This window comes from Candidatus Pantoea gossypiicola, from assembly GCF_008632075.1.
Classification (GTDB): Bacteria; Pseudomonadota; Gammaproteobacteria; order Enterobacterales; family Enterobacteriaceae; genus Pantoea; species Pantoea gossypiicola.
The window spans coordinates 1-115,343 of sequence record NZ_VWVM01000008.1; the positions used below are offsets into that span (position 1 = coordinate 1).

Consider the following 115,343-nt stretch of genomic DNA (forward strand, 5'->3'; position numbering starts at 1 on the left):
CAACCTGCTCAACGACAGCCAGTTTAAAAGACAGAGAGTAATCGCGTTGTGTACGTTTAACATACTGTTTCATCACATTCTCCTGAAAACACCGGGTAAATGTGTCAACGCTATTCAGGACGGGTCAATCTGACAAAAAAAGGGCAAAAAAAAGGCCCTTTCGGGCCTTTTTTGTACTGAATGAATCAGTTACAGCACGTCGACAGCGTTAAGCTCTTTGAAAGCCTGCTCCAGACGCACGACCATTGAGGCCTGGGCAGAACGCAGCCAGACGCGTGGGTCGTAGTATTTTTTGTTTGGCTTGTCGTCGCCTTCCGGGTTACCCAGCTGCGACTGCAGATAGCCTTCGTTCTTTTTGTAGTACTGCAGGATGCCGTCCCAGGTGGCCCACTGGGTGTCGGTATCGATGTTCATCTTGATCACGCCGTAGCTGATAGACTCTTCGATTTCTGCAGCTGAAGAACCTGAACCGCCGTGGAAAACGAAGTCCAGCGCGTTGTGCGGCAGGCCATGTTTTTCACACACATATTTCTGCGAATCACGCAGAATGGTTGGGGTCAGTTTCACGTTACCTGGCTTGTAAACGCCGTGGACGTTACCGAATGAAGCTGCAATGGTGAAGCGCGGGCTGATTGCATGCAGTTTTTCGTACGCGTAGTTCACATCTTCTGGCTGGGTGTAGAGCGCAGAGGCGTCCATATGGCTGTTATCCACGCCATCTTCTTCACCACCGGTACAGCCCAGTTCGATTTCCAGCGTCATGTCGAGTTTCGCCATACGCGCCAGGTACTTGCTGCTGATCTCGATGTTCTCTTCCAGAGACTCTTCTGACAGGTCGATCATGTGAGAAGAGAAAAGTGGTTTACCGTTTTTCTGGAAGTACTCTTCACCTGCGTCCAGCAGACCGTCGATCCATGGCAGCAGTTTCTTGGCACAGTGGTCAGTGTGCAGGATCACCGGCACGCCATACTGCTCAGCCATCAGGTGAACATGGTGTGCACCCGCGATAGCGCCGAAAATGGCCGCGCCCTGTGGTTTATCAGTCTTAAAGCCTTTACCTGCGATAAATGCAGCACCACCGTTAGAGAACTGAATGATGATGGGCGCTTTAACCTTCGCAGCAGCTTCCAGTGCGGCATTGATAGAGTCGGTGCCGACGCAGTTTACGGCTGGCAGTGCGAACTTGTTCTCTTTCGCAACTTTGAAGATCTTCTGTACGTCATCACCAGTGACAACGCCGGGTTTTACGAAATCAAAAATTTTAGACATGATTGTGTCCTGTTTCGTGACCGTTGTTCCCGCTCGGGAACCTCGATTTAAACGCCCAGACGGGCAAGACTTCAGGCGATGCCACCAGGCATCGCCCCCAAAGGATTACTGCTTCGCACGCTCTTCCAGCATAGCAACTGCAGGCAGCTTTTTACCTTCCACGAACTCAAGGAACGCGCCGCCGCCGGTAGAAATGTAGGAAATTTTGTCTTCAATGCCGAACAGGTCGATAGCCGCTAAGGTATCGCCACCGCCAGCAACAGAGAAGGCATCGCTGTCTGCAATGGCGTTCGCCACGATCTCGGTGCCTTTACGGAAGTTAGGGAACTCGAACACGCCAACCGGGCCGTTCCACAGGATAGTTTTCGCATCCTTCAGGATAGCCGCCATCGCCTGGGCAGTTTCGTCACCAAAATCCATAATCTCTTCGTTATCCGCGACTTCCGAAACCTTTTTCACGGTCGCTGGCGCAGTTTCAGAGAATTCTGTGCCGACGCGTGAGTCAGTCGGAACCGGGATACCGTGCTGATCGCGCAGGCCTTTGGCCGCTTCAACGAAGTCTGGTTCATAGAGTGATTTACCGACTTTGTTATCGATAGCCACGAAGGTGTTCGCGATGCCGCCGCCCACAATCACGGTGTCCGCGATTTTGACCAGAGACTGCAGCACGTCAAATTTGGTAGAGACTTTAGAACCGCCGACGACAGCCACCAGCGGACGCTCCGGGTTGCTCATGACTTTACCCAGCGCTTCGAGTTCTGCAGAGAGCAGCGGACCCGCACAGGCGACAGGGGCAAATTTGCCGACGCCGTGGGTAGACGCCTGCGCACGGTGCGCAGTACCAAAGGCGTCCATCACGAAAACGTCGCACAGCGCAGCATATTTTTTAGACAGCGCTTCGTCGTCTTTCTTTTCGCCTTTGTTAAAGCGAACGTTTTCCAGCACAACCAGTTCGCCAGCGCCGACTTCAACGCCATCGAGGTAATCTTTTGCCAGGGTCACATTGGTGCCGCTCAGCTTCTCTTTCAGGTAGTTAACTACCGGCAGCAGCGAGAACTCTTCGTTGTATTCACCTTCGGTCGGACGACCCAGGTGGGAGGTAACCATCACTTTCGCGCCCTGTTTCAACGCCGCTTCAATGGTTGGCAGAGAAGCACGGATACGTGCATCAGACGTCACTTTACCTTCTTTAACTGGTACGTTCAGATCGGCACGGATCAGAACGCGTTTGCCAGCCAGATCCAGATCGGTCATCTTAATTACAGACATGGTGAACCCTCTCGTTGATTCTCATAAGTTTTGCCAGACGCAAACCGCGTCTTACCTGAAACCGCTTGCGGCCATCGCTAACGTCGTGTCGAGCATTCGGTTAGCAAAGCCCCATTCGTTGTCACACCAGACCAGGGTCTTGATAAGGTGTTGACCGCTGACCCGCGTTTGTGTTCCATCCACAATGGCACTGTGCGGATCATGGTTAAAATCTACTGAGACTAACGGTAATTCCGTATAGTCAACTATACCACGAAATGCCCCTTCTGCCGCGCTCCGCAACAGGGTGTTAACATCACACGCTGTCACCGCGTTATGCACAGAAACGCTGAGATCAATGGCCGTCACGTTAATCGTCGGGACGCGAACGGCTATCGCCTCAAAGCGATCGTTGAATTTCGGAAAAATACGGGTAATGCCGGCCGCCAGACGCGTATCTACCGGGATGATCGACTGACTGGCTGCGCGTGTGCGGCGCAGATCGCTGTGATAGGCGTCGATCACCTGCTGATCGTGCATCGCCGAGTGGATCGTAGTGACGGTACCGGATTCGATTCCAAACGCATCATCCAGCAGTTTAATGACCGGAATAATGCAGTTCGTCGTACAGGATGCGTTGGAAACGATGCGGTCGCTGGCGGTCAGCGCCTGCTGGTTAACGCCATACACCACCGTGGCGTCGAGATCGTTGCCGCCGGGATGAGAGAACAGCACTTTTTTAGCGCCCGCCTGCAGATGCGCTTCGCCATCGGCCCGTGAGCCATAGACGCCGGTGCAGTCCAGCACCACATCCACGTCGAGTTCACGCCACGGCAGATCGGCAATATCTGCACGGTGCAGGATACGCAGGGTATCACCGCCCACCCACATCACATCGCGCTCCTGACGGACGTCGAAAGCAAAACGACCATGGCTGGTATCGTATTTCAGCAGGTGCGCCATACCGGTGGCTTCTGCCAGCTCGTTAATGGCGACCACAGTGATCTCTGCACGTCGGCCCGTTTCATAGAGCGCGCGCAGGACGTTGCGTCCAATCCGGCCAAAACCATTTATCGCTATCCGTACCGTCATTTCTCTCCTGCCACGTCAGACTGAAAAAAACGTGCCGTTAGCCTGAGCGTTTCACTGCATTTTGTACAGGAGATTCTTACCCGGCATTGTCCGAAATCAGGGCAATATCCACAGCGACTGAAACGGTTCAGCCACAATAATAGAAGGAAGGAATAACAGGAATGACTGTGATCAATCTGACTGCTTAAATTTGGATCTGCGTCACAAATTCGGGCCATTGTCAGTTATTACTGGAGGAATAATAAATAAAGGGACGACAATTTCGCCCCTCTTGTTTCACTGCCAGACGGGAACGGACCCGCCTGGCCGGTTTTTACGCCAGCAGCGCCTTCGCTTTCGCGACCACGTTGTCGACGGTGAAGCCAAACAGTTCAAACAGCTGATCCGCAGGTGCAGATTCACCGAAGCTGGTCATACCCACGATAGCGCCGTTCAGTCCGGTGTATTTGAACCAGTAATCCGCGATGCCCGCTTCGATAGCGACGCGTGCGCTGACCGCTTTCGGCAATACAGATTCGCGGTACTCATCGCTCTGCTTGTCAAAAGCATCCGTTGACGGCATAGAGACCACGCGTACTTTGCGGCCTTCGCTGGTGAGTTTGTCCCAGGCACCGACAGCCAGTTCAACTTCTGAACCGGTGGCGATCAGGATCAGCTCAGGGGTGCCGTCGCACTCTTTCAGCACATAACCGCCACGTGCCACGTTAGCCAGCTGTGTAGCATCACGTTCCTGCTGCGCCAGGTTCTGACGAGAGAAAATCAGCGCGGTCGGGCCATCTTTACGCTCAATGGCATATTTCCACGCCACCGCAGATTCAACCTGGTCACAGGGACGCCACAGGCTCATGTTTGGTGTGGTACGCAGGCTCACCATCTGCTCAACCGGCTGATGCGTCGGGCCATCTTCGCCCAGACCGATAGAGTCGTGCGTGTAGACCATGATCTGACGGATCTTCATCAGTGCCGCCATACGCGCGGCATTACGCGCATACTCCACGAACATCAGGAAGGTGGCGGTGTACGGCAGGAAGCCGCCATGCAGCGCCAGGCCATTAGCGATAGCGGTCATACCGAACTCGCGCACGCCGTAATGGATGTAGTTACCCGCTGCATCTTCGTTGATTGGCTTAGACCCAGACCAGATAGTCAGGTTGCTCGGTGCCAGGTCGGCTGAGCCGCCCAGGTATTCCGGCAGAATTTTACCAAAGGCTTCGATAGCGTTTTGTGAGGCTTTACGGCTGGCGATCTTCGCCGGGTTCGCCTGCAGCTGCTCAACGAACTTCTGTGACTCTTCCTGCCAGTTAGCAGGCAGTTCGTTGCTGACGCGACGTTTGAACTCGGCAGCCAGTTCAGGATGTGCCTGCGCATACGCAGCGAATTTCTCATCCCATGCAGATTCTTTCGCCTGGCCCGCTTCTTTCGCGTCCCACTCAGCGTAGATGTCAGAAGGAATAACGAATGGCGCGTGGTTCCAGCCCAGCTGTTTACGGGTCAGTGCCACTTCATCATCACCCAGCGGTGCGCCGTGTGAATCATGCGTACCCGCTTTGTTCGGTGAACCAAAGCCGATAACGGTTTTGCACATCAGCAGTGAGGGCTTGTCGCTGACGCTTTTCGCTTCGTCGATCGCTTTAGCAATTGCATCCGCATCGTGACCATCAACGCCGCGCACTACGTGCCAGCCATACGCTTCAAAGCGCTTCGCGGTGTCATCGGTGAACCAGCCATCAATGTGACCGTCGATGGAGATACCGTTGTCATCATAGAACGCAACCAGTTTGCCCAGCTTCAGCGTACCGGCCAGCGAGCAGACTTCGTGCGAGATACCTTCCATCATGCAACCATCACCCATGAAGACATAGGTGTTGTGGTCTACGATGTCATGACCCGGACGGTTGAACTGTGCGGCCAGCGTGCGCTCCGCAATGGCGAAGCCGACTGCGTTTGCAATGCCCTGCCCCAGCGGGCCGGTGGTGGTTTCAACGCCCACGGTGTAGCCATATTCCGGGTGACCTGGAGTTTTTGAGTGCAGCTGGCGGAAGTTTTCCAGTTCGCTCAGTGGCAGATCGTAGCCGGTCAGATGCAGCAGGCTGTAGATCAGCATGGAGCCGTGGCCGTTAGAGAGGACGAAACGGTCACGGTCGGCCCACAGCGGGTTGGTTGGGTTGTGGTTCAGGTAGCCGCGCCAGAGTACTTCAGCGATGTCCGCCATGCCCATTGGGGCACCCGGATGTCCCGATTTCGCTTTCTGTACTGCATCCATACTTAACGCACGAATGGCGTTGGCAAGCTCTTTACGAGAGGGCATTTTCTACTCCAGGTCGGATTAATGCTTCGCGCCTTAACTTATTGTTATTAATGAGTTAGTGGGCAAAACAAGGAAAAAGTTGCCCATCAATGTACATGAAAATCGGGGCAAAAGTACATGCTGTAAAACGCTAAATGTAACCGCTTCGTATGGCTTTTCCGGCCAACTCTGCTAGCAAAGTCCAGAGTGGCACGCTATAACCAAATCGTTTATTCACCTGAGTGAGTTTCAGGTGTTTGTTTTTCTTACCTTGTTATGAATGGGATAGAGCATGAAAATCCAGAAAACGGTGTTAGCGCTTGGGCTGGCAACGCTGCTTAGCGGCTGTCAGGGTTTAGACAATAATGCGCTGATGCAGTCGGGCGCGCAGGCGTATCAGGCTTATTCCCTGAGCGACGATCAGGTTAAGCAGCTCAGCGATAAATCCTGTGAGCAGATGGACAAAGATAATCAGGTTGCGCCTGCAGGCAGCGAGTATCAGCAGCGCCTGAACAAGATCGCCGCCGCGCTGGGCGACAACATCAACGGCGTTCCGGCGAACTACAAGGTTTATCAGACCAAAGATGTCAACGCCTGGGCGATGGCAAACGGCTGTATCCGCGTTTACAGCGGCCTGATGGATATGATGACCGATAATGAAGTGGAAGGCGTTCTGGGCCATGAGATGGGGCACGTGGCGTTAGGCCATACGCGTAAGGCAATGCAGCTGGCGTATGCCACGACCGCAGCCCGCACGGCAGCGGCCTCGGTGGGCGGCGTGATCGGTTCACTGTCTCAGTCGCAGCTGGGTGAAATGGGTGAAAAACTGGTGAATGCACAGTTCTCCCAGACGCAGGAATCGCAGGCGGATGACTACTCTTACGATTTGATGAAGAAGCGCAATATCAATCCGGAAGGCCTGGTGACCAGCTTTGAGAAACTGGCGAAACTGGAACAGGGACGTCAGAGTTCAATGTTTGACTCGCACCCTGCTTCGGAAGCACGCGCCGAGCACATCCGTGAGCGTATTGCTGCTGACGCGAAGTAACGCATAACCAGGCGCATGCACCGTGCATGCGCCTGGAGAGTCTGGTCAGTATCCGTGGCCTAACGTTTGAATATCTGATCTACCATCGAACCTAAATCGAGTTTGTTCTCGTGCAGCGATGCTTCATCCATGTGCCCCTGAGGTGACATCTTATCGATTAACTGCGGCAGGATCACCGCCAGCGTGCCCGCGGCACCTTTCACGTCGGTTCCCAGCTTATCCGCCAGTGACTGCAGTTCCGCCTCACCAAACGCTGAGTGGATGTCGCTATGTTCTACCGGCTGATTTGACCCGGTGCCGATCCACGAACCAAACACCTCACCCAGCCCGCCCTGCTGGAATTTTTGCAGCAGCACTTCGATGCCGCCCTGCTCCTGTACCCAGTGCCAGACCGCCTGCAGCTGCCCAGGCAGATGCCCGTCACTCTGGTTACCCTGCAGCGCTCCCGCCAGTTCATCCAGAAAGCCCATAATTGCCTCCACGTTGAGAATTGATATCCGTCAGTTTAGTTGCTGATGCGCGGTTATGCCTGAGGCGCGTGCGGTATCAAAGGGGAGAATAAACAGGGGGAAGCGCATGGGAGTCGTTGGGAGTATTTCGCCGCATCCGGCAGCAGCGCAAAGCCTGACGGGTTGACCCGGCAGGCTCAGGACAGAATTAGCCCTTGTTCACGGCCTGAACATGCAGCATATCCAGTGCCAGCGTCGCCGCCGCCAGAGCCGTTAAATCTGCATGGTCGTAACCCGGTGCCACTTCGACCAGATCCATGCCGACAATGTTCATACCCTGCAGGCCACGAATCAGCTTAGTCGCTTTATCGGTGGTCAGGCCGCCAATGACCGGCGTGCCGGTGCCAGGCGCATGGGCCGGATCCAGACAGTCGATGTCGAAGGTCAGATAAACCGGCAAATCGCCGACGGTGCGTTTTACTTCGGCGAGGATATCGTCAACGCTGCGGTCATTGACCTGCGCCGCATCCAGCACGTTGAAGCCCAGGCTCTTGTCGAACTCGGTACGGATACCGATCTGCACGGAGTGCTGTGGATCGATCAGACCCTCTTTCGGCGCGGTAAAGAACATGGTGCCGTGGTCAAAGGTCGGGCCGTTGGAATAGGTGTCGGTATGGGCATCAAAATGCACCAGCGCCATCTTGCCGAAATGTTTTGCATGAGCGCGAAGCAGTGGCAGTGTGACGTAGTGATCGCCACCAAAGGTCATCATGCGCTTGCCATTGGCCAGCAGTTTTTCAGCATGGGCCTGTAACTTATCAGAGAGGTCCTGCGAGTCACCGAAGGCGTAAACCAGATCGCCACAGTCGACGACGTTCAGGCGCTGGCGCAGGTCGAAATCCCACGGCCAGCGACAGCCTTCCCAGGCCAGATTAGTAGAGATCTGGCGGATTGCGCCCGGACCCAGGCGGCTGCCCGGACGACCGGAAGTGGCAGCATCAAACGGCACGCCGGTGATAACCCACTCGGCGTCGCTGTCGTAAGGCTGGAAATTCAGCGGAAAACGCATGAAGCCAAAGGCGTTAGAAACCAGGGAGTTGTCGTACTGATTGCCAAGCGTGTTATACATAATTGCTCTCTCTATGTGCGTAAGACGGGCCAGGCCCGCAAGCCATTAAGGTTGAGATGAAAAAAATCCCCTCCGCGTCGTTAGGCCCGACGAGGAAGGGATTGAGTGGTTCAGATTATCGACATAGTTAACGGCAACTGCAATATGCGATTGCGGGCTGCCGAAGCCGATTACTCATCTTCTAAATAGGTGTATCCGTAGAGGCCGCTCTCAAACTCTTCCAGGAACTGCGCGCGCAGCTCGTCGTCGAGATCGGATCCCTGCACCTGATTGCGGAACAGCGCCATCAGCTCGTTAGGATCAAGCTGCACGTAACGCAGCATGTCAGCCACGGTGTCACCCTCATCCGAAAGCTGGACTTCAACTTCGCCATTTTCGCGTGCGTAGACATCCACCGCTTCGGTGTCACCGAACAGGTTGTGCATATTGCCCAGGATTTCCTGATAAGCCCCAACCATAAAGAAGCCCAGCATTGGCGGGTTATCAACGTCATATTGCGGCATCGGCATGGTGGTTGCGATACCGTCGCCATCGACGTAGTGATCGATGGTGCCATCAGAGTCACAGGTGATGTCGAGCAGCACGGCACGACGCTCTGGCTTCTTGTTCAGCCCTTCCAGCGGCAGGACCGGGAACAGCTGATCGATACCCCACGCATCCGGCATAGACTGGAACAGCGAGAAGTTAACGTAGATCTTATCCGCCATCCGCTCCTGCAGTTCGTCGATAATCGGACGGTGCGCACGGTTGCTGGGATCAAGATGCTGCTGAATGTAGTGGCAGATGCTCAGATAGAGCTGCTCAGCCCATGAACGCTGCTTGAGATCGTAAGTGCCAGACGCGTAGCCGGTATGGATATCAGACAGATCCATCTGGCTGTCGTGCAGCCATTCACGTAGCGAACGGCGGGTGTCCGGCTCGTGCATCTCCTGCCAGGTTTCCCACATGCTGAGGATCGGGCGCGGCGCATCCACATCCGGCGTTTCGGGTTCGCTGAACTCGTTACGCTCCACACCGATGATGTTGGAGACCAGCACCGTGTGGTGCGCGGTCACGGCACGTCCGGACTCAGTGATCACCGTCGGATGGTCCAGACCGTGCTCATCACAGGCAGAGCCAATCGCCCAGATCACATTGTTAGCGTACTCATTCAGGCCATAGTTGACCGAGCAGTCAGACTGCGAGCGTGTGCCTTCGTAATCGACGCCCAGACCGCCGCCGACGTCGAAACATTTGATGTTAACGCCCAGCTTCGCCAGTTCGACGTAGAAGCGCGCCGACTCACGCACACCGGTAGCGATGTCGCGAATATTGGACATCTGCGAACCCAGATGGAAGTGCAGTAGCTGCAGGCTGTCGATGCGACCTGCTTCACGCATGATCTCAACCAGCTTCAGCACCTGGGTCGCGGACAGGCCAAACTTCGACTTTTCGCCGCCACTCGATTGCCATTTACCGGAGCCCTGTGAAGCCAGACGTGCACGGATACCGAGACGCGGCACCACATTCAGACGTTCTGCTTCTTCCAGCACCAGCCGTACTTCTGTCATCTTCTCCAGCACCAGATAGACTTTGTGGCCCATCTTCTCGCCGATCAGCGCCAGACGAATATATTCACGGTCTTTATAGCCGTTACAGACAATCACCGAGCGCGTCTGACCGGCGTGCGCCAGCACCGCCATCAGCTCTGCTTTCGAACCCGCTTCCAGTCCCAGCGGCTCGCCACAGTGGATCAGCGACTCAATCACGCGTTTATGCTGGTTAACTTTGATTGGGTAAACCAGGAAGTAGTCGCCTTTGTAACCGTAAGATTCACGTGCACGCTTAAAGGCGGCGTTAATCGAACGCAGACGGTGTTGCAGAATCTGTGGGAAGCAGAATAAGGCAGGCAGACGCTGGCCCTGTGCTTCGCGCTCTTTCACCAGACGGGCTAAATCGACGCGCACATCCGGACGATCCGGATCGGGGCAGACACTGATGTGGCCCAGTTCGTTAACGTCGTAATAGTTGTTGCCCCACCAGGCGATGTTGTACGTACGCAACATTTTGCTCGCATCCTGATCGTTCATTGCAACCTCCTGCATGGAGCGGAGTGTACCCTGTTCGCCAGCTGACGAACCTTTGATATTCTTCATGTCGTCAGACATCGCGAACCTCAATTTTCCGTTGAAAGATAAAACTGTTAACCGGCTTTATGGCCGCTAATCTGAAAACCTGTTGCCACATTAAATGCACTGTCCTGTTCACCTGACATTGCCGTCAGCGCGATTCGCGCATGAGAGTTAAGTGTAAAACACCCTGGCCATCTCCGTTGAAACTGAGAACATTTAACCGATCACTATTGACCATGGATAATCTGCGTCGTTCCGCTGCGGGGACGCAGAGAAGAGACAAAACCGATCGAGCAGAGATAAAGATTAGCCGGCACCTGTGTCGGTAAAATTACCGCATCGGACGTCGTGTCGGCAGAAAAGAGGAACAGATGGGAAGCAGGAGAGAGCCAGCGCCACGCCGCAGCGCAGAGAATCGGAAAGAGAAAAAGCGTGGTTCATTACTTGTATCACCTCCGCATATGCCAGGGGCACATGGAAAACAACCTGGGTGAAAGCCAGATCAGAGTCCGACAGGCGCGACGCAGACAGTGGCGTCATCCTTGCTGCGGCTAGCGAAGCAGCGGCGTTTTATACCGTTTACGGAGCTAAAAAGCAAAAAGATTATCGGGTAATTACGTGGAGTGTCAGCAAATTATGCCGATAAAGGTGACAGGTAAAATGCCGAAACAGAAAAAGGGCTGGTAATTGGTTTATCCTCTATCCTAAAATAGCCGTCCAGATGGTTTTCCATCTAAACAGGTTAATATCCAGGCGGTGTTGGCCTGCTGTGCTGACACAACCTCACTGCTCGCGGCTTTGCCTGAAGGGGCGTCAGGTCAGATAACCTCACTGGCGCTATGCAGTCGAATTCAAACCATATTTAAGGTAAAGAACAGAATGGCTAAACACCTTTTTACGTCCGAGTCCGTATCAGAAGGACATCCCGATAAAATCGCCGACCAGATTTCCGATGCCGTGCTGGATGCGATCCTGGAACAGGATCCAAAAGCGCGTGTGGCCTGCGAAACCTACGTTAAAACCGGTATGGTGCTGGTTGGCGGTGAAATCACCACCAGCGCCTGGGTCGATATCGAAGAGATCACCCGTAACACCGTTCGCGAAATCGGCTATGTTCATTCCGATATGGGCTTTGATGCCAACTCCTGTGCGGTATTAAGCGCGATTGGTAAACAGTCTCAGGATATCAATCAGGGCGTTGACCGTACCGATCCGCTGGAACAGGGCGCGGGCGACCAGGGCCTGATGTTCGGCTATGCCACCAACGAAACAGACGTGCTGATGCCTGCGCCGGTGACCTATGCGCACCGTCTGGTGCAGCGTCAGGCTGAAGTGCGTAAAAACGGCATCCTGCCGTGGCTGCGTCCGGATGCCAAGAGCCAGGTCACTTTCCAGTATGACGATGGCAAAATTGTCGGCATCGATGCGGTCGTGCTCTCGACCCAGCATGCGGAATCCATCAGCCAGAAAGATCTGCAGGAAGCGGTGATGGAAGAGATCATCAAGCCGGTTCTGCCAGCAGAATGGCTGAGCGCCTCAACCAAATATCACATCAACCCAACCGGTCGCTTTGTGATCGGCGGTCCGATGGGTGATTGCGGTCTGACCGGTCGTAAAATCATCGTGGATACTTACGGCGGCATGGCGCGTCACGGTGGCGGTGCGTTCTCGGGTAAAGATCCCTCAAAAGTTGACCGCTCTGCAGCTTATGCAGCGCGTTACGTGGCGAAAAATATCGTGGCGGCGGGTCTGGCTGACCGTTGTGAAATCCAGGTTTCCTACGCAATCGGCGTGGCGGAACCGACCTCCATCATGGTGGAAACCTTCGGCACAGAGAAAATCTCGACTGAACAGCTGACGCTGCTCGTACGCGAGTTCTTCGACCTGCGTCCATATGGTCTGATTCAGATGCTGGATCTGCTGCACCCAATCTATAAAGAGACCGCTGCTTATGGTCACTTTGGTCGCGAACATTTCCCGTGGGAAAAAACCGACAAAGCGGCTCTGCTGCGTGAAGCAGCTGGCCTGTAAGATCAGCGACTGCTGATGAAAACCCTGCCCCTGCGGCGGGGTTTTTTATCGCCTTTTCAGCCCCACAGCTGACCGGAGAATTTTCTCTTTCTCATACAGACTGCACGCCATATTCGCGCAGTTCATGGCTATCGTCAGACGCTATAAAAACAAATCTGCCCGACATCTCTTTCACTCTGCAGCAAATTTTCCATTCTCAGCTACACTTCTTTTCGCTTTTTCTGACGACAAAATGTTAACGATTACAAATTGAAATGCTTTGTTTTTCTGATATTTAGGAATTAACGCACGTAGTTATTATGCTGAAAATGCGTTATTTTCAGCGTCGTCTGATAGCCACTAAATAGAGCATTGTCAGAAACTCAATGAGTGCTATACCTCACTGGTTAATTAATCTTTCCGGGAAAAATATGCTGAATTTCAGGGTTTCAGCGTGTGTAAGCGATTACACTGGTGTGATCAGACTCACTTTTTTCCCGCAAAAGGTTTTTTAACATTGATAAAAACAATGATGGATAAACCTGGAGGCTCCCATGCCTGGCAATACACACAAAAGCAGAACTTCAAATAAGGCGATGACCTTATTTGTCTGCTTTCTGGCGGCCCTTGCGGGACTGCTGTTCGGTCTGGATATCGGCGTTATCGCCGGTGCTCTGCCGTTTATCGCAAAGGACTTTAACGTTACTCCTCATCAGCAGGAGTGGATCGTCAGTTCCATGATGTTTGGTGCGGCGGTCGGTGCTATCGGCAGCGGCTGGATGTCTTCCCGCCTGGGCCGTAAAAAAAGCCTGATGGCCGGTGCGATTCTGTTCGTTATCGGTTCACTCTGGTCGGCAATGTCGCCGAACCCGGAAATGCTGATCAGCGCCCGCGTTCTGCTGGGCCTGGCAGTGGGTATCGCTTCTTATACTGCCCCGCTTTATCTTTCTGAGATCGCTCCGGAAAAAATTCGCGGCAGTATGATTTCGCTTTACCAGTTGATGATCACCATCGGTATTCTGGGTGCATACCTGTCCGATACCGCCTTCAGCTTTACCGGCAACTGGCGCTGGATGCTGGGCATCATCACCATTCCGGCACTGCTTTTATTGATTGGTGTTTTCTTCCTGCCAAACAGCCCACGCTGGCTGGCGGCACGAGGCAACTTCCGTGATGCACAGCGCGTACTGGATCGTCTGCGTGACACCAGTGAGCAGGCAAAACGTGAACTGGAAGAGATTCGTGAAAGCCTGAAGATCAAACAGTCTGGCTGGGGTCTGTTCACCAGCAGCAGCCACTTCCGTCGTGCGGTCTATCTCGGCATCCTGTTGCAGGTCATGCAGCAGTTTACCGGCATGAACGTCATCATGTATTACGCACCAAAAATCTTCGAAATCGCGGGCTTCACCAACACCACCCAGCAGATGTGGGGCACGGTGATTGTAGGTCTGGTTAACGTACTGGCCACCTTCATCGCTATTGGTCTGGTGGATCGCTGGGGACGTAAACCTACGTTGATTCTGGGCTTTATGGTGATGGCAGCCGGTATGGGCGTCCTGGGTACGATGCTGCATTTCGGCATCCACTCTGCGGGCGCGCAGTACTTCGCAGTAGGTATGCTGCTGATGTTCATCGTGGGTTTTGCCATGTCAGCCGGTCCGTTGATTTGGGTACTCTGTTCCGAAATTCAGCCGCTGAAAGGCCGCGATTTCGGTATCACGGTTTCCACAACCACCAACTGGATCGCCAACATGATCGTGGGTGCGACCTTCCTGACGATGCTGAATACGCTGGGCAACGCAAACACCTTCTGGGTCTACGCACTGCTTAACCTGTTCTTTATTCTGCTAACGCTGATGCTTATCCCGGAGACCAAAAACGTCTCGCTGGAACACATCGAACGTAATCTGATGGCAGGTAAAAAACTGCGCGACATCGGTTCACGCGATTAACATTACCCGATAAAAAACGCGGTAAAAAAACGGCGGGGTTTCACTGGAAACCCCGCCGTTTTTATTTGTTCAATCCATGACTACAGCGTGTTAACCCGACCTGCCGGCAATGGCTGCCGTATGCAGCAGAGTGCCAGCGCCATAATGAAAATAGTGGCTGTCTGATTATACGGCAGTACCGAATCGGTCAGTCCGCAGATAAACAGCGCCAGCATCGGCAGCGCCACGCCGCGCAGATCGCACTTCTTAAGCCAGCCGCCAGGCACAGTCAGATAGAGTAGCGCCAGCGATAGCGTACCGAGCCAGCCCTGTAGCGTGGTCACTTCCAGAAACTCATTATGCATGTTGTATTTAACGTTGGTGTAGCCTTCAACATTTAGTGGATAGTGCGCCATGATGAACTGACGCGCCTCGGTAGTGCGCGCATCCGGCGTGGCAAAACCGCCATGGTGCTCAATAAAGTTGACCGCCCCGCCCCAGATAGCCACACGTGCGCCCAGCGAGGTCGAGCTGTTTGATCCGTAGTTCTCAATGTCCTGCACCCCTTCTACCCAGCGGTTACTGGTCATCAGGATCAGCACGGCCAGCACGCCCACTAAGAGTGCGCTAACCCGCCAGTTGGTCAGCAGCGACAGCCGCCAGGTCTGCATCAGGAACAGCAGCCCCACGGCAATCAACGCAATCAGCGTTACGCGGGTGCCGCACAGGTAGAGCAAGGCAAAGGTCACCGCCAGCACAGCGATATCGGCAATCTTCCAGTATGCATGCGTCTCGTAACGGCTCAGCCACAGCCAGGCGCAATAGATAAACAGAATCATGTAGGAGGACATGGAGGCCGCTTCGGTGGTGAGCTTGATGCGGATATTCTCGGTATAGAGATGCTCATGAATACCAAAGCCCAGCGTAATCAGCAGACCGACCAGAATTAACACCTTTCCAATGCGCAGCGTGGTTGTTGAGACCCGATTGCCATAAATCGCCAGACTAAGCAGCACAAAGGCTCCCAGCAACAGCCGCTTCGCCCCCAGCAGATAGTTGCCGATATTGGTGATGGCATCGTTTGAGGGCGCGGTCTCAATCCCCTTTGTGTGTATCGCCCAGAACAGACGGAGCAGAGCGAAGATAATCAGCACAGCAAACAGGACGATATAAAAACCGTTCTCTTTAAACGCCACTCGTCTGCGCACCACGCCATACAGCACAGACGCGACGGAGAGATAAGAGACCAGATAAAATATTTTTTGCGGCAGGCCGGATACAAACATATTCAGTGCCAGTGCCAGACAGAGCGCAATAACTGAAGCATTAACCATTAACGTTAATCCATTACGGCTGCTTTTATTCGTCATGCTTAACCTCAGTCAGACGGTTAAACACACTCATCAGGTGCTTCATATAATTTTCCTCATAAAAACCGGTGATGCTCGCTTTAATAACCTGATGATCGGGAAAGTGGAAATCCCGGCTCATGCCGTTGAGAATAGCGGCAAGCGCCATGCTGTCATTGGTGGGGTAGAGCTGACCATTGAGACCGTTCTGAATAATTTCTGACGGGCCGCTGATGCAGTCGGATGAGACGCAGTAGACGCCCCGTGACATCGCCTCCAGCAGGATCAGCGGAAAGCCTTCAAAGTTCGAGGTCATGAGCAGACAGGTGACCTGTCTGATATGGCGAATGACGTACTCCCAGGCGTTCTCCTGCCAGCCATGCCAGGTAATACGATCCTGAATGCCGAGTTGCGTCACGTAGTGCTGACACTGCGTCAGGTCTTCTCCGTCACCTACAATCTCCAGCGTCCACGGCGCATCCAGATGCTTTAACGCATCAAACAGATCTTTAAGCTGCTTCTGCCGCTGAAAATGGACGCGACCGATATAGAGAAACTTCAGCCCCTGCGGCCTGCCGATAACCACCTCATTACGCCTGATCGGGTTGTAGATAACGTCAACGTCAGTAGCGCGTGCACCCAACTCCACCAGCTGCTCTTTGATCTGCTTACTGATGGCAAAATGGTGATCGGCCCGCAGCAGATAATGGGGACGGTAGCGCTCCCGCGGTGGCAGGTGCATCCAGCTCGAAAGAACGATTTTACGTCCTGAGAGCGTAATGGCCCGGCGTGTCATCAGACAGGGAATGGTGTTGAGGGTCAGGACATGATCGGGCTGATAACGACGAAAGAAGGCGGCTATTCTCAGCGTGTGAATAAGATTTTTAATTTTCTTATTCCGCAGCGTGCAGACGCTCTCTGCCAGAACGGCGTTGGCGGTCCAGGCGCGGGAAAGGCTCTCCTCTCCGCTGTTGATAATAAACAGCCCCGCTTCCGTTCCGGGTTCCGCATTCAGAGCGGTAATCAGCTGGCAGGTCACATTCTCCATACCGCCGCGGCCAGCCATGAGATCGGTAACCAGCACAATACGCTGTTTCCTGATGTTATTATTTTTCATTGCGTTGTCCGTACACTGTGCCTTCCGCTTCTGATCCATTCACTCTGCAGTGAACATTAGCAACAGGATATTCTAAAAAACATCGTAACCATATTTAATCCAGAAATTTCAGCCAATAGCAGGGGCGCGCCGGGCCACTCGCCCGCGGTAGATCCTATGGCTCGAAACTGGCGGATGAGTATAGTCGCTGCGCTGTCGTTTTCGCGGGTAACGTTGAGTTCCTGGGCGACGGCGATTATTCTGAGCGCCATGAAAACACCTCGTCTCCCCATTGCCCTGCAGCAGGCCGTGATGCGCTCATTGCGCCAGTCGCTTGAGCGTGCAAATCAGGCCCTGAAAACCCATTATCCGGAACCGAAGCTGCTTTACCAGCAGCGCGGTACAGCGGCGGGCACCGCCTGGCTGGCCGCCTGGGAAATCCGCATCAATCCGGTGCTGCTGCTGGAAAACCAGCAGGCATTTATCGATGAAGTGGTGCCGCACGAGCTGGCGCATCTGCTGGTGTGGAAACAGTATGGCCGCGTCGCACCACACGGCAAAGAGTGGAAGTGGATGATGGAGCAGGTTCTGGGCGTTCCGGCACGCCGTACCCATCAGTTTGAGATCGCCTCCGTGCGCAGTAACACCTTTGCTTACCGCTGCCAGTGCCAGCAGCATCAACTGACGGTTCGCCGCCACAATCGTGTTCTGCGCAAAGAGAGTGAATATCGTTGCGTACACTGTGGCAGCCTGCTGGTCGCAGGCGAGTTTGTCGCTTCCTGAGAACAATCCCCATTCCGCCCCATTCCACATTCTGTTAACCTGCCGCCCTTTTTTGTACCAGGAAGAAATCCGGAATATGTCTCGCATACTAAGTCTGGCGGTTGCACTGCTGTTTGCACCTGCCGCTGACGCCCTTAATCTGAATAACTATCATCAGAATAACTTCCAGCAGGCTAAAACCTTTGCGGCGGCGATTAACGCTGATGCACCGGGTTCATTCTACTGTGGCTGCAAGATTCAGTGGCAGGGCAAAAAGGGCATTCCCGATCTCAACAGCTGTGGTTATCAGGTGCGCAGGAATGCCAATCGCGCCGGGCGCATAGAGTGGGAACATGTGATGCCGGCGTGGGAGTTTGGACATCAGCGCCAATGCTGGCAGGACGGTGGCCGCAAAAACTGCAGCAAGGACCCCGACTATCGCCGCATCGAAACCGATCTGCACAACCTGCAGCCTGCGGTGGGTGAAGTGAATGGTGACCGCGGCAACTTCGCCTACAGTCAATGGAATGGCAGCGAGAAGCAGTACGGCCAGTGTGAGATGAAGATCGATTTCAAACTCAAACAGGCGGAGCCACCCGCGCGAGCACGAGGAGCTATTGCCCGAACCTATTTCTACATGCGCGATCAGTATCATCTGCGCATTTCGCGCCAGCAGACGCAGCTGTTTACCGCCTGGGACAGGCTCTATCCTGTCACAAAATGGGAGTGCGAACGCGACCAGCGCATTGCAAAGGTTCAGGGTAATCACAATCCTTATGTGCAGCAGGCTTGCCAGCGCTAAAATCCCTGCCCTACACTAGCTTTTTTCCCCATGACGCCGCTGCAATGCGGCGTCCGGTTTCAGGAACCTTATGCGCATACCTCGCATCTATCACGCCGGGCCATTAGAGATCGGCAGTGAAATTACCCTGGATGAAGATGCATCCAATCATGTAGGCCGGGTACTCCGGATGACGGCAGGTCAGCGTCTGGAACTCTTTGATGGCACTAATCTGACTTTTGCAGCAGAGATCACGCATGTTGATAAAAAGCGTGTAAAAGTATCGCTCACAGAGAGCCAGCCGGACGATCGCGAGTCGCCTTTACATCTGCATTTAGGTCAGGTGATGTCGCGCGGTGAAAAAATGGAATTCACTATCCAGAAATCGATCGAACTGGGCGTGAATGTCATTACACCCTTGTTTTCCGAGCGCTGTGGCGTAAAGCTTGATGCTGAACGTCTGGCGAAGAAGATCCAGCAGTGGCAGAAAATTGCTATTGCCGCCTGCGAGCAATGTGGCCGTAATCGCGTGCCGGAGATTCGGGAAGCGATGACGCTGGAAGCCTGGTGTGCAGAGGCTGACAGCGGTCTGAAGCTCAACCTGCATCCGCGCGCCAGTCACAGCATCAATACGCTGCCACAGCCCGTTGAGCGGGTACGACTGCTGATTGGCCCTGAAGGCGGTTTGTCTGCGGACGAAATTGCGATGACGGCCCAGTACGACTTTACTGACATTCTGCTTGGTCCACGGGTATTACGCACCGAAACCACCGCGCTGACGGCCATCACGGCACTTCAGGTGAGGTTTGGCGACCTGGGTTAAGCGATACTTTCAGCGGAAAGAGCGCAGGCATGATGTCCTGACCGATCGGCCCACTGCAGACCGAACCAGACGAGGCGGTAAACACCGCCTCACCGAGGAGATAATAATGATTAAACTTGGCATCGTGATGGACCCTATTTCGTCCATCAATATTAAAAAAGACTCCAGCTTCGCTATGCTGCTGGAAGCGCAGCGCCGTGGTTACGAAATTCACTACATGGAGATGCACGATCTCTCCATGCGCGGTGGCGTGGCCTCTGCCCGCACCCGTCTGCTGACCGTCGAGCAGAATCCTGACAACTGGTATCAGTTCGGCAGCGAGCAGGAGATCCCGCTGGCTGACCTGAATGTGATCCTGATGCGTAAAGATCCTCCTTTCGACACCGAGTTCATCTATGCGACCTACATTCTGGAGCGCGCAGAAGAGCTGGGAACGCTGATCGTGAACAAACCGCAGAGCCTGCGTGACTGTAACGAAAAGCTCTACACCGCCTGGTTTGCGGAGTTCACGCCTGAGACCCTGGTGACCCGCCGCAAAGAGCAGCTGCGCGCCTTCTGGCAGGAGCATGGCGACATCATCATGAAACCGCTGGATGGCATGGGCGGCGCCTCTATCTTCCGCGTGAAGCAGGACGATCCTAACTTTGGCGTCATCACGGAAACCCTGACCGAGCACGAAAGCCGCTTCTGCATGGCGCAGAACTATATCCCGGCTATCAAAGAGGGTGACAAGCGTGTGCTGGTCGTGGATGGTGAGCCGGTTCCTTACTGCCTGGCGCGTATCCCGCAGGGCGGTGAAACGCGCGGCAATCTCGCCGCCGGTGGGCGCGGTGAAGCCCGTCCACTGAGCGAAAGCGACTGGGAAATTGCGCGCCGTGTTGGCCCGACGCTGAAAGCAAAAGGACTGATTTTTGTCGGTCTCGACATCATCGGTGATAAACTGACTGAAGTTAACGTGACCAGCCCGACCTGCATTCGTGAAATTGAGGCTGCGTTCCCGATCTCCATCACCGGCATGTTGATGGATGCCATTGAGAAACGCCTGGGCTGAGCAAGACGCCGGGGCGAGGCTCCGTGATCAACCCAATACCGGTGCGGCCGTCACGTGCCGGTTATTTTTTTGGTACATCGTGTGAGAATGAATTTACAACATCACTTTTTGATTGCCATGCCTTCATTGCAGGACCCTTTCTTCAAGCGTTCCGTAGTCTATCTCTGCGAACATAACGAAGAAGGTGCAATGGGACTGATCATCAATAAACCCATGGAAAACCTGACGGTTGAAGGCATTCTGAAGAAGCTGAAAATTTCTGCTGACGATCGCGACCCGGCCATCAGGCTGGATAAGCCGGTTTTCACCGGTGGCCCGCTGGCGGAAGATCGTGGCTTTATCCTGCACTCAGCACAACGCACTTTTACCTCCAGCATTCGTGTCTCAGATAACACCATTATCACCACATCCCGGGACGTGCTGGAGTCCATTGGCACTGCGTCTCAGCCCACCAATGTGCTGGTCGCGCTGGGCTATTGCGCATGGGAAAAAGATCAGCTGGAAAATGAGCTGATGGAAAATGCCTGGCTGACCACACCAGCCAACAGCAATATCCTGTTCCAGACGCCGATTTCAGAGCGCTGGCGCGAAGCGGCGCGCAGTATTGGCGTCGATATTCACAACATGGCCAGCGACGCGGGACACGCCTGATGTCAACGCAAACACTGTTAGGTTTCGACTTCGGCACCAAAAGTATTGGTGTCGCCGTCGGTCAGGAACTCACGGGCAGCGCCCGTCCGCTGGCCGCAATTAAAGCGCAGGATGGCATCCCGGACTGGCTGGTGATCGAAAAGCTGCTGAAAGAGTGGCAGCCCGATTTCGTGGTCGTCGGCCTGCCACTGAATATGGATGGCACCGAGCAGCCGCTGACTGACCGCGCACGTAAATTTGCCAACCGCCTGCACGGTCGCTTTGGCATCCGGGTAGAGCTGCAGGATGAACGACTCAGCACGGTAGAAGCACGTGCTGGCCTGTTTGAGCGCGGCGGCTATCGCGCGCTCAACAAAGGGTCGGTCGATTCACAGTCTGCTGCCATCATTTTGCAGGACTGGTTCGAAAACCATTACTGATCTGCTTACTCAATCAGACCGGCTGCCTGACGCGCCAGCCGGCTCTGCTCAAACGTCTGCATACCGGCCTGTGCGCCGGTCTGCAGCAGCGCAGGGATCTGGTGCATCTTGCCCTCCCGGATCAGATTCGTGATACCCGGTGTGGCGATCAATACCTCAAACAGTCCGATCCGCGATCCGGTAATTGAAGGCACCAGCCGCTGCGCAATCACTGCTTTCAGGCTGCCCGCGAGTTGCGTACGCACCAGTTGCTTCTCCTCCGCCGGAAAAACATCCACCAGCCGATCCACCGCCTGCGCCGCGCCACGGGTATGCAGCGTCGCCAGTACCAGATGGCCAGTCTCCGCTGCCGTCAGCGCCTGACGGATGGTGTCGCTGTCGCGCAGCTCACCCAGCAGGATGACGTCGGGATCTTCACGCAGTGCCGCCTTTATCCCCAGCGAGAACGAATCGCAGTGCAGGCCGATTTCCCGCTGCTGAATCAGCGACTGCTGGCTGTGATGAATAAATTCAATCGGATCTTCCAGCGTAATGATATGACGCGCCTGCTGACGGTTCAGCGCATCGACCAGCGCCGCCAGCGTGGTTGATTTACCGCTGCCGGTCGCACCGGTCACCAGAATCAGGCCATCCTGCTGCTCCAGCAGCGTCGGTACAATGGCAGGCAGTTTCAGACTCTCCAGCGTCGGGCACGCCGTGGCGATGATGCGCAGCGCCAGTGACAGGCCATTGCGCTGCATAAACAGATTTGCACGCAGACGCTGGCCGCAGCTCAGGCTCAGGGCGAAATCAAGCTGCCCTGCACGCTCCAGCTGCTGACGCTGCGGGTCACTGAGCCAGCGGGTCATAAACTCTGCCATCCAGGCGACAGAAAGCGGACCCTGCTGCGGAATCGCCTCCAGCCTTCCCTGCCGCCGCCAGTAGGGCAAATGTCCGCTGCAAAGGTGCAGATCGGCGGCATTATGCTTTACACTAAGCCCCACCATTTCATCCAGATTCATAATTTCTCCTGACTATGACTTCAATCCAGCAAAACCTACAGCAAGTGCGGCAGCGAATCGCCGCCGCTGCCGCGCGTTGCGGCCGCGCACCAGAAGAAATTACCCTGCTTGCAGTCAGTAAAACCAAACCTGCGAGCGCGGTCGAAGAAGCCTATACCGCTGGCCAGATTGCCTTTGGTGAAAATTACGTTCAGGAAGGGGTTGAAAAGGTTCAGGCACTGGCCGCACATCCTGAGCTGGAGTGGCACTTCATCGGCCCGTTGCAGTCTAACAAAAGCCGTCTGGTGGCGGAAAATTTCGCCTGGTGTCACACCATTGACCGCCAGCGCATTGCGCAGCGGCTTAACGATCAGCGGCCCGCCTCGCTGCCACCGCTGAATGTGTTAATTCAGGTAAATATCAGTGACGAGAACAGCAAATCTGGCATCATGCTGGAGGCCGTTTCCGGGCTGGCGGAGCAGATCGCTGCCCTGCCGCAACTGCGGCTGCGGGGATTGATGGCAATTCCGGCAGCGGAGAGTGATTACCAGCGGCAGCTGGCGGTGTGTCAGCAGATGGCGGAAGCCTTCCTACAGCTGCAACAGCAGTATGCTGGCATTGACACGCTTTCGCTGGGAATGAGCGATGACATGGAGGCGGCAATCGCCGCAGGCAGTACGATGGTGCGTATCGGCACCGCCATTTTTGGCGCACGGGATTATGCGCACAACTCACAACAATAACAGAGGAACTTCATGTTAACACTGACGTTTTTAGTAAAAACGCTGATCGATCTCTACGTCATGGTGCTGCTGTTACGCATCTGGATGCAGTGGTCCCGCTGCGATTTTTACAATCCAGTGGCGCAGTTTGTCGTAAAAGTGACACAGCCGATTGTTAAGCCGCTGCGTCGCATACTGCCGGCTCTGGGGCCAATTGATACCGCCTCGCTGCTGCTGGCCTTTGTGCTGACCACGCTGAAATACCCGATTCTGCTGCTGATTCAGGTGGGCGTGTTCTCGGTTGACCCAACCAATCTCCTGGTCGGTCTGCTGTCGCTGGTGAAATCCGCCGGCTATCTGGTCTTCTGGGTCATTATCGTACGCTCTCTGATGAGCTGGATCAGCCAGGGACGTGGCCCGGTCGATTATCTGCTGGTGCAGTTAACCGAGCCGATGATGGCCCCTGTTCGCCGTATTCTGCCTGCGATGGGCGGCATCGATTTTTCTGCGATGATCGTCATCCTGGTGCTGTATGCCCTGAACTTTCTCGGCATGGACCTGTTCCCGGGTCTCTGGTATCTGCTGTAAATGAATCAAACTGGAACTGTTATGCAAAAAGTTGTGCTCGCAACCGGCAATCCCGGCAAAGTGCGTGAACTGGCGGAGTTACTCTCCGCCTTTGGTCTGGATATCGTCGCACAGACTGACCTTGGGGTTGAATCGGCAGAAGAGACCGGCCTGACCTTTATTGAGAACGCCATTCTCAAAGCGCGTCACGCGGCACAGATCACCGGATTACCGGCCATCGCCGATGACTCCGGCCTGGCCGTGGATGCGCTGGGCGGCGCGCCTGGCATCTATTCGGCGCGCTACGCCGGTGAAGAGGCGAGCGATCAGCAGAACCTGGAGAAGCTATTGCAGGCGCTGGAGAACGTCCCTGACGGTCAGCGCCAGGCGCAGTTCCACTGCGTGCTGGTCTATCTGCGTCATGCAGAAGACCCGACGCCACTGGTGTTCCACGGCAGCTGGCAGGGCGAGATCGCTCGCTCCGCCTCTGGCGACGGCGGCTTTGGTTACGACCCGATTTTCTTTGTCCCGGCGCTGGGTAAAACCGCGGCCGGGCTGAGCAAAGCGGAAAAAGGTGCGGTTTCTCACCGGGGTAAAGCATTGACGCTGTTGCTGGAAGCGATGCGTAATGCCTAATCTGCCGCCGTTAAGTCTTTACATCCACATTCCGTGGTGCGTTCAGAAGTGCCCCTACTGTGATTTTAACTCCCATGCGCTGAAAGATGAGGTGCCGCACGTTGAATATGTGCAGCACCTGCTGCGCGATCTGGAGATCGACCTGCCGCTGATCAATGGCCGGGAAGTGCGCACGATTTTCATTGGTGGCGGCACGCCCAGCCTGCTGAGCAGCAGCGCGATGCAGATGCTGATGGATGGCGTGCGGGCGCGTCTGACGCTCTCCCCTGATGCGGAAGTGACCATGGAAGCCAATCCTGGCACCGTGGAAGCGGACCGGTTCAGCGCTTATCAGCGTGCCGGTATCAACCGTATTTCGATTGGTGTACAGAGTTTCAGTCCGCAAAAGCTGCAGCGTCTGGGCCGCATTCATGGCCCGGAAGAGGCCGTCCGCGCCGCCGAACTGGCGGAGTCGCTGTCGCTGCGCAGCTTTAACCTCGACCTGATGCATGGCCTGCCCGATCAGTCGCTGGAAGAGGCACTCGATGATTTACGTCAGGCGATTGCGCTGAATCCGCCGCATCTCTCCTGGTACCAGCTCACCATCGAACCCAACACCCTGTTTGGTTCCCGTCCGCCGGTGCTGCCAGATGATGATGCACTGTGGGATATTTTCGAACAGGGCGATCGGCTGCTGCAGGCGGCCGGTTATCAGCAGTATGAGACCTCCGCCTACGCGAAGCCGGGTTATCGCTGCGAACACAACCTGAATTACTGGCGCTTTGGCGACTATCTGGGGATTGGCTGTGGCGCACACGGCAAGCTGACGCAGCCGGATGGTCGCATTGTCCGCACGGTGAAAACCCGTCATCCGCGTGGATTTATGCAGGGTAACTACTGCGAAAAGCAGTATGAGGTTGCCGATAGCGACAAGCCGTTTGAATATTTCATGAACCGCTTTCGCCTGCTGGAGGCCGCGCCGCGCGACGAGTTCAGCCGCTACACCGGTTTATCAGAAGAGGTGATCCGTCCGCAAATGGATGCCGCGATTGCCGCCGGTTACGTGACTGAAACCGCTGATCAGTGGCAGATTACGGAGAAAGGGAAGCTGTTCCTGAATTCGCTGCTGGAGCTGTTTTTAGCAGAAGAGTAGCAAAAGCGCCTCAGCCCGGCAGGCTGAGGCGTTAACTTATTTTTTCAGTGCGCGGGTGAGCTGTTTACGCTGATCTTCCAGCGAAATAACGCGATTACACACTTCGTGTCCGAAGTTCTGGAAATCCTGCTCCTGCTTACTCCACTCAGCCTGAATCGACTGTTGCAGACCGCCCAGATTGCCCATAATCGCCTGCAGCGGATTACTGCCGCCACTGCCCTGCTTACTGCCCATCTCATTCAGACTATCCTGCATCACGCCGCCCAGCGTTGACTGCACCAGCCTTTCGCCTTCGGCGCGCACCTGATCAATCGCCTGATGGTGGAACGTCAGACCGTCTTCCCGGTGTTCAATGATGCGGTTCATCTGCTGTTTCAGCTGGCCATTCAGCGTGGTCAGGCGATTACGCACGTTGCTGTCAGTGCCCAGTTTTTCAACGATGACCCGATCCAGTGCCGCACGTCCTTTCTCCAGACGGGATGTCGCTCCGCTGTCGATCCACGGCAGATCCCGACGCAGCGCGTTCTGATAGTCGATCGCTTTCTGCCGTTCAGCGATATCCAGCGAAACTTTCTGGCCATTGAACTGTACATCGCCCTGCGGCGAGATTTCTATATTGCCGTTAGCACCGACCACCTGCACGCTCTGCGGCTTAATCACCACATCGTCCTGTGGCTTAACGCTGCATTCGTAGGCTGCCTGAGCCTGAGTTGCTGCCACCAGCAGCACAGCAAGAAGCGCTTTACGCATCATATCTACTCCCTAAGATCGGGTCTGAAACCCGCCGATCGGGCCGCAGCCCGACACTGTGTGACGACTTAGTCCCACCAGACGTCAAAGAGTTCCGTCATCTGCACATCCTGCAGCTTGCGGTCTTCCAGCCAAATGCGTACCAGCGCACGATGCTCATCGGTGCATTTGCCGGTTTTCTGCAGGCAAACCAGCCCTTCCCACACCAGGTAGCCGCTGCCATCAAAGGCCAGGCCGTTAGGATCGATCGCTTCATTGATGAACTGGTTCAGCGTCTCATCAATTTCGCTTTCGCTGGTGCCTTCCGGGAAGCGCCAGGCAACGGAAAAGCCCAGTTCCTGAAACTCGTCAATGTGCAGTTTTTTACGTAAACGGCGGCTGCGTTGCGTGGCCATTATTTCACCCTCTCAAACATTAAATCCCATACGCCGTGGCCTAAACGCTGCCCGCGCTGCTCAAACTTGGTCAGTGGACGCGTCTCAGGACGCGGCACGTAATTCTGTTGCTCTGACTGGTTGCGATAGCCATCGATGCTGTTCATCACTTCAAGCATATGTTCCGCGTAGGCTTCCCAGTCAGTCGCCATGTGGAAAACGCCGCCCGGCTTCAGTTTACGCATCACCAGTTCGGCAAACGGCACCTGAACGATACGGCGTTTATTGTGACGCGCTTTATGCCACGGGTCGGGGAAGAAGAGCTGAACCATGCGCAGCGAGTTATCCGGAATCATTTTCTCCAGCACTTCCACGGCGTCGTGGCACATCACCCGCAGGTTCTGTACATCGGCTTCTTTGGCGGCGGCGAGACAGGCACCTACACCCGGCGCATGCACTTCAATACCCAGGAAGTTCTGATGCGGCGTGTTCTGCGCCATGGTCACCAGCGATGCGCCCATGCCAAAGCCAATCTCCAGCGTAACCGGAGCTTCGCGGCCAAACAGCGCGGGCAGATCGACAGGCTCAGGCTGATATTCCACCCCCATGACCGGCCACAGGGTATCCAGCGCCTGCTGCTGGCCTTTCGTTAAGCGACCCTGGCGGCGCACAAAGCTGCGGATCCGGCGCAATGGCCGCCCGTTCTCATCAAATTCTGGGGTGATGACGTCATTAATCATGTAAAAGCCTGCTGGTTAGCCTGTTCCGGGAAACGGGCATTATGCAAAGTTCATAAGCAGAAGCAAGCCTTTGCAATCTTCCGGTTTACACCCAGGTGCGCATGTGCTGGAATTCCTGCCTGAGTGTAGAGTAAACACGGAAAATTTCCTTCTTATGATGCAAGCGCCGCAGTTCGCGCAACAGGTGCTGGACTGGTATCAGCGCTTTGGTCGCAAAACCCTGCCGTGGCAGCTGGAGAAAACACCTTATAAGGTGTGGCTCTCCGAAGTGATGCTACAGCAAACCCAGGTTGCCACGGTTATTCCCTATTTTGAACGCTTCATGGCGCGCTTCCCCACGGTCACCGATCTCGCTGCGGCACCGCTGGATGAGGTGCTGCATCTCTGGACCGGCCTCGGCTACTACGCCCGTGCGCGTAATCTGCATAAAGCGGCAAAGCAGATTGTCGACGTTCATCAGGGCGAATTCCCGCGTAATTTTGATGATGTTTCTGCCCTGCCCGGCGTTGGCCGCTCCACGGCGGGTGCGATCCTGTCGCTGTCGCTGGGTCAGCACTTCCCGATTCTGGATGGCAACGTCAAGCGCGTGCTGGCCCGCTGCTATGCCGTCAGCGGCTGGCCGGGTAAAAAAGAGGTCGAAAAACGGCTCTGGCAGATCAGCGAAGAGGTCACGCCTGCCGAGGGCGTCAGCCAGTTTAATCAGGCGATGATGGATCTGGGGGCTATCGTCTGTACCCGCTCGAAGCCAAAGTGTGAAATCTGTCCGCTGAACAGCGGATGTGAGGCCTATGCCACCAGCAACTGGGCGAGCTATCCCGGCAAGAAGCCTAAGCAGGTGCTGCCAGAGCGCAGCGGCTGGTTCCTGATGATGCAGGATGGCGATGATGTCTGGCTGGAGCAGCGCCCGCCTGTGGGCTTGTGGGGCGGTCTGTTCTGCTTCCCGCAGTTCACCACCGAAGCGGCGCTGAATGACTGGCTGGCAGCGCGTGGCATCCATGCAAAACCGCAGCAGCTTACTGCGTTTCGTCACACCTTCAGCCATTTCCATCTTGATATCGTGCCGATGTGGCTGTCGTGGCCTTCTGCCGGGGCGGCGATGGATGAAGCAGGCGGTCTCTGGTATAACTTAGCGCTGCCACCATCTGTGGGATTAGCTGCACCCGTTGAGCGCCTGTTACACGAGTTGCGCCATCCCCGACAACTGGCTTTGGACAGTTGTGAGATTAATGAGGAAGAATAATGAGCCGCACCATTTTTTGTACTTTTTTACAGCGCGACGCGGAAGGTCAGGATTTTCAGCTCTATCCGGGCGACCTGGGTAAGCGCATTTACAACGACATCTCCAAAGAAGCCTGGCAGAAGTGGATGGCGAAACAGACCATGTTGATCAACGAGAAGAAGCTCAACATGATGAATCCCGAAGATCGTAAGGTGCTGGAGAAGGAGATGATCAATTTCCTGTTCGAAGGTAAAGACGTTCATATCGAAGGCTATACACCGCCAGAAGCGTAAACATTCCGGGCCTCATCGCTGAGGCCGGTTATCCAGGTCAGGCTTGCATTCCCAATGAATAAAAAATTAATCGCCCTGCTGGTGATAGCCCCACTTTTGGTTTCCTGTTCCGGGTCAAAGAATCAGCAATCCCACGAGGAGTGGGTTAAAGACACCAACGGCTTTGATATTCTGATGGGCCAGTTTGCTCACAATATTGAGAATATCTGGGGTATCAATGAGGTCCTGATCGCCGGACCTAAAGATTACGTCAAATATAGCGACAACTATTACACCCGCAGCCACATTAACTTTGAAAGCGGTAAGCTGACCATTGAGACAATTTCTGGCACCGATCCGATGGCCAGTCTGCGTCAGGCGATCGTGACGACCCTGTTGATTGGTGAAGATCCGGGTAATGTCGATCTCTATTCTGACGCCAACGACATCGAGATCAGTAAAGAGCCACTGCTCTATGGTCAGGTGCTGGATAACACCGGTCAGCCGATTCGCTGGCAGGGGCGCGCGGAAGCCTTTGCTGACTATCTGATTCAGAATAAATTAATGCGCCGCACCTCGGGTCTGCATGTGATTTACAGCATTTCGATTCCGATGGTGCCGAACCACCTTGACAAGCGTGCACACAAATACCTGCCGATGGTGCGTAAAGCCGCCGAGCAGTATGGTGTCGACGCTTCGTTGATCCTGGCGATTATGCAGACCGAGTCGAGTTTCAACCCCTACGCCGTGAGCCACTCTGATGCGCTGGGTCTGATGCAGGTGGTGCAGCACACCGCCGGTGTTGACGTGTTCCGCATGAAGGGCAAATGGGGCAAGCCGAGCCGCAGCTATCTGCTGGATCCGGAGAACAACATCGATGCCGGTACAGCTTATCTGTCGCTGTTGCAGCGCAGCTATCTGGGCGGCATTCAGGATCCGCTGTCACGCCGCTACGCAGTGATCACCGCCTATAACGGTGGTGCAGGCAGCGTACTGCGCGTTTTCTCCAGCGATAAAGATCGCGCGTTCTCAATGATTAACGGCATGTCACCCAGCAAGGTTTATTCGACCCTGGCGAACCAGCATCCGTCGGCGGAGTCGCGTCGTTATCTGTATAAGGTGAGTACGGCTCAGAAGAGTTATCGGGGATTTTGATCGGAGCCGCTGAAGCGGGGGGGTATTCGCTGCGCGAACGAGGCACGCTTCGCAGCGGCCTTGCTATGAAAAGGTTTCGCTTGCAGCAGGGTGGCACTGAGAAGGGTTTCGTTCGCCTGATCAGTTGGGCAGTTTCAGACACGCCTCTGCAGGCGACCGACAAGGGGCGCCAGTCGCCGCGCCCCTTGACCCCCGGCTCCGGCCTGCTTCACCGCCGCTTCGCGGTCCCTTCGCTTCTTCCGGATTTCTCACGGACCAGCGGGACGCGCCATCCCTGGCGCGAACCCACCTCTTCGCGACATCCCTGTCGCTCGTCCTGAAATCCCTCATCCGCTCAGCGGTTCTGACGGCCTCCCTCCCCCCCTGCTGTTATCTCTTCTTTCTGTGTTGGGTACTTTATCGCTGTGGGTTTTTGGCTTTGGCTTTGGCTTTGGCTTTAAGTCCAGCAGACAACACAGCACCACAGTTAACACAAAGAAATCACAGGCGGGGGATTGTCAGAGGCATCCGGAGCGCTGAGGAGCAACCGGAGGCGAGGATGAGCCGACAGGACGTCGGCGAAAGGACGGTTCGCGCCAGGGATGGCGCGTCCGGCCGGTCCGCTGGCCGCAGGGCGTGACGAAGGCACCCCGCAACGCGGGGCGCGGAGGCTGCCGGACGCCGGGATTGTTAAGGGGCGGGCGTCCGCCCCTTGACGCGTCCGCCTGCACGGACAACCTGAAACTGCCCATCGCCTGGCGGGCGAAACCTTCTCAGTGCCAGCCCGCTGCAAAGCGTGCCCCGCCGCCAGGCGAACGGAACCCCTCTCATAGCCCGTTCACGCAGCGAACAAAAGGCCTGGCGGGCCGCTACCCGCCTCTGCCCCCGCTCAGATCAGCGCCCCACCATCATATTGGCCACCAGACACTTACGTCCCTGCTCATCCTCTTCGGTGTAAACGCCCTGCAGCTCCGGCGAGAAGCCGGGCAGCAGATTAAGCCCCTCTTCCAGTGCCAGGAAGTAACGCTGCACTGCGCCGCCCCAGACTTCGCCTGGCACGACGCACAGCACGCCCGGTGGATAAGGCAGCGCGCCTTCCGCAGCGACCCGGCCTGCGGCATCGGCGATAGGCACCAGCTCCACTTCGCCGCGAATATACGCCTGATGCGCATCCTGCGGATTCACGCTGATTGGCGGGAACTCTGCGGCGCGGAACATCAGGCGCTGCAGATCTTTGACGTTATGACTGACGTAAAGGTCGTGCATCTCCTGACAGAGGCGACGCAGGGTATAGCCGGCATAACGTTGCGCGTTTTTGCGGTAAATCGTCGGCAGCACTTCGGCCAGCGGCGCATCTTCTTTTACGTGCTGCTCAAACTGCGCCAGCATCGCCACCAGATTAGCCATCTTCTCCGGACTTTCAGCCGGGGTCAGCAGGAACAGGATCGAATTGAGATCGCACTTCTCCGGCACAATGCCATTCTCACGCAGGTAATTCGCCAGAATGGTTGCCGGGATCCCGAAATCACTGTATTCCCCGCTGGCCGCATCAATGCCTGCCGTGGTCAGCAACAGCTTGCAGGGATCGACCCGATACTGATCGCGCGCGTACCCCACAAAACCGTGCCACTTCGCCTGCGGTTCAAAGCTGAAGTAGCGCAGATCGCGGGCGATCGTTTCCGTGGGCGCATCCTGCCAGCGCTGTCCATCAACGATCTCCGGCACAAACGGCAGGATCATTTCGCAGCGGTCCAGGATTGCTTTACGCGCCTGAATGCCCAGCGTGACGCACTCATCCCACATGCGACGCCCTGCTTCACCCTGATGCATTCTGGCGTTGATATCCAGCGCGGCAAACAGCGGATAAAACGGACTGGTGGAAGCATGCAGCATAAAGGCATTATTCAGACGCTTGTGCGGGCAGAAACGCCGCTGTCCGCGAATGTGGTTATCTTTTTTATGAATCTGCGAAGTCTGCGAAAAACCTGCCAGCTGCTTATGTACGGACTGCGTGACAAAAATGCCAGGATCGTTTTCATTCAGCTCCAGGGTCAGCGGCGAGCAGCCTTCCATCAGGGGGATGAACTGCTCATAGCCGAGCCACGCGGAATCAAACAGGATGTAATCACACAGATGACCGATGCGATCCACCACCTGGCGGGCGTTGTAGACCGTGCCGTCGTAGGTGCCGAGCTGGATAATCGCCAGACGGAAAGGCCGCGCCTCTTCTGCGCGCTGGGGCGCAACCGCCGCGATCTGCTCACGCAGATAAGCCTCATCAAAGCAGTGCGCGTCAATGCCGCCAATAAAGCCGAAGGGGTTACGGGCGGCTTCCAGATAGACCGGGGTCGCGCCCGCCTGAATCAGCGCGCCATGATGGTTAGATTTGTGGTTGTTGCGGTCAAACAGCACCAGATCGCCGCGGGTCAGCAGCGCATTGGTCACCACTTTATTAGCGCTTGAGGTGCCGTTGAGCACAAAGTAGGTTTTGTCGGCGTTAAACACTTTTGCCGCATACTTTTGCGCATCTTTAGCCGAGCCTTCGTGGATCAGCAGATCGCCCAGTTTGACGTCGGCGTTGCACATGTCAGAGCGGAAAACATTCTCGCCATAGAAGTCATAGAACTGTTTGCCCGCCGGATGCTTTTTGAAGAACGCGCCGCCCTGATGTCCGGGACAGGCAAAGGTGCTGTTTTGCATATCGACATAGCGGGTCAGCGTCCCGAAGAAAGGTGGCAGCAGCGCCGCTTCATACGCCTGCGCAGCGGCTTCCAGCGCAAGCCACTCTTGCGGCTCGCCATTCAGCTCACCGCTGACGCCGGGCAGGTGCATCACCTCTTCTTCAAACGCATTCGCGACAAACACCGGCAGATTAAAGCCGGTGTGACGCAGCAGCGCCAGCACGCCGCTGCGGGTATCTGCCAGCGAGACGACGACCGCCGCCACATCCGTAAAGTCGGTATTATCCAGCGTCACTACGTCACGCGCGGTGTTCAGGGTCAGGCTGGGCGCAACAGCGGCGCTGGCAGCAATTTTCAGTGGAGTCATAACAGGATCCCTAACGTCAGGGAGGACGTGCCAGAAGCACAATTATGGGGACAGCGCCCCGGCGAATAATTAACCGTCAGAAGGCATATTGCAGTGTAGAGAGCAGATCCACAGCCGCTGCCTGGCTGGCCTCACCGCATGGTGGATAACGGAGAGTGCGGAAAAGAGGAAAACCCGGTGAGCGCCGGAAAACGCGAACGGTAATCCGGGCAGGTGCGCGGTGAACCGGACATGGCGACGTCCTCTGTGGTGAACAAACAGGGTCAAAAAGTGGCGGTCATAATGTCATCTTTTTTCTGCACGAACAACCCGCCCCAAACAATTATTCAGTCACGCCATAAAAACATAACATCATGATTTTTATAGCCTATTTATCATAAAAATTAATAATACGACTAATTATATGAATTATATGCAGATTTATGCATGTGACTCGCTAGCGCTGTCAGCGCACTTTCCCCTGCCTGCTGCCTCCTTAACCCGAAGAGGCGGCCATTGCCCTACCGCATTGCCACTCGCGGGCGTAAACTTACCCTCTCATTCCCACTCTGCCGGAGGCTGCATGTTCAAGGCACTGGTCATTGAAAATGACGAACAAGGTTACCGTTCCCTGCTGAAAGATCTCCCCGAATCTCAACTGCCCGACTACGATGTCACACTCGACGTCAGCTACTCATCCCTGAACTATAAAGATGCCCTGGCTATCTGCAACAAAGGCCCGATTGTGCGCCAGTTTCCGATGGTGCCAGGTATCGATTTTGTCGGCCGCGTGACGGCCAGCCGCCATCCCGACTGGAAAGAGGATGATGTGGCACTGCTGACGGGCTGGGGCGCAGGCGAAAAACAGTGGGGCGGCCTGGCGCAGAAAGCCAGCGTCAGCGGCGACTGGCTGGTGCGCGTGCCCGCTTCTCTTAGCCCGCTGCAAACCATGGCCATTGGCACAGCAGGATTGACCGCAATGCTCTGCGTCATGGCGCTGGAAAAACAGGGTATCACGCCCGAACATGGCCCCGTGCTGGTAACCGGTGCCAGTGGCGGCGTCGGCAGCTATAGCGTCAGCCTGCTGGCGCGTCTGGGCTATCAGGTGATCGCCTCCAGCGGTCGCGCCAGCGACCATGCGTATCTTATCGATACGCTGGGTGCGGCATCGGTGATTGATCGCGAAGAGCTTTCCCATCCCGGTAAACCGCTGGCAAAAGAGCGCTGGGCCGCCGCAATAGACAGCGTCGGCAGTCACACTCTGGCGAACGTGCTGGCCGGCATTCAGCGTGACGGCGTGGTGGCTGCCTGCGGTATGGCGCAGGGACTCGACCTGCCAGCCAGCGTCGCACCTTTTATTTTGCGTGGCATCACGCTGGCGGGTGTCGACAGCGTGATGTGTCCGAAGCCGCTTCGTCAGCAGGCGTGGCAGCGGCTTGGCGAGCTGCTGGATAGCGATCGGCTCAGCAAACTGAGCCGGGTGATCCCGCTGAGTGAAGCCAGAGAAGGTGCGAAGGCCTTGCTGGAAGGCAGCGTACAGGGTCGTCTGATTGTCGACTGCCGCTGACCCGCGTTTAAAGGCGCGTACCGCGCGCCTTTATTGACTGGTTCGCTGCAGTCGTTTGATCAACCCTTCCAGCGCGAACTGCGTGCCCTGCTCCATCACGGATTTCGGATCACCGCTGAACTGATGGCACTCCGCATCGTCCCTGCCGTCGGGTAATACCCAGCCAAACCAGATAGTGCCCGCAGGCGTGCCATCTTCGCCACCATCGGGTCCGGCATAGCCGGTAATCGATAATCCCACCGGTTCGCCTGAGCGGGCGCAGGCTCCCTGTACCATTTCACGTGCCGTCTGCTCGCTCACCGCCGTGTGCTGTTTGAGCGTATCAGGATGCACGCCCAGCAGACGAATTTTGGCATTTTCGCTGTAGGTGACGAAGCCGCTGGTATAAAAGTCGCCGCTGCTTTCCACCGCGGCCAGTGTCATGCTGATCAGCCCGGCGGTACAGGATTCGGCGGTCGTCAGATGAAGTCCGGAGGAGAGTAAAATGTTACCCAGTTGCTCAGCGGTTTGATCTAATGATTTTGCCATTATGGTCTCCTAAGTCTTCTGTCCTGAACACCAGGTATAGCGCAAAATCAGTAATTAAAAGCACGCAAGGCAATGTTTTTAAAGCGAAACGGTCTAAATCCGTAGCTGAATATGTGGCTTCCCACTCTCTGCATGTGCCACCACCTGCAAATCAGCCTGATACCAGCGTGTCAGCGTCTTTTCAGTCATAACCGTCTGCGGTGAACCCTGAGCCACCAGTCTGCCCGCGTGCAGCAGCAGTATGCGATCGGCCCATAAAGACGCCAGATTAAGGTCATGTAACACGGTGCAGACGGTAAGATCACCCGTGTACGTCAGCTGGCGTAATAAACGCAGAGTCTGCTGCTGCCAGAAAAGATCCAGCGCCGAGGTCGGCTCATCCAGAAACAGCCAGCCGCGCGGTCTTCCCTCCTGCCAGAGCTGCGCCAGCACCCGCGCCAGCTGCACCCGCTGCTGTTCACCGCCGGAGAGCTGGCGGTAATCGCGCTGCGCCAGCGAATCACAGCCCGTCAGTTGCATGACGTCTGCCACAATCTGCGACGTCTGCGTCTCAGGCCAGGGCGCACGGCCCATCGCCACCACCGATTGCGCCGACTGGGCAAAAGTCAGGTTGTTCTGCTGCCGCATCACGGCCCGACGTCGCGCCAGCTGCTCACGCGGCCATGCGGACATCACACGATCGCCCAGCCGGCACTCACCCCGATCGGGCGTTAAAAATCCGGTCAGCATCCGCAACAGTGTTGATTTACCTGCGCCGTTAGGCCCGATGAGCGCCACCCGCTCTCCACCTGACAGTGTAACGTCAAGATTATCGATAACAGTTCTGCCGTTGCGCGCCAGACAGAGTCCCCTCGCCTCTAACCTTTCCATCATTCAAATCCTCGCTGCTGACGCAGGATCAGCCAGAGAAACCAGGGGCCGCCAATCAGGCTGGTCAGCAGTCCGACCGGCATCTCTGCCGGAACCACAAGGGTGCGCGCCAGCGTATCGGCCAGCAGCAGCAGAATCGCGCCCGCCAGCGCTGAACCGGGCAGCAGCCAGCGATGATCGCTGCCAAGACAAAAGCGCATCACATGCGGCACCACTAATCCAACGAAGCCGATTATGCCACTGACCGAGACAGCCGTGCCGACCAGTAGCGCACTGAGGATCAGCAGCTGATGCTGAGTACGCTTCACATCAATCCCCATATAGTGCGCATCCTCTTCACCTGCCTGCAGCAGGTTGAGATGGCGGGCACGGCTCTGTAACAGCAGCAACGCAGGCAGAATCAGCAGCAGGCAGATGAGCAGCGCAGGCCACTGCGCCTGGCTGAGGCTACCCATCCCCCACAGTGATAGCTGACGCAGCTGCTGGTCATCGCTCAGCCACGACAACACGCCGACCGCCGCACCGCACAGCGCATTAATTGCAATACCCACCAGCAACAGCCGGGAGAGATTGCCGTATGCCAGCCGACTGAAACTGAAGATCAGCAGCGTAACCAGCAGGCTGCCGATAAAGGCGGCGATCATCGGTAGCCACAATGCCAGCTGGGGTGGCAACGCCAGCGGAATAACGATTGCCAGCGCGACCGCCAGCCCCGCTCCGCTGCTGATACCCAGCAGGCCGGGATCGGCCAGCGGATTACGGAAAACACCCTGCATCACCGCGCCAGAGACCGCCAGCGCCATACCAAGCGCCACCGCCAGCAGCACGCGCGGCAGGCGGATATTCAGCCAGATCTGCCAGATGAGATCGCTGAGCGGTGCCTGCCACAGCGCCTGCACCGACAGCGACATCGCCCCCAGATTCGCCGCCACTACCATCGCCACCAGCAGAAAACTTAGCATCAGCGTCAGACCCCGCAGCGCATTGCCATTAATCATGGTTCAGCGATTCCGCAGCCTGACGCAATTTCACTATTGCCTGCGGCGTATCAAGGCCAAATCCCAGCAGCGCCTGGGTATCAACGATCAGCAGACGGTGCTGCTGTCCGGCTGGCGTCAGCGCCAGGCCCGGTAACTGCCACAGCTGCGCTTCACCGCCCAGGGTTTTCAGGCCATCCTCGCCGATCACTACCAGATCCGGCGCGGCGGCGATCACGCCTTCCTGCGACAGCGCCTGATAGTGCGGCACCGAACCCATGGCATTCTCCAGCCCGGCGCTGCGAATAGCACCGTCGGCTGCGGTCTGATTTCCGGCCGCCATCGTTTTCATGCCGCTGTTTGCCATGATGTAGAGCACCTTTACCGGCAGCGATTGCTGCGGCAACTGGCGAATCTGCTGCGTTATTTGCTGCGCCAGTGTCTGCGCTTCGCTTTCACGCTGCAGCGCCTGGCCCACCGTGATAATTTTCTGCGGGATCGCCTGCAGACTGTTGTCGCCGCTGACCGTCACCACCCTGACGCCCGCGCGGGCAATTTGTTGCAGTACCAGCGACGGCTTTGCCTGTGCGCTGGCGAGCACCAGCGTCGGCTTCAGCGCCAGGATACCTTCGGCATTCAGCTGGCGCATGTAGCCCACATCCGGCAGCCGGGCAGCCTGCGCCGGATGCAGGCTGGTGCTGTCGCGCGCCACCAGCTGTGACTGAGCATCCAGCGCGTAGATAATCCGGGTGACGTCACCCCCAATCGACACCACCCGCTCCGCGGCCAGTGAGGGCAGCGTCAGCAGCAGCCATAACAGACTCAGGCGTTTCATGCCGCCGCTCCTGGTGTGCGAAGTGCGTTCACCTGCTCACGCCAGCAGGCCTGTTCTGGCATGCCTTCCGTGCGCTGTCCGTAGAGCTGGGCGATCTGCGTGCCGTCAGCGGCGAACAGTTCCAGGCTGGTCACAAAGCCATCGCCGGTGGGTTTGCGTGTGACCCAGCTTTCGCTGATCTGGTCCGCCATCAGGTGCAGCGTGAAGCGGGGATTGAAGATGTTGAGCCAGTTATCCATGGGTACCAGCTTCTCTACTTTGCCGGTGAAAATCTGGGTACAGCCACGGTTGCCGACAAAAATCATAATCTCGTTGCCCGCCTGCTGTGCCATCTGCAAGACACGCCTGAGTGCATCGTTGCCGGTCTGCCAGGCGAGATCCTCACCCACTGCGCGGAACGCCTGCGGTCGTGAGGCCTGATGACGCTTTAGCAGGGCAAAAAACTGATGAACATCGGTCATGGCACGCCATTCACGGTCAATCGCGATGGCATCAATCCCTTCCGACAGGGTGGCTGCAGCTACCGGCTCAACTTCCAGCGGCATCGCAGCGGCGTCAGTGAAGTCGGCGATCAGCGCGTGCCATGCCGCCATATGGGTCTGCTCCGTCACATAGATTTTCAGCACCGCATCGCCGTGACGATCAAAGATCTGAATGCTGTGACGTACGCCCTGCGCACCCGACTCCTGCAGGGCAAAGGCGCTGAACCACTGTCCGACAAACAGACGCAGGTCGAGCGCACGGGGATTCAGCACCAGGCCGCCATGTGCGCCGATCTGCACATTCTGATATTCGCCCAGATGCTCATGCACCGCATATGCGTTACGGGTAATGCTTTTGGTCTCGCCGACCGCGCCCAGTGCCCTCAGCAGCGCCGGGAAATCGTGTTTCAGCGCCACGGCATCAACGCCGATACGCGCTTCACACAGTTCCGCTTCGCTGATACCCATCAGCGTGGCCAGGTCGCGGGCATATTTTTTCGGGTGTTCACCTTTAAGAGCGAGATAGTGCTGATAAATCGAGTCCATGGTTATGATTCTCCTGGTAATGCCCTGCACCAGCGCAGGGCGACGATAGTTAAAAATCGACATTAACACCTAACTGGAAAGTACGACCCGGCATTACGGCCAGTGCCTGATCGTTACGATCCTGTTGGGTGCCGCTGGTCAGTTCACGGCTGCTGAGGTAATCCCAGTATTTGCGATCGGTCAGGTTGTAAAGCCCACCGCTCAGCCTGACGTTTGGCGTGACGCGCCAGTAGGCGGTCATGTCCACCATGCCATAGCCCGGCACCCGCATGTAATCGGTACTGGAATCGGTCAGGCTATTACCGGTGTTGGCATAGCTGTTGCGGTTTGTGGCGCTGGCTTTCTTGCCCTTAACAAACGTGGCGGTGACGGCAGCACCGTAGCCGCGTGCCTCATCATCCCAGGCGAGTCCGACAATCGCTTTCATCGGGGCGACGCTTTCCAGATCGACGTAGCGGTCGCCAGCGTAAGATGACTTCGCCGCGCCCTGGGTGTAGCCAAACGCCAGATTGGCACTTAGCCCCTCGACCTTGCGGAACCAGCTGCCGAAGTTCAACTTGCTGCTGATTTCAGCCCCATAGATGTAGGCTTTGTCGCGGTTCTCCGCCTGATAGGTGGTATAGATGTTGCTGGGTACATTGACGAACTTACCCGGATTGGCCGCCCGGCTGTAGCGGGTAAAGGCGATGAAGTTTTTGTAGTCGTTGTAAAACGCGGCAGCATTAAGCGTCACGCCCTCCGCAACCTCGCCTTTTATACCCCATTCGTAGTTGTTGCTGGTCTCGGTCTTCAGATCGGCATTGCCAATCAGCGCATATTGCGCGGTGCCGGCATAGCTGGAGCCAAGGTTCCATGAGCCATAGAGCTGGGAGTCGTTGGGGAACTGCGCGCCACGGGTATATTGCAGATAAGTCATCAATGCCGGGGTCAGATTGTACTGGAAGGCGATCGAGGGCAATACCTGGGTGTCGCTGTTTGGCGAACCGTAGAGTGCGGAGACTTCGCTGGCGTCAAGCACACTGCTGTTCGTCGTCAGTGTCGTCACATCACGTGGGCGGGTGTTCTGGTACGCCACACGCACGCCCGGCACGATAGCCGCTCGGTGTCCGGCAGCATCGAAGCTAATGGTATCCTGCAGATAACCGCCAACGGTGTAGCTGCGACTGTTAGCCTGCGGCTGCATGATCTCAGTATAAGCACTGGCTGGCGGTGCCTGACGAAAAGGCCGTTCAGTATCGACCAGACGCGCATTTAACCCGGCACTCAGCTCATGCCGCCCGACGCTTTTAAGCGCGCGGGTGTCAAAGCCGTAGCTGTCGCTGTTGTAGTCGGAGTAAACGGTTTGCCAGGCGGTGGCGCTCGACGGCATCAGGGTGTTGTCATGTGCCTGGGTTTGCTGCCAGTAAACGCGGGTCGTCAGAGTGTCGATCAGATCATTGTAAGGAGTGTACTCATCCGCCAGGCTGATGCCCCAGCGTCGGGTATCGCTCTGCTGCTGCGCCGTTCCCCAGACCGTATTGCCGGATGTGCTCCAGCTGTCGTAATGGCTATGGTGCGTTTTGTGATAATAATCGAAAGTCGCGCTGAGCTTGTGAAGATCATTGGGCTGCCAGATGCCCGAGGTCATAAAGGCATCGGAATGCCAGTTAGCCGGATAGGCATCAACCGTGCCGCTGTTATTGCGGGTCTGTTGTCCGTCGCGACGACTGTAAACAAAGATTCCCCGCAGCGTATCATCGCCTGCTGCTGCCGTAATGCCGTTGTGCCAGCTGCGGCTGGCGGAGTCGTAGTCGCTTTGAAAACCAAAATAGTTGCGTTTACCGGGATTCAGATAGTCATCCGGGGATTTGTTACGGAACGAGACATTGCCGCCAATCGCGTTATTCGGCTGATCCACTGCCGTGGCACCCTTCTCAATGCCGATGTGGCCAAACATATAGGGATCGATGTAATCGCGGCCAATCCCAAAGCTGTCGAGACCGGCACGTCCCACATAGCTGCGGCCGGTGGCCTGAGGTAACGGAATGCCATCCACATCGAGACCAACGCGGTTGCTCTCTAAACCACGAATGTTGTAGCCAGTGTAACCGGCCCGGTCAAAGCCGCTCTTACCGGCTGAGGAACCGCCACTGGTGCCGGTGGCGCTGATCAGCGGTTCATAGCGCATGATCGATCCAAAATCAGTGGCACCACGTTGCTGCAAATCGCTGGCGGAGAGCGTGGTTTTGCTGCCCGCCGTTTGTTTGATCTCCGGTGCAGTCACCGTCATTACCGGTTCAGCACTGCTGCCATAGCGGTCGGAAAGGGTCAGCGTGGCAGGTTCACTGCCCGCAGCGTAGGTGCAGGTGGTATTGATAAAGGTGGCGAGCAACGCCAGCTCAGACAGACGCGGTTGCGTCAATCTCCGAAAACGTGGTGACATAGGCGCGAATTACCTGATTAATTGTTAGTATTCGCTCACTTGCTTGCTGCAACATAAAAAACGGCTCTGCATAAAAGCCGTAAAAAATCAGAACATCATGCGGGTGTAATCATTATCGCCGGGAATTTAATGCAACTGATAATCATTATCAATCTTATTTACATTAAGACATAAACCACAGCGCACAAATTGTTAACCCGAATGCATCTGCATTTATCAATACGTAAAGGAAGAGAGTTATGGCGCAAAAACCTGTGGTTGTTATTCACTACTGTATGCAATGCAACTGGCTGATGCGGTCAGCGTGGATGGCACAGGAACTTCTGCATACCTTCGCTGAGGATCTGGCTGAGGTCACGCTGAAACCCGGCACCGGCGGCATTTTTGAGATTACGCTGGATGGTCATCTGCTGTGGGAACGTAAGCGGGACGGCGGTTTCCCGGATGCGACTACCCTGAAACAGCGCGTGCGCGACATCTGTTTCCCGGATCGTACCCTGGGTCACATCGATAAGAATAAGAGTGAAATCAGCTGATTAACTGTGGGTGATTTTATCAGCCGCGTCGTGCAGCGCCCTAATCAGCGTCTGCAGCGCGGCTTCTGAAATCTCTTCCTGCGCCAGTCGTTGATTCAGAGCCACCTTCAGCCCGTGAATTGCCTGCTCCACAGCAGGAATGCTGCGGTTATTGACCACGATTGCCAGCGTAGAGAGACGCGTAATCAGGCTGGCTACCGTTTCGCGGTTATCCGCCAGCTGCGCCTCACCAGCCGCCGTCAGACGGTAAGCTTTACGCGCTGCCTGCGCATCCACCACCTGAATCGCCTCCATCTCTTCCAGCAGCGTCAGGTTGGGATAGATGATCCCCGGACTGGGCGAATACTCTCCCTTTGACAGCTCCTCAACGGACTTGATCAGCTCATAGCCGTGCGCCGCATTCTGCGCCAGGAAATGGAGCATCAGCAGGCGAATCTCACTCGCTTCCAGCATCTTTTCACGTCGTTTACGTCGTCCGCTGCAGCCGCCTGCGCGCGAAGTCTGTTCGTCAGATGAAGTGGAAGTCGGATGCTGTTTCATGACCTGCCCTGCTGAAAAAAAGGAGAGTGATGGTAGTCCGCCATCTGGCAAAACTCAATTGTCAGCGCGGCTTACTTCTGATGCCAGTAGGCCACCGCCCGCACGAAGTCGCTGTCGAGACCACGCTGCGATGTAAAGTAGTCAGACAGCGCTTTAACAAACTCCCCCTCGCCGGTCAGCCAGATAAAGTAATCTTCCGTCGGGAACGTGAGCTGATCCAGCCGGGTAATCAGCTGGCTGAGCTGCGCTTTTTGCATCTTACCGCTGCCCAGCCAGTTTGCCGTTACGCCTGCTGTATCCGATAAATAGTCGCGACCGGTCGCTTCATCGGTAAAGGCATAGAGATGCAGCGCCTGGGCGCGGGCGTCACGCTGACGGCGGGCAAAAGCGGGCAGTCCGGTTTCGTCGCAGACGTAAAGCTGGAATGTGTAGCCGGTCGGCACTACCAGCGAGCCACGTGGCCCACCAACAATCAGTTGATCGCCCACCTGCGCCTGCGCGGCCCAGTCACTGGCTACGCCCTGCTGATGAATATAGAAGTCGAGGGTCAGTGAAGACTCACCATCGAATTCCAGCGGCGTGTAATCACGTGCCTGCGGACGTAAACCTTCAGGCCAGACAATGCCTGCGTCGGTAATCTGTGGCAGAGCCAGTGTCTCACCTTCAGAAGAAGGGAAAAACACCTTGATGTGGTCATCAAAGCCTGGTGACGTAAAGCCTGCCAGATCGCTGCCGCTGAACCGGATGCGCCAGAATTTCCCGGCAATCCTGGTTTTACTGGCGACCTGAATATGACGGAAACGCAGTTCATTGCGGATGCGCTGCGGCGTACGCTTTTCGGCTGTTGTAGTCAAAATCTCTCTCCTGAAACAGGGTCTATGCCCGATAGTCAGGGGCATACCCGCCGTGATTAAACAATAATGTAATAACAATCATTCTCATCTGTAGCCACAAGATTAGCTATGATATATCTTCGGCACAAGAACGAAAAATGCGATTCTGCGACTTAAGATATATTTTAAACAGCGTCGTAAGAGAAGTAATGCGGACGGAAAGTGGCATGAGTGAGAAGCATGCGATGCAGCAGGCAGGTAAACAGTGTTTTAAAAGGCAGGCGAATGGGCCTCAGAGAGGACGCCGCAGATGCAGAGTGTGTGCAGGGTAATCAGGCGGAAGCTGTCCGACTCCTGAAGAGCCGGGCATCATCTCGCGCCGCCGGTTCTGGCAGCGCATCAACCCTTACAGCGTGTCGTTGAATCCGGAAAGGGAGGCATTACTGCTGGTGTGATCCGGCAGTTCACCATCACCCAGGATTTCATGCTGGGTAACCTGAGAGTGCGGATGCAGTCCGGCAGGCGGTGAGAAAGGCTCAGCCTGCTGCGCCATCGCCATTGCAGGCAATGCCAGGATCAGGGAAATCATTAAGCGTCGCATAGTTGTCTTCGATTGTCGTTTTGACCAGAAAAGGCCAGAAATGCAGATGAATGTTCCATCCCTGCCACAGAAGCACGATGATTCAGATATGACAGGGTTTCGGGGGAGAATTTTACGCCAGAATGGCGACTTATTTTATAAAATCGTGCGGTTTGTCACGGTTTATCGCACGAAAGATGCATTGGCAGGGCCAGAAGCGATTTGCCCTGCCCTGTCGACTACGCCTGCATCACCGGAATTGAAAAAACGCCGCTGAGCCAGTCGGGCTTACAGTGCGCAAAATCGAGACGCAACAGGTCTTTGCCCGGACGGCGTGAGACACCCAGCATGGGCAAATGCTGATAGTAGATATCCTCGATAAAGCGCGTCAGCTGCTCCGGCCTGCCGCTCCAGCGGATCGACGCATAAAGACCACACACCTCGCTCCAGCTGGCGGTATTGTCACCCAGCAATCCGGCATGTTGTGGTGCCAGCGCCTGAAACAGGCTGATATTCTGCTGGTCAGCAGAGCTATGGCCAGGACCATACTGAAAACCTAACCAGCCGTGCGTCGCATGGCTGCCCGCCAGCGCGACCAGATGCCGTGCCTGCTCTGCCACACGATGGTCGTCGTCGGCAATATACTCACCAAACCTGCACTCCCACTCCAGTGTCTCTCCGCACAGGTGCAGTTCTTCCTCACGTGCCACCAGCGTCGCACGCTCTGCCAGCGATCGCACCAGAATGCGACCATGGAAGTTTTTAACCGGCAAATGAGGAATACGGCGAAACGCGCCAGGCGTCAGCGAAAAGTGGCCTTTGAACACCCGCGTGAAGTTTTGCTGGTTATCAAAGCCAAAACGTACGGCGATATCGATCAGCGTCATGCGCGTCAGACGCAGCGCCATGGCCGCCATCGTCAGACGCCGTTTGCGGGTATACGCCGCCAGCGTCTGTCCGGTCATCTCCTTGAACATGCGCTGCATATGCCATTTGGAATAACCTGATTTCAGGGTGATTTGATCGATATTGAGATCGTCGGTGAGGTTGGCTTCTATCCACTCGACCAGATCGTTGATGTGCTGTTTTTTAATGGCCTGACTGAGCATGATGGCGATTTACGACGCGGGTTAGGACTGAAATTTTCGTTACAAAAGAATAACAAAAATTGCGAATCGGTGTAAGGAAAGGGTAAGACGCACGCGCCCGTTCGGGGCGATTCCGCATTAATTGCTTAGGTTACTAACTAAAAAAGGCTGACTGACGTCAGCCTCGGACAACTCAGAATGTAAAGCGATGGGAGCATACGCCAGGAGCAAAGCAGCGCGGGCCATGGACAAAAATGCCGGGAGCGTTTTTGAACAACGCAACGCGTTGGCCCGGCTACGGGCGCACCTCACGGATGAGGTGCGTAATCGCCCGCGCTGAGCATGCCAGGGATAGCGTTTTTGCGTCTTTGCGGAGGGCGTATGCTCCCTGAGCTTGCTCGTTATCAATACTCGCAGTCGTCACGACAATTAATGACTACGCATTCCCGCTGCAGTCATCATCATGCGGAACAGCGAGGCGACAACGCCCAGCGCCAGCACGCTGGCAGCGTAGATAAACACCAGCCACATTACACGCTTCCACCACGGTGCTTTCGTCTCTGCGTTTTCATTGTGGTCTTTCATGCTGCTGAGGCTTTTCATATCAATGATATCCTGCGTCTGCTTTGATTTTTCCACGGAACACGTAGTAGCTCCAGAAGGTATAGCCCAGGATCATCGGGATAATCAGCAGGCTACCCACCAGCATAAAGGCCTGACTCTGCGGAGGTGCCGCAGCCGCCCAGATGGTCACGGATGGCGGAATAATGTTTGGCCAGATACTGATGCCCAGTCCGGAGAAGCCCAGGAAAATCAGCGCCAGCGTCAGCAGGAACGGTGAATAGTGTGCCTCGCGTTTGATGGCGCGAACAATGCCCCACGAACAGAGCAGCACCAGCACCGGAACCGGCAGGAACAGGAACAGATTTGGCGTGCTGAACCAGCGATGAGAGATGTCCGCATGCGCAAACGGCGTCCACAGGCTGACGATGCCAATAATCACTAACAACGCAATCACCAGCGGCGTCGCCAGCGCGGACATCTTACGGTGCAGTTCATTCTCGGTCTTCATGATGAGCCAGGTACAGCCCAGCAGCGCATAGGCCACTACCAGACCCACACCGCAGAACAGCGGGAACGGCGCAAGCCAGTCCATTGCGGAACCGGCAAAGCGGCGTCCCTCAACCGGAATGCCATCCAGCAATGCACCGACCGCCACACCCTGACTGAAGGTGGCGATGATCGAACCGGCAATGAACGACTTGTCCCAGAATGCACGATGGCCTTCCACCGCTTTAAAGCGGAACTCAAAGGCGACGCCGCGGAAAATCAGACCAATCAGCATGGCGGTCAGCGGAATCGACAGTGCATCAGCGATGACTGCATAGGCCAGCGGGAACGCACCGAACAGGCCTGCGCCCCCCAGCACCAGCCAGGTCTCATTACCATCCCAGACCGGCGCAACGGTATTCACCATCATGTCGCGCTCGCCAGCATCTTTATTGAACGGGAACAGCAGACCAATGCCCAGGTCGAAACCATCCATCACGATATACATCAGGGTTGCGAAGACGATAATCACAAACCAGATAACAGAAAAATCGATCATCTTAGTGGTCTCCATCCTTAAAGGTGGCAGCGGAAAGTGGACGCGCTGGCGTTTTCTTCTGACCCGGTCCACCCTCTTCGGTGATATGACCTTCGCCGACAACCGGTCCCTGCTTAATCAGACGCATCATATAGTGATACCCCACGCCAAACACCGAGCTGTAGACCAGAATAAAGGCCAGCAGGCTGATGCTCATGTGCATATCGCCATGTGCGGAGACCGCATCAATAGTGCGCTGCACGCCATAAACCACCCACGGCTGACGACCGATTTCGGTGGTAAACCAACCAGCCAGAATCGCAATCAGACCCGAGGGTCCCATCAGCAGCGCAAACCACAGGAACGGACGCGACTCATAGAGACGTCCTTTGAAACGCAGCCAGAGGCTGACCACGCCCAGCGTGATCATCAGCAGGCCCAGCGCCACCATCACACGGAAGGACCAGAAAATCACCGTTGAATTAGGTCGATCCTCTTTCGGGAACGACTTCAGCGCCGGAACCTGCTTGTCCAGACTGTGCGTCAGAATCAGACTGCCAAGATAAGGCACTTCCAGCGCATATTTGGTGCGCTCCTGCTCCATGTCAGGAATACCAAACAGAATAAGCGGTGTGGCTTCACCCGGCGGGTTTTCCCAGTGACCTTCAATCGCCGCGATCTTGGCAGGCTGATGTTCCAGCGTGTTCAGACCGTGAGCATCACCAATCATTGCCTGAATCGGCGCGACGATCAGCGCCATCCACAATGCCATGGAGAACATCCTGCGGATGGCAGGATTGTTGTTGCCCTTCAGCAGATGCCAGGCCGCCGACGAGCCGACAAAGAAGGCACTCGCCAGAAACGCTGCCACCGACATATGGAACAACCGGTAAGGGAAAGAGGGGTTAAAGACGATTTTGAACCAGTCCTGCGGAACCACGATGCCATTCTGGATGATGTAGCCCTGCGGCGTATGCATCCAGCTGTTAGAGGCCAGGATCCAGAAAGTCGAAATCAGTGTTCCCAGGGCGACCATACAGGTGGCAAAGAAGTGCAGACCCGGACCTACGCGATTCCAGCCAAACAGCATCACACCCAGGAAGCCCGCTTCCAGGAAGAACGCCGTCAGCACTTCATAGGTCAGCAGCGGACCGGTGATACTGCCGGCAAACTCTGAGAAGCCGCTCCAGTTCGTCCCGAACTGATAAGCCATCACCAGCCCTGACACCACACCCATACCGAAGTTAACGGCAAAGATTTTGGACCAGAAATGGTAGAGATCGCGATAGGTTTGATCGCGGGTTTTGAGCCACATACCTTCGAGTACAGCCAGGAAACTGGCGAGACCGATGGTGATGGCGGGAAAGATAATATGGAAGGAAACAGTAAATGCGAACTGAATCCTGGCCAGATGAAAGGCATCTAATCCGAACATTGCTTACCTCTTTGCCACATAGAACACCATGTATTTACTTATTATTAACAACTTATGCCTGATGCGCTGACTTCTCTGCGCTTATTGAAATTCCCGCCGCAAATTTAGAACTATTCGCGACGAGGAAACAGAAACAGTGGGGTTAATGAAAACTATAACAGTCTTTGTTGATTTTGATCATTGTTTTTAGTGGGAATTACTTATTTAAAAATAAGGCCTAAAGGTTAATCAGAGCGTATTTATGTGTCGTTAATGTTACGGTATTTGTCACTTTAAAATTTCACATCGGCAAAGCAAATCCTGACTCAAAAAAAGCCTCAACCGGCTGTTTTCAGACGTTATTTTGTTATAAACCCTGATTTAAAAAAGGTCAAACCCGGCAGTGGAAAATTTAAATAATCTTACTTATTAACGAGTTATATCAGTAATTCGCTACCCGCGCCGCTTTGTTTATTTTTTTGCATTACCCTGGCTAATCCAGACCTGAATCCAGGTGAAAAATAGCCAGAGCGGCGCATTTAAGCGCTACCGGAGATGTTAATAAAATGGGTCAAAATGCCGTAATGAATTAACAGCGCATCCGAAGCAGCCAGTTATTCCGGGCCTGAGCCTGATGAAATGATTTAATAACCAGCAAAAAGGCGAGAAACCCGCTTGGGTTATTTTCGCTGCCGTTAGGTTATTCCGGTTTCAGGGAGTGAAAGGAGAGAAGAACAGATCATAAATCGCCTGCCAGCATCTCCACACTTTCACGACGAGATGGCTGACAGGCGAGGGTTTTACTCATCTGCAGATTTTTCGCGCTGTGCCAGAATCCGGCTCAGGTTCAGCTCCAGCCAGTCTGCCAGCCCCACAACCTGTTCACTGACTTCACGACCAAGCGGGGTCAGACGATATTCCACGTGCGGCGGTACGACATCGTAAGCGATGCGCTGCACGAAGCCATCTTCCTCCAGATAGCGCAGATTCTGCGCCAGCATCCGTTCACTGACGCCACCGACCGCCCGGCGCAATGCACTGAAGCGCAGCGTCTGGTCCTGGAGAGCCAGCAGAATCAGTACGCTCCAGCGGCTGGTCACCCGTTTCAGTACGTCGCGCGACGGACAGTTAACGTTGAGTAGTTCACCACGACTAAATTTTTCACTCAATTTTTCAGACATTTAAGCTGCGCACCTCAAACTAACAATTCTGTAAGTACTTACTAAAAATTAGTTTATACCCTAGTCTGGATTTCACCAACAGCCACAGGAGTCATCCCATGATTGCAGTCACAGGTGCCACCGGCCAGCTGGGCCGAATCGTTATCGATGCATTACTGAAAAAAGTTCCGGCAGCAGAAATCGTTGCCGCTGTGCGTACGCCCGCTAAAGCGGCCGATCTTGCTGCGCTGGGCGTGATTGTGCGCCAGGCCGATTATGGCCAGCCAGAGACGCTGGAGGCTGCTTTTGCAGGCGTGGATAAGCTGCTGCTGATTTCGGGCAGTGAAGTGGGCCAGCGTGAGGCGCAGCATAAAGCTGTCATCGACGCTGCAAAGGTTGCAGGCGTGAGCTTTATCGCCTACACCAGCCTGCTGCATGCAGATACCTCACCACTGGGTTTAGGTGTTGAACATCGCGCGACAGAAGCGCTGCTGAAAGCCTCTGGCATTCCGTTCGCGCTGCTGCGTAACGGCTGGTACACCGAGAACTACGCCGCCAGCATTCCACCGGCGCTGGCACATCATGCGTTTATCGGCGCGGCGGGTGAAGGCCGCATCGCCTCTGCTGCCCGTCAGGATTACGCTGAAGCGGCGGCTGAAGTGATGACCCGTGACGATCAGGCGGGCAAAGTCTATGAATTGTCCGGCGACGACAGCTATACGCTGGCGCAGTTTGCTGCGGAGATTGCCGCACAGAGTGGTGAGAAAGTCGATTATGTCAATCTGTCTCAGGCTGACTTTGCCGCCGCGCTGAAAGGCGCTGGCCTGCCAGAAGGTCTGGCAGAGATGCTGGCAGATTCCGATGCCGGTGCAGAAAAAGGTGGCCTGTTTGATGATTCGCGTCAGTTGAGCAAACTGATTGGTCGCCCGACCACAAGCTGGCAGTCGGTGATCCGCACAGCACTGGCGAACCATTAATCCAGCTCTCTCTGAGCGGGCAACCTGGCCCGCTCAGTTCTCACTCCTGCCCTGATTTACGTTGCGTATGCCATTTTCTGCACCCTTTGCGGTTGCGGTTTTTTTTACAAAATGTGAATAAATGCCAGTTTTCTTCAGCTTAAATTTTTTTATTCGTGTCGCTAAGAGATTCATCCGAAATGCGTTTTTTGTGAAATTCGCTATATTTGGTTGAATTGACTGGAATTTATTAAAAAAGCTCGATTAATCGACAATTTTTATTACGTTCATAGATATTCTGCATTGTTGTTCCGCAGGATGAGAGGTCTATAATTTCTCCTTTGTGCAACCACGACCGCTCAGGAGGCCGTTATTAATACCCATCGCCAGCAACAAAATGCACCTGAAGAGGTTCGTGCCGGGGCGGAAGTTGAGTATCAATACGATCCCCATGAACTGAAACTGGATCGCATGCAGGATTCTGAACCGGAACCGGAGCTGATTGAAGGCTTACCGGCGCCGGATGCGCTCACCCCTGCCGATCGTTATCTGGAACTGTTTGAACATGTCCAGATGTCGCGGATTTTCGAGGACAGCAAAACCTTCCCTGACTGTTCGCCTAAGTACGATCCGCTGGATGTGCTGATGCGCTATCGTCGACAGAAACGCAGCAGTGATTTCGACCTGTCACGTTTTGTTGCCGATCACTTTTATCTGCCTGGCGTAAACGAAAGTTTTTATGTCTCCAACCCGGATAAATCGCTCAACGAGCATATCGATGACCTGTGGCCGGTTCTGACCAAAATGCCGCAGCAACATATGCCGCACTCCTCGCTGCTGCCCTTACCTAAACCCTATGTGGTACCAGGCGGACGCTTTGGCGAAACCTATTACTGGGATTCCTACTTCACCATGCTGGGGCTGGCGGAATCGGGCCGTGATGACCTGCTGCGTCACATGGCAGATAACTTCGCCTGGCTAATTGATAACTATGGCCATGTGCCAAACGGCAACCGTACTTATTATCTCAGCCGTTCTCAGCCACCGGTGTTTGCGCTGATGGTCGAGCTGTTTGAAGAGGATGGCGTGCGCGGTGCGAAGCGCTATCAGGAACAGCTGATGAAGGAATATCAGTTCTGGATGGATGGTGCCGGCTCACTGATGCCAAACCAGGCCTATCGCCACGTCGTGCGGATGCCAAATGGCTCACTGCTGAATCGTTACTGGGATGACCGCGATACGCCACGTGATGAGTCATGGATGGAAGATGTCGAAACCGCCCGCGAATCTAAACGTCCGGCCAGCGAAGTCTATCGTGACCTGCGTGCTGGTGCGGAGTCGGGCTGGGATTACTCCTCACGCTGGCTGCGTAATCCGAAACGTCTGTCGAGTATCCGTACCACACAGTTTATCCCTATCGATCTGAACGCGTTCCTGTACAAGCTGGAACTGATGATTGCCACCCTGTCGCACGCCAAAGGCGAAGAGCTGACGGCGCTGGCGTGGCAGAAAAAAGCGGAAACGCGGAAACGTGCTATCACTCGTTACCTGTGGGATAGCACCGCTGGTGTATTCCGCGATTACGACTGGCGTCGTGAGCGTTTTGGTGCCTTTACCGTTGCCTCGGTCGTTCCGCTGTTTGTGGGTCTGGCGACGCCGCATCAGGCGCACCTGCAGGCAATCTCACTGCGTCATCTGCTGCTGAGTAACGGTGGCCTGCTGACTTCAATGGTGGAAAGTGGTGAGCAGTGGGATCGTCCTAACGGCTGGGCACCGATGCAGTGGATGGCCGTTGTTGGCCTGAATAACTACGGTGAAGAGACGCTGGCAAGTGAAGTCGCGGTAAACTGGCTTAATACGGTTAATAACTTCTATCAGCTGCACCACAAGCTGGTCGAAAAGTATGACATCAGCGGCGAACGTGCGCGTCCCGGCGGCGGCGGCGAGTATCCATTACAGGATGGCTTCGGCTGGACGAACGGCGTCACGCGTAAGCTGATGACGATGTATGGGCATTTAATGGCTGACTGAGTGTCGCAGCCTGCAAATCACTAAAACGCAAAAAGCCGGGCAATCCCCGGCTTTTTTCGTGCAGGCTTTCTGACAACTACTTCTTCGCTTCAGCGCCCGGCTGCGCCGCAAGTTGCAGGAACTGCTGAGTCACTTCCGGCAGATGCTGCAGCAGCCACTCCGCCATGGCCACTTCCTGATCGCGGATCTCGTTGAGGATGCGTACGCCCTGCGTATCGCCTACCTGCTCCGCCGCGGCGATCAGGCTGGTGTAGCTGGCGATTTCAGCGTTCTCAAAAACGTAACCACTGATGGCACCCTTCACCACTTCATCTGAGTTAAACATACCGCCAACCGCCTGGCCGGTCGCCGCCATTTTACCCATCACATCTTTCATCACAGAGTGATCGATACCGTGGCTGTCGAGCAACTGTTCCAGCAGGGTCAGCTGGTGCTTAGTCTCTTCCAGATGTTGTGCCAGACGCTGTTCCAGCGACGGATAGTGTTCAAGACGGCCTGACATCTTGCTCAGCATGCTTTCTGCCTGCTTTTCCATCGCATGCGCATCGCGCAGCCAGTCATGATAGTGTTCAATCGCAGTCATGTCTTACTCCTTAAGAGACAGTAATAGCTTCGGCTACCGAGGTGAGTTTCTCATCCGTTTGTTTCTCTTCATCCAGGGTCGCGGCCAGCAGCTCTGCCGCTTTGGTATAACCCAGCTTCAGCGCCAGCGCATGCAGCGTACCGTAAGTAGCAATCTCATAGTGCTCTACTTTCTGCGCTGCACCGATCAGCCCCTGATCGCGGATTTCGCCCTTTTCGACCGAGTCGATAATTTCCTGGGCCTCTTCAACCAGACCTTCAAGCGCATGGCATTTCATTCTTTTGATTTTGACTTCAGGTGTCACGTCTACCAGTTCATCCAGTCGTTCAATCTGAGCACGGGTCTCTTCCAGGTGCTGATTGAATGCAGCAATAAGGTTTTCGTCACTGGCTGCGCGCGCCATTTTAGGCAATGCACGGGTTATCTGTTTCTCAGCGCTGTATACATCGGATAGGTCATGGATGAACAGATCGTTTAACGTTTTCACTGTCATAAGATAGCCTCATTGATTAAAAAGCTGCGTCGTTAATAACGCAACGGCAGTCATGTCGTTGACACCTGAAAAGTCTAGTGGAGATTATTAATATCGCACGTTTCATCAGCCTGAATTTAAGACAGAAGTGGCATATAAAATGCATTTTCCTTTTCACAGCAGTCATTTAGCGGATAAAAGTTTTTATAGCTACGGCTTCGCTAGTCAGGTGGAATTTGTACAAATCGATAAATCTATGTATAAATTTTTTCAGATTGTGTGCATAAAAAAAGCGCCATTCAAAACTTAGTTGTACAGGAGTTTATTAATCGGTATAAGTTTAAACGATAGAAAATAAAAAAACCGGCAGGGAAAACCCAACCGGTTTAATTAACGGTGTCTCTCTGTGCCGATGATAAATCAGCGACATAATTCAGGAGGTAATTATCTTGCAGGCAAATAAAAAGAGAATCTGTACAGCCTGGTAAACGCACCAAACTACCGTTACGGCAGTATGAAAAGCGTTTAGCTTCTGCGGCTTACCTTACCTCCCTTACGCCCGGCTTCAATGGCACGTTCGGGATCGTTTTTAAAGTTCCCGCCGCTTTTCTGGCCGCCTTTTCGCCCTGCTTCCGCAGCACGCTCTTTGTCGGCTGCAAAATTTCCGGCCCCACCACGATATTGAGTCATTCTGTGTTCCTCTTTGAAATTAAAATCAGAATGTGCACAGTTAATGCTTCATCAGGCCGATTCAGCAACATAAATGTAGACAGAAAATCGGACCGATCAAGCGAGAAAAATAAAAAATCCTTCACACTACCCCATTATTGGTAGCACAACCCTCACTCGCAATGGTAACGCATTTCAACTATCGCTCAGTACTATTTAAAAAAGGGATACGGCGTAAAAAAAGATTGCTTACAAAAATCGCCGCGCCCTATTAATCGATCATTTTCGAAAAATGTCCAATTGAAAAAATAGTAACCGAAGCGGCACCAGGATAGCTTCACCAATAATAGTTAGTGAAGATGATCAATAAACGATCAATTTCCCTAAGCGAAGCGCTAAATACAATTTACCTCTTTTGTTTAGCGCTCAAAATTAAGCGAGACGCAAGGCATTGACACTGCTTGCTGAAAATAGCTGATTTCGATCGATAAATGATCAATTGTACTGATTTAATGAAAATTTTGAGCTGAATGACACGCCATGACAGATGCAAATATTCAGGCGCAAGCGAATCGATAGTTTGCGGTTAATCCGCAGATGAACATTCGGTTTTCGGAATAGTACTAAAAAGTGTTTTCTGTGGGAAAACGCATAGGTTTGGATGTCCTGTAGACGATCTATTGTGAAACATAATGGAGGGAATCAGACAGAGTCAGTCAGGTAAGAGTGTATATCCGTGGCCGTGCAGGGCAGATGTCTGGCAGAATCAGAGGGGATCAGATATGGCGGCATCAAAGGCGACACCCCGTTTCCCCTTTTTCTTAATGCGATACATTGCTTCATCAGCACGTGCCAGGGCGGTATCAAAGTCATCTTTTACCTCGACCTGGGATACGCCCACTGAAGCGCCTATATGCGCATGCCCGTTAGCCAAATCAAAAGGAGTAAGTACCGCGTCGAGGCAGGCATGCGCCAGCTGTCTGACCTGCGGATGGTTTAGCGCAAACGGCAATAGCAGGATGAACTCATCGCCGCCGAGCCGGCCAATGGTCACTTCTGCTGGAGAAAGCTCAGTTAATCGCTGACTTAACTGAATTAACACTTCATCACCGCTGCGATGCCCCAGCGTGTCGTTAACGTGTTTGAAGTTATCCAAATCAATAAAGGCTACGCAGAGTGGACCCTGCGCTTTCATTTCACAGAAATCATTTTGCAGGGCATGGCGGTTGTTAAGCAATGTGAGGGGATCGTGCAGCGCCAGCAGGGCAAGCTGTTCTTCATATTGCTTCTCTTTAGTCATGTCAATGTGAGTGCCAATGACTTTAACCGGCTCGCCGTGCGCGTTCCACTCACTGACCCGCCCCCGATCCAGCACCCACGTGATACTGCCATTTTTGGCAATCATGCGATGCAGCGCTTCGTAGTAAGGCGCTCTTCCGGCGATGTGATCGTTAAACGCCCGCAAAACTTCGGCGGCATCGTCGGGATGAAGGCTCTCTTTCCAGGACTCAAACGTGGCATCTGTCTCTTTCGGCTGGAAGCCCAGCATCGCACCCCAGCGCCGGTTAAAGATCACCAGTTTGCCGCTGGGAATATCAAGCTGCCACAGGAACAGTCCGGTGCCATCCAGCGCCGCGTTGAGTTTTGTTCGGGCGTCATGTGCTATACGCTTCAGACGCGCATTATGCTTTTTCAGGTTCTGTATCTGCAGACGCAGCGCTTCTTCTGACATGACCGTAAGACAGGATTAAGAAAGGTGTATTGTGCCTGTCAGACTGATTCTGTAAAGAGTGGCGAATAAAAGACGATTAGCCGCGGTCAATTGCAGGCTGGACAGCACATCAGGCGGTGCGGATCTGGCAACACAGCACAGAGGCGAAGCGCCAAATTGGTTTCGCCGTGAAATCTGTTTGCTTTGCTCCAGCGTTGGGAAACGAAATGCGCCGGACAGAAGTGAATTTTGGGAATGTCAGGGAGTCTGGCGAACCTTTCGATAACGGGTTCGCTCCAGAACGCAAAAACCCGCCAGAGGCGGGTTCTTTAAATTTGGTGCCCGAACCCGGACAAAAATGCCGGGAGCATTTTTGCATCGCGCGTCAGCGCGACCCGGAGGGCGAGCCACTGGATGTGGCGAGTGTATCGAACCTTCGATAACGGGTTCGCCTCAGAACGCAAAAACCCGCCAGAGGCGGGTTCTTTAAATTTGGTGCCCGAACCCGGACAAAAATGTCGGGAGCATTTTTGCATCGCGCGTCAGCGCGACCCGGAGGGCGAGCCACTGGATGTGGCGAGTGTATCGAACCTTCGATAACGGGTTCGCCTCAGAACGCAAAAACCCGCCAGAGGCGGGTTCTTTAAATTTGGTGCCCGAACCCGGAATCGAACCAGGGACACGGGGATTTTCAATCCCCTGCTCTACCGACTGAGCTATTCGGGCAACGGGGCGCATTAAACCAAAGCGGCCCGGCAGCGTCAAACGCTTTTCACCAAAATCACATCGACTGACGGCTTTTCCATCAACTTAAATATCGGGTTTGACCCGGCGCAAAAATCTCGCGGTCGGCTGAATAAATTTCACTCAGCGGAGCGGTAAAGGCTGCATTGTGCCGCGATTTTGCCGATATAGCATGCGAGACCCACACTAATAATAAGGATCGCCATGTTTTCCACCATTACATCAGGTATCGCTTCTCGCCACGGCTGGCAGAAGCGGGCACACTCAGCGGCCACGCTGAGCTCGCTCAACGGCTCCATTGCCATGGTTGAGTTCTCCCCCGATGGCACCATTCTCAGCGCCAATGCGCTGTTTCTGGCGCGCATGGGCTACACGCTGACGGAGATTGAAGGCCAGCACCACAGTCTGTTTTGTACGCCGGAACAGCTTCAGTCACGGGACTATCAGGATTTCTGGCTGCGGTTGAATCGGGGCGAAAGCTTCAGCGATAAATTTCTGCGCATGGCGAAAAACAGTCGCCCAATCTGGCTCGAAGCCAACTATGTGCCGGTGCAAAACCGCCATGGCCGGGTGATTAAAATCGTCAAACTGGCCACCGACATTACAGGTCATATCAACGATGCGCAGGAGCAGCGCGCCATCACCACCGCCATTGAACGGTCGATGGCGGTGATCGCCTTTAACCTCAAAGGTGAAGTGCTCAAAGCCAACGACAACTTTCTTAAAACCATGGGCTACCGTCGTGAGGAAGTAGAAGGAATCCACCACAGTCGCTTCTGTTCGCAGGCTGTACGCGACAGCCGCGAATATAGCGCGTTCTGGCAGCAACTCAACCGGGGTGAATTTGTCTCGGGTCAGTTTCCCCGGGTGAATAAACAGGGCGAGACGGTCTGGCTGCGCGCCACCTACAATCCGGTATTTGACGAGCAGGGCCGGCTCTACAAAATCGTCAAATTCGCCACGGATGTGACGGCACAGGTGGAAAAGAATCAGCAGGAGCATGATGCGGCGCAGCGGGCTTATCACACCGCAATGCAAACGGATGAAAGCACAAAGCTGGGTGCCGATGTCATCGCCAGCAGCGTGCAGACCATGAATGCGCTGGCGGGTGAACTGCAGGGGATCTCCGGTGATATTACCGGCCTCAGTGAGTCCTCCGATCGTATCGGCGCGATTGTGGAAGGCATCCGTCGGATAGCCGATCAGACTAACCTGCTGGCGCTGAATGCCGCCATTGAAGCGGCGCGGGCCGGCACCCATGGCCGCAGCTTTGCGGTGGTGGCTAACGAAGTCCGCACGCTGGCAGCCAACATTAACCGCGCCACTACCGACATTGAAAACCGGATTCAGCAAAATCATCTGCTGGCCAGCCGGGCGCTGAAAGGTATTGAGTCCAACCTGAAACGTGCCGACCAGGGCGTACAGCTGGCTCAGGAGGCGGGCGGCGTGATTGCAGAAATCCGTGAAGGCGCAACGGACGTGGTGCGCGCCATCGGACAGGTGACCAAAACGCTTAAAGTCTGATGCTCTGCGGGGGCCTTCGCCCCCTTTTTACGGTGTGGCCTGAGCGGGTGCTTCTGGCACCGGCGGAATAAAGATATGGTCCAGAATATCCCGCATCACGGGCGCAGCCGTTACCCCTTCCCCGCCACCATTTTCCAGAATTAACGCCACCGCCACTTTCGGATCATTAAACGGCGCAAAGGCGGTATAGAAGATATGGTCACGCAGCCGCACCGGAATCATCTTCGCGTTATAAGTCTGGTTCTGACGCAGGCTGAAAACCTGCGACGTCCCGCTTTTTGCGGCGATGCCATAAGGTGCCGTATGGAAATATTTATAACCGGTGCCGTCAGGCGCGTTAGCCATGCCAAACATCGCGTGACGCACCAGTGACCAGTAAGGTGAGTGAGGATCGCCAATCTGTGCTTCGCGCAGCTGCGGATGGTAGTTTTCAACCAGCGTGCCGCGCTGGGTTTTCTCCAGCAGATGTGGTGCGATAACCCGACCGTTGTTAATCAGCGCGACCATCGCTTTCACCATCTGAATCGGCGTCGCAATCCAGTAGCCCTGACCAATACCGACGGAGACCGTATCGCCCTGATACCAGGCCTTTTTATGCACCTTCTGTTTCCACTCGCGGCTCGGCAGCAGGCCGTTATACTCCTCATTCAGGTCGATGCCGGTCGATTTACCATAGCCAAACTGGCTGAGCATGGTGTGAATCCGGTCAATGCCCATCATAAACGCCACCTGATAGAAGAAGGTGTCGGCAGACTCTTCTATCGCGCGAGTGACATCCAGCATGCCGTGCCCGGTTTTCTTCCAGTCGCGATAGCGCCGGTCCGTCCCCGGCAGCGTCCAGGTCGGCGCACCAAAGAACTGCGTCTGTGGCGTAATCACATGGGTCAGCAGCGCCGACATCGCCATATAAGGCTTCACCGTCGAGGCGGGCGGATAGAGTCCCTGTGTGACGCGGTTGATCAGCGGCAGGTCTTTATCCTGCAGCAGCTTTTTGTAGGCCTGATAGCTGATGCCTTTCACAAACGGATTCGGGTCGTAGCTGGGACTGGAAACCATCGCCAGCACAGAGCCGTCGTGCGGATCCTCAATCAGCAGCGCCGCACGCTGCCCCGCCAGCAGGCTCTCCACATACTGTTGCAGATGCAGATCCAGCGTCAGCGTCAGGTTTTTACCCGCGACCGGCGGCACCTCTTTCAGCACGCGCACAATGCGGCCATGGTTATCCACTTCCACTTCCTGATAACCCGGCTTGCCATGCAGCTGCGCTTCGTAATAGCCCTCAATCCCCTGCTTGCCGATGTTGTGGTCCGCCGCATAGTTTTCGGCAATACCTTCCGCATTCAGCCGCTTGTAGTCGTTATCGTTGATTTTCGACACATAACCGATCACATGAGCGAGATCGGCCCCATAGGGATATTCACGATCCTGGTAGGTCTCAATGCTGGCACCGGTAAAGCGGAACTGATTCACCGCAAAGCGGGCGACCTGCTCTTCGGTCAGCTCTTCTTTCAACACGACCGGTTTGTAACGACTGCTCTGCTTCAGCGCACGGCGAAAGGTGTCGATCTCATCGGGTGTCAGATTTACGATCGGCGTCAGCGCCCGCAGCGTGGCGTCCATATTGGTGATTTTATAGGGCGTCAGCGTGATGGCATACCAGCTGACGTTGCGCACCAGCGGAATGCCATTGCGGTCATAAATCAGCCCACGCGTTGGGGCAATGGGGATCATTTTGATGTCATTCTGGTTGGAGCGCGTCTGGTAGTAGGCATGGTCGCGCACCTGCAAGCGAAAAAGGTTTACGCCAAGAAGGGTGAAACAGAAACAGACCAGAGCAAAGGCGATTGCGGCGCGACGGGCAAACAGCTTCTCTTCAGCGTCGAAGTTACGAAAGTTCATCAGGGGGCATTATCAGGAGATTAATTATTATCTGTTGTTGGGCACCATGATAAAGCGCGATCGCAGGCGTGCCAGCGCGAAGATGCACAAGCCTCGGCAAAAGTGTGTCATTTAATGTGAATGTTACCGGGAAAGCGAGGCGGGAAACTCAGATCCTCCGGCTAAGGAGGATCTGAACAGGCGATCGGGCAGCAGGCGGGAATCGTCACCCGCCGCATGCATTAATCACCCAGCAGGACAGACTCCAGCGCAATCCTGATCATGTCGTTGAAGGTTGTCTGACGCTCAGCAGCCGTCGTCTGCTCGTGTGTACGGATATGGTCTGATACGGTGCAGATGGTCAGCGCTTTAGCGCCAAACTCAGCGGCCACACCGTAGATACCCGCAGCTTCCATCTCAACGCCGAGGATGCCATATTTTTCCATTACGTCGAACATCTGCGGATCTGGCGTGTAGAAGAGATCGGCAGAGAAGATGTTACCGACCCGCGCTTCAACACCCAGGTTTTTTGCCGCATCAACCGCGTTACGCACCATGTCGAAGTCAGCAATCGCCGCGAAGTCGTGATCTTTGAAACGCATACGGTTCACTTTGGAATCGGTGCAGGCACCCATCCCGATCACGATATCACGCAGTTTTACGTCAGCACGTACGGCACCACAGGAGCCGACACGAATGATCTTTTTCACGCCGAAGTCCGTGATCAGCTCTTTGGTGTAGATGGAGCAGGAAGGGATACCCATTCCGTGCCCCATTACAGAGACTTTACGGCCTTTGTAAGTACCGGTGTAGCCCAGCATGCCGCGCACGTTATTTACTTCAACCGCGTTTTCCAGGAAGGTTTCTGCGATGTGTTTTGCGCGCAGCGGATCACCAGGCATCAGTACGACGTCTGCGAAATCGCCCATTTCAGCATTAATATGTGGGGTTGCCATTGTTTAATCCTTATTAAATTGCTGATTTACAGCATGTTCTTGCCATAGTCCATCTCGGACAGGCCAAAATAGTGTGCAATTGTCTGACCAATATCGGCGAAAGTCTCGCGGTATCCGAGTGAACCCGGCTCCACTTTCGGTCCGTAGATCAGAATCGGAATGTGCTCACGCGTGTGCTCCGTGCCTTCCCAGGTCGGATCACAGCCGTGGTCAGCGGTCAGGATCAGAATGTCATCTTCGCCAACCAGCGCCATCAACTCAGGCAGACGACGGTCAAACAGCTCCAGCCCGCCCGCATAACCGGCGACATCGCGACGATGTCCCCAGGTGGAGTCGAAATCAACGAAGTTGGTGAAAACAATCGCCTGATCCGGCGCGGTTTTCATCTCCTGAATCGTCGCGTCAAAAAGCGCATCCAGACCGGTCGCTTTGACCTTTTTGGTAATGCCCTGCTCAGCATAGATATCGGCGATTTTACCCACGGAGATCACGTGACCGCCCTTCTCATCCACCAGCTTTTTCAGCATGGTAGCGGATGGCGGCTCGACCGCCAGATCGTGACGGTTACCGGTACGCTCGAACTGACCCGCTTTGTCACCCACAAACGGGCGGGCGATCACGCGGCCAATGTTGTAGCCCCCTTCGGTCAGCTCTTCGCGGGCGATTTCGCACAGCGCATAGAGCCGCTCAAGACCAAAGGTCTCTTCGTGACAGGCGATCTGGAATACGGAGTCCGCAGAGGTATAGAAAATCGGCTTGCCGGTTTTCATATGCTCTTCGCCCAGCTGATCAAGGATCACCGTACCTGAAGAGTGGCAGTTACCGAGATAGCCCGGCAGGTCGGCGCGCTCAACCAGCTTGTCCAGCAGTTCCTGCGGGAAACTGTTCTCTTTGTCGCTGAAGTAGCCCCAGTCAAACAGCACCGGTACACCGGCGATCTCCCAATGGCCTGACGGCGTATCTTTACCTGACGAAAGCTCGCTGGCGTATGCGTACGCGCCGGTGATTTTTGCCTCAGGATCCAGACCCGCCGGGAAGCGGCCGGTCGACAGCTCGGCGGCTTTACCCAGCCCCAGCGCGGTGAGATTAGGCAGATGTAAGGGACCTTTACGTCCCTTGTCTGCCTCACCGTTAAAACAGGCTTCGGCGATATGACCCAGGGTATCTGAACCTGCGTCGCCGAATTTATCGGCATCTTTACTGGAGCCAATTCCAAAGGAATCGAGAACCATAATAAAAGCACGTTTCATGCAAGTCTCCTGCGCATTGGCGCGTGACAAGTCAAAAAAAAGCGATCAGATCAGTATACCCGAATGCATCGCGGCTGGCATCGGTTACTGGTCAGTTAGCTGAGATTGCTCACACGGCGATAGACAACTGGCGTCTCTGCCGGTGCTGAATCCCCGAGCACCAGCGCAGCTTTAACCGCTGCGGCGGCCTGCTGCCATTTGTCTTCGCTGCTGGCGTGAATCATCGCCAGCGGACGCTGTGCATCGGCACGTTCGCCCAGGGTAATCATGTCGCTCAGGCCGACGCTGTAGTCGATGCTGTCGCTGGCACGCTGACGTCCGCCGCCCATCGCCACCACCGCCAGGCCCAGCGCACGGGTATCCATGCTGCTGACGATGCCTGGCTGGTCGGCATAAACCGGTTTACTCAGCATTGCCGCGGGCAGATAAGTGTCATAGCGTTCGACGAAATCAGCCGGTCCCTGCTGGGCAGCGATCATGCGGCCAAACACCTCAGCCGCCTTGCCGTTATCCAGCACCGTCATTAGCTTCTGACGCGCGTCGGCGTCGCTGGCGGCCAGTTTGCCGGAGATCAGCATTTCGCTGCAGAGCGCCAGCGTCACTTCCAGCAGGCGCGGATTGCGCTGTTCACCGGTCAGGAAGCGCACCGCTTCGCGCACTTCCAGCGCGTTACCGGCTGACGAGGCAAGCACCTGATTCATGTCCGTCAGCAGCGCGGTGGTCTGGCAGCCTGCGCCGTTGGCAACGCCCACAATCGACTGCGCCAGATTTTCTGATGCTTCATAGGTTGGCATAAATGCGCCGGAACCCACTTTGACATCCATCACCAGCGCATCCAGTCCCTCGGCCAGCTTCTTCGCCAGAATCGAGGCGGTGATTAACGGAATAGAATCAACGGTGGCGGTGATGTCGCGCGTCGCGTAAAAGCGCTTATCTGCCGGGGCCAGCGAGCTGGTCTGGCCGATAATCGCCACACCGACCTGCTTAATGATCTCGCGGAAACGATCATCACTGGGGAAAATATCGAAGCCCGGAATCGCTTCCAGTTTATCCAGCGTGCCGCCGGTATGCCCCAGACCACGACCGGAGATCATCGGCACATATCCGCCGCAGGCGGCGACCATCGGCCCTAACATCAGCGATGTGACATCGCCGACGCCGCCGGTCGAGTGCTTATCCACCACCGGCCCGTTAAGGTTGAGTGATTTCCAGTTAAGTACCGTACCGGAATCACGCATCGCCATCGTCAGCGCAACCCGCTCCGGCAGTGTCATATCATGGAACCAGATAGTCATTGCCAGCGCGGCAATCTGACCTTCAGAGACGGTGTTATCACGCACGCCGTTAATGAAGAAGCGAATCTCCTCTTCAGTCAGCGCCTGGCCGTCACGTTTTTTGCGAATAATTTCTTGTGGCAGGAACAAAGTAGCCCCCTGGTTCAGGGAAATCAGGATGGAGAACAGGCGGTCAGCGACCGCCTGAAGGATCAGTAACCCGCTTTACTGGTGTCGCTGTCATGACCCAGGGTGTTGAGCAGGCTCGCCAGCAGGCTTGATGCACCAAAACGGAAATGGCGCGCATCGGCCCAGTCGGCACCCAGCGTCTCTTCGGCCATCTGCAGATAGATCGCAGCATCTTCAGCAGTGCGCACGCCGCCCGCCGGTTTGAAACCAACCTGCTGGCTGACGCCTTTGTCACGGATCACATTCATCATGATCTGCGCCACTTCCGGCGTGGCGTTAACCGGTACTTTACCGGTGGAGGTTTTAATGAAGTCGGCACCCGCATCAATGGCAATCTCAGAAGCCTGACGGATCAGCGCTTCTTCTTTCAGCTCACCGGTTTCGATGATGACTTTCAGCAGCACGTCCGCTTCAGCGCAGGCGGTTTTACAGGCTTTTACCAGATCGAAACCAATCTGGCTGTTACCGGCGATCAGCGCGCGGTACGGGAAGACCACATCCACTTCATCCGCACCGTAGGCGATGGCGGCGCGGGTCTCTGCCAGTGCAATATCGATGTCGTCATTACCGTGCGGGAAGTTGGTCACCGTAGCGATGCGGATCTCCGGCGTACCCTGCTCCCGCAACGTTTTACGCGCAATCGGAATAAAGCGCGGATAGATACAGATGGCGGCGGTATTGCCTGCCGGGGATTTAGCCTGATGACACAGGGCGATCACTTTTGCGTCGGTGTCGTCGTCATTCAGGGTGGTTAAATCCATCAGTTTCAGGGCGCGCAGGGCAAGAGGTTTAATATCGGTCATGAGGCTCTCCAAAGGATCGGGGTGCAACCCACCGGCTTGCCGGCGGAATGTTATAATAATAACACTCAGAAGCGGCCTGATATGTGCCAGCAGTCACATAGGGATAAGAAATTAGTGCAATCGTGCCACACTCTCTGTGACAATAATCGCAGATAACAGCGTTTAGTGGCCATTATACGCCAGCCGGCCCAATGTTACTATTGTCACATTCAAGCACAGATGAGGCAGATCCGGTCAGTTATGCAGCGCCGGGAAGGCGGGATCGAGCTGGAAGAGTTGCTGGCTGTTGTGCCACAACGCATCGGCAATCTCTTCGGGTGACTCTTCTCGCAGGCTGCAGAGCACCTCCCACACCTGACGCGCCCGTTCAGGGCGGTTTGGCTGGCCCTGAAAGCCCTGCAGCGGCATATCGGGTGCATCGGTTTCCAGTAGCAGCGACGAGAGCGGCAGCTGTGCTACGGTCTGACGGGTTTTGCTGGCGCGTTCATAGGTAATGGTCCCGCCAATGCCAATCGCATAACCCAGCTTAATAAAGGCCTGTGCCTGCTGCAGGCTGCCCGCGAAACCGTGCACCACGCCACGGCGCGGCAGATCGTGACGACGCAGAATCTGTGCCAGCTTGTCATGTGTACGGCGTGAATGCAGGATCACCGGCAACGCATAACGCTTTGCCAGCTTAAGCTGCGCCTCAAGAAAGCGTTGCTGCTTATCAAACTGCGGATTGTCGCGATAGAGATCCAGCCCGATCTCACCGATCGCCACCAGCTTACGTGGCCGCTGTTGCAGTAAGGTTTCCAGCTGCTCAAGATGCGCCTCAAGGTGATTTTCAATGACGATGGGGTGCAGGCCCAGCGCCGCGTAAAGCGGCGAATGCTCAGCAGCCAGTGCGCAGACGCGCTCAAACCGGCTGGCATCGATTGCCGGAATGATAATCTTCTCTACACCCGCTTCCGCGGCGCGCACCAGGCTGTCGGCAGCATCCCCTTCGAAAGGCGGAAAGTCGAAATGACAGTGCGTGTCGATAAACATCATGCCAGCGATCCTTTGTCATAATCTGCATCATTGTCCGCCAGCGGCGGCGTGATAATCAATCGGGTATCCGGTGCATTGGCGACCGGCGCAGGTGGCGTAACGATGCGCGTTGAGCTCATCGGTTCCGCATCGCTCAGCCACTGGCCCAGCGTGGCGAGGAAATAGCGGCCACAGCGCCGTCCCAGATGATAATCCTGATTCAGCGCGGCAACACGGCTGCCAAGGGCACTGCTGGCCAGCACATGCGGCGGGAAGATTTCGATAATGCGCAAATCGTCGGGCGGATTCTCGATAAACTGCTGAATTTCGCGATAGCTCTGCTCATGCTTATTCAGCACGTTGATCATCGGCTGTAGTGCCCCGGTGCTGAGCCAGCGCTCCATCCGCTTAAACCATTTCGGGGTATAGAACATCTGCGACGGCACGGTGCGGATCACCACAATGGTATCGGCCCCGCGACGGGCGGCTTCACGCACCGGAATGGCATCGCTGATGCCGCCATCGAGATAGCTTATCCCTTCCAGATTGACGCCCAGCCGGTAAAAACCGGGAATGGCACTGGAGGCTTTAATCAGATCCAGCCAGTTGTCGGCGGTGGGAGTAAAATAACCGGGCGTATAGTCGTCGCTACGGCAGGCGCACATATAAAACTCCCGGCCGCTGGAGAACAGCTGTTCCGCGCTGCTCATCGCCAGCGGAAATTCACTGCGGGTAATATCGATCAACCAGTCGAGATCGATCAGATTACCTCCGCGCACAAAACGCAGCGGATCAAAAAAGAGTTTACTGGTGGTATAGCGGGTAATCACGCGACGGGCGTAGCCGGGCTGACCACAGACAAAGGCAGAGAGATTTTGTGCACCGGCAGAGGTGCCGAGCATCAGTTGAAAAGGGTTGAATCGGGCACGCTGAAATTCGTCTAATACGCCTGCGGTGAAAATACCGCGCTGACCGCCGCCTTCACAGACCAGGGCTATTTTCTGAGCTTTGAAGGGTGTCAGGGCCAGAGGTTCAATGACGCCGAGTGTGACGGGAATGCGTATACCCACTGTGCGAACCTCATCAAAGGGTTCCGGGTATGCTGGAGGATGGGTCCGTTAAAAACAGCAGCATTCCGGAGAACCAGTCATCTATTCCTTTAACCGGCAGGCCAGCTAAACTGGCCTGCCATCGCAGCGATGTGAAGGTGTCCCTCTCTTCACGTCAGTCGCTGCAGATGACTGGTCTCCGCTCTATGCTTTGCGTTGCATTACACTGCAGGACTCATCGGCTAAAGCTTTTTACGGCCGGTAAACAGGCTGATGAGGAACAGGATAATACCAACGACGAAGACAACTTTAGCTGCCCATGCTGCTGTGCCCGCTAAACCGCCAAAACCTAACGCTGCAGCGATCAGTGCGATCACCAGAAAAATAATGCCCCAACGAAACATAAGCCTCTCCTTACCCTATTTAAATTCGAACTGCTTATTTCATCCCCGGATGGGTCTCTTTTATTTGTGCGGCCACAACCGTGACCGCACGCAAGCTTAAGATTTAACCGTCAGGTCATTCTTAACGCTTTTTACCCCTTCAATGGCTTTAGCGATGCTTTCTGCACGATCTGACTGTGCCTGAGTAGCAACATGCCCTGAAAGCTGAACAACACCGTCGGTAGTCTCAACTTTTACGTTGCGCGACGGAACAATGTCATCTGCTAATAGCTTAGCTTTAATTTCGCTGGTTGTAGCAGCATCGCCGGCATAACCTTTCACTGAAGAGGTTTTGCTGTCTCTGACGTGTAGTTTGTCGCTGACGGATTTAACACCTTCGATTTTCTGCACCACAGCCACAGCCTTTTCAGCCTGATCCTGTGAGGTGACGAAACCACTTAAGGTCACGACGCCGCTATGCGTTTTTACCGAGATATCCGTACTTTTAATTGCGTCGTCATCCACCAATGCCGCTTTGGCTTTAGCGGTGATGCCGCTGTCATCCATATAACCATCGACTTTTTTCATAGAACTATCGATTTTCGAACCCGCGCTGTCGGCTGTCTGTGACGCTTTCTGAGAAAGCGATTCGTCGGCCAGTGCGCTACCGCTGATCAGTGCTGAACCAATCATGGCGGCCATCAGGGTTTTAGCAATCTTAGTCTTGTTCATCGATATCTTCCTTCTATCAGTTAACTCACCCAAAACTGTGGGCGAAACAGAGGCACAGGTGCCGCTGCGTTACAGGACGTAAGGACAAGAGAAGTCTCTTCCGCCGTCCGATAAAATAATCATAGACGGCATTTTGCGATTTGCCTGGCTAACTGGTTGATCACACGTCAAAACAGAAGAAAAACGGGGTTTTTAGGAGGAGTCTGGAGTGGGAAAATCAGGGCCATTCCCTGCTGGAATGGCCCGGAAACAGGCGATTAGTGCTCGCGTGTTTTACGGAAACGGACGTCGGGATAACGTTCCTGCGTAATATTCAGATTCACCATGGTTGGCGCGATATAAGTCAAATTATCACCGCCATCGAGTGCCAGGTTAACTTCGTTTTTACGCTGGAAGTCCTCAAACTTTTTAGCATCGTCACATTCAACCCAGCGCGCCGTTGAGACGTTAATCGCTTCGTAGATCGCTTCGACGTTATATTCGCTTTTCAGACGTGCCACCACCACATCGAACTGCAGTACCCCGACCGCGCCCACGATCAGATCGTTATTATGCACCGGACGGAACACCTGCACTGCACCCTCTTCCGACAGCTGAACCAGCCCTTTCAGCAGCTGTTTCTGCTTCAGCGGATCGCGCAGACGAATACGGCGGAACAGCTCTGGCGCGAAGTTCGGAATACCGGTGAACTTCATATTTTCACCCTGCGTAAAGGTGTCGCCGATCTGAATGGTACCGTGGTTATGCAGGCCGATGATGTCGCCAGGATAGGCTTCTTCCACATGGGAACGGTCGCCCGCCATAAAGGTCAGCGCATCGGAGATGATCACATCTTTGCCGGTGCGCACCTGACGCAGCTTCATCCCTTTTTCATACTTACCGGAAACCACACGCATAAAGGCGACGCGGTCACGGTGTTTCGGGTCCATGTTTGCCTGGATCTTAAACACGAAGCCGGTGAACTTCTCTTCCTGCGCTTCCACGGTGCGGGTGTCGGTCTGACGTGGCATCGGACGCGGTGCCCAGGAAACCAGGCCATCCAGCATATGATCCACGCCAAAGTTACCCAGCGCGGTGCCGAAGAAGACCGGCGAGAGTTCGCCGCTCAGGAACGCTTCCTGCTCGAACTCGTGCGAGGCACCCTGCACCAGCTCCAGCTCTTCACGCAGCTGTGCCGCCAGATCGTCACCCACTGCGGCGTCGAGATCCGGGTTGTTCAGCCCCTTCACGATGCGCACTTCCTGGATGGTGTGGCCTTTACCGCTCTGGTAGAGGTAGGTCTCATCTTTGTAGAGGTGGTAAACCCCTTTGAACAGCTTGCCGCAGCCGATAGGCCAGGTGATCGGTGCGCAGGCGATTTTCAGCTCGCTCTCTACCTCATCCAGCAGCTCCATCGGATCGCGGATGTCACGGTCAAGTTTGTTCATAAAGGTCAGGATTGGCGTATCGCGCAGACGGGTCACTTCCATCAGCTTGCGGGTACGATCCTCGACGCCTTTCGCGGCATCGATCACCATCAGACAGCAGTCTACTGCGGTCAGCGTACGGTAGGTATCTTCCGAGAAATCTTCGTGACCTGGGGTATCCAGCAGGTTTACCAGGCTATCGCGGTAAGGAAACTGCATCACCGAGGTAGTGATAGAGATACCACGCTGTTTCTCCATCTCCATCCAGTCCGACTTGGCGTGCTGGTTAGAGCCACGGCCTTTTACGGTACCGGCGGTCTGGATAGCCTGTCCGAACAGCAACACTTTTTCGGTAATGGTGGTTTTACCGGCATCCGGGTGCGAAATGATCGCGAAGGTGCGGCGGCGTGCCACCTCTTCTAAAAAGGGATTAGACATGGAATTCTTCTCAATAGGCAGCGCAACGTACTGGCGCTGCTGATAAATCATGGTGGCCGGCAGAACCTTACCGGCGGGTAAACGGTGCCAAAACGACCTTTCATCGTTGGCGGGTCAGCGCGAAGTTACATTGGCGTGAAGTCCGGTTACCTGGTCAGCTTTAAGGCGGCATAGCATACAATATTTTGCGCGCGCGGCCTACAGGGAAGGGGGCGTGATTTCGCAGGCCAGGAATCGGAGAACAGCGGATGCGGCAACAGAGTCGGGCGGGTCTGCACCCGCCCCACTCTGTTATCCCAGTACCTTTCTGACACAGGCTTTGAAGATCTGCACACCAATCTCCAGCGAGCTGAGATCAAAATGCATATCGGGATGATGCAGTCCTGGCGTCAGGTTGGTGCCCAGCCCCCAGAAGCCCGCTTTCACTCCCGGACGCTTCACCGGATAGTAGAAAAAGTCCTCGCTGCCTGGCGTGGTTCGGGTCGGCAGTGCACCCTCTTCGCCCAGCACCTCAACGATGGCGGCGCGGATCACCGCCGTCGCCTCATCATCAATCTCGGCAGCCGGCATCTCTTTCAGCACGCGAACCTCGGCGCTGGCTCCCAGTGCCGCCACGCTGTGGGTAATGGCGCGCGTGACCTGCTCTTTCAGCTGCGTCATCGGCCCGTTCTCCTGCGAACGCAGATCCCACACCACGCGGGCTTCATCCGGCACCGAGTTGGTGACACCGGCATCGCACAGGAAGCGGGTCGCTTTGACGCTCCAGGTCAGGCCCGGTGACAGATGGAGGGCATTGACGGCCTGAACCGCCTGTACAGCGGCATCCAGTGCATTCACGCCAAGATGCGGACGCGCCGCATGGGCGGGCTGGCCCTTAATGGTCGCTTCCAGCGTGCTGCAGGCGGAGTAGAGCACCGCAGGCACCGCCTGGCCAACCACACACTCTTCCAGCGGACGCAGATGGAAGCCCAGAATCATCTCCACATCATCCAGTGCGCCACCTTCGATCATTGAGAGCGCACCGGCACCCAGCTCCTCGGCGGGCTGGAACAGAATCTTCAGCCGGCCACGTTTCACCGTGCCCTCCTGCAGCAGCGCCGATGCCGCTGTCAGCACCACTGAAGAGTGACCGTCGTGGCCACAGGTGTGGCGCGCACACGGCACGCCATCAATGATATGCCCCAGCGCATCCATATCCGCGCGCAGCGCCAGTACCGGCCCCGGTACCCCGCTGTCGATCTCCGCCACAATGCCGGTGGTGTTATTGATGTTGCGCGTCACCTTCAGGCCCGCTTTCTCGAGCTGATCGGCGATGTAGGCCGAGGTCTTTACCTCCTGAAAACCCAGCTCCGGAATTTCGTGCAAATAGTGATAATGCTCTAATACCTTAGTCACAGCGTTACTCCTGAATAAACAGACGCATAACAGACATTGCGATCAGCGCGTTGATGATGCTCACCAGCATCAGCAGCGGCCAGTATTTTTTGGGCACATCGGCCACGCCCAGCAGCCGTCCCATATATTGCAGCTGCGATCCCATCAGGAAAATCGCCGGCGCCAGAATGGTGATATCCGCGCCGGTCAGCAGTCCTTTGGTCAGCAGGCTTACCGCCACGCCCGTGCCCGCCGACGAGGAGAGCCAGGCGGTGAGCAATACTGTAATCGCCTCGCCCGGCAGGCCGAACAGCCCCATCACCGGCGCAAAGACATGCCCGAGAAACTGCATGATGCCGAGCAGATTCAGTACTTCTGCCAGCACATAGGCCATCACCACATTCGGCATCAGGTTGTGAATGGCAATGTGAAAGCCTTTGCGCGCGCCGGTCACAAAGACATCAAAGGGATTTGCACGGGTTGCAACTTTATTTTCCATCGACGAAATCCTTTTTATAAACACTGTTTAACACAGCGCGCGTTATCGCCGCACCGACAAATTTCAGCACGAACATTAATAGCAGCGGAATAATAATTGGCAGCGTCATGGAGGCGAACAGCGCTGAACCGATGGCGAAGTAATTATTGATTAATCCGGCACCGGAATATTGCCAGGCACTCATCACCACCAGCTCTTTTTTACCAATCTGTTTCTGGTCAGCCATCTCTTTGGTTAATGCTGCGCCCGCGTCGGTGCTTTGCAGATCAGTGATTAACGCCAGACCGCAACGACCCGGCAACCCCATCAGCGGCTTAAGCAGCGGCGTCAGCAAGCGATGTGCCGCGCGAATCGCGCCGTAATGCGTAAAGATTTCCAGCACACCCAGCGCCAGCATTACCGTGGGGGTCAGCGACAGGGCAAACAGGAAGCCCGCTTTGGCGCTGAGTCCGCCTGCACCGAGAAAGGTATTGCTGGCGGGATCTTTCATGGTGCCGAAGCTGCCGCCCAGCGTAGTGAAGTCAAACGCACCCAGCCATTTAAGGCCCTCGACGTTATAAAACAGCCCTGAAAAAAACAGAATGGCAAAAATTAATGCGATATAACTGCCTTTAGTCGCCGTCATTTTTACCGGATTAACCACACTCTCTTCTGACATTATTTTCTCCTGATAACATGGCCTGCCGCCCGTTCCCTGCCGTGACAAGTTTCAATATATGGAACTCAGTTCTAAGCAGGATTTATGCCAGAGCCGCTAAGAGAAAGGTTGTTAACGCTTTATTTCCCGACACAGCACGTTTAATCAACGCCATGACTCTTATCAGTCTCTGAAAATTATTTTTCAGACCACAACGTGATATTTCCGGGACGGCATCAGATTGGCGATATTTCGTCTGCTTCAGCAACTTGTTGCACCAGCAGAATAACCATTGTCCGCACTATCATGGTGCTGATCCCCCTGACGTTATTGCCTGATGTTGCGCGATACAGAATGAGAATTGGTCGCATTCAATTTCCGAAATAATTCTATTTAAATCAACCAGATAAATTGACTTATTTTGCGTAAAAGGCTTCACTTTACTAACATGTATGATGCATAATTCACCGCATCTACCTGTTTATTTAACATCTTCTTAAAAGGACTCGGCCATGCTGACTGCTGAAATGACTGGGCGTTTAAACGACCAGCTGAACCTGGAATTTTTCTCTGCCAATCTTTATCTGCAAATGAGTGCCTGGTGCAGCGACAAAGGCTTTGAGGGTGCCGCTTCCTTCCTGAAGATGCATTCACGCGAAGAGATGCAGCATATGCAGCGTCTGTTTGATTATCTGAGCGATACCGGCGCGATGCCGGTGCTGGGCACCATCGCTGCGCCACCGGTTTCTTTCACCTCACTGAATGAAATCCTGCAGCAAGCGCTGGAACATGAGCAGCTGATCACCAGCAAAATCAATGAGCTGGCACATGCCGCTATGACGTCACAGGATTACTCTACCTTCAACTTCCTGCAGTGGTATGTTGCCGAACAGCATGAAGAAGAGAAGCTGTTCAAAACTGTGCTGGATAAACTGGCGCTGGTCAGCAACAGCGGCAACGGTCTGTTTCTGGTTGATAAAGATCTGGGCCGTATGAGCACCGAGAACCACGCAGAATAATATCTTTCAGGTCGGTTCAGACTGCTGACAATTCCCTGGTGCGCTTTCAGGAAGCAATGATAAAGCTTAAGTAGCAGGGAATACGGTCAGAGGAGGAAAGCGTCCCGCGCCCTGGACAAAAACGCCGGGAGCGTTTTTGAACAACGCAACGCGTTGGCCCGGCCAGGGGCGCACCTCAGGAATGAGGTGCGTACTAAAAACGCCGGGAGCGTTTTTGAACAGCGCAAAGCGTTGGCCCGGCAACGGGCGCACCTCAGGGATGAGGTGCGTACTAAAAACGCCGGGAGCGTTTTTGAACAGCGCAAAGCGTTGGCCCGGCAACGGGCGCACCTCAGGGATGAGGTGCGTACTAAAAACGCCGGGAGTGTTTTTGAACAGCGCAAAGCGTTGGCCCGGCAACGGGCGCACCTCAGGGATGAGGTGCGTACTAAAAACGCCGGGAGCGTTTTTGAACAGCGCAAAGCGTTGGCCCGGCAACGGGCGCACCTCAGGGATGAGGTGCGTAATCGCGCGGGTCGAGCATGTCACGAACTGGCCTTAGCGTCTTTCCGAACTGACCGTATTTCCTGCTCAAGCACGATCTCACAGCGAAGCAGGTCCGGTTTTGCTGTTGCCCTTAACGGCCCCCGCTTCGGGGCCGGACTTTTCTTCACTGCCTCCTCAACACAGCTATCCCAGCCGGTAACTCGCCGCTTTCTCGCCATTCACCCACAGCTCACGACGTTCCCCCGGAGGCAGTAACAGCGCGATCTCCCGCCAGGCGGGCTGATAGTCGCCGCGTTTTTCCACCGTCAGATCGATACGGCTGGCGCTGCTGCACAATGTCCAGCTCAGCCACAGCGCATTGCCCTGCTGCCAGCCATGGCTCTCACCGTCGTCGTCAAAAATTTCGCCCTGAGTGGTTACGCCTTCCGGTGCCGGCCACAGCTGCCACTGCCGCACGGTATCGCGCCGCGCATCGGTCGTGGTTTCACACTCGCCCAGCGGGATTACTGCACCCGCCCGCACCAGCAGCGGCAGACGATCCAGCGGCGCATCCAGCGTGATGGTTTCGCCGCCCGCAAACGCCCTGCCGCTGTGCCAGTCATACCAGCCGCCCTGGTTGCGTGGCAGATAGACTTCCCGGCTGCGCGCGCCCTGCTCCACGACGCTGGCGACCAGCAGATCGCGCCCCAGCATAAAATCATCACACTCCTCATAGGTTTGCGGGTCCTGCTCGTGGTCGAGGAAGGTCGGACGCAGCATCGGCTCATCTTCCGCGCTGGCCTGCCACGCGAGGTTATAGAGGTAAGGCATCAGACGATAGCGCAGCCGGATCGCCTCGCGGATCATCGGTGTGACATCCGGGTACATCCATGGCTCGTTCACGGTGTGATCGTCATTCCACGAATGGATGGTAAAGCGCGGATGCATTACGCCATTCTGAACCCAGCGCACAAACAGCTCGGCATCCGGCTTGTCGCCCGAGAAGCCGCCGACATCGTGTCCGACGTTAAACAGCCCGGACAGGCTCATTCCCAGTCCCATGCGGATGTTGTAGCGCAGGGTCTGCCAGCTGGTACGGTTATCACCGCTCCAGGTCTGTACATAGCGCTGCATCCCGGCACAGCCGGACCGTGAGATCAGATAGGGTCGTTTGTCTGGTGCAAACTGCTGCTGGGCTTCCATCGAGGCGCGCATCATCAGCAACGGCATCACCGGGCGGATATGCTTGATCGCGATCGGCTGACCAAACCCGTGACAGCGCGCTTCGCCATCCCATACTTCATATTCGTTGTTGTCATTCCAGGTGGAATCGATGCCCTTTTCCAGCAGCTGTTGCGTCACATTCTCCTGCCACCAGCGCACCGCCTGCGGATGGGTGAAATCGAGGTGCGATCCCTCATCATCCCAGAACACCGAACGCTCAGGGCGATCCTGTTCCGAGTCACGAATAAATAGCCCCTGCGCCGCCACTTCCTGGTAGCGCGGATGATCCTGCAGCAGACAGGGCTTAATGTTGGCCGCCAGCTTCATTCCGGCACGATGAAACGCATCACTCAGCGCGTTGGGATTCGGGACTTTGTCGTAGTTCCAGTTGAAGACATAGCGTTTGTTATTGATCGAGGTGTAACCGGAAGAGAGCTGGAACGAGTCGCAGGGAATTTCATGTTCGCGACACAGGCGGATAAAGGATTGCAGCTGCTGCTGCGCGTCCGGCGCATCGGTGTAGTGCATGGTCGAACCGCTGTAGCCCAGGCTCCACTTCGGCTGAAACAGCGTGCGCCCGGTCAGGCGCACAAAGGCTTTGGTGACATCGAGCAACGTCGGACCGAGCATCATGTAGTAATCGAGATCGCCCGCCTCGGCGCGGTAACGGCGATAAGGCAGATGGTAGTTATCCAGCTCATTCCCCAGATCGAGCCAGCTGCTGCTGAGGTTGTCATAAAACAGGCCAAAGCTGACGCCATCACGCTGCGTCAGGGTAAACGGAATATGTTTATAGAGCGGATCGGTGCTGGCGGCGTTATAGCCCATCGCGTCGAGATTACGCATCTCAAAACGCCGGTTAACGCGGTTCAGGTCGCCGGTCTTCTCGCCCAGGCCATACACCCGATCCTGCGGCTGACGACGCTGATAGTGCTCCACTCCGTCGCCGTGAGCATTGAGCAGATAGGCACCGGTGTGACGATCGGCGGTCAGCGGTTGCCAGCTGGCACCCTCAAACTGCTCCCAGCTCAGGCAGAGCGGCTGATGCACCGTCACCCGCAGCTGTGATGTGCTGATGCGCAACTGCTGCGCATCGTGCTCCACCTGAAATGCGGGCAGCGTAAAGCCATCCAGCGCCTCGCGATCGCGTCCCTGCCAGGGCACATCATGCTCAGGCGCAATGCTCCAGGTGCGGTTCAGCGCCAGCTCACCGTCGCGCTTCAGCAGCACGCGCATCAGTTTCTCTTCCAGAACGTAAAGCCTCAGGAAATGTCGATCGTCGACCTTGAGTTCAACAAAATGATCGGCCTGCTGATGCAGCGTCCAGTTCTTCAGGGTTTTCATCGCGATATCCTTATGGGTTAGCAGGGCGCTGGCGGCGTTCGGCGATCAGCATCACCAGGAAAACGGCACCAATCAGGTCAAAGAAGCCCATCGCTACAAACAGCGGATTAAAGCCGATGGTATCGGCGGTAACACCGATAATCAGCGAGAAGATAAAGCTGGCGATCCAGGCGCAGGAGCCACGCATACCGTTAACGGTGGCCATCTGGCGGCGATCAAAGCGTTCCACCACCAGCGCACTCAGCATGCAGGAGATCACCTGGTGACCGAAGCCGCCGACGGAGATCAGGGCAATAGCCAGCCAGGGATCTTTCACCAGCGTCATCAGCGCCAGCGAGACCATCAGCAGCGCGCCGGTGACTGAACTGGCAACAATGGAATTCACGCGGGTCATACCAAACCAGCGCACATAGATTCTGGTGAGATAGCCACTGGCGACGCTGCCGAGGTCGGCGGCCAGGAATGGCAGCCAGGCGAACATCACGATCTGCTTAAGATCCATGCCGCGCTCATTGGCAAGATAGAGCGGCACCCAGAAGCTCAGCACCGCCCAGGCGGGTTCAGCCAGAAAAGCCGGAATGGCGATGCCGTAGAATTTTTTCTCTTTACCAATCACTTTCAGCGCGGTGAAGAACGGCAGCTTTTCACCGATCGCCTCGTTGTCCTGATTAATAAAGGCGCGTTCATCATCAGACAGGCGAGGATGGCTTTCCGGCGAGTGATAGCCCCACCACCAGAGTCCCACCCACAGCAGACCCAGACCGCCGGTCAGCAGAAATGCACCCTGCCAGCCAAAAGTAACGTGGGCAACGTAGATAATCGGTGGTGCCAGCATCGCACCAATCGAAAAGCCGACGCCCGCCCAGCCCGCCGCGACCGGACGCTCCTTTTTCGGAAACCAGTCACCGATCGCTTTGGCATTAGCGGGCGTGGCCGCCGCTTCGGAAGCACCCATCACAAAACGCAGCAGCGCCAGATGCAGCCAGCTTCCCGCACCGGCGTGCAGCAGACAGGTGACCGACCAGATCAGCGCGCAGATCAGGAAGCCCATCTTCAGTCCGATCACATCGATCAGCCAGCCGCAAATCGGCTGGAACAGGGTATAGGCGAGCTGAAATGCTGCTACAACCCACGAATACTGTTCGGTGGTCATGTTCAGACTGGTTTTCAGTTCCGGTGCCAGAATGCCGAGGGAGTTACGGGTGATGTAGTTGACGGTTACACCCAGCAAAAACATTCCCAGCATCCACCAGCGTAAATTTTTAATCACGCGCACCGTGCGTGACGCACTGATGGGTTTGGTTGTTGATTCGAGGCTCATTGTGCCACTCCTGATTGCGATTGATGACGCACACCGCCTGCTGGCGTACCGCGTGTCCTTTTATCGAACTTAGAAAAGTGGGAAACGTGGGTACAGCCACTTTTTTGCAACGCTTTTCATGGCAGGCTGAATCGCGATAAAAAATGGCACTGAAACGCTTATCTGACGCGATTCAGCAGACTATGAAAAATTTTTCACTGGCAGATTTGAAGGCGATCACAGAATGAAACAAAGGCTGAAAATCAGTGAGATTGCGGCGCTGAGCGGAGTCTCGATCAGTACGGTATCGCGGGTACTGGCCGGAAAAGCGAATACCCGTCCCGCGACGCGGGACAAAGTGCTGGCCGTGGCGCAGCAGCAGGGCGTGCTGGATAATCTGCACAGCGGTCGCCTGCTGCTGAATAACCTGATGGTCTTTGCTCCACCGCGCGCCTTTGACGTACGCAGCGACATTTTCTACTACAAGGTGATTCAGGGAATCAGCCAGGCGGTAGAGCCACATGAGGTGCGGCTGCGCTACTGCCCGCTGGAAGAGGTGGAGAGTAATGCCGCGCTGTTTATCGATAAGATGCAGCAGACCGAAGCCGCCCTGCTGATCGGCATTGATGATGAGCATATTCATCAGCTGGCGGCGGAGATGAACAAGCCCTGCGTGCTGATCAACGCCCGCGATCGCCGTATGCGGCTGCCGTCAGTCTCGCCGCATCATCAGCTGATTGGTGAATTCTCCGCGCGCTACCTGTTTGAGCAGGGACATCGGCAGATCCTGTCCCTGCACTGCCTGCGCCGCTATACCATGGAGCAACGCTTACAGGGGGTGCGCGACGCCTGGCACGCCATGAATCTGCGCTTTGACAGTCGCCAGCATCTGCTAACCCTGAACAGCTTCAGCAGCAATGAGGCGGCGGAACGGCTGGGTGAATATCTGCGCCACTGCCCTGACGCGCTGCGTCCGACGGCGATTCTCGCCAGCGGGGATTACATAGCCGCAGGTGCCGTCACGGCGCTGGAGCAGGCCGGCCTGCGGGTGCCGCAGGATATCTCGGTAATGAGCATGGATGGGTTTAACCTGGCCGCTATCCACGATATTCCGCTGACCTCGGTGCAGGTGCCACGTGATGAGCTGGGCGCAGCGGCAGTCAGAATGCTGCAGGAGATGCGGCTGAACCCTGGCACACCCACCGGCAGCCTGTTGCTGAATGGCAGGCTGGTGGTGCGCGAGTCGGTGCGCCGCATCCGCGATAATCTCAGCCATGCGCCGGTTCAGCAGCATGGCCTTTATGATTAACCCGGCGCGGATTCACCCAGCGTTTTCAGCCGCAGCTCTGACGGCTGAGGCCGTCCGAACAGGAAGCCCTGGAACAACGTACAGCCCTCATCCCGCAGCTTCGCGAACTGCTCATCGCTCTCCACGCCTTCAGCGGTAATCTGGATATCCAGACTGCGGCTCATGCCGGTAATCGCGCGGATTATCGCCAGCGCCTCGCGGCTGTCGCCCATATCGTTGATAAACGACTTGTCGATTTTGATTTTGTCGAACGGGAAGGATCGCAGATAGCTCAGCGACGAATAGCCGGTGCCGAAATCATCCAGCGCAATCTGCACGCCCAGCGCCTTGAGATTCTGCAGGGTACGGATATTCCCCAGCGAGTCATCCAGCAGCACCGATTCGGTGATCTCGACTTCCAGTCGCGCCGGATCGAGACCTGACTCCTTCAGCGCACCTTCAACCACCGGCACCAGCGAGCTGTTTTTAAACTGCAGCGGTGAGAGGTTGACTGAGACCGACTGCTCCCCTTCCCAGCTCGCCGCTTCACGACAGGCTTCATAAAGGGCAAAGGCTCCCAGCATATGAATCAGGCCGGTCTCTTCCGCAATCGGGATGAAGTCGTTGGGCATAATCAGCCCGCGGATCGGATGATGCCAGCGCATCAGCGCTTCATAGCCAATAATTGTGCGGTGATCGCCATTGGTAATAGGCTGATAGTAGAGCCGTAAATGCCCGCCGCTGATCGCATCGCGCAGATCGTTTTCAATCAGGCGTCGGCTGCGTGCCACATCATCCATCTCCAGCGTAAAGTGCTCATAGCGGTTGCGGCCATTACGTTTGGCTTCATACAGCGCCATATCCGCACAGCGCAGCAACTGCTCCGGCGTATTGGTGATGGTGGTGCTGAGTGCAATACCCACGCTCAGCCCGACCGCCAGATTATGACCTTCAACGTTGACCGGCGGACGAATCGCCTCGATCAGACGCTGAGCCACAATGCTCGCCTCCTCACTGTTTGCTACCGAGGGCAGCACGATAGCGAACTCATCGCCACCAATGCGCGCCAGCGTATCCTGATCACGCAGCGTGTTTCGCAGACGTTTAGCCACGCTGCGCAGCAGCTCATCGCCAATCTGATGGCCCAGCGCATCGTTCACATTTTTGAAATTATCAAGATCAAGGCATAGCGCGGCGGTCTGGCGCTGCGTCTGGCTCGCGGTGCGCAACGCCTCACTCAGACGCTGGCGGAACAGCATGCGATTCGGCAGGCTGGTCAGGTTGTCGTGGTGCGCCATATGGTGAATACGGGCATCGGCGGCGCGCTGGTCGGTAACATCTTCCACCAGCAGCATCAGGTAGTTGCGGCGCGCATCCTGGCCATTAATTGCGGTAGCGCGGGTATGCAGAATGCGTTCGCCGCTGGCAGTCATCAGCAACTGCTCACGCTCATGTATGCCCTCACTGCGCAGTGCAACGTCCGCCAGATTGTTAAAATAGTCACTAAGCTCAGGCGACATACATTCGTGCGGCCGCTTGTTAACGATCAGCGATTTCGCCAGGCCAAACAGCTGCTGGGTGCGGTCATTCACCAGCAGGATCTCGCGGGTGATCGCATCTTCAACAATCACGCAGGAGGGAATGTTGGCAATGATGTTGTCCAGGAATTTAGACAAGGCGGTTTTCTGCGTGCTCTGGGCTTCGGCCAGATCCCGGGCGCGCAGGATCTGCTGCTCCTGCTCACGGCCTTCCGTGCGATCGCGGGTGATCTTGGCGAAACCGATCAGCTTACCGTCATCATCATGGATCGCGTCGATAACCACATGCGCCCAGAACGCGCTGCCATCTTTACGGTAGCGCCAGCCCTCATCTTCAAAACGACCGGTTTTCAGCGCAATACCGAGATTCGCTTCCGGTATCCTGTTCAGCCGCTCCTGAGCGCTGTAAAACAGCGAGAAGTGCTGACCCACTACTTCATCCGCTTTATAGCCTTTGGCGCGCTGTGCGCCAGCATTCCAGTTCACCACCACGCCGTCGGTATCAAGCATATAGATGGCGTAATCCGTGACGCCCTCTACCAGCAGGCGAAAACGCTGCTCCTGCTCGCGCTGCTCGCTGCGGACGCGCTGCTGTTCGGTGCAGTCACGGGTGATTTTGGCATAGCCCAGCAGTTTGCCCTGATCGTCGCGGATCGTGTCGATCACCACATGTGCCCAGAACGCACTGCCATCTTTGCGGTAGCGCCAGCCCTCATCTTCAAAACGGCCGGTGCGATAAGCCGTTTGCAGGTTCTGGCTGGGGATATGATTGAGTCGATCCTGCGCGCTGTAGAACCGGGAAAAATGCTGGCCGACAATCTCTTCCGCCACATAGCCTTTGGCGCGCTGTGCGCCGGCGTTCCAGTTCACTACGTTTCCATCCTGATCGAGCATATAGATGGCGTAATCGGTGACGCCCTCAACCAGCAGGCGGAAGCGCATCTCCTGCTCCCGCTCTTTGCGTTGCTGCTCCTGCAGCCGGGTGCAGTCGCGGCAGACCGCAGCAAACCCAATCAGCTGAGCGGTCTCGTCGCGGATCGGATAGATGACCACGTGTGCCCAGAAGCTGCTGCCATCTTTACGGCAGCGCCAGCCTTCGTTTTCGTAACGTCCGGTGGTGGTGGCGATATCAAGTTCGCGCTGCGGCTGACCGCGTCGGCGATCCTCTTCGTTGTAAAACAGGGCGGCGTGCTGTCCAATAATTTCGTCTGGCCTGTAACCAAGGACGTGCAGACCCCCGTCATTCCAGCTGGCGACAGTTCCGTCCGGTTTAAGCATGGTGATCGCGTAGTCGATCACGACTTGTACCAGCATGCGATACATGACATCAGAGTTATTATCCATTGTTATTTGCCTGCTGCTCGGTAGCCCGGTAAAGGCTTAGGAATGTTCTTAAACGCGAGCCGAGACTAAAGCGGAAAAGGTCTGCGAAGACAAGCGTATTAAGAAGAATAACTAATCTTAACAGGGGAGTTATCGGCAGCGGCGAGCAAATGTTCAATGGCGTAATGATCGGGATAAGCGCCTGAGGTCAGGCGTTAAGGCAGGTTTTACAGCCAGCATGGTCAGAGCGCGAGGCTGGCTCGCGCTTAATCATTTCGCGACAGAAACGGCGTTTACAGGTCCATCTGTTGCTGTAAATGCATCGCGGCAATCGGCTGCCAGATTTCGGTTAACGCGCCCTCTTTGCCGGTAAACGGGTCCTGGGTCGGCAACGGCACTTTTTTCACCTGCTGCTGCGCCATTTTCAGCTTCGCGGGTTCGTCGCGCAGCGTCTCAGGCGACATGCCGCGCGGATAGGCACCGATCACCATAAAATCTTCGCTGGCGCTGACCTGGCGATGACCGACACCCGCCGGGATCAGCACCGCATCGCCTGCGCGCAGGGTGACCATCCGGCCACTGTCGCCGCCAAACAGCACTTCTGCCCAGCCTTCCGCAACGCCAAGCAGCTCATGGGTGTTGGGATGATAGTGGGTATAGGGGAAAATCGGATAGCGCCAGGCGGGTGGCCAGCCGTTTTCGTCGAAAGTTTTCTCAAACCACGCTGCGATCTCTTCCTCTTCCGGCACTACGCGCGGCCAGATAATCAGAGGTAACGGGTTATTAGGTACGCCGCCCGACGGAATGGCGAGCATCAGATGCTGAGGATTATCAGAAGCCCCGGCCGCGAAGGTGCCTGCGGCAAAGGACATCATTAACATCAGACTGGAGGATGAGGCACGCATACAGGTTCTCCGGTTTTTTTCTAAGTGTGGCAAACCCGCGGCACAATGCAATGTGCGCCGGACGACACAATTGAGATAATTGACTGATATTGCTGACTAAAGCCAAATGTGTCGTTAACAATAGGGCGAGACCGCCCCCGTACGGCGGCGGATAGCGGTTCTTACTGCGGCAAAGTGTTGCAAAATGTCAGGCGAGCCGGCACGCAGGTACGGCAGCCCGATGCCAGGGCACTCTTTTGATAAACTGTTATACAAAAATCGCACAGATCTGTTTCTGATATGCTTGACTGTTATCTGTTGTAATAGCTAACAGATGACAGTGAGGTAACCAATGGACGCTATTAAACAAATCCTGATTGACGAGATCGCCACGCTTAACCGCGAAGAACGTCGCGACAACTTGCCGCGCTTTAGCCTCTCGTTTCTGAAGAACCATCCCGGTCTGTGGGCTGTGATGTATCTCTGCTACGGCCTGTGCGTGGCGCTGATATTTACCACCGAGATGCTCGGCTGGCCCGCCTTCTGGTTTGCCACCGCATTTGTGCTGGTAATGAGCGTGCTGATGCTGCTTGATATCAACCCGAAATATCGCTTTGAAGATATCGATGCGCTCGATCTGCGTGTCTGCTACAACGGTGAGTGGTATTACGTTCAGCCGGTGCGCGAACAGGCTATCTCACGCATTCTGTCACTGCCTGAAACACCGGAACGGGTTAAAAGCGGTATCCAGCGTCTGCTGACGCAAAAAGGGGAAGTGGACTTTTATGATGTCTACTACCTGACCTGGGGCCACCAGGAAGCAGCGCGCGTCTAATCCGCCTGCGGTTCCGCCATTAACTGACCCAGCGTCGCTATTGCCGCCTCGGCCCGGCTATCCCACGGCCAGGCGGTATTCAGTCTGAAACAGTGACTGAACTGCTCTCCTGCCGAAAATAACTGTCCCGGTGCAATACTGATCCCCTGAGCCAGCGCCTGCTGGTAGAGCCGGGTAGTGTTGATGCTCTCCGGCAACGTCACCCAGAGAAAATAGCCGCCGCGCGCTTCGCTGAGCGTAGCCTGCGGCGGCAGCACCTTGAGCAACGCCTGACGCACCATCTGCTGTCGCTTCGCCAGTATCTGTCGCAACCGCTTCAGATGGGTGTCGTAACGCCGCGTGGCAAGAAAATCGGCCAGCGCCAGCTGCATCGGTGCGCTGGTCGAGAGCGTGCTCATCAGCTGCAGGCGCTGAATGCGCTGCGCATGCTGTCCCGCCGCCACCCAGCCGACGCGAAAACCGGCCACCAGCGACTTGGAAAACGAGCCACAGTGCAGCACGTTTCCCTGCCGATCCCAGGCCTTCGCGGGCAGCGGCGCAGCCTCACCCGTCCAGAGTTCGGCATAGACATCATCTTCAATTATCGGCACCTGATAACGTGCCAGCAGCGCCACCAGTTGCTGTTTGCGCTCCGGCGTTAATGTCACGCTCAGCGGATTCTGCAATGTCGTCATCAGCCAGCAGGCTTTTACCGGCCAGCGTTGCAGCGCCTCTTCCAGCTGAACGAGATCGATGCCCTGATTTGCATCCACCGGAATCGCCAGCGCCTTGAGTTTAAGCCGCTCAATCGCCTGCAGCGCGCCATAAAAACTCGGTTGCTCAATCACCACATAGTCGCCCGGCTCGGTCAGGGATTGCAGGCTGAGGTTCAGCGCCTCCAGCGCCCCGCTGGTGATGACAATTTCATCCGGCGACAGGGTGATGCCCTGACGCGCATAGCGCTGCGCCAGCAGCTGTCGCAGCGTGGCGTTGCCGGGCGGCAGATTATGCAGCGCATCGGTTGGCGTCAGATGATGAGAGACGTTCGCCAGCGAGCGCATCAGCTGACGCTGCGGAAAGAGTGCCGGATCGGGGAACGCAGAGCCAAACGGCACGATGGCGGGATCGCGCGTGGCCTGCAGTACATCAAACACAAAGTCGTTGATATCGACCTGCTCGCTGATCGCCACACTCAGCGGTGCGGGCGCTAAGGCACGCGGTGCCACGTAGTAACCTGACTGTGGACGCGAGACGATCCAGCCCTGACTCTCCAGCAGCTCATAGGCATGTAGCACCGTCATCAGGCTGACACCCTGCTGCGCGACCTGCTGACGCAGCGACGGTAAACGGGTGCCGGGCAGCCAGATGCCGGCCTCGATCTGCTGCTGAATCTCATCCATCAAGCGCTGGTATTTCGCCACGGGTCGCCTCTCCTTGTTTACCGCGAGTAGTCTGACCGCGAGACTTTACCACGGCAGGCGACCAATGACAGGCGGTGCGAATCGCTTATCGTACTGATTACGCTGATTCAGCTCTGATCAGGTGCGTCAGATCACCGCTACCTGGGGCGTCAGTGGCTGATCGGCTTCAACAATCGGACTCACGTTTGCCATCACCTCTTCCGTTTCCCCCACCACAAAGTTAGCCAGATCCGGTACCCGCTCAGGGGGAACCGGCTTGCCCAGCAGATAGCCCTGCAGCGTATTGCAACCCAGGCTGGTCAGAAAGGCTTGCTGCTCAGCGGTTTCAACGCCTTCAGCCACCACTTTCAGCTGCAGCGACTGTGCCAGCGCCACAATCGCCGATACGATGGTGGCATCTTCTTTCTGATCCTGCAGCTCATTAACAAAGGCCCGATCGATCTTAAGCTCACTGGCCGGCAGACGTTTCAGATAGAGCAGGCTGGAGTAACCGGTGCCAAAGTCATCAATTGAAGCTTTGACGCCGAGCTGAGTCAGCTCGGTGAGAATACGCACGCTCTCATCGGGATCGCGCATCGCAGTGGTCTCGGTCACTTCCAGCGTCAGCTGTTCGGCCGGAATCTGATGTTTTGTCAGCGCATCCACTACCGTCTCCACCAGATTCGATTGCTCAAACTGCAACGCCGACAGGTTCACCGCCACCGACCAGTCCGGGTGGCCCTGCAGATGCCACTGGCGCAGCTGACCACAGGCTTCATGGATTACCCAGTTGCCAATGTTGACAATCATGCCGGTCTTCTCCGCCATCGGCAGGAATTTATCAGGCGACAGCAGGCCACGCTTCGGGTGCTGCCAGCGCAGTAACGCCTCAAAGCCGAGGATCGGGCCGCCCGGCGCACAATATTTTGGCTGATAGAACAGGCGCAGTTCATCGTTATCCAGTGCCTGCCAGAGATCGTTATTCAGCTGAAGCTGACTCTGCGCCTGAAGGTTCATTGAGGGCTGGAAGAAGGTATAGCCGTTACGGCCATTATTTTTGGTGTGATACATCGCCGCATCGGCGTTGAACATCAGTTCGCGCTCATCCACGCCATCGCCGGGATACACCGCGATACCAATACTCAGCGAGACCATCAGCTCATAGCGTGAGATATCAAATGGACGATCCACCGCTTTAACCAGCTTATCGGCGATGGCTGCGGCATCATTTGGATCGTCGATCTCAACCAGCAGCACAAACTCATCCCCACCCAGCCGCGCCAGCGTGTAGTAGCCGGTCATCTGCTGACTCATCCGCTCGGTCACACCGACCAGCAGACTGTCGCCAATGTGATGTCCAAAGGCGTCGTTAACCGCCTTAAACCCATCGAGATCCATAAACAACAGGGCAAACTGCGTCTGCTCACGGTTCGCTTTGTTGATCGCCTGCTCCAGTCGATCCTCCAGCAGGATACGGTTCGGCAGCCGGGTCAGGTTATCGTGCAGCGCCAGCTGAGCCAGCTCGCGATTCGCTTCAGCGAGCGAACTGGCGAGAATCGAGGTTCGCGCCTGCATCCGTGCATCCAGCATCGAGACCAGCAGGGTTATGCCCAGAATTGAGAGGGTGACCACGGTGACCAGAATCGCCAGCCAGTTGCTGTTAACGCCCTGCCCGACCGGATGGCTGTGGACGGGAAACTCTGCCGCCATCATGCCGGTATAGTGCATACCTGCAATCGCACAGCCCATGACCACCGAGGCACCAATACGCAGCAGCGTGACCCGGCCGGTCTGACCCTCACGCAGGTTAAACGCCAGCCACAGCGCCGCGCCAGACGCGGCCAGAGCAATCGCCACCGACAGCGCCACCCAACCCCATTGCCAGACGATACCGGGCGAAAACATCAGCGCCGCCATGCCGGTGTAGTGCATCGCTGCGACACCACTGCCGAGGATCAGCGCGCCGCCCGCCAGACGCGGCAAAGGCAGATCGCCACTGCAGACCAGCCACAGTGCAAATATCGACGCGCAGACGGCGATGGCGGCGGAGAATGCGGTGAGTCCGGCGTTGTAGCTCATGACCATCTCCATGCTCATCGACAGCATGCCGATAAAGTGCATCGCCCAGATGCCAATACCCATGGAGAAACCGCCGCCGAACAGCCAGACCAGCGCCACTTTGCCGGTAGAATGTACCACCCGTCCCGCCATATCTAAGGCGGTAAACGAGGCCAGCATCGCGACAAGAACTGAGACGATGACGATAAAAGTGTCGTATGAGGTCGCTAACATAGTGCATTCCCGCGAAAGCCGTGCCGGTGTTGGGCAGAGGTTGTTAAAATTTGTATTAGTTATCGGCATAGACCGCGGGTTACTGAGCCGCGCACCCTGCATCCTTTCCACTCATTCTGAGTGATGAAATCTATCGTCGGTCTCAGCCAGATACCGACGCCACTGGCTGCCGCCGTGCGGGAAAACTGAACGCGTCAACCCGCTCCGGAGGCGTTGGCTTGCCAAGCAGATATCCCTGCAATGCATCAAAGCCTAAGCTTGTGAGCAGATGCTGCTGCTCTTCAGTCTCGACGCCTTCCGCTACCATGCGCAGGTTGAGACTCTGTGCCAGCGTTAGCATGGCGCTGACCACGGTCGCATCTTCACTGCCTGGTCGCAGGCAGTTGATAAAGCTGCGATCAATCTTAAGTTCACTGGCATCCAGATGTTTAAGATGCAACAGGTTGGCATAGCCGATACCGAAGTTATCAATGGCGACGCTGACGCCTGCCTGCTGCAACTCATGAATCCGCTGCTGACTGAAAGCGGGATCGCGCATGGCAATCGTTTCGGTGATCTCCAGCATCAGCGCGCTGCCTGACAGCTGATAACGCGTCAGTGTCTGCGTCAGTGTGCTCAGCAAATCACGCTGATGGAACTGCAGCGCAGAGAGATTAACCGAAACCGTCCAGTCGCTGTGTCCCTGGCTGTGCCAGACCCTTAACTGACGGCACGCCTCCTCGATCACCCAGTTGCCCAGTGTTACAATCTGACCGGTTTTTTCTGCGCGCGGCAAAAACAGCTCAGGGGTCAGCAAACCGCGCTGCGGATGCTGCCAGCGCAGGAGCGCTTCAAATCCCATTAACCGGGTGCCACCGGAACAGAATTTGGGCTGATAGAAAAGCCGCATCTGCTGGCGATCAATGGCCTCCCACAAATCGTTGGCCAGCTCAAGCTGATGCTGCGTTGCCGCGCTCATGGCGGGTTCAAACAGGCACCAGCCGTTTCGTCCACTGTGTTTGGTGTGATACATCGCCGCGTCGGCATTAAACAGCAGCTCCTGCCGGTTACGTCCATGCAGTGGAAAGATCGCAATTCCCGCACTGAGTGAAACGTGCAGTACATAGCGGTCAAGTTCAAATGGCGTACTGATCACTTTAACCAGTTTTTGCGCCAGCTGCCGGGCCGGATTGATATCACACTCTGCCATCAGCACAAACTCATCCCCGCCCAGCCGCACCAGCAGCATCGTGTTACTGAGCTGACTGCGCAGCCGTTCCGCCACCGCCACCAGTAACCGGTCGCCGACATGATGTCCCCAGGTGTCATTGACCGCTTTGAAGCCATCGAGATCCATATAGATCACGGCAAAGCGATCTTCCTTTAGCATCGCCTGTTTGATGGCAAGATCGAGCTGCTGCTCCAGCATCACCCGGTTGGGCAGCGCGGTCAGGTTGTCATGCATCGCCAGCTGACGCAGCTCCTGGTTAGCGCGATTGAGCCGGGTTGCCAGCCGTGCGGCGCGCACCTGAGCGTCCAGCATCGAACTCAGCAGGGTGATCCCCAGAATACTCAGCGTAATCAGCGAAACCCATACCGCCAGTCCCGGACTACTGACGCCATGCGACTGCATTGTACTGCCGTGGCGGAACGCCGCCGCCGCCATACCCACATAGTGCATGCCTGCAATCGCGATCCCCATCACTATTGAGGCCAGCCCACGCATCAGCAGCAGATGATGGTCACCCTGCCGCAGATGAAACGCCATCCACAGCGCCACGCCTGAGGCCACAAACGCAATCAGCACAGAGAGCGTCACCAGCAGCGTATTCCACTCAGGTTGCGGATCAATCAGCAGGGCTGACATACCGAGATAGTGCATCACCACCACGCCCCCACCCAGAATCAGCGTGCCGCGCAGTAGCCGCTGACGGGTGAGATGCAGGCCGCCCACCGTCTGGCCGAAGGCGAATATTGACGCCAGGATCGCCACCAGCAGCGAGAGGATCGTCAGCTGCGTGTCATAGCGCATCGTCATCGGCATCATCATCGCCAGCATCCCGATAAAATGCATGGCCCAGATGCCAATCCCCATTGCCGTGCCGCCAACCAGCAGCCAGAACCGCGCGCTCCAGCCATGGGAGACCGCCACCCGTCCGGCGGTGTCCAGCGCTGTAAAAGAGGCAATAAACGCCACGATCAGCGAAACGCAAATCAGAACGCTATCACAGGTGACAAGCAACATGTGCAACTCCTCAACGCCCGCAGAAAAGCAGGTGCTGTGTAAAGTCAGAAAAGTCATTTTAAAAACACCCAATGGGTGAAAGTTAATAAACTTCACTATTTCCTGGCCCTGAAGACCGGGCAAAACAGGTCCACAAACGCAAGGCATTTGTGACCTGCATTTTATTAACCGCCTGATGAATCTGGCGCTAAATCGTTATTATGTCTGATTGGTACAGGAACATATCACCGAAGCAGAAAGCATTCCAGAAACCGATAAAACAAGGGGTTTTGTTTTACCGTCTCGCTTTCGTGCCTTGCTGTAACTGGGTTATCGGCCAGAGAGACCTTTTGATTAATGAAAATTAAACGGCAGCACTTCGCGTAACGCTTTAACTGATCTATAGTAAGTAAAACTGATATAAATCATCATTCTTAAGTCTAAGATTTTTCTTAAGACTGCGGCACTGCCCGCCTTATTGTTTTTATTTCCTTACTTTGGGTTGAATCGTTAATAAACACCGGGTGAAAAAGCACTGACTCTCGATAATCCGTAAGGAAATATTATGAAACTCAAGCTTTTTCTGTTTGCCGCTGCAGGATTAACTGTTGCTGTTCCATCATTAACCCAGGCGGCTACGACCTCGGGAACCATCAATGCCACGTTGACGCTGACCACTGGTTGTCTGGTAAATGGACAGTCAGCCACGGCGGGCGTTAACTTCGGTACCCTGAACTTTGGTAGCAGCGCCGCCACCTTTGATACCCTGAATGCCACCCTGGTCGGTGCCGCCGGTAACGGTATTTTTGTGCGCTGCACTACCGGTCAGGATTACAACGTGGTGGTGACCAGCAGCAATGCTGCGCCAGCCACTATCTATGGCACCGCTTCTGCGTCACCGCGTTATCTGATTCTGGGATCGAATAATGCGCAGGGTATCGCCTATACCCTCTATAGTGACGCCTCCTTCACCACGGCGATCGCCAACAATACGCCTATCGCGGCCAGTGGCACCACTGACCCGACATTGGGTACCAACTACGCCATCTATGGCCGGGTGGTCGGTGGTGGCTTTAACCCCCTGATCCCTGCCGGAACCTATACCGATACCATTAACGTGGCCGTGAACTACTAACTGCTGCCGCAGGTAAATAAGGTTGGTTCTCTGGCGACCCTGCCTGACGATCGCACGCAGCCTGCTCCTGATGATAGTAAGTGTCAGCGCCTGGAGTCTGCCCACCAGCACCTTTCAGGTGACCGCCTCGGTGGTAGCAGGCTGCGTGATATCCGGTACTAATACCGGCGTTTTTGGCACGCTCAATTTCGGCACGCAGTCTGGCGTGGCGGCCAGTACCGTCAATGCCAGCTTCGTGCAGAGCACCGCCATTAACCTTGCCTGTACGCCAGGCACCACGCTGAGCATGAGCATTAACCAGGGCAGCAACTTCACCACTACCCGTAATCTCAAGCTGCCCAATTTCAGCAATACCGTTCCCTATACGCTCTTTAGTAACGCCAGCCGCACCACGGTCATCCCGGTGAACCAGGCGGTGTCGCTGAGCTATAGCAATGCCAATAACATTACGCTGCCGATCTATGGTCAGCTACAACTGCCCGGCACTGCGCGCGCCGGCGTTTATACCGATACGCTGACCGTCACCCTGACCTGGTGAGGTGATTGAAAACAAGGATATGATCATGAAGCCACTGCGCGCCCTGCTGCTCCTGCTGAGTTCCACTCTGCTCTCTCCGGCCTTCGCCGCCAACTCGGTGATGATCTGGCCCATTGATCCCGCCATTAATCCTGAAGAGAAAGCCAGCGAGCTCTGGCTGGAAAATCGCGGTAACAGCACGACCATGATGCAGATCCGGGTTTTCAGCTGGCAGCAGATTAACAGTCAGGAGCAGTATCAGACCCAGCAGCAGGTTGTTGCCAGCCCGCCGATGGTGCGGATGGAGCCGGGCCAGAAACAGCTGGTCAGGCTGATTAAACAGACGCCGCCTGCGGCCGGTAAAGAGCTGGCCTACCGGGTGGTGCTGGATGAAATCCCGACGCCGAACAATCCCGGCGAAAATCAGGCCGGACTGACCTTTCAGATGCGCTATTCGGTGCCGCTGTTTGTGTATGGTTCCGGGCTCTCCACCGACAGCGTCCGTCCCGCTCTGCACTGGCAACAGGTCAGCGAGGGCGGTAAGCGCTGGCTCCAGCTGACCAACAGCGGCAACGGCCACGCCCGGCTCAGCAATGTGGCGATTGGTGGTCGCAAGCTGGGCGAAGGCTTATACGGCTATGTGCTGGCGGACAGCACGCATCGCTGGCCGCTCACGGTGCCGGTCAGCGGCGAACTCACCGCAGAGGTTAATAAAAGCCAGTGGCGCAGCGCTGCCCGGAAGTAAGCGCTGAATGAGACCTTTTTCCCTGCCCCCCTGCGCGCTGGCGGTGGTCAGCGTGATTTACGCGCTTACGCCGGATCCTGTGCTGGCGGAGACTTACTCATCCCTGCCCCCGCCGCCCAGCCTGCAGAGCAGCGGCGCGGGTCAGCAATACATGCTGGAGCTGGTGATTAACCAGCAGGCAAACGGCAATATTGTGGCAGTGGAGCAGCGCGACGGTCATTTCTGGCTGCGCAGCAGCGATCTGCAGCGTGCCGGGCTGTCACCGGATAAGCTGGGCCAGCAGCCGCAGGTTGATGTCAGCGGCCTGCAATCCATCAGCGTGGAGTATGACGCTGCGCGGCAGCGCCTGCTACTGACCGTGCCACCTGACTGGCTGCCCGGCCAGATCATTGGTGAGGCGAAGAATGGACCGCGCTATCCAGGCCGTACCAGCAGCGGTGCGCTGATTAATTACGACCTGTACGCCAGCCGCACTGATACCACCGGTACCAGACTTTCCGCCTGGAACGAACTGCGGCTGTTTGGTGATGCCGGGCACGTCTCAACTAACGGCGTCTGGCAGCAGCAGCTGGAAGGCAGTACGACTTATCAGGACAACGGCTATATCCGCTACGACAGCTGGTGGAGCAATGAAGATGAGAACACGGCGGTAAGCTGGCGGGTCGGGGATCTTGTCACCGATTCGCTAGCCTGGAGCAGCAGCGTGCGGCTCGGCGGCATCCGCGTCGGCCGCGACTTCAGCGTCCGTCCCGATCTGGTGACCTATCCGCTGCCCGCTTTTTCCGGTCAGGCAGCCGTTCCTTCCACCGTCGATCTCTTTATCAACGGCTATCGTTCCAGCCAGGCAAACGTGCAGCCTGGCCCCTGGTCGATGACCAATGTGCCGTTTGTTAACGGCGCGGGTGATGCGGTGATCACCACCACCGATGCGGTGGGCCGTCGCGTCACTACCACCATGCCGTTTTACGTCTCCAGTAATCTGCTGAAATCTGGCCTGTCAGATTATGCCTTCTCTGCTGGCGCGATCCGCGAGAACTACGGCATCAAAAACTTCGATTATGGGCAGGCCGCCGCCAGCGGTTCTTACCGATATGGCATGACCGACTGGCTGACGCTGGAGAGTCACGCTGAAGGCAGCGAAAGCCTGGCGATGGGCGGGCTGGGCGGACAGCTGCGCGTCGGCAGCTGGGGAGTGGTCAACGGCGCGGTGGCGCAAAGTCAGCTCGATGGCGAGAGCGGCAGGCAATACAGCTGGGGTTATCAGTACAACAACAGCTGGTTCAACATCGGCACGCAGCAGACCCAGCGCAGCAGCGACTTCGGCAATCTGGCGCTGGTCGGCAGCCGTGCCGGAAGCCAGGCGGATAGCCGCTACGCACTGTCGCGCCGCAGTGCGCAGTACAGCGCCAGCGTCTCGCTGAACCAGTTTGGCAGCGTCGGTGCCGCTTTCATCGATATCACTGATGGCCAGGGCGACCGCACTCGCCTGTGGAACCTCTCATGGAGTAAAAACCTGTGGGGCAACAGCAGCCTCTATGTCTCCGCCAGCCGCGATCAGGAGGAGAAGAGCTGGACCGGTGCTATCTCGCTGGTCATCCCGTTTGGCGAACAGGGCAGCGCGGCTATCAGCACCGAACGCGATCAGCGTGGCCGCGACAGTCAGCGCATTTACGCCTCCAGCGCCATGCCCAGCGACGGCGGATTTGCCTGGGATGCCTCCTGGGCGAATCAGAGCGGTGACAGCGGCGATTATCGTCAGGGCAGTCTGCGCTATCGCAACAACCAGATCGACACGTCGGGGGGCTTCTATGGCGATGATGGCAACCTCACGCAATGGGCCGATCTCTCTGGCGCGCTGGTGTTAATGGATAACAGCGTCTTTGCCGCTAACGCCATCAACGACGCCTTTGTGCTGGTGAAAACAAGCTATCCCGACGTGAACGTGCGCTATGAAAATCAGTCGATGGGACGTACCAATCAACAGGGCTATCTGCTGGTGCCTGCCATCAGCAGCTACTACCCGGCCAAATATGATATCGATACCCTCGACCTGCCCGCCGATATGACCACGCCACGGGTTGAACAGCGCTTTGCGGTGAAACGCCAGAGCGGCTACCTGCTCAACTTCCCGGTGGAGAAACTGCGCGCTGCCAGCGTGATCCTGGTTGATGCGCAGGGCCAGCCGCTGCCGGTTTCAAGCCGGGTGCAGCGGCCTGGCCATCCCACCGGATATGTCGGCTGGGATGGCATCGTCTGGATGGAAGATCTTACCACCAGCAATCCGATCGAGGTGGTGACGCCCGATGGTCGCCGCTGCGAAACCGAGCTGCATATCGCCAGCGGTCAGCCGCAGGCGCTGAAAACCTATGGTCCCCTGACCTGCGCGCTGCCGGCTCCTGTTGCAGGTAGCGCCGCCGCCCCTGCTGAACCTTTTATGTCCGGAAATCCACTATGATGAGATCGCTGTTACTGGCTGGCCTGTTGCTGCTACTGCCGTCACTGAGCTACGCCGCCTGTACCCTGCCCGCCTCCACAGCAAGCTTTGGTTCGGTCACCACCTTTGTGGCGAATACCACCGTCAGCTCGGTCACCACCAATGCCAACGTCAACTGTGGCTCCGGCTCGTCGCTGTCGCTGCTCGGCAATAACCAGATAACCTTCCAGTTGACCGGCGCAACTACGGTCAGCGGCACGCGCGGCATCCTGAAGCGCAGCGGTGACACCGGCAGCGATAATGTGCCTGTGCGGCTCTGCACCGACAGTGCCTGCGCCACTGAACTGACTATCGGCGGCACGCCGTTTGTCTATGGATCGCAGACACTGATCAACCTGGCGGGATTGCTGGGCAGCCTCAACTTCGCCATTCCGATTTATCTGCGCACCGTTCCCGGTCAGGTGGTGGCCGCCGGAACCTATCAGGTGACGCTGAACATGGCGGTGACCTGGCGCGTCTGCACCAGCGTCAGTGTCGGTAATATTTGCCTGAGCGAGCAGAATGGCAGCGGCGTGATACCGATTAACATCACCGCTATCCTGACCAATGACTGTACGACGATCACCTCGCCCAATATCAGCTTTGGCAGCGCGCCGCTGGTGGGCAGCTTCTCCGCCGTCTCGCAGACCATTAACGTATTGTGCAGCAAAGGCAGCACCTATACCGTCGGGCTGAGCAATGGCAGCTATGCGGCGGGTAGCGTCAGGAATATGGCTAGCGGCGCAAACCGACTGAGCTATGAGATCTATAAAGGCACGACCAGCAATCGCTGGGGATCGGCAGGCACGGAACGCTGGAGCAGTACCACCTCGACGGCGGTATCAACAGATGGACTGACGCGCGGCTTTAACTACACCGCGCGTATCCTGACCACGCAGAACACGCCGCCTGCGGGAAACTACAGCGACAGCGTGGTGGTCGATTTGTCCTTTTAGAGAGAAGCGCTGGCTGGCGTCGCGCTGTGGCGCAACTGATACTGTTTCACCATCCGGCCAATCAACAGCGTCCCGATCAGCCCGCAGACGGCAGCAAAGGTCAGCCAGACGCCCGGCATCGCCTTATCACCGGTGGCGTGGATCAGATAGCTGGAGATGGCAGGCGTGAAGCCGCCAAACAGCGCCGTCGCCAGGCTGTAGGCCATAGAGAAACCCGCGGCTCGCACCTCAGCAGGCATAATCTCTGCCAGATAGACCACCATCGCCCCGTTGTAGCTGGCATAAAGAAACGACAGCCACAGTTCCGCTTCCAGCAGGTGGGCAAAACTGGCCGATCCCACCAGCCAGTGCAGCACCGGCCAGGTCGTCACAATCATCAGCAGGGTAAAGATGATCAGCAGCGGACGGCGACCGACGCGGTCCGACAGCGCGCCCATCAGTGGCAGCCAGAACAGGTTTGAGACACCTACGCAGAGGGTGACCAGAAACGCCTGTTTGTCGCTCATCATCAGCACGGTTTTACCAAAGGTCGGGGTAAAGGCGGTGATCATGTAGAACATCACCGTGGTGGTGACCACCATCAGCATGCCCGCCAGTACCAGCGCCCAGTTGCTGGCCACCGACCGCATAATTTCCGTCATGCTCGGATGGTGTTTACGTTTGCTGAACGCTTCGGTCTCTTCCAGCATCCGGCGGATGTAGAACAGGAACGGCACAATCAGGCAGCCGACCACAAACGGGATACGCCAGCCCCACTCCGTCACCGCCTCTTTCGCCAGCAGATGATTCAGCATCAGCCCCAGCATGGCGGCAAAAATCACTGCAATCTGCTGACTGCCCGACTGCCAGCTGACGAAAAAGCCTTTGCGACCTTTCGGCGCGACTTCGGCCAGATAGACCGACACGCCCCCCAGCTCAACGCCCGCCGAGAAGCCCTGCAACAGGCGTCCCAGCAGGATTAGAATCGGTGCCGCTGCGCCCAGCGTGGCGTAGCCTGGCACCAGCGCGATAGTCAGGGTGCCAATTGCCATCAGGCCCAGCGTCAGCAACAAGCCTTTACGACGACCATGATGGTCGATGTAGGCACCCAGAATAATCGCCCCCAGCGGGCGCATCAGGAAACCGGCACCAAAGGTCATCAGGGTCAGCATCAGGGAAGCGAACGGGTCATCGCCGGGGAAGAAGGTTTTGGCAATGGCGGTGGCGTAGTAGCCAAACACCATAAAATCGTACATCTCCAGGAAGTTACCACTGGTGACGTTGAAGATGGTTCGGGCAGCACTTTTCGGCGGCTTTTGTAAAGATGGGGCGTGACTCATAACGGCTTCCTGTTGTTTTTTAGCCGTTTTAGCCTGCCTGAGGCGAGATTAATGTGACCTGACTCACCATTGCACTTTACAATTCTGTGTACATAAGTAACAAAAAATTAACAATTCAAATCAGCCAGCATAAGTGAGCAGTTGTGGCGCGGATCTGCCTGATTTTATCTGGCTAAGCGCCGCCATAAAAAAAGGCGACCTTCACAGTCGCCTTTTCATGTTGCCGGATAACCCGCTATTTCTTCACGGTTTCCATACCCATCAGACCGATTTTCAGGTAGCCCGCCGTGCGCAGCTTATCCATCACGCTCATCAGCGTTTCATAATCTACCGACTTGTCTGCCTGGAAGAAAATGGTGGTCTCTTTGTTGCCCTGGGTCTGGCTGGTCAGCACGTTAACCAGCGAGTCGGGCGTGACCTGATCGTTACCGACGTAAAGCTGCTTATCCGCTTTAATCGACAGATAGACCGGCTTTTCCGGACGCGGTTGCGGCGCGCTGGTGGACGCGGGCAGATTAACGCGCACATCGACCGTGGCCAGTGGCGCGGCCACCATAAAGATGATCAGCAGCACCAGCATGACGTCGATAAACGGCGTCACGTTGATCTCATGCATTTCACCCTCGGTTTCCAGATCGTCGTTTAATCGCATGGCCATAACAACTTACCCTAAGCGCAGTTTCTGGGCGGTCGCAGGACGCGGAACCTCTGTGGCGACGGTGCCCAGATCGATATCACGACTCTGCAGCAGCATCACCTGCGCGGCGACATCACCCAGCGAGGCTTTATAGTTGGCAATCATGCGGGCAAAAACGTTATAGATGACGACGGCCGGGATCGCAGCAACCAGACCAATCGCGGTCGCCAGCAGCGCTTCGGCAATACCCGGTGCCACCACCGCAAGGTTGGTGGTCTGGGTTTTCGCGATGCCGATAAAGCTGTTCATGATGCCCCAGACGGTGCCGAACAGGCCGATAAAGGGTGCAACAGACCCAATGGTCGCCAGGAAACCGTTGCCACGCCCAGCATGGCGGCTGAAGGCGGCTACGCGGCGCTCAAGGCGGAAACTGGTGCGATCTTTAATACCGTTGGTATCTTCCACGCCAGCCGACAGTTCAAGTTCATTCTGCGCATCGTTCAATAGCACCACAGAGTGGCTGTGCCCGGTAAACGACTGGGCAATGCGGGCGGCGTCATTCAGATTGCGGGCTTCGCCCAGGGCCAGTTGCTCACGCTTCAGGCGACGCTTAGCCGCGCTGAGTTCGGCATATTTGCCGAAGAAGATCGCCCAGGTCACCACTGAGGCCACTAACAGGCCAATCATGACCACCTTTACCACGATATCGGCATGTTGATACATGCCCCAAACGGAGAGGTCCGTTTGCATCAAATCACTGGCTACCACGCTGCTTCTCCAACTTCTGATTCAGGGATGCGAAACAAGCGCAAATAATAGCAAAATGGCGGCGAATTGATAGTAGTTCTCATTAGTATTTACAAAGCTGAGCCGCGCTATTGACCTGTTGTTGAGCGGGTTCAGGCACGGTTTGTGAGGATGTTTCGAAAATGTGAAGCCGCATGAAAATTTATTAAAACAACGTTTCAAAATGTGATGAGATTCATTCAATCAGCATTGCTGCATTTTACTCAGACGCGTTTTCACTATGCTGGCTCCTCACGGCCCTCTGCGGTTAGCCCTGACCGCAGGCCGTCTTACCTCTGCGGGAGAAAATATAATGAGAATGATGAAAACATGTGTAGCCAGTGCCCTGGCGGCGATGATAGCGAGCGCCTGCGCCACGGCACAGGTGATCAAAGTGGCTGAAGTGCAGCCTGCCGGTTATCCCACTGTGGTTGCCCTGCAACACATGGGCGACAAACTGAAACAGGCCACCGATGGACGGCTGGAGATGAAGCTCTACGCCGGTGGCGTGCTGGGCGATGAAGATCAGACACTGCAACAGGTGCAGCTGGGTGCCATTGATATGATCCGCGTCTCGCTGGCCCCGGTTACCTCAATTGCCCCGGAAACCAGCGTGCTGACCCTGCCCTACGTTTTCCGCGACGTTGACCACATGCACAAAGTGCTGGATGGCGAGATAGGCCGCGAGATTGCCAACAAATTCGACAACGATCCCAACGCCCGCATGGTGTTCCTGGGCTGGACCGATGCCGGTGAGCGCAACATGATCACCAAGAAGCCGCTGGCAAAGCCGGGCGATCTCAAGGGCATGAAGATCCGGGTACAGAACAGCGCCATCTCGCTGGCGACGCTGAAAGCGATGGGCGCGAATCCGGTGGCAATGGGCGTCAGTGAAGTGTTCAGTGCGATGCAGACCGGCGTGGTCGATGGCACCGAGAACAATCCACCGACCTTTGTCGCCCATAACTACATGCCGGTCGCGAAGTATTACACCCTCAGCGGCCACTTTATCCAGCCAGAGATGATCCTGTTTTCAAAACGCGCCTGGGATCGCCTGAAACCCGAGGATCAGGCCTTGCTGAAAAAGCTCGGCAAAGAAGCACAGGATGAAGAGCGCCAGCTCTGGGCGACCTATACCGAAGAGTCGATCGCCAAAATGAAGGCGGGAGGCGTCACCTTCCAGCAAACTGACCGTGACTATTTCGTCAAAGCGACTCAGCCAGTGCGCGATCAGTTTGGCGGCAAATATCAGGATCTGATGACCCGGATCGCTGAGGTGAAATAACCCTTCCCGCGCCACGCTGCCGTGTGGCGTACTTAATCAGGTATCAATTATGTCTGCTTATACGCGTCTGATGGATGGGCTTTATCTGCTCTGCATGCTGGTGGCTGCCGTTGCGCTGTTAATCATGGTAACGGTGATCCCGATTGGGATCTTCGCTCGTTACGTGATGAACGGTGCGCTCTCCTGGCCGGAGCCGGTTGCCATTATCTGTATGATCATTTTTACCTTTATCGGCGCACCGGTGGGTCTGCGCGCCGGAACCCATATCTGCGTATCGATGGTCACTGACCGCCTGTCACCTGCCCGGCAGCGCCTGATGCTGCGCGTCAGCGATCTGCTGATGATTATCACCTGCCTGGTGATCTTCCAGGCCAGTTACAGCCTGTGTGAAGCGATGTGGATGCAGACCCTCGCCTCACTTCCGGCAGTGACCTACGGCGAGATGTATCTGCCAATCCCGATTGGCGCGATCTTCACCCTGCTGTTTGTTATTGAGCGCCTGCTGAGCGGCGATCAGAGCCAGCGGCCGATTGTCACGCTGGGCGGTACCCACTAACGCGGAGCAGAAAAATGGATGCATTGATCTTGATAGGCAGTTTGCTGGTGTTGCTGATGGTGGGTTTTCCGGTCGCCTTTGCGGTGGGACTGAGCGCCTTTATCGGTGCCTGGTGGATCGATCTGCCGCTGGAAGCGGTGGTAATTCAGGTGACTAACGGGATTAACAAATTTTCGCTGCTGACCATTCCGTTCTTCATCCTCGCAGGCGCGATTATGGCCGAGGGCGGCATTGCCCGTCGCCTGGTCAACTTCGCCTATATCTTTGTTGGCTTTATTCGCGGCGGGCTGTCGCTGGTTAATATCGTCGCTTCAACCTTTTTTGGCGCTATCTCTGGTTCGTCGGTAGCCGATACCGCCTCGATTGGTTCGGTAATGATTCCGCAGATGGAGGAGAAAGGCTATCCACGTGACTTCGCCGCGGCGGTGACCGCCAGCGGTTCGGTACAGGCGGTGCTGACGCCCCCCAGCCACAACTCCGTCATCTACTCGCTGGCGACCGGCGGCATGGTAACCATCTCTTCGCTGTTTGTTGCCGGGATCTTCCCTGGCCTGCTGCTCGGCGGTTGCCTGATGGTAATGTGTCTGGGCTTTGCCCATAAACGCGGCTATCCCAAAGGCGAGCGTATTCCGTTTCGTCAGGCGCTGAAGATTTTCTTCGATGCCTTCTGGGGTCTGTTTACCGTCGTGATCATTATGGGCGGGATCCTCTCTGGCATTTTTACCGCCTCGGAATCCGCTGCGATTGCCTGTATCTGGGCGTTCTTCGTCACCATGTTTATCTATCGCGACTTTAAATGGAGCCAGTTGCATATACTGCTGTTCCGCACCATTAAAACCGTCACCATCGTGATGGTGCTAATCGCTTTCGCGGCCGGGTTTGGCGCGGTGATGACCTTTATGCAGTTGCCGACCCTTATTACCGAAGCGTTCACCAGCCTCTCCGATAACAAATATGTGATCCTGATGTGTATCAATATCCTGCTGCTGGTGGTGGGCACGCTGATGGATATGGCACCGCTGATTCTGATCCTGACGCCGGTGCTGCTGCCGGTAGCGACCGCGCTGGGGGTCGATCCCGTTCACTTTGGCATGATCATGCTGACGAACCTGGGCATCGGGCTGATTACGCCACCGGTCGGCACCGTCTTGTTTGTTGCCAGCGCGGTCAGTAAACAGAAGATTGAGCAGGTCGTCGGGGCGATGCTGCCCTTCTACGGCATGCTGTTCATTGTCCTGATGCTGATTACCTATATTCCCGCTATTTCACTCTGGTTGCCGCGCCTGATGGGCGTCATGTAAGGCAATGGAAACCAGCTCGCTTGCGGGTCCCGGACTGCTGGCAAACTCGAATCAGGGTGCAACTGGCAGCGAGGGTTTAGCTCAACACGCAGGGAACACGGTCAGAGGAGGAAAGCGTCCCGCCGCCCGGAAAAAAACGCGAAGCGTTGGCCTGGCAACGGGCGCACCTCAGGGATGAGGTGCGTAATCGCGTGGGCCGAGCGAGCCAGAGATTGGCATAAGCGCCTTTCCGTTCTGACCGGGTTTCCTGAACTGGCTCGGTCTCACCGCTAACCGGGCCACACTTTGTCATCAATTTCAGGCCCGCTCGCGGGCCGGTTTTTTTCCTGCGGCGCACTCTGATAATCACCATTGAGTCTCAACCCTGCTTGCCGTTTCGTGATAACGTGAGGACTTAGTCTGAAGCGGTAAAGGCGACTCATGACCACCAGAAAAATTGATACCACGCTCGTCAGTGCAGGACGCAGCAAGCGTTATACCCAGGGCTCGGTGAACAGCGTCATTCAGCGCGCCTCTTCGCTGGTTTTTGATACGGTTGCGGAGAAAAAACGCGCCACCGCCGGTCGGGCAAAAGGCGAACTCTTTTATGGCCGTCGTGGCACCCTGACGCACTTTGCATTGCAGGATGCGATGACCGAGCTGGAAGGCGGCGCAGGCTGTGTGCTTTATCCCTGCGGCGCGGCTGCCGTGGCGAACGCGATCCTGGCTTTTGTCGAGGCGGGCGACCACGTACTGATGAGCGGCGCGGTCTATGAACCGACGCAGGACTTCTGTACTAAAATTCTCGCTAAGCTGCAGGTTTCCATCGGCTGGTTCGATCACTGCATCGGCAGTGAAATCGGTGAGCTGGTGCAGCCTGACACCCGGGTTGTCTTCCTGGAATCGCCTGCCTCAATCACGATGGAAGTGCAGGATATTCCGGCGATTGTGGCAGCGGTACGCGCGAAAGCGCCCGAGGCGATCATCATGATCGACAACACCTGGGCGGCCGGTATTCTGTTTAACGCGCTGGCGCACGGTATCGACATTTCGATTCAGGCTGGCACCAAATATCTGATTGGTCACAGCGATGCGATGATCGGCACGGCGGTTGCCAATGCGCGCTGTATCGACCAGCTGCGTGAGAACTCTTATCTGATGGGTCAGATGGTGGATGCCGATACCGCCTACATGGCGAGTCGCGGTCTGCGTACGCTGGGTACCCGTCTGCGTCAGCATGAAGAGAGTGCGATTCAGGTGGCAGAGTGGTTGGCGGCGCGCCCGGAAGTGGCTCGGGTGAATCATCCGGCACTGGCGCAAAGCAAAGGTCATGCGTTCTGGCAGCGGGACTTTAACGGCAGCAGCGGCCTCTTCTCGTTCATCCTGCAGGAAAAATTAAGCGCGCCCCAACTGGCGGAATATCTCGATCACTTCCATCATTTCAGCATGGCTTACTCCTGGGGTGGTTATGAATCGCTGATCCTGGCAAATCAGCCAGAAGAGCTGGCAGAGATTCGTCCGGCGGGCGGGGTGGATTTCACCGGCACGCTGGTGCGGCTGCATATTGGTCTGGAGCACGTTGATGATCTGCTGGCTGACCTGGAGGCCGGTTTTGCGCGCCTGACGCGCTAAGTCAGATAAACGGAAAGTAAACAGAAGATAAACCACGTAGCAGCGGCCCGCAGAGTTTACCGGGCACAGGCTCATTTGTTGTTAAAATTTATCCCGCATCGTTCAGCTTACCGGTGAGATTGCCGTGCTGCCTGAACGCAGACGGATTGTTCCTTGTGACGTGATGGAATCGCTAATGGGTGTTTTACACGAGATTGTCCAGGCGCTCTGGCATCAGGATTTTGCCGCGCTGGCAAATCCGGATGTAGTGTGGGTGGTATACGGCGTGATGTTCCTGACGCTGTTTCTGGAAAATGGTCTGCTGCCCGCCTCTTTCCTGCCGGGCGACAGCCTTCTGCTGCTGGCCGGGGCGATGGTGGCTAAAGGGGTGATGGATTTTGTGCCGACGATGGTGATCCTGACGACCGCCGCCAGCCTCGGCTGCTGGCTGAGCTATCTGCAGGGCCGCTGGCTGGGGAATACCCGACTGGTGAAGAGCTGGCTGATGCATCTACCGGCACAATATCACCAGCGCGCCTGGAATATGTTTAACCGTCACGGGCTGATGGCGCTGCTGGTCGGCCGTTTTCTCGCCTTTATCCGCACTATCCTGCCGACCATGGCGGGCATTGCAGGCCTGCAGAATGGCCGCTTTCAGCTGTTTAACTGGCTCAGCGGCGTGCTGTGGGTCGGCATTGTAGTTGCCTTTGGCTATGGCATCAGCCAGGTGCCGTTTATCAAGCGTCATGAAGATCAGGTAATGGCGATTCTGATGATACTGCCGATGGTGCTGCTGGTGCTCGGCCTGTCCGGCAGCATTGTGGTCATCTGGAAAAAGCGTCGCCAGAAACGCGCCTGACGCGCATCTGGCTTTCGGATCCGCCGCCACTCAGGCTGACGGATCCGCTACCGTCTGCCTGACACGACTCACCTCTTCCCCAGGCGTCACGCCGAAATAGCGTTTAAACTCCCGCGAAAACTGTGAGGGGCTTTCATAGCCCACCCGCACCGCCGCCGCACTCGCCTTCAGTCCATCGTGCAGCATCAGCAGTCGCGCCTGATGCAGGCGATAGCGCTTGAGATACTGCAACGGCGAGGTCTGCGTTACCGCTTTAAAGTTGTGGTGAAAGGCTGAGACGCTCATGTTCACTTCCGCTGCCAGCGCATCAACGCTGAGATTTTCCGCATAGTGATTCTCAATCCGTCGCAGGGCGCGCGCGATCAGGCTGAACTGCGTCTGTCGACTCACCAGCGAAAGCAGCGCGCCGCCAATCGGGCCGGTCAGCACATAGTAGATAATTTCCCGCACGATATGCGGCCCCAGTACGCGCGCATCGCGCGGCTGGGTCATCACATCCAGCAGCCGCTCCGCGGCGCACAGCATGGGTTGCGTCAGCCACGCCGAGTGAATACCTGAAGTCTGCGGCTGCGGCTGAAACTGATCGTCGTCGCCAATTTCAATCAGCAGATCCTGCAGGCTGGCGGTATCAACCCTGAGACACAGCCCGGCAATCGGGATCTCCGGAGAGGCCCAGGTTTCGCATTCCACCGGCAGCGGCACGGTCAGCATCAGATATTTGCTGGCGTCATACTGAAACACGGTGCTGCCGAGATAGCCGGTTTTGCTGCCCTGAAACAGGATGACAATGCCGGGCTGATACATCATCGGCGTACGGGGACGATATTGACTGGCATAAATCAGCGACACATTTTCGACCGGACAAAGACGGTCACGACCATGGGTCATTAAGGTGACTACCTGCTGTGCCAGCCGGTGACATAGTGCATCGTGCGCCATAGCGACTCCTTTTCGGGCAAAAATCCAGTGTGCCGTGCTACTGCCTGAACCGCCAGCAGCCTGGAGAATCAGGCAAGAAATTTACCGGATCGGGCAGAAGAGCAGACCCACTGTTGTTGCTGGCGCTGAGCAGGCTGAAAATTGTTGGCTAGACTTAAGCACAGTGAATTCTCACGGGTTAACCGCAACGGAAAGGAGCAACTATGGCAGACCAACCCATTATCAAACTGCGCGATGGCAATATGATGCCGCAACTCGGACTCGGTGTGTGGCAGGCCAGCATCGAAGATGCGCGTCATGCGGTGCTGAAAGCGCTTGAGGTCGGCTATCGCTCAATCGATACCGCCGCCGCCTATAAGAATGAAGAGGCGATTGGCCAGGCTCTGCAGGAAACCGACGTGCCGCGCGAAGAGATTTTCGTCACCACCAAACTGTGGAACGACGATCAGCAGAATGTTCAGCAGGCGATGGAAACCAGCCTGGAGAAGCTAAAGCTGGAGCAGGTCGATCTCTATCTGATGCACTGGCCGTGCCCGGAGAAAGACCACTACGTTGATGCCTGGAAGAAGATGATCGAACTGCAGCAGCAGGGGCTGACCAAAAGCATCGGCGTCTGTAACTTCCATGAAGCGCACCTGAAGCGTCTGCTGGATGAAACCGGTGTCACGCCGGTCGTGAACCAGATTGAGCTGCACCCGATGCTACAACAGCGCACGTTGCATGCGTGGAATGCGCTGCACCAGATCCAGACCGAATCCTGGAGTCCGCTGGCGCAGGGCGGTAAAGGCGTTTTTGATCAGGAGATCATCAAGTCGCTGGCGAAGAAATATGGTAAGACACCGGCACAGATTGTGATCCGCTGGCATCTGGACAGCGGTCTGGTGGTGATTCCGAAGTCGGTGACGCCAGCGCGTATTGAAGAGAACTTTAAGGTGTTTGACTTCCGTCTGGATAAGCATGAAGTGAGTGATATTGCGAAACTGGACAGCGGAAATCGTCTGGGGCCGGATCCGGAAACCTTTAACTAAGCGTTTCCCTGCCTTCTCATATACTCTGCCCTGCGGCTGCCGGGCAGAGAAGACTTAACGCGGTCAGACGGGTTATCCCTGCCTGACCGCGCTGTTATGCGGTGGGCTGCACCACCAGCTGCCCGGCAGTACCGCGATCGGCCAGTTCCAGCGTCTGACTGTAATAGACGAATGGGAAGTGATCTGACGAACTTTGCGGGAAGCTGACCATCAGTTCCACGCTGCCATCAACCCACACCGTATCTTTCCAGCCACGATCTTCGCCCATCGGCTGTGCGCCATTGACACTTTTGATCAGGAACATGACGCCCTGAATATGCAGCGACTGCGGCCGATCGGCGTGCAGGATCCAGCGCTCAAAGGTGCCCTGCTGCGCAGTGGTGTCAATGCGGTTCATATCCCAGAGCGCGCCGTTGATGCCCGGCATGCTGTCACCGATGCGGAATTCGCGGGTGCGCACCGCCACGCCATCCAGAATCTGGTCGGCCAGCAGCCGCATCGGGAGGTTATCCGTCACCAGCGGCAGTAAGCCGGTTGGGCGTAGCGTCAGGATCAGGGTCGAGGTCAGAATAGAGGATGGCTCAAAGAAACCGCGCAGCCGATCCATAATGCCTGCCGCCGTTCCCGCCGTAATCGACACTTCATCGCCCTGCGACATATCCACCAGCACTTCGCGACGTTCGCCCGGTGCCAGTGACAGACGCTGCACCGCAACCGGCGCAGGCAGATAGCCCTGATCGCTGGCAATGACCATAAACGGACGATTGTCGCTGAGCACCATCTCATAGCGTCGCGCATTCGAGGCGTTCAGCAGGCGCAGGCGCACCCAGCCGCGTGACACCTCAACATAAGGATTGCGTACCCCATTCACCAGCAGCGTATCACCCAGGAAACCCCCATCCTGCGGCGGGTCATAGACCGGCGTGGCAAAGTTATCGAGCCGCTTGTCCTGAATGATGATGGGGAAGTCATCGACGCCATAATGTTTCGGCAGCGGCAGCTGTTTGCCGATGTCATCTTCCACCAGCCACATGCCCGCCAGACCGTTATAGATATGCGGTGCCATGCGGTTTGGGGTATTGGCGTGATACCAGCAGGTTGAAGCTGCCTGACGAATCGGCAGTACCGGCGACCAGTCGACACCGGCCGACATCATACGTGGCGCGCCACCCATTAATGCACCCGGCAGCTGCAAACCGCTGACGGTCATGGAGACGGACTCATTCAGCCGATTGCTGTAGATCAGCTTAACGTCATCACCGCTGTAAACCCGGACGGTCGGGCCAAGGTAGAGGCCATTGATGCCCCACACCGGCACTTTGTTATTGTCGCCATTAAATGACCAGTGGCTGCGCTGCATCGTCAGGAACAGCGGCTGGCCGCGACGGGATTCCAGCAACGGCGGAACCGGAAGTGGCGTATCGCCATTGGCTGAAGAAGCGGCATGTGCCGCGTGAGGGAGTAAACTGGCGCTAAGCGCCGCTCCGGCAGAAAGCTGGATGAACTGACGTCTGCTGAAAGACATAAAACTTCTGACCCTTTACGCGTGGCGCTAAGCGCCGGCCCTGTTTTTATTGATCTGTTTTTGCTGTGCTGCGTTCACGGTGAGCCGGATAAGGCTCGCCGCGCGGCATCCATGCAGGATAGTTCGGCGAATGACTCGCCGGTCAGATTTTTCCGTTTTTTTCGCGTTCTGCGACTTCGGCGTTGAGCTCTTCCAGCTTCGCCGCCATCAGTTCGCGACAGTGAGTAGCCAGCTTACGCACCGACGAAGATTCGAATGCTTTTACATCAACTGGCGGCAGCATCTCAACAATGACCAGCCCGTTGTTCCAGCGATTGAGATCGATCTTGCCATGGGTATTGGAGACCACAATCGGAATGATCGGCACGCCCGCCGCTACGGCAGCGTGGAAGGCACCGGTCTTAAACGGTAGCAGGCCACGGCCACGGCTGCGCGTCCCTTCCGGGAACATCCAGATAGAGATGCGCTTGCGGTTAAACTGGTCCACCAGCTCACCGATGGTGCCGCGCGCTTTCGCCCGGTCATCGCGGTCAATCAGCAGGTTGCCGGTCAGCCAGTAGAGCAGGCCAAAAAACGGCACCCACAGCAGGCTCTTCTTGCCCACGGTTACCGTATAGGGCTGCACCATTTTGGCCGCGGTGACCATGTCGTAGTTGTTCTGATGGTTGGCAATATAGATCGCATTACCATAATTCTCCGCACCTTCCGGTTTGCGCAGATCGACTTTGAGACCAAACACCGTCGATAATTTGCCGAACAGATGGCCAAAAGTGGCGACGTGGCGCGGATCGCGTGGTGAAAAAAGACACCAGATACTGCCAAAGATACAGATTAGGATCGAATAAATGACGACGATAATGGCACGCAGAATCAGTAACATAGTTCCCTCATAGAGCCACGGCTGACGCAGGGTCAGCCGGGTTGTTTACGCTTCGCTATCCGGGCTCGCCGGACGCGCAGGGGCATCCAGTTCAACTCGATCAATTTTTTGCAGGCCGCGCGGTAACAGCGTGCCGCGACGTCCGCGATCGGCGCGGAATTTCTGTAGCTCTTCACTGCGCAGCAGCATTTTACGCTTGCCCACGTGCAGCGTGATCGCGCTGCCCGGCGGCAGGATCATCAGCCAGGCCAGTTTGTCCTGACCGGCAGCGGCTTCTGCTGACGGAATGGAGATGATTTTGTTGCCCTTGCCTTTCGACATCTGCGGCAGTTCGCCGACCGGGAACATCAGCATCCGTCCCGCCTGGGTGATCGCCAGCAGCATGTCATCTTCATGATGGACCGCCATTGGCGTCATCACGCGTGCATTGTCGGGCAGCGTTAGCAGCGCTTTACCGGCGCGGTTGCGCGATATCAGATCGCTGAAGGTACAGATAAAGCCGTAGCCCGCATCAGAAGCCATCAGCAGACGCTGGTCATCCGGCTCCATCAGCACCTGTTCAACTACCGCACCCGGCGGTGGCGTCAGCTTGCCGGTCAGCGGCTCGCCCTGTCCGCGTGCGGAAGGCAGCGATGTCGGATCCAGCGTATAGCTGCGGCCCGTGGAGTCGATAAAGGCCACCGGCTGATTGCTCTTGCCGCGTGCAGCAGCCAGATAGCTGTCGCCCGCTTTATAGCTCAGTCCGGCAGGATCGATATCGTGACCTTTCGCGCTGCGTACCCAGCCCATCTGCGACAGCACAATAGTGACCGGTTCAGACGGCACCAGCTCGGTTTCGCTCAGAGCTTTGGCTTCTTCACGCTCACACAGCGGCGAACGACGATCGTCGCCGTAGCTGGCGCTGTCAGCCTGTAACTCTTTTTTCAGCAGGGTGTTCATCTTGCGTTCAGAGGCCAGCGTTGCCTGCAGCTGATTGCGCTCTTTTTCCAGATCCGCCTGCTCGCCACGGATCTTCATCTCTTCCAGTTTTGCCAGGTGGCGCAACTTCAGTTCGAGGATCGATTCGGCCTGCGTTTCACTGATGCCAAAACGCGACATCAGGACCGGCTTCGGCTCATCCTCAGTACGGATGATCTCAATCACTTCATCAATGTTCAGGAATGCGACCAGCAAACCTTCCAGGATATGCAGGCGGCGCAGCACGCGATCCAGTCGGTAGTTCAGACGACGTTTGACCGTGTCGCGGCGGAACACCAGCCATTCAGTCAGGATCTCGTGCAGGTTTTTCACCGCCGGACGGTTATCCAGGCCGATCATATTGAGGTTAACGCGGTAACTCTTCTCCAGATCGGTGGTGGCGAACAGATGGTTCATCACCTGATCGAGATCGACACGGTTGGAGCGCGGCACAATCACCAGGCGGGTCGGGTTCTCGTGATCCGATTCATCACGCAGATCCTCCACCATCGGCAGTTTTTTATTGCGCATCTGGTTAGCAATCTGCTCCAGCACGCGCGCGCCTGACACCTGATGTGGCAGCGCGGTGATGACCACCTCGCCCTCTTCTTTCTTCCATACCGCACGCTGGCGGATAGAACCACGCCCGGTCTGATAAATTTTGCGGATTTCGTCACGCGGCGTAATGATCTCCGCCTCGGTCGGATAATCAGGTCCCTGAACAATGTCCAGCAATTGCTCCAGCGTGGTTTTCGGCGCGTCGATCAGTGCGATCGCCGCCTGAGCCACTTCGCGCAGGTTGTGTGGCGGAATATCGGTCGCCATGCCCACGGCGATACCGGTGGTGCCGTTCAGCAGAATATTGGGCAGGCGCGCCGGTAACATCTTCGGCTCCTGCAGCGTGCCATCAAAGTTCGGCTGATAGTCGACCGTGCCCTGACCCAACTCGCCCAGCAGCAGCTCGGCATATTTTGACAGACGGGATTCGGTGTAACGCATCGCCGCGAACGACTTGGGATCATCCGGCGCACCCCAGTTACCCTGGCCGTCGACCAGCGGATAACGGTAGGAGAACGGCTGGGCCATCAGCACCATCGCTTCATAGCAGGCGCTGTCGCCATGCGGATGGTATTTACCCAGCACGTCACCCACGGTACGTGCCGATTTTTTGAATTTTGCGCTGGCGTTAAGGCCCAGCTCGGACATGGCGTAAACGATACGTCGCTGAACCGGCTTTAATCCGTCGCCAATGTAAGGCAGTGCGCGGTCCATGATGACGTACATCGAATAGTTTAAGTACGCATTCTCGGTGAATGTGTGCAGGGCAAGACGCTCTGCTCCATCCTGAGTCAGTTCACTCATTAATTTCTCATCCTCACATCGTGGCCCACAACGGCGGGACACCCGGCGGTGGTTTGGCGAGGATAGTACCTTATTCCCTGGTGTTAGTCACAGGGGAAGCGCGGGACAAGAGGCGTCCCGCCGCGCGATTTCATATACCAGAGGCACGCCGGATTCAGATCGGCAAGTACCTGACCTCTCTGCTGAAGTGAATCAGGACTTTGCCCCTATCCACTGACGGGCAATATCACGATATTCACCCGTGGCGGTGCTGAGATGCACCCACTGATCGACATAGAGTTTCCAGCTGATGTCGTCACGCGGGATCATGTAAGCCTTCTCGCCATACTGCAGCGGTTTGTCGGGATTGATCGCGCAGAGCGTCGGGTAATGCTGCTGCTGAAAACGCGCTTCAGAGGCATCGGTGATCATCACATCCGCTTTGTTATCGACCAACTGCTGGAAGATGGTGACGTTATCGTGAAACAGCGTCAGCGAGGCCTCTGGCAGATGGCTGTGTACAAAGGCTTCGTTAGTCCCACCTGCCGGTTCAATCAACCGTACGTCAGACCGGTTGAGCTGTTCGATGGTCTGGAAACGATCTTTATCGCTGCAGCGCACCAGCGGGATTTTGCCATCCACGTCCAGCGGCTGCGCGAACCAGGCCGTCTGCTGGCGTTTCAGCGTGACGGAGACGCCGCCGACGGCGATGTCACACTGCTTTGCCAGAAAGTCTGACATCAGATTTTTCCAGCTGGTCTGTACCCACTCTACTTTTGCGCCGAGCGAGGTAGCCAGCGCGTTCGCCATGCTGATATCCAGCCCTTCATACTGACCATCGGGTCGCAGATAGCTGTAAGGTTTGTAATCGCCGGTGGTGCAGACTTTGAGCGTCTTAGAACTGAGAACGGTGTCGAGATGAGATTGCGCATGGACAGCACCGCTGGCCAGCAGCAAAGCGAGGACTAATTTTTTCATTCTGATTTTTTCTATGATTTTTTATGGTGAGTTTGCCCACCGATGGTGCCATAAACCGGCATATTGTTGCTGCTGCAGCAAAAGTGTTGTGATCAACCTCGCATTTTTCTGCGGCTGCGGCGCGCGTAAGCTGAGCACCATATTCAGGAAACGAGGCAACCTATTCATGAGCAAGATTTTAATTATCGATGGCGGCAAAACGTTTGCCCACTCTAAAGGCGAACTGAACCACACCCTGACCGATGTTGCGGCCAGCCAGCTGCGTGACATGGGACATGAGGTGTCAGTCACCGTGGCTGACAGCGATTACGTGATCGCCGATGAAGTGCAGAAATATGTCGACAGCGATGTGGTGATTTATCAGATGCCAGGCTGGTGGATGGGCGAACCCTGGACCGTGAAGCGTTACATCGATGAAGTCTTTACCGAAGGCCACGGTTCACTCTACGCCAGCGATGGTCGTACCCGCTCCGATGCCGCGAAAAAGTATGGTTCCGGCGGTCTGCTGCAGGGCAAAAAATATATGCTGTCGCTGACCTGGAATGCGCCGCTCCAGGCCTTTACCGACCCGGAACAGTTCTTTGAAGGCGTCGGCGTCGATGGTCTCTATCTGCACTTCCACAAGGCTAACCAGTTCCTGGGAATGGAAGCGCTGCCGACCTTTATCTGCAACGACGTGATTAAAGCACCGGACGTGCCACGCGATATTGCCGCTTATCGGACCCATCTTAGCCGCGTTTTTGCGTAAGATGATTGGGGGCTATCCCCTATTTTCCCACGAAAGAGGAATTCGCGAATGTTAACAGTCGTTGCTGAAATTTGTGTTAAACCCGGTCGCCGTCAGGCTGTGCTGGATGCAGTGAAAAAGCTGATCCCGCAGGTCTTAGAAGAAGATGGCTGCCATCAGTATGACGCGCTGCTTGATCATCAGGCGCAGGTGCCATGGAAGCAAAACTCGCCAGACTCTATTTTCATGCTGGAGCAGTGGGAAACGCTGCGCCATCTGGAGCAGCATCAGCAGATGCCGCACATGGATGCGCATCGCGCCATCATTAAAGATGATGTGGTGGATGTGAAGATTCTGGTGCTGGAGCCGAGTACCTGATTATTGCTGAAGCCTTAACGCCGGTTGTGTCGCTGGGGTTAAGGCTGGTGATAAATTCCGGACTGAGTCGCTGTGAGATCGAGCCGGCACAGGGATCAGGGTCAGATCGGAAAAACGCAAAAGCTGTCATCCATGACATGCTCGGCCCGCGCGATTACGCACCTCATCCCTGAGGTGCGCCCGTTACCGGGCCAACGCGTTGCGTTGTTCAAAAACGCTCCCGGCGTTTTTGTCCCAGGCCGCGGGACGTTTTCCTCCTCTGACCCTGGTCCCTGCGCGCTGAGCTAATGCATTGCTGCCAGACGTGCCCGAGTGCGAAATTTTCACCCATCTTAACCTCCGCTCTGCAATAGCGATTTTTTCTTTCTGACAGCCCGGTTCAGAGCATCTGACGCCGATCAATCTCGGTGCGGAGAAAATCGAGAAAGCAGCCGATACGCGAAGAGAGCGTGGTGTTACGGTAATAGACCGCATGCACCGGCAGGCGCAGATCGCGGGTTTCCGTGGTTAACACCTGCACCAGCCGGCCAGCGGCGCAATCTTCCCGACTGACAAAGTCGGAGAGCCGTGCGATACCCTGTCCTGCCAGCGCCAGCTGCCGGATGGTTTCACCGCTGGAAGCCGAGAGTGTTGGCTTGACGCGCATAAAATCACCATCGGGCTGCCAGATCGGCCAGACGTTGAGGGTGTCAGGATAGCTGAAGCCGATTGTCTGATGCTGCGCGAGGTCGGCAACGCTCTGTGGCGTGCCGGCTTTCGCCAGATAGGCCGGGCTTGCCATCAGCCGGATAGCACTACTGCCAAGCAGCCGGGCACGCAGCGTGGAGTCACGCAGTTCGCCAATACGAATGGCAACGTCGGTCTGCTGCTCCAGCAGATCGATCATGATATCGTCGGTATTCAGTTCGAGCTGGATTAGCGGATAACGGGCGCGAAAATCTTCAACCAGCGGCACAATCACATGCAGCATAAAGGGCGTGGCGGCATTTACCCGCAGCCGTCCTGACGGTATCTCACGTCGCAGTGCAATCTGCTCTTCCGCCTGCTCAACCGAGGCCAGGATCTGGCGCGCATGCTCCAGAAAAACCTGCCCCTCTTCGGTCAGCGCCAGCCGTCGGGTAGTCCGATGCAACAGCGTGGTCTGCAGCTTGCTCTCCAGCCGCGACAGCGCCCGGCTGATGCCCGAACTGGTCTGCGCCAGCTGGGATGCCGCCGCAGTAATGGAACCGCTGTCCACCACCGCCACCCAGGCGCGTAGCTCTTCCAGGGTAATTTTCACAATGGTTACTGTCTCTGCTCTGAATCTGCCGGGTTCTCTGAGGATGTTCAGGCTGAAGCACAAAGAGAACAGGACGCTTTCGCGTCCTGTTTTTTATACTTCAATATCGGCCATATCGCCTTTTTCCTGCAACCAGTTACGCCGGTCTTCGGAACGTTTTTTCGCCAGCAGCATATCCATCATGCGCAGCGTCTGGTCTACATCCTCTTCACTGATCGTCAGCTGTACCAGGCGACGGGTATTCGGATCCAGCGTCGTTTCGCGCAGCTGTAACGGGTTCATCTCACCCAGCCCTTTAAAGCGCTGAACGTTCGGTTTGCCCTTCTTGCGTTTCAGCTGTTCCAGCACGCCCTCTTTCTCATCTTCGTCCAGCGCGTAGTAGACCTCTTTACCGAGATCGATACGATAGAGCGGCGGCATGGCAACGTATACGTGGCCATTTCTGACCAGTGAGCGGAAATGTTTCACGAACAGCGCACAGAGCAGCGTGGCAATGTGCAGACCATCGGAGTCCGCATCCGCCAGAATGCAGATTTTACCGTAGCGCAGCTGCGACAGATCCTCGCTGTCAGGATCGATGCCGATCGCCACGGAAATATCATGCACTTCCTGCGACGCCAGCACCTCATCGGAAGAGACTTCCCAGGTGTTCAGGATCTTGCCTTTCAGCGGCATGATCGCCTGATATTCACGATCGCGCGCCTGCTTGGCCGATCCACCCGCCGAGTCCCCTTCGACCAGGAACAGTTCTGTTTTATTCAGATCCTGCGCGGTGCAGTCCGCCAGTTTGCCCGGCAGCGCCGGTCCGCTGGTGAGCTTTTTACGCACCACTTTTTTGGCTGCCCGCATACGACGCTGGGCGCTGGAGATTGCCAGCTCAGCCAGCATTTCCGCCGTCTGAATATTCTGGTTCAGCCACAGGCTGAAGGCATCTTTTACAACGCCAGAGACAAAGGCAGCGCACTGACGTGAGGAGAGACGCTCTTTGGTCTGCCCGGCAAACTGCGGATCCTGCATCTTGACCGACAACACATAGGCACAGCGATCCCAGATATCTTCCGCAGAGAGTTTTACACCACGTGGCAGGATATTGCGGTATTCGCAGAACTCGCGCATGGCATCCAGCAGCCCCTGACGCAGGCCGTTGACGTGCGTTCCGCCCTGCATGGTCGGGATCAGGTTAACGTAGCTTTCCGTTAACAGCTCACCGCCTTCCGGCAGCCACAATAGCGCCCAGTCCACCGCTTCCACATCACCGGCAAAGCTGCCGACAAACGGTTTTTCCGGCAGCGTCGGCAGGCCATTCACCGCTTCACACAGGTAGTCGGTCAGGCCATCTTCGTAGCACCAGCGCTGCTCGGTATTATTCAGCTTGTCTTTGAAGACAATCTCAACACCCGGGCAGAGCACCGCTTTGGCTTTCAGCAGATGGGAAAGACGCGATACCGAGAAACGCGGACTGTCGAAGAAGCTTTCATCGGGCCAGAAATGGACGCGCGTGCCGGTGTTACGTTTCGCCACCGTGCCGGTGACGGTAAGATCCTGCACTTTGTCGCCATTTTCAAACGCCATGTCATAGATTTCGCCATTACGGCGCACCGTGACTTCGACACGTTTTGACAGGGCGTTAACGACCGAAATACCGACGCCGTGCAGGCCGCCCGAGAACTGATAGTTTTTGTTGGAGAACTTGCCGCCCGCATGCAGACGACACAGGATCAGCTCGACGGCTGGCACGCCCTCTTCCGGATGGATATCCACCGGCATGCCGCGGCCATCATCAATAACTTCCAGCGACTGGTCAGGGTGCAGAATCACTTCAACCCGCTTCGCATGGCCGCCCAGCGCCTCATCGACGCTGTTATCAATCACTTCCTGACCCAAATGGTTGGGCCGCGTCGTATCGGTGTACATGCCGGGACGACGGCGAACAGGCTCAAGGCCAGTCAGGACCTCAATGGCATCCGCGTTATAGTTAGATTGACTCATCGTAAATGTCTGATTAGAAGGGTGAAATGGGGTGCGATTTCCGCATTACTCAGGGATGATTCAGACCGAGAAAGTCCAGAATCTGCGGGAAATGGCGCTCGAATCCAGTAAATGTATGATTTCCGCCCTCTTCTACCGTATGACGGCACGCGCTGTAATAGTCGAGCGCCTGACGGTAATCGAGAACTTCATCGCCGGTCTGTTGCAGCAGCCAGAGTAAATCGGGCGCTTCCAGCGGTTCAATCTGCATTACTTTGAGATCGTAAATGTGGCGTGACTCTAACACATATTGCTGGCCGGTGTAGGGATTCTGATTGTCGCCCAGGAAATCCGCCAGCAGTTCAAAAGGTCGCACCGCAGGATTGACAACCACGGCGGGCAGCATAAAGCATTGCGACAGCCAGGTGGCGTAATAACCGCCCAGCGAAGAGCCCACCAGCCCCAGCGTTTCGCCACTGCGGCTCAGCACCAGATC

At 55.9% G+C, this 115,343-nt stretch carries 101 protein-coding genes and 1 tRNA gene (1 of these 102 running past the window's edge); 37 read left to right on the forward strand and 65 right to left on the reverse strand.

Going from position 1 to position 115,343, the window contains the following annotated elements; translation table 11 throughout:
• Positions 1–189 precede the first annotated feature (189 nt).
• From fbaA to tkt, 4 genes are all read right to left on the reverse strand, one after another.
• Positions 190–1,269, reverse strand: coding sequence for a class II fructose-bisphosphate aldolase (gene fbaA / locus F3I20_RS11870; RefSeq protein WP_013358958.1), 1,080 nt, complete (start codon positions 1,267–1,269; stop codon positions 190–192).
• A gap of 105 nt (positions 1,270–1,374) precedes the next feature.
• On the reverse strand, positions 1,375–2,538 hold the full coding sequence (gene pgk, locus F3I20_RS11875; RefSeq protein ID WP_150014184.1) for a phosphoglycerate kinase: 1,164 nt from the start codon (positions 2,536–2,538) through the stop codon (positions 1,375–1,377).
• Positions 2,539–2,589: 51 nt separating this feature from the next.
• Positions 2,590–3,609, reverse strand: a complete 1,020-nt coding sequence (epd, locus tag F3I20_RS11880; protein ID WP_150038545.1) for an erythrose-4-phosphate dehydrogenase — start codon at positions 3,607–3,609, stop codon at positions 2,590–2,592.
• Positions 3,610–3,922: 313 nt separating this feature from the next.
• Entirely contained in the window at positions 3,923–5,917 is a 1,995-nt protein-coding gene (gene tkt / locus F3I20_RS11885; protein WP_150038547.1) for a transketolase, read from the reverse strand.
• 271 nt (positions 5,918–6,188) lie between these two features.
• On the opposite strand from tkt, the gene loiP reads away from it, so the two are divergent.
• Positions 6,189–6,944, forward strand: a complete 756-nt coding sequence (gene loiP / locus F3I20_RS11890; protein ID WP_150014190.1) for a metalloprotease LoiP — start codon at positions 6,189–6,191, stop codon at positions 6,942–6,944.
• A 59-nt stretch (positions 6,945–7,003) separates the two neighbouring features.
• Here the strand turns inward: loiP and F3I20_RS11895 are convergent, their stop codons facing one another.
• The 3 genes from F3I20_RS11895 to speA all read right to left on the reverse strand — a co-directional run bounded on the left by F3I20_RS11895 (position 7,004) and on the right by speA (position 10,669).
• A complete protein-coding gene (locus F3I20_RS11895) occupies positions 7,004–7,414 on the reverse strand; it encodes a YidB family protein (protein WP_150014192.1) in 411 nt (136 codons plus the stop codon).
• Between the two features lie 187 nt (positions 7,415–7,601).
• Positions 7,602–8,522: an agmatinase gene (gene speB, locus F3I20_RS11900; RefSeq protein WP_010248847.1), complete on the reverse strand. Its 921-nt coding sequence runs from the start codon at positions 8,520–8,522 to the stop codon at positions 7,602–7,604.
• 170 nt (positions 8,523–8,692) lie between these two features.
• Positions 8,693–10,669 carry a biosynthetic arginine decarboxylase gene (gene speA / locus F3I20_RS11905; protein ID WP_150014194.1) on the reverse strand — a complete coding sequence of 659 codons (1,977 nt, stop codon included), beginning with the start codon at positions 10,667–10,669 and terminating at the stop codon, positions 8,693–8,695.
• An 843-nt stretch (positions 10,670–11,512) separates the two neighbouring features.
• Between speA and metK the strand changes: the two genes are divergently transcribed.
• Positions 11,513–12,664, forward strand: a complete 1,152-nt coding sequence (gene metK / locus F3I20_RS11910) for a methionine adenosyltransferase (protein ID WP_150014196.1) — start codon at positions 11,513–11,515, stop codon at positions 12,662–12,664.
• A 533-nt stretch (positions 12,665–13,197) separates the two neighbouring features.
• A complete protein-coding gene (locus F3I20_RS11915; protein WP_098052428.1) occupies positions 13,198–14,595 on the forward strand; it encodes a sugar porter family MFS transporter in 1,398 nt (465 codons plus the stop codon).
• An 80-nt stretch (positions 14,596–14,675) separates the two neighbouring features.
• Here F3I20_RS11915 and F3I20_RS11920 read toward each other — a convergent pair whose 3' ends face one another.
• Together F3I20_RS11920 and F3I20_RS11925 are read right to left on the reverse strand one after the other, a co-directional pair.
• Complete coding sequence (locus F3I20_RS11920; protein WP_223811654.1) at positions 14,676–15,944, reverse strand: O-antigen ligase family protein; 1,269 nt, start codon at positions 15,942–15,944, stop codon at positions 14,676–14,678.
• Positions 15,934–17,079 (reverse strand): glycosyltransferase, encoded by a 1,146-nt coding sequence (locus F3I20_RS11925; protein WP_150014198.1) that lies wholly within the window; start codon positions 17,077–17,079, stop codon positions 15,934–15,936. The genes F3I20_RS11920 and F3I20_RS11925 overlap by 11 nt, the downstream gene beginning before the upstream one ends.
• Before the next feature lie 210 nt (positions 17,080–17,289).
• Between F3I20_RS11925 and F3I20_RS11930 the strand changes: the two genes are divergently transcribed.
• The 6 genes from F3I20_RS11930 to ruvX all read left to right on the forward strand — a co-directional run bounded on the left by F3I20_RS11930 (position 17,290) and on the right by ruvX (position 21,506).
• Positions 17,290–17,802 (forward strand): SprT family zinc-dependent metalloprotease, encoded by a 513-nt coding sequence (locus tag F3I20_RS11930; protein WP_150014234.1) that lies wholly within the window; start codon positions 17,290–17,292, stop codon positions 17,800–17,802.
• A 76-nt stretch (positions 17,803–17,878) separates the two neighbouring features.
• Complete coding sequence (gene endA / locus F3I20_RS11935; RefSeq protein WP_150038549.1) at positions 17,879–18,583, forward strand: deoxyribonuclease I; 705 nt, start codon at positions 17,879–17,881, stop codon at positions 18,581–18,583.
• Positions 18,584–18,653: 70 nt separating this feature from the next.
• Positions 18,654–19,385 (forward strand): 16S rRNA (uracil(1498)-N(3))-methyltransferase, encoded by a 732-nt coding sequence (rsmE, locus tag F3I20_RS11940; RefSeq protein WP_150038551.1) that lies wholly within the window; start codon positions 18,654–18,656, stop codon positions 19,383–19,385.
• A gap of 106 nt (positions 19,386–19,491) precedes the next feature.
• Complete coding sequence (gene gshB / locus F3I20_RS11945) at positions 19,492–20,436, forward strand: glutathione synthase (RefSeq protein WP_150038553.1); 945 nt, start codon at positions 19,492–19,494, stop codon at positions 20,434–20,436.
• A gap of 87 nt (positions 20,437–20,523) precedes the next feature.
• A complete protein-coding gene (locus tag F3I20_RS11950; protein WP_013358975.1) occupies positions 20,524–21,087 on the forward strand; it encodes a YqgE/AlgH family protein in 564 nt (187 codons plus the stop codon).
• Entirely contained in the window at positions 21,087–21,506 is a 420-nt protein-coding gene (gene ruvX / locus F3I20_RS11955; protein WP_150014206.1) for a Holliday junction resolvase RuvX, read from the forward strand. Before F3I20_RS11950 ends, ruvX begins: the two co-directional genes overlap by 1 nt.
• Before the next feature lie 5 nt (positions 21,507–21,511).
• Here ruvX and F3I20_RS11960 read toward each other — a convergent pair whose 3' ends face one another.
• The gene (locus F3I20_RS11960) at positions 21,512–22,507 is read right to left on the reverse strand and encodes a type IV pilus twitching motility protein PilT (protein WP_150014208.1); all 996 of its coding nucleotides are present in this window, start codon (positions 22,505–22,507) and stop codon (positions 21,512–21,514) included.
• 14 nt (positions 22,508–22,521) lie between these two features.
• On the opposite strand from F3I20_RS11960, the gene F3I20_RS11965 reads away from it, so the two are divergent.
• The 4 genes from F3I20_RS11965 to hemW are packed head-to-tail and all read left to right on the forward strand — an operon-like array spanning position 22,522 to position 25,543.
• On the forward strand, positions 22,522–23,229 hold the full coding sequence (locus F3I20_RS11965; protein ID WP_150014210.1) for a YggS family pyridoxal phosphate-dependent enzyme: 708 nt from the start codon (positions 22,522–22,524) through the stop codon (positions 23,227–23,229).
• 12 nt (positions 23,230–23,241) lie between these two features.
• Positions 23,242–23,796 carry a YggT family protein gene (locus F3I20_RS11970; protein ID WP_150014212.1) on the forward strand — a complete coding sequence of 185 codons (555 nt, stop codon included), beginning with the start codon at positions 23,242–23,244 and terminating at the stop codon, positions 23,794–23,796.
• A gap of 21 nt (positions 23,797–23,817) precedes the next feature.
• Complete coding sequence (locus F3I20_RS11975) at positions 23,818–24,411, forward strand: XTP/dITP diphosphatase (RefSeq protein WP_150014214.1); 594 nt, start codon at positions 23,818–23,820, stop codon at positions 24,409–24,411.
• On the forward strand, positions 24,404–25,543 hold the full coding sequence (hemW, locus tag F3I20_RS11980; protein ID WP_150014216.1) for a radical SAM family heme chaperone HemW: 1,140 nt from the start codon (positions 24,404–24,406) through the stop codon (positions 25,541–25,543). The genes F3I20_RS11975 and hemW overlap by 8 nt, the downstream gene beginning before the upstream one ends.
• A gap of 36 nt (positions 25,544–25,579) precedes the next feature.
• Here hemW and F3I20_RS11985 read toward each other — a convergent pair whose 3' ends face one another.
• From F3I20_RS11985 to trmB, 3 genes are all read right to left on the reverse strand, one after another.
• A complete protein-coding gene (locus F3I20_RS11985; RefSeq protein ID WP_150014218.1) occupies positions 25,580–26,296 on the reverse strand; it encodes a YggN family protein in 717 nt (238 codons plus the stop codon).
• A gap of 65 nt (positions 26,297–26,361) precedes the next feature.
• The gene (locus F3I20_RS11990; RefSeq protein WP_150014220.1) at positions 26,362–26,688 is read right to left on the reverse strand and encodes a YggL family protein; all 327 of its coding nucleotides are present in this window, start codon (positions 26,686–26,688) and stop codon (positions 26,362–26,364) included.
• Positions 26,688–27,407: a tRNA (guanosine(46)-N7)-methyltransferase TrmB gene (trmB, locus tag F3I20_RS11995; RefSeq protein WP_150014222.1), complete on the reverse strand. Its 720-nt coding sequence runs from the start codon at positions 27,405–27,407 to the stop codon at positions 26,688–26,690. The genes F3I20_RS11990 and trmB overlap by 1 nt, the downstream gene beginning before the upstream one ends.
• A 154-nt stretch (positions 27,408–27,561) precedes the next feature.
• Here trmB and mutY point away from each other — a divergent pair, with 154 nt between their 5' ends.
• From mutY to mltC, 3 genes are read left to right on the forward strand one after another with little or no spacing between them, the layout of a single operon-like run.
• The gene (gene mutY, locus F3I20_RS12000) at positions 27,562–28,647 is read left to right on the forward strand and encodes an A/G-specific adenine glycosylase (RefSeq protein ID WP_150019341.1); all 1,086 of its coding nucleotides are present in this window, start codon (positions 27,562–27,564) and stop codon (positions 28,645–28,647) included.
• Complete coding sequence (locus F3I20_RS12005) at positions 28,647–28,919, forward strand: oxidative damage protection protein (RefSeq protein ID WP_003853409.1); 273 nt, start codon at positions 28,647–28,649, stop codon at positions 28,917–28,919. The genes mutY and F3I20_RS12005 overlap by 1 nt, the downstream gene beginning before the upstream one ends.
• 54 nt (positions 28,920–28,973) lie before the next feature.
• Positions 28,974–30,053: a membrane-bound lytic murein transglycosylase MltC gene (gene mltC / locus F3I20_RS12010; protein WP_150014226.1), complete on the forward strand. Its 1,080-nt coding sequence runs from the start codon at positions 28,974–28,976 to the stop codon at positions 30,051–30,053.
• Between the two features lie 873 nt (positions 30,054–30,926).
• On the opposite strand, the gene F3I20_RS12015 is transcribed toward mltC, so the two are convergent.
• On the reverse strand, positions 30,927–33,080 hold the full coding sequence (locus F3I20_RS12015; RefSeq protein ID WP_150015680.1) for an ornithine decarboxylase: 2,154 nt from the start codon (positions 33,078–33,080) through the stop codon (positions 30,927–30,929).
• Between the two features lie 562 nt (positions 33,081–33,642).
• Between F3I20_RS12015 and acuI the strand changes: the two genes are divergently transcribed.
• On the forward strand, positions 33,643–34,626 hold the full coding sequence (acuI, locus tag F3I20_RS12020) for an acrylyl-CoA reductase (NADPH) (protein ID WP_150015681.1): 984 nt from the start codon (positions 33,643–33,645) through the stop codon (positions 34,624–34,626).
• Between the two features lie 30 nt (positions 34,627–34,656).
• On the opposite strand, the gene F3I20_RS12025 is transcribed toward acuI, so the two are convergent.
• The 6 genes from F3I20_RS12025 to F3I20_RS12050 form a co-directional block, all read right to left on the reverse strand.
• A complete protein-coding gene (locus tag F3I20_RS12025; protein ID WP_150015682.1) occupies positions 34,657–35,154 on the reverse strand; it encodes a CinA family protein in 498 nt (165 codons plus the stop codon).
• A gap of 93 nt (positions 35,155–35,247) precedes the next feature.
• Entirely contained in the window at positions 35,248–36,024 is a 777-nt protein-coding gene (locus F3I20_RS12030; RefSeq protein ID WP_190285935.1) for a heme ABC transporter ATP-binding protein, read from the reverse strand.
• The gene (locus tag F3I20_RS12035; RefSeq protein WP_150015684.1) at positions 36,024–37,022 is read right to left on the reverse strand and encodes a FecCD family ABC transporter permease; all 999 of its coding nucleotides are present in this window, start codon (positions 37,020–37,022) and stop codon (positions 36,024–36,026) included. Before F3I20_RS12035 ends, F3I20_RS12030 begins: the two co-directional genes overlap by 1 nt.
• Positions 37,015–37,836: a heme/hemin ABC transporter substrate-binding protein gene (locus tag F3I20_RS12040; protein WP_150015685.1), complete on the reverse strand. Its 822-nt coding sequence runs from the start codon at positions 37,834–37,836 to the stop codon at positions 37,015–37,017. Before F3I20_RS12040 ends, F3I20_RS12035 begins: the two co-directional genes overlap by 8 nt.
• Positions 37,833–38,864 carry a hemin-degrading factor gene (locus tag F3I20_RS12045; RefSeq protein ID WP_150015686.1) on the reverse strand — a complete coding sequence of 344 codons (1,032 nt, stop codon included), beginning with the start codon at positions 38,862–38,864 and terminating at the stop codon, positions 37,833–37,835. Before F3I20_RS12045 ends, F3I20_RS12040 begins: the two co-directional genes overlap by 4 nt.
• A 49-nt stretch (positions 38,865–38,913) precedes the next feature.
• A complete protein-coding gene (locus tag F3I20_RS12050) occupies positions 38,914–41,286 on the reverse strand; it encodes a TonB-dependent receptor domain-containing protein (protein ID WP_150038555.1) in 2,373 nt (790 codons plus the stop codon).
• Positions 41,287–41,525: 239 nt separating this feature from the next.
• Between F3I20_RS12050 and F3I20_RS12055 the strand changes: the two genes are divergently transcribed.
• The gene (locus F3I20_RS12055; protein WP_033733740.1) at positions 41,526–41,822 is read left to right on the forward strand and encodes an Rdx family protein; all 297 of its coding nucleotides are present in this window, start codon (positions 41,526–41,528) and stop codon (positions 41,820–41,822) included.
• Here the strand turns inward: F3I20_RS12055 and F3I20_RS12060 are convergent, their stop codons facing one another.
• From F3I20_RS12060 to F3I20_RS12095, 8 genes are all read right to left on the reverse strand, one after another.
• Positions 41,823–42,362, reverse strand: coding sequence for a PadR family transcriptional regulator (locus tag F3I20_RS12060; RefSeq protein ID WP_150038557.1), 540 nt, complete (start codon positions 42,360–42,362; stop codon positions 41,823–41,825).
• A 71-nt stretch (positions 42,363–42,433) separates the two neighbouring features.
• A complete protein-coding gene (locus F3I20_RS12065; RefSeq protein WP_150038559.1) occupies positions 42,434–43,216 on the reverse strand; it encodes a siderophore-interacting protein in 783 nt (260 codons plus the stop codon).
• A 385-nt stretch (positions 43,217–43,601) separates the two neighbouring features.
• On the reverse strand, positions 43,602–43,784 hold the full coding sequence (locus F3I20_RS12070; protein ID WP_223811653.1) for a hypothetical protein: 183 nt from the start codon (positions 43,782–43,784) through the stop codon (positions 43,602–43,604).
• Positions 43,785–44,014: 230 nt separating this feature from the next.
• Positions 44,015–44,884 (reverse strand): helix-turn-helix domain-containing protein, encoded by an 870-nt coding sequence (locus tag F3I20_RS12075; RefSeq protein WP_150038561.1) that lies wholly within the window; start codon positions 44,882–44,884, stop codon positions 44,015–44,017.
• 408 nt (positions 44,885–45,292) lie between these two features.
• The gene (locus F3I20_RS12080; protein WP_150015691.1) at positions 45,293–45,466 is read right to left on the reverse strand and encodes a DUF2474 domain-containing protein; all 174 of its coding nucleotides are present in this window, start codon (positions 45,464–45,466) and stop codon (positions 45,293–45,295) included.
• Position 45,467: 1 nt separating this feature from the next.
• Positions 45,468–46,472: a cytochrome d ubiquinol oxidase subunit II gene (gene cydB / locus F3I20_RS12085; RefSeq protein WP_150019338.1), complete on the reverse strand. Its 1,005-nt coding sequence runs from the start codon at positions 46,470–46,472 to the stop codon at positions 45,468–45,470.
• Between the two features lies 1 nt (position 46,473).
• A complete protein-coding gene (locus tag F3I20_RS12090; protein ID WP_013359002.1) occupies positions 46,474–47,886 on the reverse strand; it encodes a cytochrome ubiquinol oxidase subunit I in 1,413 nt (470 codons plus the stop codon).
• Between the two features lie 779 nt (positions 47,887–48,665).
• Positions 48,666–49,046, reverse strand: a complete 381-nt coding sequence (locus tag F3I20_RS12095; protein WP_150038563.1) for a winged helix-turn-helix transcriptional regulator — start codon at positions 49,044–49,046, stop codon at positions 48,666–48,668.
• A 98-nt stretch (positions 49,047–49,144) separates the two neighbouring features.
• On the opposite strand from F3I20_RS12095, the gene F3I20_RS12100 reads away from it, so the two are divergent.
• Complete coding sequence (locus tag F3I20_RS12100) at positions 49,145–50,002, forward strand: SDR family oxidoreductase (RefSeq protein WP_150038564.1); 858 nt, start codon at positions 49,145–49,147, stop codon at positions 50,000–50,002.
• Between the two features lie 351 nt (positions 50,003–50,353).
• The gene (gene treF / locus F3I20_RS12105; protein ID WP_150038566.1) at positions 50,354–52,012 is read left to right on the forward strand and encodes an alpha,alpha-trehalase TreF; all 1,659 of its coding nucleotides are present in this window, start codon (positions 50,354–50,356) and stop codon (positions 52,010–52,012) included.
• A 76-nt stretch (positions 52,013–52,088) separates the two neighbouring features.
• Here treF and F3I20_RS12110 read toward each other — a convergent pair whose 3' ends face one another.
• The 5 genes from F3I20_RS12110 to F3I20_RS12130 all read right to left on the reverse strand — a co-directional run bounded on the left by F3I20_RS12110 (position 52,089) and on the right by F3I20_RS12130 (position 56,173).
• Complete coding sequence (locus tag F3I20_RS12110; RefSeq protein ID WP_150038568.1) at positions 52,089–52,595, reverse strand: ferritin-like domain-containing protein; 507 nt, start codon at positions 52,593–52,595, stop codon at positions 52,089–52,091.
• A gap of 10 nt (positions 52,596–52,605) precedes the next feature.
• Positions 52,606–53,088 (reverse strand): YciE/YciF ferroxidase family protein, encoded by a 483-nt coding sequence (locus F3I20_RS12115; RefSeq protein WP_150038570.1) that lies wholly within the window; start codon positions 53,086–53,088, stop codon positions 52,606–52,608.
• A gap of 504 nt (positions 53,089–53,592) precedes the next feature.
• Complete coding sequence (locus F3I20_RS12120; RefSeq protein WP_004571242.1) at positions 53,593–53,757, reverse strand: con-10 family general stress protein; 165 nt, start codon at positions 53,755–53,757, stop codon at positions 53,593–53,595.
• A 745-nt stretch (positions 53,758–54,502) separates the two neighbouring features.
• Positions 54,503–55,468, reverse strand: a complete 966-nt coding sequence (locus tag F3I20_RS12125) for a sensor domain-containing diguanylate cyclase (protein WP_150019335.1) — start codon at positions 55,466–55,468, stop codon at positions 54,503–54,505.
• 629 nt (positions 55,469–56,097) lie between these two features.
• A tRNA-Phe gene (locus F3I20_RS12130) sits at positions 56,098–56,173 on the reverse strand.
• 222 nt (positions 56,174–56,395) lie between these two features.
• Here F3I20_RS12130 and F3I20_RS12135 point away from each other — a divergent pair.
• Positions 56,396–57,715 carry a methyl-accepting chemotaxis protein gene (locus tag F3I20_RS12135; protein WP_150019334.1) on the forward strand — a complete coding sequence of 440 codons (1,320 nt, stop codon included), beginning with the start codon at positions 56,396–56,398 and terminating at the stop codon, positions 57,713–57,715.
• 27 nt (positions 57,716–57,742) lie between these two features.
• Here the strand turns inward: F3I20_RS12135 and mrdA2 are convergent, their stop codons facing one another.
• From mrdA2 to F3I20_RS12200, 13 genes are all read right to left on the reverse strand, one after another.
• A complete protein-coding gene (gene mrdA2 / locus F3I20_RS12140) occupies positions 57,743–59,614 on the reverse strand; it encodes a peptidoglycan DD-transpeptidase MrdA2 (RefSeq protein WP_150037713.1) in 1,872 nt (623 codons plus the stop codon).
• A gap of 221 nt (positions 59,615–59,835) precedes the next feature.
• Positions 59,836–60,549, reverse strand: a complete 714-nt coding sequence (gene deoD, locus F3I20_RS12145; RefSeq protein ID WP_150014694.1) for a purine-nucleoside phosphorylase — start codon at positions 60,547–60,549, stop codon at positions 59,836–59,838.
• 26 nt (positions 60,550–60,575) lie between these two features.
• Positions 60,576–61,799 (reverse strand): phosphopentomutase, encoded by a 1,224-nt coding sequence (gene deoB / locus F3I20_RS12150; protein WP_150037712.1) that lies wholly within the window; start codon positions 61,797–61,799, stop codon positions 60,576–60,578.
• Positions 61,800–61,894: 95 nt separating this feature from the next.
• The gene (gene deoA / locus F3I20_RS12155) at positions 61,895–63,223 is read right to left on the reverse strand and encodes a thymidine phosphorylase (RefSeq protein ID WP_150014698.1); all 1,329 of its coding nucleotides are present in this window, start codon (positions 63,221–63,223) and stop codon (positions 61,895–61,897) included.
• A gap of 62 nt (positions 63,224–63,285) precedes the next feature.
• Positions 63,286–64,065 carry a deoxyribose-phosphate aldolase gene (deoC, locus tag F3I20_RS12160; RefSeq protein WP_150014700.1) on the reverse strand — a complete coding sequence of 260 codons (780 nt, stop codon included), beginning with the start codon at positions 64,063–64,065 and terminating at the stop codon, positions 63,286–63,288.
• A gap of 234 nt (positions 64,066–64,299) precedes the next feature.
• Entirely contained in the window at positions 64,300–65,097 is a 798-nt protein-coding gene (locus F3I20_RS12165) for a TatD family hydrolase (protein WP_150014702.1), read from the reverse strand.
• The gene (locus tag F3I20_RS12170) at positions 65,094–66,146 is read right to left on the reverse strand and encodes a patatin-like phospholipase family protein (protein WP_150014704.1); all 1,053 of its coding nucleotides are present in this window, start codon (positions 66,144–66,146) and stop codon (positions 65,094–65,096) included. The genes F3I20_RS12165 and F3I20_RS12170 overlap by 4 nt, the downstream gene beginning before the upstream one ends.
• Positions 66,147–66,367: 221 nt before the next feature.
• The gene (locus F3I20_RS12175) at positions 66,368–66,529 is read right to left on the reverse strand and encodes a DUF1328 domain-containing protein (RefSeq protein ID WP_003848537.1); all 162 of its coding nucleotides are present in this window, start codon (positions 66,527–66,529) and stop codon (positions 66,368–66,370) included.
• A gap of 96 nt (positions 66,530–66,625) precedes the next feature.
• A complete protein-coding gene (osmY, locus tag F3I20_RS12180) occupies positions 66,626–67,240 on the reverse strand; it encodes a molecular chaperone OsmY (protein ID WP_150014706.1) in 615 nt (204 codons plus the stop codon).
• Between the two features lie 257 nt (positions 67,241–67,497).
• The gene (gene prfC, locus F3I20_RS12185) at positions 67,498–69,084 is read right to left on the reverse strand and encodes a peptide chain release factor 3 (protein WP_150014708.1); all 1,587 of its coding nucleotides are present in this window, start codon (positions 69,082–69,084) and stop codon (positions 67,498–67,500) included.
• 291 nt (positions 69,085–69,375) lie between these two features.
• Complete coding sequence (locus F3I20_RS12190) at positions 69,376–70,479, reverse strand: M20 peptidase aminoacylase family protein (RefSeq protein WP_150037711.1); 1,104 nt, start codon at positions 70,477–70,479, stop codon at positions 69,376–69,378.
• 4 nt (positions 70,480–70,483) lie between these two features.
• Positions 70,484–70,957, reverse strand: a complete 474-nt coding sequence (locus F3I20_RS12195; RefSeq protein ID WP_150014712.1) for a YjiG family protein — start codon at positions 70,955–70,957, stop codon at positions 70,484–70,486.
• A complete protein-coding gene (locus F3I20_RS12200) occupies positions 70,947–71,615 on the reverse strand; it encodes a nucleoside recognition domain-containing protein (protein WP_150014714.1) in 669 nt (222 codons plus the stop codon). Before F3I20_RS12200 ends, F3I20_RS12195 begins: the two co-directional genes overlap by 11 nt.
• Before the next feature lie 491 nt (positions 71,616–72,106).
• Between F3I20_RS12200 and ftnA the strand changes: the two genes are divergently transcribed.
• A complete protein-coding gene (gene ftnA / locus F3I20_RS12205; RefSeq protein WP_033733871.1) occupies positions 72,107–72,613 on the forward strand; it encodes a non-heme ferritin in 507 nt (168 codons plus the stop codon).
• A 66-nt stretch (positions 72,614–72,679) separates the two neighbouring features.
• Here ftnA and F3I20_RS23935 read toward each other — a convergent pair whose 3' ends face one another.
• From F3I20_RS23935 to F3I20_RS12220, 3 genes are all read right to left on the reverse strand, one after another.
• A complete protein-coding gene (locus tag F3I20_RS23935) occupies positions 72,680–73,141 on the reverse strand; it encodes a hypothetical protein (RefSeq protein WP_190286161.1) in 462 nt (153 codons plus the stop codon).
• Positions 73,142–73,282: 141 nt separating this feature from the next.
• On the reverse strand, positions 73,283–75,646 hold the full coding sequence (locus F3I20_RS12215; RefSeq protein ID WP_150037710.1) for a glycoside hydrolase family 31 protein: 2,364 nt from the start codon (positions 75,644–75,646) through the stop codon (positions 73,283–73,285).
• Between the two features lie 10 nt (positions 75,647–75,656).
• On the reverse strand, positions 75,657–76,967 hold the full coding sequence (locus F3I20_RS12220) for an MFS transporter (protein ID WP_150014720.1): 1,311 nt from the start codon (positions 76,965–76,967) through the stop codon (positions 75,657–75,659).
• Between the two features lie 223 nt (positions 76,968–77,190).
• On the opposite strand from F3I20_RS12220, the gene F3I20_RS12230 reads away from it, so the two are divergent.
• Complete coding sequence (locus F3I20_RS12230; protein WP_098052374.1) at positions 77,191–78,255, forward strand: LacI family DNA-binding transcriptional regulator; 1,065 nt, start codon at positions 77,191–77,193, stop codon at positions 78,253–78,255.
• Here the strand turns inward: F3I20_RS12230 and F3I20_RS12235 are convergent.
• Entirely contained in the window at positions 78,252–81,116 is a 2,865-nt protein-coding gene (locus tag F3I20_RS12235; protein WP_150014722.1) for a bifunctional diguanylate cyclase/phosphodiesterase, read from the reverse strand. The two genes, F3I20_RS12230 and F3I20_RS12235, sit on opposite strands and share 4 nt — an antisense overlap.
• 272 nt (positions 81,117–81,388) lie before the next feature.
• Entirely contained in the window at positions 81,389–82,000 is a 612-nt protein-coding gene (locus tag F3I20_RS12240) for a cupin domain-containing protein (protein WP_150014724.1), read from the reverse strand.
• A 331-nt stretch (positions 82,001–82,331) separates the two neighbouring features.
• On the opposite strand from F3I20_RS12240, the gene F3I20_RS12245 reads away from it, so the two are divergent.
• A complete protein-coding gene (locus tag F3I20_RS12245) occupies positions 82,332–82,814 on the forward strand; it encodes a YlaC family protein (RefSeq protein ID WP_013359026.1) in 483 nt (160 codons plus the stop codon).
• On the opposite strand, the gene F3I20_RS12250 is transcribed toward F3I20_RS12245, so the two are convergent.
• The 3 genes from F3I20_RS12250 to F3I20_RS12260 all read right to left on the reverse strand — a co-directional run bounded on the left by F3I20_RS12250 (position 82,811) and on the right by F3I20_RS12260 (position 88,709).
• A complete protein-coding gene (locus F3I20_RS12250) occupies positions 82,811–84,214 on the reverse strand; it encodes an aminotransferase-like domain-containing protein (RefSeq protein WP_150014726.1) in 1,404 nt (467 codons plus the stop codon). The two genes, F3I20_RS12245 and F3I20_RS12250, sit on opposite strands and share 4 nt — an antisense overlap.
• A 126-nt stretch (positions 84,215–84,340) precedes the next feature.
• Positions 84,341–86,485, reverse strand: a complete 2,145-nt coding sequence (locus F3I20_RS12255) for a putative bifunctional diguanylate cyclase/phosphodiesterase (RefSeq protein WP_150014728.1) — start codon at positions 86,483–86,485, stop codon at positions 84,341–84,343.
• 142 nt (positions 86,486–86,627) lie between these two features.
• Entirely contained in the window at positions 86,628–88,709 is a 2,082-nt protein-coding gene (locus F3I20_RS12260) for a putative bifunctional diguanylate cyclase/phosphodiesterase (protein ID WP_150019322.1), read from the reverse strand.
• Positions 88,710–89,253: 544 nt separating this feature from the next.
• Here F3I20_RS12260 and F3I20_RS12265 point away from each other — a divergent pair.
• The 5 genes from F3I20_RS12265 (at position 89,254) to F3I20_RS12285 (ending at position 94,514) form a co-directional block, all read left to right on the forward strand.
• Positions 89,254–89,823 carry a spore coat protein U domain-containing protein gene (locus tag F3I20_RS12265; RefSeq protein WP_150014732.1) on the forward strand — a complete coding sequence of 190 codons (570 nt, stop codon included), beginning with the start codon at positions 89,254–89,256 and terminating at the stop codon, positions 89,821–89,823.
• A 70-nt stretch (positions 89,824–89,893) separates the two neighbouring features.
• Complete coding sequence (locus F3I20_RS12270) at positions 89,894–90,361, forward strand: Csu type fimbrial protein (protein ID WP_150014734.1); 468 nt, start codon at positions 89,894–89,896, stop codon at positions 90,359–90,361.
• A gap of 25 nt (positions 90,362–90,386) precedes the next feature.
• Complete coding sequence (locus tag F3I20_RS12275; RefSeq protein ID WP_150014736.1) at positions 90,387–91,085, forward strand: fimbrial biogenesis chaperone; 699 nt, start codon at positions 90,387–90,389, stop codon at positions 91,083–91,085.
• A gap of 7 nt (positions 91,086–91,092) precedes the next feature.
• Entirely contained in the window at positions 91,093–93,540 is a 2,448-nt protein-coding gene (locus F3I20_RS12280; RefSeq protein ID WP_150014738.1) for a fimbria/pilus outer membrane usher protein, read from the forward strand.
• Positions 93,537–94,514: a Csu type fimbrial protein gene (locus tag F3I20_RS12285; RefSeq protein WP_150014740.1), complete on the forward strand. Its 978-nt coding sequence runs from the start codon at positions 93,537–93,539 to the stop codon at positions 94,512–94,514. The genes F3I20_RS12280 and F3I20_RS12285 overlap by 4 nt, the downstream gene beginning before the upstream one ends.
• Here F3I20_RS12285 and F3I20_RS12290 read toward each other — a convergent pair.
• The 3 genes from F3I20_RS12290 to exbB all read right to left on the reverse strand — a co-directional run bounded on the left by F3I20_RS12290 (position 94,511) and on the right by exbB (position 97,220).
• On the reverse strand, positions 94,511–95,833 hold the full coding sequence (locus tag F3I20_RS12290; RefSeq protein ID WP_150014742.1) for an MFS transporter: 1,323 nt from the start codon (positions 95,831–95,833) through the stop codon (positions 94,511–94,513). The two genes, F3I20_RS12285 and F3I20_RS12290, sit on opposite strands and share 4 nt — an antisense overlap.
• A gap of 235 nt (positions 95,834–96,068) precedes the next feature.
• The gene (exbD, locus tag F3I20_RS12295) at positions 96,069–96,491 is read right to left on the reverse strand and encodes a TonB system transport protein ExbD (RefSeq protein ID WP_150014744.1); all 423 of its coding nucleotides are present in this window, start codon (positions 96,489–96,491) and stop codon (positions 96,069–96,071) included.
• A gap of 6 nt (positions 96,492–96,497) precedes the next feature.
• Entirely contained in the window at positions 96,498–97,220 is a 723-nt protein-coding gene (exbB, locus tag F3I20_RS12300) for a tol-pal system-associated acyl-CoA thioesterase (protein ID WP_190285932.1), read from the reverse strand.
• A gap of 349 nt (positions 97,221–97,569) precedes the next feature.
• Between exbB and F3I20_RS12305 the strand changes: the two genes are divergently transcribed.
• From F3I20_RS12305 to F3I20_RS12325, 5 genes are all read left to right on the forward strand, one after another.
• Positions 97,570–98,541, forward strand: a complete 972-nt coding sequence (locus tag F3I20_RS12305; RefSeq protein ID WP_150019321.1) for a TRAP transporter substrate-binding protein — start codon at positions 97,570–97,572, stop codon at positions 98,539–98,541.
• A 49-nt stretch (positions 98,542–98,590) separates the two neighbouring features.
• The gene (locus F3I20_RS12310) at positions 98,591–99,097 is read left to right on the forward strand and encodes a TRAP transporter small permease (RefSeq protein WP_150014750.1); all 507 of its coding nucleotides are present in this window, start codon (positions 98,591–98,593) and stop codon (positions 99,095–99,097) included.
• Between the two features lie 14 nt (positions 99,098–99,111).
• Complete coding sequence (locus F3I20_RS12315) at positions 99,112–100,398, forward strand: TRAP transporter large permease (RefSeq protein WP_150014752.1); 1,287 nt, start codon at positions 99,112–99,114, stop codon at positions 100,396–100,398.
• Positions 100,399–100,818: 420 nt separating this feature from the next.
• Positions 100,819–102,009, forward strand: coding sequence for a cystathionine beta-lyase (gene metC, locus F3I20_RS12320; RefSeq protein ID WP_150014754.1), 1,191 nt, complete (start codon positions 100,819–100,821; stop codon positions 102,007–102,009).
• Between the two features lie 175 nt (positions 102,010–102,184).
• Positions 102,185–102,847 carry a DedA family protein gene (locus F3I20_RS12325; RefSeq protein WP_033733897.1) on the forward strand — a complete coding sequence of 221 codons (663 nt, stop codon included), beginning with the start codon at positions 102,185–102,187 and terminating at the stop codon, positions 102,845–102,847.
• Positions 102,848–102,877: 30 nt separating this feature from the next.
• Here F3I20_RS12325 and F3I20_RS12330 read toward each other — a convergent pair whose 3' ends face one another.
• Positions 102,878–103,786, reverse strand: coding sequence for an AraC family transcriptional regulator (locus F3I20_RS12330; protein WP_150037709.1), 909 nt, complete (start codon positions 103,784–103,786; stop codon positions 102,878–102,880).
• 203 nt (positions 103,787–103,989) lie between these two features.
• Here F3I20_RS12330 and dkgA point away from each other — a divergent pair, with 203 nt between their 5' ends.
• Complete coding sequence (dkgA, locus tag F3I20_RS12335) at positions 103,990–104,814, forward strand: 2,5-didehydrogluconate reductase DkgA (RefSeq protein ID WP_061063370.1); 825 nt, start codon at positions 103,990–103,992, stop codon at positions 104,812–104,814.
• A gap of 94 nt (positions 104,815–104,908) precedes the next feature.
• Here the strand turns inward: dkgA and ftsP are convergent, their stop codons facing one another.
• From ftsP to F3I20_RS12355, 4 genes are all read right to left on the reverse strand, one after another.
• Entirely contained in the window at positions 104,909–106,339 is a 1,431-nt protein-coding gene (gene ftsP, locus F3I20_RS12340) for a cell division protein FtsP (protein WP_150014758.1), read from the reverse strand.
• 142 nt (positions 106,340–106,481) lie between these two features.
• On the reverse strand, positions 106,482–107,219 hold the full coding sequence (locus tag F3I20_RS12345; RefSeq protein ID WP_098052353.1) for a 1-acylglycerol-3-phosphate O-acyltransferase: 738 nt from the start codon (positions 107,217–107,219) through the stop codon (positions 106,482–106,484).
• 45 nt (positions 107,220–107,264) lie between these two features.
• Positions 107,265–109,538 carry a DNA topoisomerase IV subunit A gene (parC, locus tag F3I20_RS12350; protein ID WP_150053197.1) on the reverse strand — a complete coding sequence of 758 codons (2,274 nt, stop codon included), beginning with the start codon at positions 109,536–109,538 and terminating at the stop codon, positions 107,265–107,267.
• 192 nt (positions 109,539–109,730) lie between these two features.
• The gene (locus tag F3I20_RS12355) at positions 109,731–110,495 is read right to left on the reverse strand and encodes a transporter substrate-binding domain-containing protein (RefSeq protein WP_150037708.1); all 765 of its coding nucleotides are present in this window, start codon (positions 110,493–110,495) and stop codon (positions 109,731–109,733) included.
• Positions 110,496–110,661: 166 nt separating this feature from the next.
• On the opposite strand from F3I20_RS12355, the gene F3I20_RS12360 reads away from it, so the two are divergent.
• Together F3I20_RS12360 and F3I20_RS12365 are read left to right on the forward strand one after the other, a co-directional pair.
• Positions 110,662–111,243: an NAD(P)H-dependent oxidoreductase gene (locus F3I20_RS12360; RefSeq protein WP_150014764.1), complete on the forward strand. Its 582-nt coding sequence runs from the start codon at positions 110,662–110,664 to the stop codon at positions 111,241–111,243.
• Between the two features lie 48 nt (positions 111,244–111,291).
• Positions 111,292–111,600, forward strand: a complete 309-nt coding sequence (locus F3I20_RS12365; RefSeq protein ID WP_150014766.1) for a putative quinol monooxygenase — start codon at positions 111,292–111,294, stop codon at positions 111,598–111,600.
• A 379-nt stretch (positions 111,601–111,979) separates the two neighbouring features.
• Here the strand turns inward: F3I20_RS12365 and F3I20_RS12370 are convergent, their stop codons facing one another.
• The 3 genes from F3I20_RS12370 to yqiA form a co-directional block, all read right to left on the reverse strand.
• Positions 111,980–112,879 (reverse strand): LysR substrate-binding domain-containing protein, encoded by a 900-nt coding sequence (locus tag F3I20_RS12370; protein ID WP_150014768.1) that lies wholly within the window; start codon positions 112,877–112,879, stop codon positions 111,980–111,982.
• Positions 112,880–112,972: 93 nt separating this feature from the next.
• Positions 112,973–114,868, reverse strand: a complete 1,896-nt coding sequence (gene parE, locus F3I20_RS12375) for a DNA topoisomerase IV subunit B (RefSeq protein WP_150037707.1) — start codon at positions 114,866–114,868, stop codon at positions 112,973–112,975.
• A 49-nt stretch (positions 114,869–114,917) separates the two neighbouring features.
• On the reverse strand, positions 114,918–115,343 hold the 3' portion of the coding sequence (yqiA, locus tag F3I20_RS12380; RefSeq protein ID WP_150037706.1) for an esterase YqiA. 156 nt of this gene lie beyond the right edge of the window; 426 of the gene's 582 nt are visible here — the last part of the coding sequence; its start codon lies beyond the right edge, outside the window; it ends in the stop codon at positions 114,918–114,920.

Bases quoted from the DNA above. Each gene is read 5' to 3' on its own strand.
- fbaA (WP_013358958.1), bottom strand. From the start codon at position 1,269: ATGTCTAAAATTTTTGATTTCGTAAAACCCGGCGTTGTCACTGGTGAT.
- pgk (WP_150014184.1), bottom strand. From the start codon at position 2,538: ATGTCTGTAATTAAGATGACCGATCTGGATCTGGCTGGCAAACGCGTT.
- epd (WP_150038545.1), bottom strand. From the start codon at position 3,609: ATGACGGTACGGATAGCGATAAATGGTTTTGGCCGGATTGGACGCAAC.
- tkt (WP_150038547.1), bottom strand. From the start codon at position 5,917: ATGCCCTCTCGTAAAGAGCTTGCCAACGCCATTCGTGCGTTAAGTATG.
- loiP (WP_150014190.1), top strand. From the start codon at position 6,189: ATGAAAATCCAGAAAACGGTGTTAGCGCTTGGGCTGGCAACGCTGCTT.
- F3I20_RS11895 (WP_150014192.1), bottom strand. From the start codon at position 7,414: ATGGGCTTTCTGGATGAACTGGCGGGAGCGCTGCAGGGTAACCAGAGT.
- speB (WP_010248847.1), bottom strand. From the start codon at position 8,522: ATGTATAACACGCTTGGCAATCAGTACGACAACTCCCTGGTTTCTAAC.
- speA (WP_150014194.1), bottom strand. From the start codon at position 10,669: ATGTCTGACGACATGAAGAATATCAAAGGTTCGTCAGCTGGCGAACAG.
- metK (WP_150014196.1), top strand. From the start codon at position 11,513: ATGGCTAAACACCTTTTTACGTCCGAGTCCGTATCAGAAGGACATCCC.
- F3I20_RS11915 (WP_098052428.1), top strand. From the start codon at position 13,198: ATGCCTGGCAATACACACAAAAGCAGAACTTCAAATAAGGCGATGACC.
- F3I20_RS11920 (WP_223811654.1), bottom strand. From the start codon at position 15,944: ATGACGAATAAAAGCAGCCGTAATGGATTAACGTTAATGGTTAATGCT.
- F3I20_RS11925 (WP_150014198.1), bottom strand. From the start codon at position 17,079: ATGGATCAGAAGCGGAAGGCACAGTGTACGGACAACGCAATGAAAAAT.
- F3I20_RS11930 (WP_150014234.1), top strand. From the start codon at position 17,290: ATGAAAACACCTCGTCTCCCCATTGCCCTGCAGCAGGCCGTGATGCGC.
- endA (WP_150038549.1), top strand. From the start codon at position 17,879: ATGTCTCGCATACTAAGTCTGGCGGTTGCACTGCTGTTTGCACCTGCC.
- rsmE (WP_150038551.1), top strand. From the start codon at position 18,654: ATGCGCATACCTCGCATCTATCACGCCGGGCCATTAGAGATCGGCAGT.
- gshB (WP_150038553.1), top strand. From the start codon at position 19,492: ATGATTAAACTTGGCATCGTGATGGACCCTATTTCGTCCATCAATATT.
- F3I20_RS11950 (WP_013358975.1), top strand. From the start codon at position 20,524: ATGAATTTACAACATCACTTTTTGATTGCCATGCCTTCATTGCAGGAC.
- ruvX (WP_150014206.1), top strand. From the start codon at position 21,087: ATGTCAACGCAAACACTGTTAGGTTTCGACTTCGGCACCAAAAGTATT.
- F3I20_RS11960 (WP_150014208.1), bottom strand. From the start codon at position 22,507: ATGAATCTGGATGAAATGGTGGGGCTTAGTGTAAAGCATAATGCCGCC.
- F3I20_RS11965 (WP_150014210.1), top strand. From the start codon at position 22,522: ATGACTTCAATCCAGCAAAACCTACAGCAAGTGCGGCAGCGAATCGCC.
- F3I20_RS11970 (WP_150014212.1), top strand. From the start codon at position 23,242: ATGTTAACACTGACGTTTTTAGTAAAAACGCTGATCGATCTCTACGTC.
- F3I20_RS11975 (WP_150014214.1), top strand. From the start codon at position 23,818: ATGCAAAAAGTTGTGCTCGCAACCGGCAATCCCGGCAAAGTGCGTGAA.
- hemW (WP_150014216.1), top strand. From the start codon at position 24,404: ATGCCTAATCTGCCGCCGTTAAGTCTTTACATCCACATTCCGTGGTGC.
- F3I20_RS11985 (WP_150014218.1), bottom strand. From the start codon at position 26,296: ATGATGCGTAAAGCGCTTCTTGCTGTGCTGCTGGTGGCAGCAACTCAG.
- F3I20_RS11990 (WP_150014220.1), bottom strand. From the start codon at position 26,688: ATGGCCACGCAACGCAGCCGCCGTTTACGTAAAAAACTGCACATTGAC.
- trmB (WP_150014222.1), bottom strand. From the start codon at position 27,407: ATGATTAATGACGTCATCACCCCAGAATTTGATGAGAACGGGCGGCCA.
- mutY (WP_150019341.1), top strand. From the start codon at position 27,562: ATGATGCAAGCGCCGCAGTTCGCGCAACAGGTGCTGGACTGGTATCAG.
- F3I20_RS12005 (WP_003853409.1), top strand. From the start codon at position 28,647: ATGAGCCGCACCATTTTTTGTACTTTTTTACAGCGCGACGCGGAAGGT.
- mltC (WP_150014226.1), top strand. From the start codon at position 28,974: ATGAATAAAAAATTAATCGCCCTGCTGGTGATAGCCCCACTTTTGGTT.
- F3I20_RS12015 (WP_150015680.1), bottom strand. From the start codon at position 33,080: ATGACTCCACTGAAAATTGCTGCCAGCGCCGCTGTTGCGCCCAGCCTG.
- acuI (WP_150015681.1), top strand. From the start codon at position 33,643: ATGTTCAAGGCACTGGTCATTGAAAATGACGAACAAGGTTACCGTTCC.
- F3I20_RS12025 (WP_150015682.1), bottom strand. From the start codon at position 35,154: ATGGCAAAATCATTAGATCAAACCGCTGAGCAACTGGGTAACATTTTA.
- F3I20_RS12030 (WP_190285935.1), bottom strand. From the start codon at position 36,024: ATGGAAAGGTTAGAGGCGAGGGGACTCTGTCTGGCGCGCAACGGCAGA.
- F3I20_RS12035 (WP_150015684.1), bottom strand. From the start codon at position 37,022: ATGATTAATGGCAATGCGCTGCGGGGTCTGACGCTGATGCTAAGTTTT.
- F3I20_RS12040 (WP_150015685.1), bottom strand. From the start codon at position 37,836: ATGAAACGCCTGAGTCTGTTATGGCTGCTGCTGACGCTGCCCTCACTG.
- F3I20_RS12045 (WP_150015686.1), bottom strand. From the start codon at position 38,864: ATGGACTCGATTTATCAGCACTATCTCGCTCTTAAAGGTGAACACCCG.
- F3I20_RS12050 (WP_150038555.1), bottom strand. From the start codon at position 41,286: ATGTCACCACGTTTTCGGAGATTGACGCAACCGCGTCTGTCTGAGCTG.
- F3I20_RS12055 (WP_033733740.1), top strand. From the start codon at position 41,526: ATGGCGCAAAAACCTGTGGTTGTTATTCACTACTGTATGCAATGCAAC.
- F3I20_RS12060 (WP_150038557.1), bottom strand. From the start codon at position 42,362: ATGAAACAGCATCCGACTTCCACTTCATCTGACGAACAGACTTCGCGC.
- F3I20_RS12070 (WP_223811653.1), bottom strand. From the start codon at position 43,784: ATGATTTCCCTGATCCTGGCATTGCCTGCAATGGCGATGGCGCAGCAG.
- F3I20_RS12075 (WP_150038561.1), bottom strand. From the start codon at position 44,884: ATGCTCAGTCAGGCCATTAAAAAACAGCACATCAACGATCTGGTCGAG.
- F3I20_RS12080 (WP_150015691.1), bottom strand. From the start codon at position 45,466: ATGAAAAGCCTCAGCAGCATGAAAGACCACAATGAAAACGCAGAGACG.
- cydB (WP_150019338.1), bottom strand. From the start codon at position 46,472: ATGATCGATTTTTCTGTTATCTGGTTTGTGATTATCGTCTTCGCAACC.
- F3I20_RS12090 (WP_013359002.1), bottom strand. From the start codon at position 47,886: ATGTTCGGATTAGATGCCTTTCATCTGGCCAGGATTCAGTTCGCATTT.
- F3I20_RS12095 (WP_150038563.1), bottom strand. From the start codon at position 49,046: ATGTCTGAAAAATTGAGTGAAAAATTTAGTCGTGGTGAACTACTCAAC.
- F3I20_RS12100 (WP_150038564.1), top strand. From the start codon at position 49,145: ATGATTGCAGTCACAGGTGCCACCGGCCAGCTGGGCCGAATCGTTATC.
- F3I20_RS12110 (WP_150038568.1), bottom strand. From the start codon at position 52,595: ATGACTGCGATTGAACACTATCATGACTGGCTGCGCGATGCGCATGCG.
- F3I20_RS12115 (WP_150038570.1), bottom strand. From the start codon at position 53,088: ATGACAGTGAAAACGTTAAACGATCTGTTCATCCATGACCTATCCGAT.
- F3I20_RS12120 (WP_004571242.1), bottom strand. From the start codon at position 53,757: ATGACTCAATATCGTGGTGGGGCCGGAAATTTTGCAGCCGACAAAGAG.
- F3I20_RS12125 (WP_150019335.1), bottom strand. From the start codon at position 55,468: ATGTCAGAAGAAGCGCTGCGTCTGCAGATACAGAACCTGAAAAAGCAT.
- F3I20_RS12135 (WP_150019334.1), top strand. From the start codon at position 56,396: ATGTTTTCCACCATTACATCAGGTATCGCTTCTCGCCACGGCTGGCAG.
- mrdA2 (WP_150037713.1), bottom strand. From the start codon at position 59,614: ATGAACTTTCGTAACTTCGACGCTGAAGAGAAGCTGTTTGCCCGTCGC.
- deoD (WP_150014694.1), bottom strand. From the start codon at position 60,549: ATGGCAACCCCACATATTAATGCTGAAATGGGCGATTTCGCAGACGTC.
- deoB (WP_150037712.1), bottom strand. From the start codon at position 61,799: ATGAAACGTGCTTTTATTATGGTTCTCGATTCCTTTGGAATTGGCTCC.
- deoC (WP_150014700.1), bottom strand. From the start codon at position 64,065: ATGACCGATATTAAACCTCTTGCCCTGCGCGCCCTGAAACTGATGGAT.
- F3I20_RS12165 (WP_150014702.1), bottom strand. From the start codon at position 65,097: ATGATGTTTATCGACACGCACTGTCATTTCGACTTTCCGCCTTTCGAA.
- F3I20_RS12175 (WP_003848537.1), bottom strand. From the start codon at position 66,529: ATGTTTCGTTGGGGCATTATTTTTCTGGTGATCGCACTGATCGCTGCA.
- osmY (WP_150014706.1), bottom strand. From the start codon at position 67,240: ATGAACAAGACTAAGATTGCTAAAACCCTGATGGCCGCCATGATTGGT.
- prfC (WP_150014708.1), bottom strand. From the start codon at position 69,084: ATGTCTAATCCCTTTTTAGAAGAGGTGGCACGCCGCCGCACCTTCGCG.
- F3I20_RS12195 (WP_150014712.1), bottom strand. From the start codon at position 70,957: ATGGAAAATAAAGTTGCAACCCGTGCAAATCCCTTTGATGTCTTTGTG.
- F3I20_RS12200 (WP_150014714.1), bottom strand. From the start codon at position 71,615: ATGTCAGAAGAGAGTGTGGTTAATCCGGTAAAAATGACGGCGACTAAA.
- ftnA (WP_033733871.1), top strand. From the start codon at position 72,107: ATGCTGACTGCTGAAATGACTGGGCGTTTAAACGACCAGCTGAACCTG.
- F3I20_RS12215 (WP_150037710.1), bottom strand. From the start codon at position 75,646: ATGAAAACCCTGAAGAACTGGACGCTGCATCAGCAGGCCGATCATTTT.
- F3I20_RS12220 (WP_150014720.1), bottom strand. From the start codon at position 76,967: ATGAGCCTCGAATCAACAACCAAACCCATCAGTGCGTCACGCACGGTG.
- F3I20_RS12230 (WP_098052374.1), top strand. From the start codon at position 77,191: ATGAAACAAAGGCTGAAAATCAGTGAGATTGCGGCGCTGAGCGGAGTC.
- F3I20_RS12235 (WP_150014722.1), bottom strand. From the start codon at position 81,116: ATGGATAATAACTCTGATGTCATGTATCGCATGCTGGTACAAGTCGTG.
- F3I20_RS12240 (WP_150014724.1), bottom strand. From the start codon at position 82,000: ATGCGTGCCTCATCCTCCAGTCTGATGTTAATGATGTCCTTTGCCGCA.
- F3I20_RS12245 (WP_013359026.1), top strand. From the start codon at position 82,332: ATGGACGCTATTAAACAAATCCTGATTGACGAGATCGCCACGCTTAAC.
- F3I20_RS12255 (WP_150014728.1), bottom strand. From the start codon at position 86,485: ATGTTAGCGACCTCATACGACACTTTTATCGTCATCGTCTCAGTTCTT.
- F3I20_RS12260 (WP_150019322.1), bottom strand. From the start codon at position 88,709: ATGTTGCTTGTCACCTGTGATAGCGTTCTGATTTGCGTTTCGCTGATC.
- F3I20_RS12265 (WP_150014732.1), top strand. From the start codon at position 89,254: ATGAAACTCAAGCTTTTTCTGTTTGCCGCTGCAGGATTAACTGTTGCT.
- F3I20_RS12270 (WP_150014734.1), top strand. From the start codon at position 89,894: ATGATAGTAAGTGTCAGCGCCTGGAGTCTGCCCACCAGCACCTTTCAG.
- F3I20_RS12275 (WP_150014736.1), top strand. From the start codon at position 90,387: ATGAAGCCACTGCGCGCCCTGCTGCTCCTGCTGAGTTCCACTCTGCTC.
- F3I20_RS12280 (WP_150014738.1), top strand. From the start codon at position 91,093: ATGAGACCTTTTTCCCTGCCCCCCTGCGCGCTGGCGGTGGTCAGCGTG.
- F3I20_RS12285 (WP_150014740.1), top strand. From the start codon at position 93,537: ATGATGAGATCGCTGTTACTGGCTGGCCTGTTGCTGCTACTGCCGTCA.
- F3I20_RS12290 (WP_150014742.1), bottom strand. From the start codon at position 95,833: ATGAGTCACGCCCCATCTTTACAAAAGCCGCCGAAAAGTGCTGCCCGA.
- exbD (WP_150014744.1), bottom strand. From the start codon at position 96,491: ATGGCCATGCGATTAAACGACGATCTGGAAACCGAGGGTGAAATGCAT.
- exbB (WP_190285932.1), bottom strand. From the start codon at position 97,220: ATGCAAACGGACCTCTCCGTTTGGGGCATGTATCAACATGCCGATATC.
- F3I20_RS12305 (WP_150019321.1), top strand. From the start codon at position 97,570: ATGAGAATGATGAAAACATGTGTAGCCAGTGCCCTGGCGGCGATGATA.
- F3I20_RS12310 (WP_150014750.1), top strand. From the start codon at position 98,591: ATGTCTGCTTATACGCGTCTGATGGATGGGCTTTATCTGCTCTGCATG.
- F3I20_RS12315 (WP_150014752.1), top strand. From the start codon at position 99,112: ATGGATGCATTGATCTTGATAGGCAGTTTGCTGGTGTTGCTGATGGTG.
- metC (WP_150014754.1), top strand. From the start codon at position 100,819: ATGACCACCAGAAAAATTGATACCACGCTCGTCAGTGCAGGACGCAGC.
- F3I20_RS12325 (WP_033733897.1), top strand. From the start codon at position 102,185: ATGGGTGTTTTACACGAGATTGTCCAGGCGCTCTGGCATCAGGATTTT.
- F3I20_RS12330 (WP_150037709.1), bottom strand. From the start codon at position 103,786: ATGGCGCACGATGCACTATGTCACCGGCTGGCACAGCAGGTAGTCACC.
- dkgA (WP_061063370.1), top strand. From the start codon at position 103,990: ATGGCAGACCAACCCATTATCAAACTGCGCGATGGCAATATGATGCCG.
- ftsP (WP_150014758.1), bottom strand. From the start codon at position 106,339: ATGTCTTTCAGCAGACGTCAGTTCATCCAGCTTTCTGCCGGAGCGGCG.
- F3I20_RS12345 (WP_098052353.1), bottom strand. From the start codon at position 107,219: ATGTTACTGATTCTGCGTGCCATTATCGTCGTCATTTATTCGATCCTA.
- parC (WP_150053197.1), bottom strand. From the start codon at position 109,538: ATGAGTGAACTGACTCAGGATGGAGCAGAGCGTCTTGCCCTGCACACA.
- F3I20_RS12355 (WP_150037708.1), bottom strand. From the start codon at position 110,495: ATGAAAAAATTAGTCCTCGCTTTGCTGCTGGCCAGCGGTGCTGTCCAT.
- F3I20_RS12360 (WP_150014764.1), top strand. From the start codon at position 110,662: ATGAGCAAGATTTTAATTATCGATGGCGGCAAAACGTTTGCCCACTCT.
- F3I20_RS12365 (WP_150014766.1), top strand. From the start codon at position 111,292: ATGTTAACAGTCGTTGCTGAAATTTGTGTTAAACCCGGTCGCCGTCAG.
- parE (WP_150037707.1), bottom strand. From the start codon at position 114,868: ATGAGTCAATCTAACTATAACGCGGATGCCATTGAGGTCCTGACTGGC.